Genomic DNA, 109,548 nt, shown 5'->3' on the forward strand with positions numbered 1-109,548 from the left:
AAACGCCCGGTTACATTCCGAACCCGGAAGCTAAGCCTCACAGCGCCGATGGTACTGCAGGGGGGACCCTGTGGGAGAGTAGGACGCCGCCGAACTCCTTTTACAGCTCCGGCTCTTGGGCACTGCCCAGGAGCCGGAGCTTTTTTGCGTTGGGGTAGGGTCGGGGAGCATCGTTTCGCTCCTTACAGCACAGGAGGCCCCCGGGTGGAGGTCCAGGAGACCCGTGTCCAGACGGACCGGGTGCTCACCATCCCCAACATCCTCAGCATGGCTCGGCTCGCCGGCGTACCGCTCTTCCTGTGGCTCATCCTCAGGCCCGAGTTCGGCGGCCCCAAGAGCGACGGCTGGGCCCTTCTTGTGCTGGCACTGAGCGGCATCAGCGACTACCTGGACGGAAAGCTCGCCAGGCGCTGGAACCAGATCAGCAACCTCGGCCGGCTGCTCGACCCCGCGGCCGACCGCCTGTACGTCCTCTCGACGCTTCTGGGCCTCACCTGGCGGGAGATCCTGCCGCTGTGGCTCACCGCCCTGCTGCTCGCACGAGAGCTCGTCCTGCTGGTGATGGTGGGCATCCTGCGGCGGCACGGCTATCCGCCGCCCCAGGTGAACTTCCTGGGGAAGGCCGCCACCTTCAACCTGATGTACGCGTTCCCGCTCCTGCTGCTCAGCGACGGAAACGGATGGATCGCGTCACTGGCCGCAGTTTTCGGATGGGCGTTCGCGGGTTGGGGTACAACCCTCTATTGGTGGGCAGGAGTGCTCTACGTGGTACAAGTCCGCCGCCTCGTCCGCGCGGACGCCACGGCCGATTGAGCCCCGTCTCTTGTCCGGACAAAGTGGTCCGATGGCCCGCCGCCCTGAAGTGCGGGACAATCTGGACGGGTGAAGTCGGCTAGACCGTCGTCTCTTTAGGAGGACGCTTCCGACATGAAGGCCGTCGTGATGGCCGGTGGCGAAGGCACTCGCCTTCGCCCTATGACCTCCAGCATGCCCAAGCCGCTCCTGCCTGTGGCCAACCGCCCGATCATGGAGCATGTGCTGAGGCTGCTCAAAAGGCATGGGCTCAACGAGACCGTTGTCACCGTGCAGTTCCTGGCATCGCTCGTCAAGAACTACTTCGGCGACGGCGAAGAGCTCGGAATGGAGCTCACCTATGCCAACGAGGAGAAGCCGCTCGGTACCGCCGGAAGCGTCAAGAACGCGGAAGAGGCGTTGAAGGACGACGCCTTCCTCGTCATCTCCGGTGACGCCCTGACGGACTTCGACCTCACGGACCTGATCAATTTCCACAAGGAGAAGGGCGCACTGGTCACCGTTTGCCTGACCCGGGTGCCCAATCCGCTGGAGTTCGGCATCACCATCGTCGACGAGGAAGGCAAGGTCGAGCGTTTCCTCGAGAAGCCGACCTGGGGCCAGGTCTTCTCCGACACGGTGAACACAGGCATCTACGTCATGGAGCCCGAGGTCTTCGACTACGTCGAGGCCGACGTCTCCGTCGACTGGTCCGGCGACGTCTTCCCGCAGCTCATGAAGGAAGGCAAGCCGATCTACGGCTATGTCGCCGAGGGCTACTGGGAGGACGTCGGCACCCACGAGAGCTACGTCAAGGCGCAGGCCGACGTCCTCGAGGGCAAGGTCAACGTCGACATCGACGGGTTCGAGATCTCCCCGGGCGTCTGGGTGGCCGAGGGCGCCGAGGTGCATCCCGACGCGGTGCTCCGCGGCCCGCTCTACATCGGCGACTACGCCAAGGTGGAGGCCGGCGCCGAGATCCGCGAGCACACGGTCGTCGGTTCCAACGTCGTCGTGAAGAGCGGCGCCTTCCTGCACCGGGCCGTCGTGCACGACAACGTGTACATCGGCCAGCACAGCAATCTGCGCGGTTGTGTCGTCGGCAAGAACACCGACATCATGCGAGCCGCCCGGATCGAGGACGGCGCGGTCATCGGCGACGAGTGCCTGATCGGTGAAGAATCGATCGTCCAGGGCAATGTGCGGGTCTACCCGTTCAAGACCATCGAGGCCGGCGCCTTCGTCAACACCTCGGTGATCTGGGAGTCCAGGGGGCAGGCCAACCTGTTCGGGGCCCGCGGTGTCTCGGGCATTCTCAACGTCGAGATCACCCCCGAGCTGGCCGTACGGCTCGCCGGCGCCTACGCGACCACCCTGAAGAAGGGGGCCACGGTCACCACGGCCCGTGACCACTCCCGAGGCGCCCGCGCACTCAAGCGAGCGGTGATCTCCGCGCTCCAGGCCAGCGCCATCGACGTACGGGACCTGGAGAACGTCCCGCTGCCCGTGGCCCGGCAGCAGACCGCGCGCGGCAGCGCCGGCGGCATCATGATCCGGACCTCGCCGGGTGTGCCGGACTCCGTCGACATCATGTTCTTCGACGGACAGGGCGCGGACCTGTCGCAGGGCGGCCAGCGCAAGCTGGACCGCGTGTTCGCAAGGCAGGAGTACCGCCGGGCGTTCCCCGGTGAGATCGGCGACCTGTACTTCCCGGCCAGCGTCTTCGACTCGTACACCGGGTCGCTGCTGAGGAACGTCGACATCACCGGGATAGCGGAATCGGGCCTCAAGGTCGTCGTGGACGCGTCCAACGGCAGCGCCGGTCTCGTGCTGCCCAGCCTCCTCGGCAAGCTCGGCGTGGACTCGCTGACGATCAATCCCGGTCTCGACGAGTCCCGTCCGACGGAGACCGAGGAGATGCGGCGCAAGGGCCTGGTGCGTCTCGGTGAGATCGTGGCGTCCTCCGGGGCCGCGTTCGGTGTGCGGTTCGACCCCGTCGGCGAGCGGCTGTCGCTCGTGGACGAGAAGGGCCGGATCATCGAGGACGACCGGGCGCTGCTCGTCATGCTGGACCTGGTCGCCGCGGAACGCCGCAGCGGCCGGGTGGCGCTGCCGGTGACCACGACCAGGATCGCCGAGCAGGTGGCCGCCTACCACGGCACCCAGGTCGAGTGGACCACCACCTCTCCGGACGACCTCACGCGCGTGGGAGGCGAAGAGGGCACCATCTTCGGTGGTGACGGCAAGGGCGGGTTCATCGTCCCCGAGTTCAGCAGCGTCTACGACGGCACGGCCGCCTTCGTACGGCTGATCGGGCTGGTGGCCCGTACGCAGCTCACGCTGAGCCAGATCGACGCGCGGATCCCGCGGGCGCACGTCCTCAAGCGGGACCTGGCGACGCCGTGGGCCGTCAAGGGCCTCGTCATGCGGCGGGTCGTCGAGGCGGCCGGGGACCGGTCCGTCGACACGACCGACGGTGTGCGGGTCGTGGAGACCGACGGGCGCTGGGTGATGGTGCTGCCCGACCCGGCCGAGGCCGTCACCCACCTGTGGGCCGAGGGGCCGGACGACGCCTCGGCGCAGGCCCTGCTGGACGAGTGGGCGGCCGTGGTGGACAGCGCCGGGCGGTAGGACCGGCGGCTCCGGACGGCGAAAGCCACCGCACGCGCGCGTGCCGGACAGGTGTCCCCGAGGGGGCCTGTCCGGCACGCGCGCGTGGGGCCGTTCGGAGGTACTGCTCGCGACATGCGACGATGTGCGGCATGCCGCAGCAATCCCCCGTTCGGAGCAGCCCTCCGCGGCCGTCGCGCCCGGACGCGTCCATGTCGCTGATCACCAACGTCATGGACCACAGCCTCGACGACGGCTACGCGGAGGCGGCCGCCCGGCGGGAGGCGCAGGGTGAGGCCGGCGGGCTGCCGAAGACGCTCCGCGCGAAGCTGGGCCTGGCGGCGGGCCTGGTCCTCGCCGCGCTGGTGGTCACCGTCGGAGCGGCGCAGGCGAGGATCGCGGCCCCCGTGGTGGCCAAGGAGCGCCAGGAGCTCATCGACCGCATCGACAAGGAGACCGCGGACGCGGACCGGCTCGAGAGCGACGTCGACAAACTGCGCGACGACGTCGACACGCGCCGGCGGGCGGCATTGCGACGCAGCGGCGGGGGCTCCGAGGCCGATCTTATGGGTGTGCTGTCGGGCGCGACCGCGGTGCACGGCCCCGGCGTCAGGCTGGTGGTGAACGACGCCAAGGAGGCCAGCGCCGGCGGCGACGGCTCCAATCCGCGCGAGACCTCCGGCTTCTCCGACACCGGCCGGGTGCGCGACCGCGACATGCAGCGGGTGGTGAACGGGCTGTGGGCCTCTGGGGCCGAGGCCGTCTCCATCAACGGCCAGCGGCTGACGGCCCTGTCCGCGATCCGCGCCGCCGGTGACGCGATACTGGTCGACAACAGGCCGCTGGTGCCGCCGTACACGGTGCTGGCGGTGGGGGACGGGCAGAAGCTGAGCACCAGGTTCCAGGACAGCGCCGACGGGCTGTATCTGCACGCCCTGGAGGAGAACTTCGGCATCCGGGCCACCATCTCCACCGAGGGGGACGTCCGCCTGCCCGCCGCACCGAGTGTGACCGTACGCACAGCACAGCCGAACGCCGATAAGACTGAGAAGGGCACATCGTGATCGCCGTACTGGGCCTCATCGTGGGAGTCGTGGCCGGCCTGTTGGTCCGGCCGGAGGTTCCGGCGGTCGTCGAGCCTTATCTGCCGATCGCCGTCGTGGCCGCGCTCGACGCGGTGTTCGGCGGTCTGCGGGCCATGCTCGACGGCATCTTCGACGACAAGGTCTTCGTGGTGTCGTTCCTGTCCAACGTGGTGGTGGCCGCGCTGATCGTCTTCCTGGGCGACAAGCTGGGCGTCGGCGCGCAGTTGTCCACCGGTGTCGTGGTCGTCCTCGGCATCCGCATCTTCTCCAACGCCGCGGCGATCCGGCGACACGTCTTCCGGGCTTGAGAGCGATGAGCAACCAGGACGAGCAGCCGGAGAACAGGCTGCGCAAGGAACTGCCCGACGAGGTCCCTGCCCCGGCCGCCCGGCCGGAGCGCACGCCGACCGGTCCGGAGCGGGCCCCCGTGGGCCCGGAGCGGACGCCCGACGGGCCGAGGACGCCCGCCGAGGGAGCCGGGAGCGCCGAACCCCCGCTCACCGGCCGCCAGCGGCTGATCAAGGGGGTGTGGCCGCCGCGCCTCACCCGGGCCCAACTCATCGTCGCCGTGCTGCTGTTCGGTCTCGGCTTCGGTCTGGCCGTGCAGGTGGCGTCGAACAGCGACAGCGACAGCGCGCTGCGCGGGGCACGTCAGGAAGACCTCGTTCGCATCCTCGATGAACTGGACGACCGTACTCAGCGTCTTGAGGACGAGAAGCAGGGACTCGACAAGCAGCGTCAGGAGCTGCAGAGCAGTTCCGACCAGGCGGCCGAGGCGCGCCGGCAGACGGCCGAGAAGGAGAAGCAACTCGGCATTCTGGCGGGCACCGTGGCGGCGCAGGGTCCCGGCATCACCATGACGATCGAGGACCCGAAGGGGACGGTCAAGGCGGACATGCTGCTCGACGCGATCCAGGAGCTGCGCGCGGCCGGCGCGGAGGCGATCCAGGTGAACGGCGTGCGCGTGATCGCGAGCACCTACTTCACGGACTCCGGCAAGAGCGTGAGCGTCGACGGGAACAAGATCAACGCACCGTATCGTTTCCAGGTCATCGGCAAGTCGCAGGATCTCGAACCGGCTCTGAACATTCCGGGAGGCGTGGTGCAGACTCTGGAGAAGGAGCAGGCCACGGTGACCGTCGAGCGGTCGGACAAGATCGTCGTGGACGCCTTGCGACAGGTGAAGCAGCCTGACTACGCTCGGTCGTCCTCCCAGTGAACCGGTGGTGCATGGGGGGCGTCCGGCAGGGGCATGAGGTTGCGGGGGGTCGGCGCACCGAAGAAGTGGCGCGTGGTGGAAACTGTCTGGTGGATACGGACGTTGTGAGGATGTCCGGGTCGACCGGTGTAGGCAATCAGGGTTCGTCCTGCCCCACGGGCGGGTCTGTTTCGGTCAAGGGGAATCGCCCGTGAAGTTGTTTGCGAAGTTGTTCGGCAAGAGCGCGCGAGAGGGCGGCGACAACGCGACCGCTCGTCATCGTGCCCAGCCTGACGCAGAGGGCCAGCGCCCGCTGTTCCGCGACCAGGTCGCTGGTCCGGGCGGTGACATTTCCGGAGGCCAGGGCGCGGCGTCTGTTGACCCTGCCCAGTCCGGCGGCATAGGTTTCGGGCAACCGTCACCCTCAAGTGCGGGTGGAGGGTTTGCCTCCGACCCCTATGCGCCCAACGCCCCCGCGGGGCAACCGCGGCAGGAGGATCCGTCCATGTCCGTCCTGGTGTGTACGAGGTGCGGTAACCGCAACGCGGAGAACGCCCGCTTCTGCTCCAACTGCGGTGCGCCGCTGCGGCCCGGTGTGGCGGCGGAGCGTCCCTCGGAGACCACGTCCACGATCTCCATCTCCGGCATCGAGGCCTACGACGCCGAAGTGACCGGGCAGACGCAGGTGCCGATGCTCTCGCCCGAGGCGCAGGCCGCGGTCGACGCGCTGCCGCTGGGCTCGGCGCTGCTGGTGGTGCGCCGGGGGCCGAACTCGGGCAGCCGCTTCCTGCTGGACAGCGACCTGACCACGGCCGGCCGGCACCCGCAGAGCGACATCTTCCTGGACGACGTCACGGTCTCCCGCCGGCACGTGGAGTTCCGGCGCTCCCCGGACGGCTCGTTCACGGTCGCCGACGTGGGCAGCCTGAACGGCACGTACGTCAACCGCGAGCGGATCGACCAGGTGCCTCTGTCGAACGGCGACGAGGTGCAGATCGGCAAGTACCGGCTGGTCTTCTACGCGAGCCGGCAGGGCATCTGACCCCTGGACTTCCGTCCGGGGGAACCCAGGGAAGGTCCATGCTGCACACACCGAGCGGCGGTGCCCGAAGCGGTACCGCCGCCACGGACGGGCTGATGAGCATCGGCGCGGTGCTGAACGCGCTGCGTGACGAGTTCCCCGACGTCACCATCTCCAAGATCCGCTTCCTGGAGGCAGAGGGGCTCGTCGAGCCGCGGCGGACGCCGTCGGGGTACCGCAAGTTCGGTCCCGGGGACGTCGAGCGCCTCGCGCACGTCCTGCGGATGCAGCGGGACCACTATCTGCCGCTCAAGGTGATCCGTGAGCACCTGGACGCCATGGAGCGCGGCGAGGCCGTGCAGCTGCCCGTGGTGGGGCGCCAGCGCACCGGGGACGACCCGCCGGAGCCGTCCGAGCGGCCCACGGTGGCCCGTGTCGGACGGGCCGAGCTGCTCGCGGCGGCCGGCATCGGCGAGGACGACCTCGCGGAGTGGCAGTCGTACGGGCTGATCGCTCCACTGGAGGACGGGGTGTACGACGCGGCGGCCGTCACCGTGGCCTCGCTCGTGGCCGAGCTGGGGCGGTTCGGGATCGAGCCGCGCCATCTGCGGGTGATGAAGGCAGCGGCCGACCGGGAGGCGGGCCTGGTGGACCAGGTGGTGGCCCCGCTGAAACGCCACCGCAACCCGCAGACCAGGGCTCACGCCGAGGCCCGCGCGAAGGAGCTGGCGGCGCTCACGACACGGCTGCACGCGGCGCTGGTGCAGAGTGCTCTCGGAGTGCGGCTGCCCTGAACGGCGGGGCGTCCCGCGCGGCCGGATCGGGCACCTGTTCCCGGCCCGACTACCCAAAGGTCCCGAGCACGGCCTAGGGTTGCTGTGTGAACGAGCTCGATGTCGTAGGTGTCCGGGTCGAAATGCCCTCCAACCAACCGATCGTGCTCCTGCGCGAAGTGGGGGGCGACCGTTACCTCCCCATCTGGATCGGGCCGGGGGAGGCCACGGCGATCGCCTTCGCCCAGCAGGGCATGGCCCCCGCGCGGCCGCTGACCCACGACCTGTTCAAGGACGTGCTGGAGGCCGTCGGCCAGGAGCTGACCGAAGTGCGCATCACGGATCTGCGTGAGGGCGTCTTCTACGCGGAGCTGGTCTTCGCCAGCGGGGTCGAGGTGAGCGCCCGTCCCTCCGACGCCATAGCGCTGGCCCTGCGCACCGGGACGCCGATCTACGGCAGCGACACGGTGCTGGACGACGCCGGCATCGCGATCCCGGACGAGCAGGAGGACGAGGTGGAGAAGTTCCGCGAGTTCCTCGACCAGATCTCGCCCGAGGACTTCGGCACCAGCAGCCAGTGAGGCGCGAGCGGTTCCGGGCCCCGCTAGCGGCTCTGTGCCCCGGGGCGGTGGCGCGGGTGGGTCGTGCAGTGTCGTGGCAATTGCCACCGGCCATCCAGAGCGTCACGCGGTCTTCCGCGAGAGCATTCGGCTAGCCTTTCCCCGCGGTGGGGCACGAGAAACCACTCTTAGGGTGATTATCACCCGGCGTGGCGAGTGTGGCGATCGTTGACGCACCCCTGGTGACTGCCTACCGTCGAGAGGGCAGTTCAAGGACGGAGGTCGGCGTGAGAACGAGCGGCGACGGTACGGCTGGGGGTGCCCCCGGACGCGGTTTCGGGGAGAGCGGTCCGTACTCTCCCCCGAGTTCCCAGCCGCGTTCCAGTGGGCAGTACGCATATCCCGGCGGCGCGGTCGACCACGCCCCACAGCGGCCGACGGCGGTGCCGGACGGCGGAGGGGTGGCGTCCATGGCGTCCGAGGAGATCGGCTACCGGGGTCCCACGGCATGTGCGGCCGCCGGCATCACATACCGGCAACTGGACTACTGGGCCCGCACCGGACTGGTCGAGCCGAGCGTGCGGCCCGCGTACGGTTCGGGCACGCAGCGCCTCTACAGCTTCCGGGACGTGGTCGTCCTCAAGATCGTGAAGCGGTTCCTCGACACCGGGGTCTCGCTGCAGAACATCCGCACGGCCGTGCAGCACCTCCGGGAGCGCGGGTTCCAGGACCTGGAGCGCATGACCCTCATGAGCGACGGCGCCACCGTCTACGAGTGCACCTCGCCGGACGAGGTGCACGCCCTGCTCCAGGGCGGCCAGGGCGTGTTCGGGATCGCCGTCGGCGTGGTCTGGCGGGACGTGGAGAGCGCGCTCTCCCAGCTGCACGGTGAGCGTGTCGACACGGGGGAGACCCTGGTCGGTCACAACCCGGCCGACGAGCTGGCGCGGCGCCGCAACCGGGCCGTCTGACCGCGCCCCGCTGATCCGCGCCGCACCGCGCGGGCCGTGCGCCCGCGTTGTCAGTGGTGTGGTGCAGCATCGGAGGTGTGAGAAACGCGCCCACGATCCTGCATCTCGACATGGATGCCTTCTACGCCTCCGTGGAGCAGGCGTCCAAGCCGAGCCTGCGGGGCAAGGCCGTGGTCGTGGGCGGGCTGGGACCGCGCGGGGTGGTGGCCACCGCCTCGTACGAGGCGCGGGTGTTCGGGGTGCACTCGGCGATGCCGATGGCCCAGGCGCGCCGGCTGGCGCCGAACGCCGCGTACCTGGTGCCCCGCTTCAATCTGTACCGGTCCGTGAGCGAGCAGGTGATGGCGCTGCTGCGGGAGCTGTCGCCGCTGGTGGAGCCGCTGAGCCTGGACGAGGCGTTCGTCGACCTCGAGGCCCGGGAGGCGGCCTGGGACGCGGACTCGGCGCGCCGGGTGGGGACGAAGCTGCGCTGCGACATACGGGCGGTCACCGGGCTCACCGGTTCGGTGGGGCTGGCCGCCTCCAAGATGCTCGCGAAGATCGCCTCGGAGGAGGCCAAGCCCGACGGACTCGTCCTCGTCGAACCCGGCACCGAGCGGGCGCTGCTCGGGCCGATGTCGGTGCGGATCCTGCCCGGGGTGGGACCGGCGACGGGGGACCACCTGCGGCGGGCCGGGATCACCACGGTCGAGGAGCTGGCCGAGGCCGGCGAGGACGAACTCGTACGGCTCCTCGGCAAGGCGCACGGGCACGCGCTGTACGCGATGGCGCTGGCGCGCGACGACCGGCCCGTGGTCGCCGAGCGGGAGGCCAAGTCGGTGTCGGTCGAGGACACCTACGACGTGGACATCCACGACCGGATGAGGGTCGGTCTCGAGGTGCGGCGGCTCGCCGACCGGTGCGTGGGCCGGCTGCGCGGTGCCGGGCTGTCGGGGCGGACCATCGTGCTGAAGGTCCGCCGGTACGACTTCTCGACGCTGACCCGGTCGGAGACGCTCCGAGGGCCCACGGACGACCCCGCCGTGATCCGGGAGGCGGCCGAGCGGCTGCTGGACTCCGTGGACACCACGGGCGGCGTGCGGCTGCTGGGGGTCGGCGTCACCGGGCTCGCCGACTACACCCAGGAGGACCTGTTCGCCCAGGCGGCGCAGCCGTCCGGGGAGGCGCGGTCGCCGGAGGAGGCCGTGACCGAGCCCGTGCCGGAGCGGCCGGAGCCCGGCGAGCGGCAGTGGCGCGCCGGGCAGGACGTGCGGCACGCCGAGCTGGGCCACGGCTGGGTGCAGGGCAGTGGCCTCGGCCGGGTGACCGTGCGCTTCGAGACGCCCCAGTCGGGGCCGGGGCGGGTGCGGACGTTCGGCGTCGGGGATCCCGCGCTGGAGCCGGCGGATCCGCTGCCGCTGGTGTCGGCCCCGGAGCCGTCGCCCGGGGTGCCGGACATGGGGCCGCCGAGCCTTTCGGGCGCTGTCGACGCCGATCCGTAGCGGGTTGCAGGGCCGACCGGGTGCCGGCGCCACCGTGGTGGGGTGCTCCGCCTTCCCCCGCGCGGTGGCCGACGGCGCGGGATCAGGGCTCCTCCGTGCCCGCCAGCTTGCCGAAGTCGTGGTCCGCGAGCGGGGAGGGCGCAGCCACGTCCAGGCCGTAGTGGTGGTAGAGCTGGAGTTCCTGTTCGGGGGAGAGGTGGCGGCCCACGCCGAAGTCGGGTGCGTCCTTGATGAGCGCGCGGTCGAAGGGGACCCGCAGGGCGCCCTCGACGATCTCGCTGGGCTCCAGGGGGACGAAGGCGTCCCGGGAGAACAGACCGGTGCGTATGGCGGCCCACTCCGGCACGCCGGTGGCGTCGTCGAGGTACACCTCGTCGATGGTGCCGATCTTGGTGCCGGTGCGGTCGAACGCCTTGCGGCCGATCAGGTTGCGCGGATCGATGTCGGTCTGCACGGTCCCTCTCCCTCCACGTGGTCGCAACTCATCCGTAAGCACTACGAAAGAGCACAATCAGGGAGGCGGCCACTCGAAGGCCCGGGCGTTGACCTCGCTGGTAGGCTGACAGCGGCTGCTGACCCCGTGCGGGAGAGTCCTCCGACCACCTCGGAGGCGCCGAAGGAGCAAATCCTCCCCGGAATCTCTCAGGCCCACGTACCGCACGGACGAGGTCACTCTGGAAAGCAGGGCGGATGTCGACGGCGTCCGCCCTCACCGACGGTGAAAGCCGGCGCCTTCGGGCCGCCGGTGAAGCTCTCAGGTCGAGATGACAGAGGGGGAGGCCGTCGGGGTATCCGTACCGGGGTGCCCCTCGAAGGTCGTGTCAGACCAGGAGGCCTCCGCAATGACCGCCCATCGCACCCCGCTCTCCGAGCTCGAAGCGGGCATCCCCTTCGAGCAGCGCCACATCGGGCCCGACCAGGAGGCGCGGGCCAAGATGCTCGCGCACGTCGGCTACGGCTCGCTCGACGAGCTGACCGCCGCCGCGGTCCCGGACGTGATCAAGAACGCCGACGCCCTGGACCTGCCGGGCGCCCGCACCGAGGCCGAGGTCCTCGCCGAGCTGCGCTCGCTCGCCGACCGCAACCAGGTCCTCGGCTCCATGATCGGCCTCGGCTACTACGGCACCTTCACCCCGCCGGTCGTCCTGCGCAACGTCATGGAGAACCCCGCCTGGTACACGGCCTACACGCCGTACCAGCCGGAGATCTCCCAGGGCCGGCTCGAGGCTCTGCTGAACTTCCAGACCATGGTCGCCGAGCTCACCGGGCTGCCGACGTCCGGCGCGTCCCTGCTGGACGAGGGCACGGCCGCCGCCGAGGCCATGGCGCTCTCCCGGCGCATGGGCAGGAACAAGAAGGGCCTGTTCCTGATCGACGCGGACGTCCTGCCGCAGACCGTCGCCGTGATCGAGACGCGCGCCGAGCCGACCGGCGTCGAGGTCGTCGTCGCCGACCTCTCCGACGGCATCCCGGCGGAGATCGCCGAGCGCGAGATCAACGGCGTGCTGCTCCAGTACCCGGGCGCCTCCGGCGCCGTCCGCGACATCAAGCCCGTCATCGACCAGGCGCACGGGCTGGGCGCCCTCGTCACCGTCGCGGCCGATCTGCTCGCGCTCACCCTGCTGACCTCGCCGGGCGAGCTGGGCGCCGACATCGCCATCGGCACCACCCAGCGCTTCGGCGTGCCGATGGGCTTCGGCGGGCCGCACGCCGGCTACATGGCGGTGCACGAGAAGTTCGCGCGCAGCCTGCCCGGCCGTCTCGTCGGCGTGTCCGTCGACGCCGACGGGCACAAGGCGTACCGCCTGGCGCTGCAGACCCGTGAGCAGCACATCCGCCGTGAGAAGGCCACCAGCAACATCTGCACCGCCCAGGTGCTGCTCGCCGTGATGGCCGGCATGTACGCCGTCTACCACGGCCCCGAGGGGCTGCGCACCATCGCCCGCCGCACCCACCGCTACGCCACGATCCTCGCCGAAGGCCTGAAGGCCGGCGGCGTCGAGATCGTGCACGGCGCCTACTTCGACACCCTCACCGCGCGCGTGCCCGGCAGGGCCGCCGAGGTCGTGGACGCGGCCCGGGCGGGCGGCGTCAATCTGCGTCTCGTCGACGCCGACCTGGTCTCCCTGGCCTGCGACGAGACCACCAACCGGGCCCAGGTGGAGGCCGTCTTCGCGGCCTTCGGCGTGGACGGCGACATCGAGGCGCTGGACGCGGCGGCCGGCGAGGCCCTGCCCGAGGCCCTGCTGCGCACCGACGACTACCTCACCCACCCGGTCTTCCACGAGCACCGCTCCGAGACCGCGATGCTGCGCTACCTGCGCCGGCTCGCCGACCGTGACTACGCGCTCGACCGCGGCATGATCCCGCTGGGCTCCTGCACCATGAAGCTCAACGCGACCACCGAGATGGAGCCGGTCACCTGGCCCGAGTTCGGGCAGCTGCACCCCTTCGCGCCCGCCGAGCAGGCCGAGGGCTACCTGACGCTCATCCGCGAGCTGGAGGACCGGCTCGCCGAGGTCACCGGCTACGACAAGGTCTCGCTGCAGCCGAACGCCGGATCGCAGGGCGAGCTGGCCGGTCTGCTGGCCGTGCGCGGCTACCACCGCGCCAACGGCGACGAGCAGCGCACCGTCTGCCTGATCCCCTCCTCCGCGCACGGCACCAACGCGGCCAGCGCCGTGATGGCCGGCATGAAGGTCGTCGTCGTCAAGACCGCCGAGGACGGCGAGATCGACGTCGCCGACCTGCGGGCAAAGATCGAGCAGCACCGCGACGAGCTGGCCGTGCTGATGATCACCTACCCGTCGACGCACGGTGTGTTCGAGGAGCACGTCGCCGACATCTGCGCCCAGGTCCACGACGCGGGCGGCCAGGTGTACGTCGACGGCGCCAACCTCAACGCGCTGGTCGGCCTCGCGAAGCCGGGTCACTTCGGCGGCGACGTCTCGCACCTGAACCTGCACAAGACGTTCTGCATCCCGCACGGCGGCGGCGGCCCCGGCGTCGGCCCGGTGGCGGTCCGCTCGCACCTGGCGCCGTACCTGCCGAACCACCCGCTGCAGCCGGCGGCCGGCCCCGAGACCGGTGTGGGCCCCGTCTCCGCCGCGCCGTGGGGCAGCGCGGGCATCCTGCCGATCTCGTGGGCGTACGTCCGCCTGATGGGCGGCGAGGGGCTCAAGCGCGCCACCCAGGTCGCCGTGCTCTCCGCCAACTACGTCGCCAAGCGCCTCGAGCCGCACTACCCGGTGCTCTACAACGGCCCCGGCGGCCTGGTCGCGCACGAGTGCATCATCGACCTGCGCCCGCTGACCAAGGCGACCGGCGTGAGCGTGGACGACGTCGCCAAGCGGCTCATCGACTACGGCTTCCACGCGCCGACCATGTCCTTCCCGGTGGCCGGCACGCTGATGATCGAGCCGACCGAGTCCGAGGACCTGGCGGAGCTGGACCGGTTCTGCGACGCGATGATCGCCATCCGCGCGGAGATCGAGAAGGTCGGCTCCGGAGCCTGGCCGGCGGAGGACAACCCGCTGCGCAACGCCCCGCACACCGCGCGGGCGCTCGGCGCGGACTGGGACCACGCCTACAGCCGCGAGGAGGCCGTCTTCCCGGGCGGTGTCTCGGTGGCGGACAAGTACTGGCCGCCGGTGCGCCGCATCGACCAGGCCTTCGGCGACCGCAACCTGGTGTGCTCCTGCCCGCCGCTGGACGCGTACGAGGACTGAGCGAGCCGTACGTGTGAGCCCCGCCCGTGGACCGGGCGGGGCTCCCGCGTCTCCACGCGCCCTCAGGCCGTGGCCAGCGACACCTCGGTCGCCTTGATCAGGGCGACCACGTCGGAGCCCACGAAGAGGCCGAGGTCCTCGGCCGCGTCCCTGGTGACCACCGCCGTCAGCTCGCCGCCCGCGACGGCGACCTTCGCGGAGGCCATGACCTCGCCCCTGGTGAGGCGGGTGAGCGCGCCGGGGAGCTGGTTGCGGATCGACAGGCCCTCGATCCTGCCGGTGGCCAGGGAGACCTCGGTCGACTTCACCAGGGCGCGGACGGCGGTGCCGGGGGCGAGGGCGAGTTGCTCGGCGGCGTCCCGGGTGATGGCGGCCGTCAGCTCCTGGCCGCCGTCGAGCCGCACCTTGACGATGGCCATGACCTCGCCAGGACGGACCTCGGTCACAGTGCCGGGGAGCTGGTTGCGGATGCTCAGAGTCATGAGCACCCACCGTAGAGCGCCCGCCCGGTCAGGCCGGGTATGCGTGGGTCTGCGTCGCCTTCACCGTCGCCCAGACCGACGCACCCGGGTGCAGGTCCAGCTCGGCGGCGGCGACGGTGGTGAGATCGGCGGCGAGGGGGAGCTCGCCGGTGAGGTCGGCGCGGATCTGGTCGCCGTGGGTCTCCAGGCCCGCGACCTCGCAGGCCCACAGGTTGCGGGCGCTGGCGCCCGAGGGCCGGTCCCTGAAGAGCGTGACGGCGGCCGGCGGGAAGGCCACGAAGACGGGGCCGGACAGGTCCTCCGTGGTGGTCACCGAGGGGCCGGCGTCCAGCCGTACCGCGTGCCCGCCGGCCTGCCCGCGGTAGAGGTTGAGGCCGACCAGCCGGGCGATGTAGTCGGTGCGCGGCCGGCGGGCGATCTCGCCGGGGGTGCCCTGCTGCACGACGTGTCCGTGCTCGACGACGACCAGCCGGTCCGCGAGCACCATGGCGTCCAGCGGGTCGTGCGTGACCAGCACGGCGACGGCCTCGAACTCGGCGAGGTGGCGACGGAGCTGGGCCCGGACGTCCAGGCGGGTGCGGGCGTCCAGCGCGGCGAGCGGTTCGTCCAGGAGCAGCAGCCTCGGCCGGGTGGCCAGGGCGCGGGCGAGCGCGACGCGCTGGGCCTGGCCGCCGGACAGGCGGCGGGGCTTGGCCCCGGCGTGCCCGGCGAGTCCCATGCGGTCCAGCCAGGCGGCCGCCTGCGCGCGTGCCTCGGCCTTGCCGACGCCCTGGCAGCGCGGCCCGAACGCCACGTTGTCCAGGGCGGACAGGTGCGGGAAGAGCAGGTAGTCCTGGAATACGACGCCGACCGGGCGGGACTCCGGCGGGGTGCGCTCCAGTGAGGTGCCGTCCAGCCGCAGGTGGCCGCCGGTGAGCGGGAGCAGTCCGGCGAGGGCGCGCAGGGCGGTGGTCTTGCCGGCGCCGTTCGGGCCGAGCAGGGCGATGACGTCGCCGGGGGCCGCGGTCAGCGCGACGTCGAGCCGGAAGCCCTCCCGGTCCACGACCAGCCGGGCGTCGAGCCCCTGCCCGCCGGGGGCCTCCGGGCCGGTTCCGGCAGCGGGCAGGGGGGCCCGCGCCCCGGTCGGCACCCGCGCGGGACCGGCTTCGGTCCACACCTCGCCGTCCGTGTCCATCTCGCCTTCCCTTCTCACCCTGGACTCCCTGCCCATCGTGCCCTCACGTCCCCGTCAGCCACCGGTCGCGCAGGCCCGCCAGCACCGCGATCGACACGGCCAGCAGGACCAGGCTCAGCGAGATCGCCGCCTCCGGGTCGTTCTGCAGGGCGAGGTAGACGGCCAGCGGCATGGTCTGCGTACGGCCGGGGAAGTTGCCGGCGAAGGTGATCGTCGCCCCGAACTCGCCGAGCGCGCGCGCCCACGCCAGCACCGCGCCCGCGGCGACACCGGGCGCGATCAGCGGCAGGGTGACCCGGCGGAAGGCGGTGAACCGCGAGGCGCCGAGCGTGGTCGCCGCCTCCTCGTAGCGCGGGTCGGCGGCGCGCAGGGTGCCCTCGACGCTGATGACCAGGAACGGCATCGCGACGAAGGCCTCCGCGATCACCACCCCGGCGGTGGTGAAGGGCAGGGTGATTCCGAACCACGCGTCCAGCCACTTGCCGACCACCCCGTTGCGGCCGAGGGCGAGCAGCAGGGCCACGCCGCCCACCACCGGGGGCAGGACCAGGGGCAGGGTGACCAGGGCCCGTACGAGACGGCGGCCGGGAAAGTCGGTGCGCGCCAGCAGCCAGGCCAGCGGCACCCCCAGCACGAGACTGACGCCGGTCGCCGCCGTGGCGGTGACCAGGGACAGCTGCAGGGCCTGCCACACCTCGGCGCTGGTCAGCTGATCGGGCAGGCTGCGCCAGGGGGCGCGGACGAGCAGCGCGAGAAGGGGCAGCAGCAGGAACGCCAGAGCCACGACACCGGGCACCAGCAGAGGAAGCGGCACGCCGCGCGCGCGTCGGCCCCGCGGCCCGCCCGTGCGGGGGCCGGCCGCGGTGCCGGGCTTTCCGGGTGACGTCACGGCTCGAGGAACCCGGCCTCGCCCAGGACCCGGCGGCCCTCGACGGACCGCACCAGCGCGATGAACGCCTTGGCCGCCGGCGCGTTGCCCGCGTTCTTCAGCAGGGCGATCGGATAGTCGTTCACGGCCTTGGCCGACTCGGGAAACTCCACGCCCTCCACCTTGTCACCCGCCGCCTTCACATCGGTCTTGTAGACCACGGCGGCGTCGGCTTCCTTCAGCTCCACCTTGGTCAGGGCGCTCTTGACGTCCTGTTCGTAGGAGACGGGAGTGAGCTTGAGCCGGCTGGCGTCGAGGGCCTTCTGGGCGGCGGCGCCGCACGGCACCGTCTTGTCGCACAGCACGACCTTGAGGCCGGATTCGGTGAGGTCCTTCAGGGAGGACACCTTGCCGGGGTTGCCGGGCAGTGTGGCGATCTCGAGCTGGTTGCGGACGAAGGTCGCGGGAGCGCCCACCGCGTCCTTCCTGTCCGTCACGATCGCCATGGTCTTGGGGCTGGCGGCGGCGAACACATCGGCCGGAGCTCCGCTGGTGATGCTCGCGGCGAGCGTGTCGCTGCCGCCGAAGTTGAAGCTGACCCTGGTGCCGGGGTGCTGCTTCTCGAACTGCTTGCCCAAGGTCGTGAAGCTCTCCTTCAGGGAGGCCGCGGCGAACACGGTGACCGAGCCGGACAGCTTCGGGGACGCGGAGCCCGACGCGTCCGAAGCGCCGGCCGGTGAGTCGCCGGAGGAAGAGGAGCAGGCGCTGAGCGATATCAGGGCGGCGGCTCCCGCACCGGCCAGCTGCAGCATCCGCCGGGTCCGGCGCACGGAACGGGTCATCACGGATCTACTCCTCGAGTCCTCGGACGAGCTGTCGCGCCCTGCCACGACCGGGTGCCGGCCGTGCGCCGATGATACTGCCGCATCTGCCAGGTGTAAGTCTGCTGTCTCATCGCATGAGCGAGACGGTTTCGCTGATGGGCTGGCATGTGCGTTTGTACGGGGGTGGCGGCCGGGTACGGTCCTGCCGGGAGGTGGTCGCAGGTGAAGCTCGCCGAACTCGCCCTGACCGGCGATCTGACGCGCCCCACCAGGCTGACCGTGCCGGATCTGCTCGGCCGGCCGCAGCACCGGGTGGCGGTCAGCTTCGAGTGCGCCACCAGCGGCGTCCAGCACCACAGGTTCAGCGGCCCGCGCCTCTACGACGTCCTGGCCGACGCCGGTCCGTCGTTCGACCCGGCCCGGCGCAAGGACCGGCTGCGCTTCCTGATCGCCGTCGCCGGCAAGGACGGGCACCACGCCGTGCTGTCCTGGGCGGAGATCGACCCCGACTTCGCGGGCGCCGCCGTGCTGCTGGCCGTCGCCGTCGACGGCGCACCGCTGGACGCGGCCGGCCCGCAGCTGGTGCTGCCGCAGGATCGCTGCGGGGCCCGGCACGTCAGCGGGATCACGGCGATCCGGGTCGACGGGGGATACGGCTTCGGCGTGCCGGGGCGGGCCCCGGCGGGTCGTGCGCACACCGGGTGAGGCGAGGGGCCGGACTTTCGCGGGGGAACCGGTCAGACCCGGTCGATGTGCACGTTGGTGGACTTCACGCGCGCGGTGGCCTCCACGCCGACCTCCAGGCCCAGCTCTTCCACCGCCTCACGGGTCAGCAGCGACACCAGCCGGTGCGGGCCCGCCTGGATCTCCACCTGGGCGGCGACGTCGCCGAGCTTGATGGCGGTGACGATGCCGGGGAAGGCGTTGCGCACGGAGGTGTAGGGCGCGTCCTCCTCGCCGCCCTGGGACCCGGCCAGTTCGACCGAGAACGCGGCGAGGTCCTTGCCGTCGATGAGGCGCCGCCCGGCCTCGTCGCGATGGGTCGCCACCCGGCCGGCGTCCGCCCAGCGGCGGGCGGTGTCCGGGCTCACGCCGAGCAGCCGCGCCGCCTGGCCGATGGTGTAGGACTGCATGCCGGTCACGATAGGGCCATCGGCCGGGAACCCCGGACATCGGGTTGGCCGTTTCGCGGGTGAGGACTCCCCGGTGACGCCGCCGGGCGGACCGGCGCCGGACGGGCCGCTCAGCCGGTGTGCACGCGCGGGCGGCGGGCGCGGTCCGGTTCCGCCTCGCGCAGGACCTCACGGGTGACCGGGGCGACCTCGCCCTGTCCGAAGAGGAAGAACCGCAGGAAGTTCGCGAACGGGTTGCCCTCGGTCCACTCGAAGTAGATGTGCGGGGTGCAGCCGGTCACGTCGCGTATGTGCAGCAGGAGCGCGGCGAGGGCGTTGGGGATGGAGGAGGACTCCACGGTCAGCACGCGGTAGCGGTTGTGCAGGACCTCGCCGCGCACCGTAAGGCCCGCCTCGAACTCGGACGGGTCGGTGACGGTCACCTCGACGAAGACGAAGTCCTCCTGCTCCGGCATGTCGTTGTCGGCCCGGATCTGCTCGACCTTGTCCCGGTACTCGGCCTTGTCCCGCCCGTTGGGCTGGTTCGCGATGAACCGCATCTTGCGGCTGGCCATGTCCCGGACGAAGCGCTCCGCCATCGGGTCCATGACCACGCTGGTCACCCTCAGTTCGAAGGCGCGGGCCAGCCGGGACAGGAAGGACACGAGGATGATGCCGGCGATGAAGCAGGCGCCGATCTTCACGCCGTCCGGGCGCTCGATGACGTTCACGACGGTCGTGTAGAGGAACACCACCGAGATGACCGCGAAGGCGATGCTCCAGCGGTGCTGCCCGGCCCGGCGCGCGGCGATCGTCACCGCGATCGCCGCGGAGCTGATCAGCACCAGCACGCCCGTGGCGTAGGCGCCGCCCTGCTTGTCCACGTTGGCGTCGAAGATCCAGGTGACCAGGAAGGCGACCAGGGTGAAGACGATGACCATCGGGCGCACCGCCCTGGCCCAGTGCGGGGCCATGCCGTACCGGGGCAGGTAGCGCGGCATCAGGTTGAGCAGGCCGGCCATCGCCGACGCGCCCGCGAACCACAGGATCGCGATCGTCGAGATGTCGTAGACCGTGCCGAAGGCCCCGCCCAGGTACTCGTGCGCGAGGTAGGCCAGGGCGCGGCCGTTGGCCTGCCCGCCGGGCTTGAACTCGTTCTCCGGGATCAGCAGCGTGGTGATGAAGCTGGTGGCGATCAGGAAGCAGCTCATGATCAGGGCCGCGGTGGTCAGCAGCTTCTTGGTGTCCCGGATCCGGCCGGCCGGCCGTTCCTCGGTGTCGCCCGGCTCGCCCTGGACGTGCGGCATCACGGCCACACCGGTCTCGAAGCCGGACAGGCCGAGCGCGAGCTTGGGGAAGACGATCAGGGCGACGCCGATCATCACGAACACGTTGCCGTGCTCCGCGGTCAGGGCGCTGCTCCAGTCGGCCACCACGTGTTCGGCGGTGACGACGTGCCAGAGGCCGTCGAACACGACGACCAGGTTGAGCCCGAGGTAGATGCCGACCAGGGCGACCGCGACGCCGATGGCCTCCAGGAAGCCCTTCAGGAACACCGCGCCGAGCAGCGCGACCAGGAACAGCGTGATCACCATCTGGTGGCCCTGGAGCACGCTGTTCAGGTGCGGGTTCTCCACCAGGTGGGTGGAGGCGTCGGCCGCCGACAGGGTGATGGTGATCAGGAAGTCGGTGGCCGCGAAACCCAGCAGGGTCAGTACGAACAGCTTGCCCTTCCAGAACGACAGCAGCCGTTCCAGCATGGCGATGGAACCCTCGCCGTGCGGGCTCTCCTCGGCCACCCGGCGGTAGACCGGCAGGGCGCCGGCCAAGGTCACGATCACCAGGACGATCGTCGCGATCGGTGACAGCAGGCCGGCCGCGAGGGCGGCGATGCCCGGCTGGTAGCCGAGGGTGGAGAAGTAGTCGACACCGGTCAGGCACATCACCCGCCACCAGCGCTGACCCCGGTGCGGAGCCTCCGGCACGGCGTGCGGCCCGGTATGGCCGCCGTGCTTGCCCATGTCGGACAGCCCCTCCAGCATCCAGGCGCGCAGGCGACCGGGAGGAGGGTGCTCGGTCGTGACCATCGGCGTGCTCCAGGTGTGTGGCTCAGTGGTTTCCGGCCATCACGCGGACGGCGGCACCAGCGTAAGCAGAGAGTGACGCCGTGGCCCCGGGATCGAGGGTCGGGGGGCGTCAATCTTGCGTTAAGACTGGCCCGGCAAAGGGGGCGAAGCGTCAAGAAGCGGAGGCCGGAGGCCGATGGAGGGGCAGGAGGCGGTAGCGGGCGGGGCGGCCGCGCCCCTGAGGGGGCGGGCACCGAGCGTCATCTCGTACGACTCCTCCATGCTGCGCCCGCGCCACGGGATCCGCAGCCGCAGCGCGAGGCGGCCCGGGCCGGGCGGTCCGTGCGAGGTGACGCGCTCTCACAGGTCCCTGGTGTCCATGCGCCGGTGCCACGCGTTGCGCCGGTGGACGGCCACCAGGTCCGACTCGAGCGGCGACGGAGGCACGGCCAGCACCGGGCAGCAGGCGTGGGTGAGGCAGTACCGGCACACGTGCCCGGAGAAGGCCCGCTGCAGGCCCCGTCGGCCGGCGCCCACGACCAGCAGGTCGCTCTCGCGGTCGGCGGTCGCCACCAGTGCCCATCCCGGGGCGCCGCGCACGATGCCCGCGTGCATCACCACCCCCGGTCCCTCCTCGCCGTAGATCTCGCCGAGGACCGAGGCCAGCCGCTGCTTGGCCAGCCGCTGCCACTCCTCCACCAGCAGGGCCGCGGCGGGGGAGCGGCGCGCGGTGGCGTCGCCCCCGGGCGGTTCCCATGCGAGCACCGGCCATAGCTCGGCGCGGAGCCCGCGGGCCAGCGCGGTCGCCCGGCGCAGGGCCGTGACGCTGCCCAGGGAGCCGCTCACACCGACCACCACCCGGGCCGCCGAGGTGTCGTAACCGGACATGACTCCACCGCTCCTCACGGTTCGCCGCGGGCTCCGGCTTCCGGCCGTGTCCGCGTGCAGGGCCTACCTTCCATCCCACTCCCGAGTGCGAGACCGGACCAGCCGTACGGGCCCTGGGGAACGCGTCCCTCAGTAAGATTCGGCGGCGAGTTCGAAACTTTCGGCGTCGCTCACCCGGTGACGTCGGGCATCCCGTGACTCTGTGAGGCGGACATGCGGACGTACGGCAACCCGGTCATCCCCGGCTTCCACCCGGACCCGAGCGTCTGCCGGGTGGGAGACGACTACTACCTGGTGTGCTCGAGTTTCGAGTACTTCCCCGGGATACCGCTGTTCCACAGCCGGGATCTGGTGCACTGGCGTCAGATCGGCAACGTGCTCGACCGGCCCGGGCAGTTGGCGCTGCCCGACGACGTGCCCGCCTCCGGCGGCGTCTACGCGCCCACCGTCCGGCACCACGACGGGATCTTCCACGTCGTCACCACCGCCGTCGGCGCCGGGGGCACCTTCCTCGTCACCGCCGAGCGCCCGGAAGGGCCCTGGTCGGACCCCGTGTGGATCGATCTCCCCGGCATCGACCCCGACCTCGCGTGGGACGAGAACGGCGACTGCTGGTGCGCCATGGCCGGTGTGACGGCCGCGCGGATCGATCCCCGCACCGGAGAAGTGCTGGAGGGACCGCTGCCGACGTGGTCCGGCACCGGCCTGAGGGACCCGGAGGCGCCGCACCTGTACCGGGTCGGCGACTGGTGGTACCTGCTGATCGCCGAGGGCGGCACCGCGCTCGGCCACGGGATCTCGGCCGCCCGCGCCCGCTCCCCGCGCGGCCCCTGGGAGCCGGCCCCCGGCAATCCGCTGCTGTCCCATCGCGGCACCGGGCTGCCGGTCCAGTGCACCGGCCACGGAGACCTGGTCCGGGCGGCCGACGGCGGCTGGTGGATGGTGCTGCTGGGCACGCGGCCGCGCGGCTACTTCCCCGAGTTCCACGTGCTCGGCCGGGAGACCTTCCTCGTGCCCGTGGAGTGGGCGGACGGCTGGCCCCGGCTCGGACCGGTGCGGGAGCGGCACCCGGCGCCGGCCGCCTGGGCGCCCTTCCAACCGCCCCTGGCACGGGACGACTTCACCGGCACGGAGCTGGCGCCGCACTGGATCTCGCCGCGCCGCCGGCCGACGGGCTGCTGGTCGCTGACCGAGCGGCCGGGGTGGCTGACGCTCGCGGCCACCGGTGACAGCACCGACCTGCCCGGGTACACGTTCGTCGGCCGCCGCCAGCAGCACCACGACTGCCGGGCCGCGGTCCGGCTGGACGCCGGGCCGTCGGCGCGGGCCGGGCTGTCCGTCCGGCTGGACGAGGCCCATCACTACGACCTCGAGGTGGCCGGGGGAGCGGCGTCCGTGATCGCGCGGATCGGCCCGGTGCGGCAGTGCGTCGCCTCGCACCCGGTGCCGGCGGGCCCGGTCACCCTGGCCGTCGACATCCGGGCGACCAGGAACCCGCCGCCCCTCAGCGGCCCCGACACCCTCGCCTTCTCCGTCGAAACTTCCGAAGGGGTCGTCCGGCCGGCCACGCTCGACGGCCGTTACCTGGCGACCGAAGTGGCCGGCGGGTTCACCGGCCGTGTCCTCGGGATGTACGTCACCGAGGGGCGGGCGGCCTTCGACTGGTTCTCGTACGAGTCCGTCGGCTGATGCGCAACACCTTGACGCTCTTCACGCGCCTTTCTAGAGTCGCGGATCGGAACGTTCGGGAATCTGATCGAATGTTTCGACCCGCCGGAGTGTGCCGAGCGTCATGAGCGCCTGCGGCGGGCCCTGCTTTTCGCGTCTGGAACCTCTCCGAAGCACTTCCGAAAGTTTCGAAGGAGCGCATGATGGGCGACCCCGCACTGTCCCGCCGCGGCTTCCTGGCGGCCTCCGTAGCCGCCGGCCTCGGGGTGACCGCACTCAGCGGCTGCGGCGGCGACTCGGACGGAGGGTCGTCCTCGGGGACGACCACGATCGAGTGGTGGAACATCTCGACCACCGAGCCGACCAAGACCGTCTGGGCCGGTCTCGCCAAGAAGTTCGAGGCCCAGAACCCGAAGGTCAAGGTGAAGATCGTCCAGCTCGAGAACGACGCCTACAAGTCGAAGATGACCGCGCTGACCGCCTCCGGGAAGCTGCCGGACATCTTCCACACCTGGGGCGGCGGTGTGCTGCGGCAGCAGGTCGACGCCGGGCTGGTCGAGGATCTCACCGACCGCACCAAGCCCTGGGCCGACGGGCTGCTTCCGGTCGCCAAGCAGCCGTACCTGCTGGACGACAAGGTGTACGGCGTCCCGTTCGACATCGGCATGATCGGGTTCTGGTACAACAAGGCGCTCTTCAAGAAGGCCGGGATCACCACGGCTCCCACCACCTGGAGCGGCTTCCTCGACGCGGTGCGGAGCCTGAAGTCCGCCGGCGTCACCCCGATCGCCCTCGCGGGCAAGGAGAAGTGGCCCGGGATGTACTACTGGGCCTACCTGTCGATGCGCACCGCCGGCGCCGGTGCGCTGCAGAAGGCGGGGGACGGCAAGGACTTCACCGGCGCCGACTTCGTCGACGCGGGACGGCACCTGAAGGAACTGGTGGCCCTGCAGCCGTTCCAGAAGGGTTTCCTCGGAGCCGCCTACTCCACCCCCACCGGCCAGGCGGCCACCGTCGGCAACGGCAAGGCCGCGATGGAACTCATGGGGCAGTGGGCCCCGGTCGTGGAGGCCGACGCGGGCAAGGGGCTCGGCGCCAATCTCGGATTCTTCCCGTTCCCTGAGGTCGAGGGCGGCAAGGGGAAGATCACCGAGGTGTTCGGCGGCGGCGGCGCGCACGCGCTGCGCAAGGGCGCCCCGCAGGCCGCCGTGGACTTCCTCAAGTTCTTCGCGAGCGAGACCACCGACCGCGAACTGGTCAAGAAGACCGGGGTGCTGCCGGTCGTCCCGGCCGCCGAGGACGTGCTCACCGACCCCAACCTCAAGGCCGTTCAGGCTCAGTTGAAGGCCGCCACCGGCTTCCAGCTCTACCTCGACCAGGCCTACGCGCCCGCCGTCGGGCAGGAGGTCAACGACAGCGTGGCCGCGCTCATAGCCGGGTCCAAGTCGCCCGAGCAGGTGGCCCAGTCCATCACCAAGACGGCCAAGGAAGAGCAGTAGCCGCCGATGACCTCCACCTACCTCCCCGACCGGCGCGGCGGCCCGGCCGTAGACCGCACGCCCCCGGCCGCGAGCGCGGTCCGCGGGCGGGCGCGGCGGCGCACGCTGAACTGGCTCACCGCGGTCGGCTTCCAGGTCCCCGCGCTGGTGCTGTTCATCGGACTGGTGCTGCTGCCGATGCTGTTCGCGCTCTACGCCGCGTTCTTCCGCTGGGGCGGCTTCGGCATGCCGTCCGACTACACCGGCGCGCACAACTTCAGCCGCCTTTTCCAGGACCCGGTCTTCCTCGGCGACCTGTGGCGCTGTCTGGTCCTCGTCGTGCTCTCGCTCGCCTTGCAACTGCCGTTCGCCCTCGCCATGGCGGTGCTGCTGAACCAGCGGCTGCGCGGCCGGGCGGTGTACCGCATGCTGTTCTTCGCGCCGTACGTCCTGTCCGAGGCCATCACCGGCGTGCTGTTCAGCATGATCTTCGCTCCCGACGACGGACTCGCCGACCACGTCCTCGGCGCCGTCGGCCTGGACGGTCTCGGCGGTGAGTGGTTCGCCGATCCGTCCTACGTCATGGCCACGCTGTTCCTCGTCATGACCTGGAAGTACTTCGGCTTCCACATGATGCTGTACCTCGCCGGACTCCAGTCGGTACCGGCCGAGTTGCACGAGGCGGCGCTGATCGACGGCGCCGGACCCTGGCAGCGCTTCCGCAACGTCACCCTGCCGCTGCTCGCGCCCACCCTGCGCATCAGCGTCTTCCTGTCCGTCATCGGGTCGATCCAGCTCTTCGACCTGGTGTGGGTCGTCACCCAGGGCGGCCCCGACCATCACTCCGAGACGATGGCCGTGACCATGTTCCAGTACGGCTTCAAGCGCTACCAGGTCGGCTACGCCAGCGCGATCAGCGTGGTCATGTTCGGCATCTGCCTCGTCTTCGCCCTCGCCTACCAGCGGTTCGTGCTCCGCCGCGACCTGCAGGGGGCCACCACGACGATGAGGGGGGCCGGCACGTGAGGCACCGGACCGTACGCTCGCTTCCGCTGCACGTCATCCTCGTCGCGGTCGGCGCGATGATGGTCGTACCCCTGCTGTACGCGATCCTCTCGGGCTTCAAGTCCACCGACGAGCTGTCCCGGAACCCGTTCGGCCTGCCCGACCGGTGGCTGACCGGCAACTACACCGGCATCCTGCGCTCCGGCGACTTCTGGCGGCTCCTCGGCAACAGCACGCTGATCGCCGTGGGGACGGCGGCGCTGGTGGTCGCGGTGTCCGCGCTCGCCGCCTTCTCCTTCGCCCGGTTCGCCTTCCGGGGAAGGGAGTTGCTGTTCACCCTCTTCACGATGGGGCTGATGTTCCCCTTCGCGGTCGCGGCCCTGCCGCTGTTCCTGCTGCTGCGCTCCCTCGGCCTGCTGGACAACCCGCTCGGCGTGATCCTCCCGCAGGCCGCCTTCGGACTGCCGATGACGATCATCATCCTGCGCGGCTTCTTCCGGCAGATACCCGGCGAGCTGGAGGAGGCGGCCACGCTGGACGGCTGCAGCGCCTTCGGGTTCCTCTGGCGCGTGCTGCTGCCCATGGCCCGGCCCGCGCTCGGCACCGTCTCGGTCCTCGCCGTGGTCACGAGCTGGAACAACTTCCTCCTGCCGCTGCTGGTGTTCACGGACAGCACCTGGTGGACGCTGCCGGTCGGCGTCCAGCAGTTCCAGGGCCAGTACTCGGCGGAGTACGCCCGCGTCTTCGCGTACCTCGTGCTCGCCATGGTCCCCGCCCTCGCCTTCTACTCGGTCGCCGAACGCCAGCTCGTCGGCGGTCTGACCGCGGGCGCCACCAAGGGCTGAGCCGCATCCCCTCGACAGACAGGAGTCGCACCATGCGCAGGACGCGCCTCGGACTCGTCGGCGCCCTCGCCGCCGTCCTGGTGGCCGCCGGGCTCGCCGCCGGACCCACCGCACAGGCCCACGAGCGGCAGCCCACCCTCGCCGGACTCGCGGAGCGGCACGGCCGCTACTTCGGGAGCGCCACCGACAACCCCGAACTCACCGACAGCGCCTACACGAAGATCCTCGGCAGCGAGTTCGACATGATCACCCCCGGCAACGGGATGAAGTGGTACGCCACGGAGCCGGAGCAGGGCGTCTTCGACTGGACCGCCGGCGACCAGATCGTGAACCTGGCGCGCCGGCACCACCAGCGGGTCCGGGCCCACACCCTCGTCTGGCACAGCCAGCTCCCCGACTGGCTGACTTCCAGGGAGTGGACGGCCGCTGAGCTGCGCGCCGTGCTGAAGAAGCACATCACCACGGAGGTGCGGCACTACCGGGGCAAGGTCTACTCCTGGGACGTCGTCAACGAGGCGTTCAACGAGGACGGCAGCTACCGCGAGACCATCTGGTACAAGACCCTCGGCCCCGGCTACATCGCCGACGCGCTGCGCTGGGCACATGAGGCCGATCCGCACGCCCGGCTCTACCTCAACGACTACAACATCGAGGCCGTCGGCCCCAAGAGCGACGCCTATCACCGGCTGGCCGCCGACCTGAAGGCGCGGGGCGTGCCGCTCGACGGCATCGGCCTGCAGGCCCATCTCGCCCTGCAGTACGGCTATCCCGCCACGCTGGAGGACAACCTCCGCCGCTTCTCGCGGCTCGGGCTCGACACCGCGCTCACCGAGGTCGACGTACGCATGCAACTGCCCGTGACCGACGCGAAACTGGCCGAACAGGCGGCCTGGTACCGGGACCTCACCACGGCGTGCCTGGCCGTCCACCGCTGTGTGGGCGTGACGATCTGGGATTACACCGACAAGTACTCCTGGATCCCGGACTTCTTCCCCGGAGAGGGAGCGGCCCTGCCCTGGGACGAGCGGCTGGACCCCAAACCCGCCTACTCCGCGCTGCTGGACGCGCTGCGGCAGCGGGCGGTCACCTGAGGTAGCCGGCCCCGGACACGGGTCGGGGCCGGTGCGCACCGGGTGTGTGCGGCCGGCCCCTCGGATCGCCGGGCGGCGCGGCGGAGCCGCCCGGAACGCTCGCCCTCAGGCGGCGGTCATCACCTGGTCCGCGCCGAGCGGGCGGTGCGGGGCGATGACGCGGCCGTCGGGCAGGAGCTCACCGGTGTCCTCGAAGAGCAGGACGCCGTTGCACAGCAGACTCCACCCCTGCTCCGGGTGGTGCGCCACGAGGCGGGCGGACTCCCGGTCGGCGGACTCGGCTTGCGGACACGGTGGCTGGTGCTGGCACATGGATGGGATCTCTCGCTCTGTCGTGGTCATGTCCGTCCCCCGTGTGAATAAGTCGGTCGGAACCCAGTGTTGCCCCATGGGCGTCAATCCGCAGGGATTTCGCGGCACCGCTTCTCACAGGTTCATGACGCGTCACCCGTGCGGACGGTTCATTCCAACTGCACTGTCACTTCGGGTGGTTCTGGGGGGTCGGATAGGGCTAGTCCGGACGGCAGAGATCATTTTGCGGGGCTCGTAGGAGCGGTTAATTGCTCGTACGAGCGAGCGGCTGACCGGAAAGACAGGCGTACCCCGCTTCCCTTCCGGGGAGCGGGGTACGCGCGGATCGTTCAGGCGGGGATGGAACCGAGCAGCGGCAGAGGAGTCGCCCGATGGGTCAGCACCGGGAGCAACTCGGCGACGCGGTGCGGCCGGTGGGCCGGGATGCCGGGCGGCGCCGGGGCGAGGGGCACCAGCAGGTCGGTGGCGGCCGGATGCCCTTCGGAGGCGTCGGCCGTGACGTCGCCGTGCAGCCACAGGGTGAGCATGTACAGACCGGGCACGGACAGCAGGCGCGGCTGGTACGGCTGCGTCAGCGCCTCGGCCTGCTGCAGGGCGCGCTCGGTGGAGGCGATCCAGGGGCCCTCGAAGAAGTGCGAGAAGGCCCAGCCGTCCGGAGTCAGCATGGTGTCGGCGGCGGCCACCGCGCGATCGCCGCAGCGGATCACGAAGCGCCAGCCGGCCAGTCTCGTCGCGGACAGGCCCTGGGCGGTGATTCGGTCCAACACGTGCACCGGAAGCGGGAGTTCGGGCGTCGTGGGTCCCTGTGCGGCGCGCAGGGACGGAGTTCGGGCCTCACGGACCGCGGTGGGGGAACCGAGGGCCGTGAGGACGGAACGCAGTGCGGGCGCGGGTGCGGCGGGCGCGTGCAGGGGCATGGTGGGTCGCCTCTCGTTCGACAGGCGCGGCGGCGCGAGGAGGGTGGGGCGGACGGCGCTGTCAGCTCACGGGTGGCCTGAGAGGTGGGGCCCGGTTCGATGAACGAGGGTGCGGCTGTGGCCTGCCGCTGAATCTACGGCAGGAACACGACAGAAACCGGGACCGCGGGCACCAACCTTAGGCCTTGTTCGCGAAGTTTATACGACGGGTGTTCAGACGATGTTTCGTCTACCGCATTCCGGTCGACCCGGCAAGGCTTCATTCAGCCGCTGATTCGCACGCATACATCCCGCTTTTCGTGCCGGGAGGGCCCTGCTGACCTCGCCATACGCCGCCGCCGCGGTCGGCTGATTGTCGTCGGCGTTTTTCACGAGGCGATCGGGGCACACGAACGTGCGTACTGCGTCATGCCCCGTGAATGTGCCGCCGGGAACATTCCGACAGAGTAGCGGGCGCCGGGCCCGAGCGGGACGTTATCGATCGCTTCCGCTGGGCATCATCAAAACCCGGGACCCCGGCGGCCGGTCTGCGGCCCGCCCATCCGAGGAGGGAAACCCAGATGGGGGAGAAGGTCGTGGCAGGGCAGTTCGACCTGTCCGATCGCCAGCGCTACCGCGAAAAGCTCCAGACGTGCCTGACGGGACTCGAGCGGCTGCTGGACGAGAAGCGGTTCGACCGCGCCAAGAACCTCATGGGCGTCGAGATCGAATTGAATCTCGCCGGCCGCGACGGTATGCCGAAAATGTTGAACGGGCAGGTACTGGAGCGCATCGCGAGCCGTGATTTCCAGACGGAACTCGCGATGTTCAACCTCGAGGTGAACATCGCCCCGCACCGGCTGGGCGGCCGGGTATTCGACCGGCTCGCGGAGGAACTGCGCACCTCACTGGCGTACGCCGACCGGAAGGCCGGCGAGGTGGACGCCGGCATCGTGATGATCGGCATCCTGCCCACGCTCGACCGGGACGACCTCGTCTCCTCCAACCTCTCCGAGGTGGACCGCTACACCCTGCTCAACGACCAGATCGTGGCGGCGCGCGGCGAGGACTTCCAGCTCGACATCGACGGTGTGGAGCACCTGCACTGCACCTCGAAGTCCATCGCCCCCGAGGCCGCCTGCACCTCCGTGCAGCTGCACCTCCAGGTCACCCCGGCCCGCTTCGCCGACGTGTGGAACGCCGCCCAGGTGGCGTCCGCGGCGCAGATCGCCGTGGGCGCCAACTCGCCGTTCCTGTTCGGACGCGAGCTGTGGCGCGAGTCCAGGCCGCCGCTGTTCCTGCAGGCCACCGACACCCGGCCGCCGGAGCTGCAGGCGCAGGGTGTCCGGCCGCGCACCTGGTTCGGCGAACGGTGGATCTCCTCCGCCCGTGAGCTGTTCGAGGAAAACCTGCGCTACTTCCCGGCGCTGCTGCCGATCTGCGACGACGAGGACCCGCTGGAGGTCCTCGACCAAGGGGGCATACCGAAGCTCGCCGAACTGGTGCTGCACAACGGCACCGTGTACCGCTGGAACCGGCCCGTCTACGACATCGCCGACGGCGTGCCGCACCTGCGGGTGGAGAACCGGGTGCTGCCGGCCGGGCCGACCATCACCGACGTGATCGCCAACGCGGCCTTCTACTACGGCCTGGTGCGGGCCCTCGCCGAGGAGTCGCGTCCGGTGTGGACCCGGCTGCCGTTCGAGGCGGCCGAGGCCAACTTCGACGCGGCCTGCAGGGACGGCATCGACGCCCGCTTCGTCTGGCCGCGCCGGGGCCGCTACGGCGGTACGGGCGAGGTCGACGCCGTCACCCTGGTCCGGGACGAACTGCTGCCGCTCGCCGCCGCCGGGCTCGACGCGTGGGGCGTGGAGGCCGCCGACCGCGACCTCTACCTCGGCGTCATCGAGGAGCGCTGCCGGCGCCGGATGAACGGCGCCGCCTGGCAGGCGGCCACCTTCCACCGGGCCCTGGAGCAGGGCCTCGGCCGCGCGGCCGCGCTGTCCGCGACGACACGCCGCTACGCCGAGCTGATGCACGTGGGCGAGCCGGTGCACACCTGGCCGGTCGGGCTGCCGGAGCCGGTGCCGCTCGGCTGAGCGGGACCCGGCGGTCCGCATCCACGGCGAACCCGGCCCGGGTAAGCGCTCCGGGAGGCGATCCGGCATGCTGTGAGCTCCCACGGCCGGAGCGACGACAGGAGTGCACGTGGAGGCGGACCCGGCGGCGGACGGCCCTTGGCGGGAGCGGTTCCCGCGGCGGATCTTCCGGGACGAGACGCTGCTGGTGCTGGCGCTCTCGCTCGGCGCGAGCGGGGTCTCCGCGCTGATCAGCTTCGTCGGGTCGGTGACGAAACCGGGCGGCCTCAAGGACCAGGCGGCCACCCTCAACGCGTCGGCTGCGCCCGGGCGCCCCTGGCTCGACCTGGCCTGGCAGCTCTTCGGCATCGCCTCCGCGCTGGTGCCCGTGGCGCTGGTCGCCCACCTGCTGATGCGCGAGGGCGAGAGCCTGCGCACCCTGGGCTTCGACCGCACCCGCCCCTGGCCCGACCTGGGCCGGGGCGCGGGCGTCGCGGCGGTGATCGGCAGCACCGGGATCGCCTTCTACCTGGCCGCCCGCGGCCTGGGCTTCAACCTCACCGTGGTGCCCGAGGCCCTGCCCGAGGTGTGGTGGAAGTACCCGGTGCTCATCCTGTCCGCGGTGCAGAACGCGGTCCTGGAGGAGGTGATCGTCGTCGGCTATCTGCTGCGCAGGCTGGGGCAGCTCGGCTGGACGGCGGGGGCCGCGCTGGTGGCCAGCGCGGTCCTGCGCGGCTCGTACCACCTCTACCAGGGCATCGGCGGTTTCATCGGCAACATGGTGATGGGCGTGGTCTTCGTCTGGCTCTACCGCCGCTGGGGCCGGGTCGGACCGCTGGTCGTCGCCCACTCCCTGCTCGACATCGGGGCGTTCGTCGGATACGCCCTGCTGGCCGGCAAGGTGGACTGGCTGCCGACGGCCTGAGGCCCGGCCGGCCCCGGCCGGTCAGGCGAGCAGTTCGCCGTCGATGACGGTGACCGCGCGGCCGGTCAGCAGCGTGCGGTCGCCCCGCAGACCGGTGCGGACCAGGCCGGAGCGACGGGACGCCTGCAGCCCCGTGAGATCGTCCCGGCCGAGGCGTGCCGACCAGTGCGGGGCCAGCGCGGTGTGGGCGCTGCCGGTGACCGGGTCCTCGTCGATGCCGACGTTCGGGAAGAAGCAGCGCGAGACGAAGTCGTGGCCGCGGGACGGGTCGTCGGCGCGGGCGGTGGCGATGACGCCCCGCGAGGAGTGCGCCATCAGGGCCTTGTGGTCCGGAGCGAGCCCGAGCACCGTCCGCTCGTCGGCCAGCTCCACCAGCAGGTCGCCGACGTCGGGTCCGGTGTCGTAGGCGGCGAGCGGGTCGGCGCCCAGCGCCTCCGCGACGCCGTCCGGGACCTCCACCGCGGTGAGCGGGGCGGTCGGGAAGTCCATGGTGATCCAGCCGTCCGGACCCGGCGTGGCGACCAGGACCCCGCTGCGGGTGGCGAACCGGACCGGTCCCTCGTGGGCGCCGGTGGTGTGCAGGACGTGCGCGGTGGCGAGGGTGGCGTGCCCGCACATCGCGACCTCGGCGACGGGCGTGAACCAGCGCAGCGCCCAGTCCGCCTCGCCGCCCGGCGGCAGCCGGTGCGCGAACGCCGTCTCGGCGTGGTTGACCTCCATGGCGACGTTCTGGAGCCGGTCGTCGTCCGGGAAGACGTCGTCCAGGAGCAGGACGCCGGCGGGGTTGCCGGCGAAGGGGCGGTCGGTGAAGGCGTCGACGATTCGGATGCGCATGACGCAGACGCTAGGGCCGCGACAGCCCGCTGACCAAGGCCAATCGACGAGTCCGGACCGATTCGCGCACGACGTCGCGGCCCGCGGTTCGGCGAGGCCGGCCGCAGGCCGACTGTCAGGACGGGGGAGTGCCGACTTCGGTGCGGCAGAGTCTTGTCGGGCGATCGGTTCCGATATATCGTTGACGCATCGCGTAAGAACGCGATGCGGACGTGCCAGGTCAGCGATGGAATGGAGTGATCACGATGCGCAGCCACGGATTCGAGCGTGGACATCGTCAGGACGGCCCGGGCCGGCACGGCCGGGGCGGCTTCGGCGGCTTCGAGGGGCGGCGGGCCGCCTTCGGGCCCTTCGGTCCGGGTGGTCCCGGCTGGGGACCCGGCGGGCCCGGCTTCGGACCGGGACCGTGGGGGCCGCGAGGGCGCGGCGGACCTAGGGGAAGGGCGCGGCGTGGTGATGTGCGCGCCTCGATCCTGGCCCTGCTCAAGGAGCGGCCCATGCACGGCTACGAGATGATCCAGGAGATCGCCGAGCGCAGCGGCGGCGCCTGGAAGCCCAGCCCCGGCTCGGTCTACCCCACCCTGCAGCTGCTGGAGGACGAGGGTCTGATCGTCAGCGAGAGCGAGGGCGGCAAGAAGCTCTTCGCTCTGACCGACAGCGGCCGCACGGCCGCGGAGGACGGCCCGGAGGCTCCTTGGGAGGAGGCCTCGCGCGGCGTCGACTGGGAGGCCCTCGGCGAGATCCGGCAGGCCGGCATGGGGCTGATGCAGGCCTTCGGGCAGGTTTGGAACACCGGGACCAAGGAACAGCGCGAGAAGGCGCTGGCCGTCGTCACCGAGGCCCGGAAGAAGCTGTACCTCATCCTCGCCGACGAGGACTGAGCCGTACGGCGCCCGGCGCCCCGCGGAATCTCCGCGGGGCGCCCTCGCGTCGACGGCCTGATCTCCTCCCTGAGGATGAGATCCCGGCGGGCCATGTCCACTGCGTGCGGGATGTCAAGATGGTTCCCCTCGTGGATGACCGGGCCGCCCGGGACTGATGAGGTAGCGGTGTGCATCCCCGTACAGCCCGCTGGAGCGTCCCCGAGCAGGGACTCCCGCACACGGACGACGATGCCGCACTCGGTGCGGAGCTGGCGGCGGTGGTCGCCGGTGCCCGCCGCCGGGCGGTGCGCGACGGGGACCGCCAGACCGACACCGCCCATCTGCTCCACTCGCTCCTGGAGCAGGACGCAGAGGTCCGGGCCGCCGTCGGCGGCGCCCCGCGGCTCACCCGGCTGCTCGGCTATCTCGTGCAGCGCAGTATCGGCTACGGCCTGCGCTGGCAGCGCGCCGTGGAGGGCGCCGGCGTGCTCGCCGCCGTCCCGGCTCCCGCCCCGCAGGGCTCCGAGCGGGCGGCCGGCGGTGCGCACGGCGACACCGGCCACTGGTCGCCCGTGGCGGCCGCCGCCCTGGAGGAGGCCCGGCGGCGCGCCCGGCGGCGCGGCGCGGCCCGGGTCTGCGGAACCGACCTGCTCGCCGGACTGGTCCTGGACCCGCGGTCCCGGGCGGTCGAGGTCCTGGAGCGCGCCGGCATCCGGACCCGCGAGCTGAGCGCCCGGCTCGACGGCCGCGCGGCGGACGTCCGGCCCTGACGCCGTCCACCCCATGAGACAGGTGTCAACGGGGGTGACGCTCATGTCAACGCCTGTCATCATGTGCCGGTGCCTATATCTGCAAGCAGCCGGGGCAGCCGGGGCAAGGGCGTCGGGGTCGGTCTCGCGCTCCTGTCCGCGCTCGCCTTCGGCGGGTCCGGAGTGGCGGCGAAGCCGCTGATCGAGGCGGGACTCGACCCGCTCCACGTGGTGTGGCTGCGGGTGGCGGGCGCCGCCGTGGTCATGCTGCCGCTCGCCGTGCGGCACCGCGCGCTGGTGCTCCGCCGCCCCGCGCTGCTCGCCGGGTTCGGGCTGCTGGCCGTGGCCGGCGTCCAGGCCTGCTACTTCGCAGCGCTCTCCCGCATCCCGGTCGGAGTGGCGCTGCTCGTCGAGTACCTGGCCCCCGCGCTCGTGCTCGGCTGGGTGCGGTTCGTGCAGCGACGGCCGGTGACCCGCGCCGCGGCGCTCGGCGTGATCCTCGCGGCCGGCGGCCTCGCCTGTGTGGTGGAGGTGTGGTCGGGGCTCAGCTTCGACGCGTTCGGGCTGCTGCTCGCGCTCGGCGCCGCCTGCTGCCAGGTCGGCTACTTCGTCCTGTCCGACCAGGGCAGCGACGCGGGCGAGCAGGCGCCCGACCCGCTCGGCGTCATCGCCTACGGCCTGCTCGTCGGCGCTCTGGTGCTGACCGCTGTGGCACGCCCGTGGAACATGGACTGGTCGGTGCTCACCGGATCCGCGCGGATGAACGGCGCCACCGTCCCGGCCCTCGCCCTGCTGGCCTGGATCGTCCTCGTCGCCACCGTCGTCGCGTACGTCACCGGTGTGCTCTCCGTGCGCCGGCTGTCCCCGCAGGTCGCCGGTGTCGTCGCCTGCCTCGAAGCGGTCATCGCGACCGTGCTGGCCTGGGTGCTGCTCGGCGAGCACCTGTCCGCGCCGCAGATCGTCGGCGGCGCCGTGGTCCTCCTCGGCGCGTACATCGCCCAGTCGTCGGCCCCCGCCAAGGGCGCGGGGGAACCGGTGGCCGCGGGCGGCGGCGCGGAGCGGGAGTTGTCGGCGCGCGGAACGGCTGCCTAGAGTGCTGGTCATGACGTCCTACGCGCTCGTCCTCTCGCCCCCCGCCGCCTGAGGCGGGCCTCCGCGACGAACGCCCGGCGCCCAGCGCCGGGCTGGACGGTGCTGCCCGCAGACGAAGTCCGCGCGCCCCGCTGAGCCGGGTCGCCTTCCGAACTTCCGCACTCCGGTGCGCTTCTGCGGAGAGAATCCTCGTGTCGAACGCTGTCTCAGGCCTGCCCGTCGGGCGCGGCCTGCTCTATCTGATCGTCACCGGTGCCACCTGGGGCACCGCGGGCGCCGTCGCCTCGCTGGTCTACCGGACCAGCGAGATGGGCGCCCTCACCCTCTCCTTCTGGCGCTGCGCCGTCGGACTGGTGCTGCTGCTCGCGGGTCGGCTGCTGCGTGGCCGCACCCGGGCGGCCGCGCCCGAACCGCTGCGCCGCAGGGCCGCGAAGGCCGCCGCCACCGGCGTCGGGCTGGCCGTGTTCCAGACCGCCTACTTCGCCGCCGTGGGGTCCACCGGGCTCGCCGTGGCCACCGTGGTCACGCTGGGCGCGGGACCCGTGCTGATCGCGCTCGGCGCCCGGCTCACCCTGGGGGAGCGGCTTGGAGCGGGCGGCGCCCTGGCGGTCGCCGGAGCCCTCACCGGCCTGGCCGTGCTCACCCTCGGCGGCTCGGCCGCGACCGTCCGGCCGCTCGGGGTGCTGTACGCGCTGGCGTCGGCGGCCGGCTACAGCGGCATGACGCTGCTGACCCGGCGCTGGGGGCGCGACGGCGCCGCCGACGCCTCCGGCACCACCATCGGCGCGTTCGCCGTCACCACCCTGTGCCTGCTGCCGTTCGCCCTGGTCGAGGGGCTGTTCCCGCACACCGGGCACCCGGTGCGGCTGCTGGTCCTGATCGCGTACATCGCGTCCGTGCCCACCGCCCTCGCGTACGCCCTGTACTTCGCGGGCGCCGCCGTCGTCCGGTCCGCCACCGTCTCCGTCATCATGCTGCTGGAGCCGGTGACCGCGGCCGTGCTCGCCGTGGCGCTGCTCGGCGAACGCCTCACGGCGGCCACCCTGGCCGGCACGCTGCTGATGCTCGGCGCCGTCGCGGGCCTGGCACTGGGCGAGGCCCGCGGCGCCGGACGCCGCGAGCCGGTTCCCGTGACCTCCTAGCTCACGGCGTCAGGTAGTCCGGGAGTCCGATGCCGGGCGCCAGGTCGGGGTTGGGGACGGGGGCCTCGTAGCCCTTGCGCAGCGGCACGACCCCGGCCCAGTGCGGCAGGGACAGGTCCTCGGGCTCGTCGTTGGCGCCGCCGGTGCGGATCTTCGCCGAGACCTCGTCGAGGTCGAGGCGGATGACCGCGGTGGCGGCCAGCTCCTTCTTGTTCGCGGGCCGGGAGTCGGCGGCCCGGCCCGGCACGACGTGGTCCACCAGCGCGTCAAGGGCCAGCCGCCGCTCCTCGGGGTCCGTGACCTCGTGGGCGGTGCCGTGCACCACCACCGAGCGGTAGTTCATCGAGTGGTGGAAGGCGGAACGGGCCAGCACCAGCCCGTCGACATGGGTGACCGTCAGGCACACCCGGAGGCCCGGGTCCGCCTCGCCGGTCATCCGCAGCGGGCGCGAACCGGTGGACCCGTGCACGTACAGCCGCTCGCCGACCCGCCCGTACAGCGTCGGCAGCACCACCGGCGCGCCGTCGCGGACGAAGCCGAGGTGGCAGACGTAGCCCTCGTCGAGTATCGCGTGCACCACGTCCCGGTCGTACGACGCCCGGTCCGCGGAACGCGTGGGCACGGTGCGGTCGGTCGGCGTGTACGCGGTGGACGGCGACGAGGCTTCCCGGGTCCCCTGCATGGCGGTCTCCATTGCACTAGTGCATAATAGTTTTTGTGCTAGGAGAGTATCTGATTCAGGGCCGGGGCGCAGCGGAGATCGCGGCCAGCGTCGAACGGGCGGTCGGCGCGGGGGAGTTGGAGCCCGGCCAGCACCTGCCGCCGATGCGGGATCTGGCGGCCCGGCTCGGGGTGAACCCGAACACGGTCGCCGCCGCCTACCGCACCCTGCGCGAACGCGGGGTGATCGAGACCGCCGGACGGCGCGGCAGCAGGGTCCGCCCCAAGCCGGCCACGACGGGACGCGAGGAGATCCGCGTCGAGGTGCCGGCCGGCGTGCGGGACGTGGCCGACGGCAATCCGGACGCCGCGCTGCTGCCCCGCCTCGCGGATGCCTTCGCCGCGGCCGCCGCGCACGCCGACCGGGAGCCGGTCCTCTACGGGCACGACCCCGTGGAGCCGGAGCTGGCCCGGCTGACCCGCGCCGCGCTGGACGCCGACGGGGTGCCCGACGGTCCCGTGGCCGCGGCCTCCGGCTCCCTTGACGTCATCGAACGGGTGCTCGCGGCCCACCTCAAGCCGGGCGACCGGGTGGCGGTGGAGGACCCCGGCTGGGGCAGCGTGCTGGACCTGGTCCCGGCGCTCGGCCTGCGCACGGTCCCCGTCGGCGTCGACGACGACGGCCCGCTGCCGGGCGATGTCCGCGACGCCCTGGAGTCCGGTGCGCGGGCGCTGATCGTGACCGACCGCGCGCAGAACCCGACCGGCGCCGCGCTGACCGCCACGCGCGCGCGTGCGCTGCGCTCGGTGCTGCGGGACCACCCCGGGACCCTGCTCATCGAGGACGACCACGGCCACGGCATCGTGGACGTCCCCTTGCGGCCGCTGGCCGGTGTGACCCGCCACTGGGCCTTCGTCCGCTCCGTCGCGAAGGCCTGGGGGCCGGACCTGCGCCTCGCGTTGTTCACCGGGGACGCCGTCACCGTCGACCGGGTGCGCGGGCGGCAGCGGCTGGGTCCCGGCTGGGTGAGCCGGCTCGTCCAGCGGGCCGTGGTGGAACTGTGGCGCGACGGTGCGGTGGACCCCCGCGCGGTCGCGGCCTCGTACGCCGACCGCCGGGAGGCCCTGGTCGAGGCGCTGGCCGCGCGCGGGGTGGCGGCGCACGGCCGCAGCGGCATGAACGTCTGGGTGCCGGTGCCCGACGAGACCGGCGTGGTGGCCCGCCTGCTGCACGCGGGCTGGGCGGTCGCCCCGGGCGCCCGGTTCCGGCTGGGCTCGCCGCCGGGCATCCGCGTCACGGTCTCGGCCCTCGCCCCGCGCGACGTCGCCCCCCTGGCGGACGCGGTCGCCGCGGCGGTACGCCCCTCCCCGGCCCGGTCCTACGGCTGAGGACCGGGCCGGAGAGAGGGCGGCGGCTCAGGCCCTCGGCCTGACCTGGGTGAGCGCGGCCCCGGCGAGGACGATCACCGCGCCGACCGGAGTCGTCCAGCGCAGCGACTCCCCGAGGATCGCCACGCCCGCCGCCGTGGCGATGACCGGGATGAAGTACGTGACCATCTGCGCCGTGGTGGGGCCCACCTCGGCGACCAGGCCGTATTGGATGAGCACCGCAAGACCCGTGCCCAGGGCGCCCAGGGCGGCCACGGCCAGCAGCGGGACGACCGGGAAGTGGTCCGGGAACGGGGTGAACAGCGGGGTCACGACGGCCAGTTGCACCGTCGCCAGCAGGAGCTGCGCCCCCGTCATGGACAGGTGCGAGTTGCCGGTGCCGGCCAGGGTCCGGCGGACGTAGATCCAGCCGACCGGGTAGCTCAGCGAGGCGAGCAGCGCCATCGCCGTGCCCGTCGCGTCCAGCCCGTGGAAGCCCTGCCAGGCGCCCAGCACCGTCAGCACACCGAGGAAGCCGAGGCCGAGCCCCGCGACGCGGATCCGGGTGGGACGGTCCTCGGACAGTGCGACCATCGACAGCGCCATGCCCCACAGCGGCGAGGTGGCGTTGCAGATGCCGGCCAGCGTGGAGGGAATGGTCAGTTCCGAGTACGCGAAGAGGGAGAACGGCAGGGCGTTCAGGAAGAACGCGGCGACCGCCATATGCCCCCACAGCCGGGCCCCGCGGGGCAGCCGCTCCCGCTTCACGGCCATCGCCGCCGCCAGCACCGCCGTCCCGAAGACCAGCCGGCCGAGCGTGACCTGGAACGGCGCGTAGCCCTCCGTGCCCACCTTGATCAGCAGGAAGCTGAAGCCCCAGATCAGCGAGAGGGCGCCGAAGCGCAGCCGCCAGTCGAGACGGGCGCGGGGCGGGGCAGGCGCGGGGGCCTGGGTTCGGGGTGCGGTGACCGTGCTCATGGCGTCAACGATGCGGGACCGGACCTCGTAGCACAATCGAGAATTCTCGCCGGGTACCTCTTAGAATCACTTACATGTTGAACCTGGAGCGCCTGCGCACCCTGGACGCCCTCGCCCGGCACGGCTCGGTCAGCGCCGCCGCCGACGCCCTGCACGTCACGACGTCCGCGGTCTCCCAGCAACTCGGCAAGCTGGAGCGCGAGGCGGGGCAGCGGCTGCTGGCGAAGAACGGCCGGGGCGTGCGGCTCACGGACGCCGGGCGGCTGCTGTCGGAGCACGCGGCCCGCATCCTGTCCCAGGTGGAGCTGGCCCAGGCCGATCTCGAGGCGCACCGCGGCCAGGTCGCAGGCGAGCTGCGCGTCTCGGCGTTCCCGACCGCGGCCCGCGGCCTGTTCCCCACCGCGCTCGGCGACCTGCGCGGCCGGCACCCGGCCCTCCGGGTGCGCTCCAGCGAACTGGAGCCCGAGCACGGTGTCGCCGCCGTCGTGCGCGGCGACCTCGACCTGGCCGTCGTCCTCGACTGGTACAACAAGCCGATGCCCGTGCCCGACGGCCTGGTCAAGGCGCCCCTGCTGGACGATCCGGCCGATGTCGCCCTGCCGGCCGGGCACCCGCTCGCCGACCGGGACGAGGTCGACCTCGCCGAGTTCGCCGAGGACGAGTGGATCACCTGGGGCGAGGGCGAGTTCTGCCACGAGTGGCTGATGTTCACCCTGCGCTCCCGGGGCATCGAGCCGATCGTCGGGCACCGGGCCGGCGAGACCCACACCCAGCTCGGGCTGGTCGCCGCCGGACTCGGCGTGTGCATCGCGCCGCTGCTGGGCCGGCACCCGGTGCCCCCCGGGATCGTCATGATCCCGCTCAGCCAGCGGGTCCGGCGGCACGTCTACGTCGTCTGGCGGGCGGACGCCGACCGACGCCCCTCGATCCGCGCCGCGGTCGAGGCGCTGCGCGCGGCGGCCGAGCGGGTGAGCCAGGCCTAGGCCGTGTCCGCGAAGTCACGCCTGCGACGCGACTTGGCGGACACGACCTGGGCCCGTGCCTCAGCGAGCCGCGCCGAGCTTGCGGAAGTCCCAGGACACGATCCTGTCCGGGGTCAGCCGGGCCCAGGCGTGCCGGCCGTCGTGCGGCATCTCGTCCAGCCCGAAGTACTTGCGCGCGAACACCGTCTCCGGCGTGTCGAGTTCGGCGCGCAGCTCCCCGGTCCGGGGCACCTCGCCGACGAACTCCACCCGCCCGGACAGCTCGGCCCCGCGCAGCTCGTCGTACTCCTCGCCCGAGTCGACCACGACCGCCACGCGGGGATCGCGGCTCAACTGCGCCCAGCGCCTGCTGCGCACCACGGAGTACAGCCACAGCGAGGTGCCGTCCCAGGCGAACCACAGCGCGCTGACGTGCGGTGTGCCGTCCGCCGAGACGGTCGCGACCCGGCAGGTGCGCCGGCTGGTCAGGAAGTCGTCCAGCTCCCCGGGCGTCATCATGATCTTCCGGCCCCGGCGCTGCTGCGTCACGGTCATACGGCCCCCTCTTCTCCCACGTCGAACCGGCGGCACCCGCCCCTGGCGTGATCCTCCGAGATCGCGCCGGGAAAGGGAACAGGACGTTTCCGCCCGCCTCGTCCGCCCCCGCCTCAGGCCAGCTTGATCTCGTCGCCCGAGACGGTGATCTTCTGGGCGGCCAGCGCCCTGGTCGCGGGCCCCTGCTTCACGCTGCCGTCCTCGACGGAGAAGTGGCTGTTGTGACACGGGCAGACGATCGCGCCGCCCGAGATGCTGGACACGGCGCAGCCCTGGTGGGTGCACTTGGCGGAGAACGCCTTGTAGGTGCCCGCCGTCGGCTGGGTGACCACCACACCCTGGTCCTTGAAGATCTTGCCGCCGCCCTCCGGGATGTCCGAGGTCCGGGCCAGGGCCGCGCCGCCGGCCGAGTCGCCGGACCCCGCGGAACCCCCGTCCTGCGACGAGCCGGTGGACCCGGTCGTGCCCGCGGTGCCCGCCCCGGTGTCGACGGTGTCCGAAGTGCCGTCGCCCGAACCGCAGGCGGTCAGCGCGGCGGCGAGCCCGGCCGCTCCGGCCGCCGCCACGACGGTACGGCGGGCCGGTCCCGATTCGGGCTTGAACGATGCGCTGGTCATGGCGTGGTTCCCTTCCGCGGAGCGTCTCGTGATCCGTCCAGGGGTACGGTCCCCGGCCGCCGCCCGTTCAGCGGCGCCCGGCACTCGCCCTCCGGAGGCCTGGCGGCATGGAAGCACGGCGGCCGGCCGGATGCCCGGACCGCGGCCGCGTGCCGGTGGCCCGCCCATCGGCCGGACCCGGTTCCGCCCCAGTAGCCTGGGGCGATGCTCAAGGAAGTCACCGCCACCCGCTACATCACCCCTTTGCGTGAGGGCGGCTCGCTGCCGGGACTCGTCGAGGCCGACGACTTCGGCACCTACGTCATGAAGTTCACCGGCGCCGGACAGGGCCGCAAGACCCTGGTCGCCGAGGTGGTGTGCGGCGAACTCGCCCGCCGGCTCGGCTTCCGGATGCCCCGCCTGGTGACGGTCCGGCTGGACCCCGTGCTGGGCCTGGGCGAACCCGAGCAGCAGGTGCAGGACCTGCTCCGGTCCAGCGGCGGCGTCAACCTCGGCATGGACTTCCTCTCCGGCGCCCTCGGTTACGACCCGCTCGCCTTCCCGGTGAGCCCCGCCGAGGCCGGGCGGATCGTCTGGTTCGACGCGCTGATCAACAACGTCGACCGCTCCTGGCGCAACCCCAACCTCCTGATGCACCGCGGCGAACTGTGGCTCATCGACCACGGCGCCACGATGATCTGGCATCACAACTGGCCCGCCGCCGAGGCCTCGGCGGCCCGCCCCTACGACGCCGCCGACCACGCCCTCGCCCGCTTCGCGCCGGACGTCGCCGCCGCCGCGGCCGAGCTGGCGCCCAGGGTCACCGCGGACCTCCTCGCCGAGGTCACCGCCGAGATCCCGGACGCCTGGCTGGCCGACGAGCCGGGCTTCGGCGACCCGGACGAACTCAGGGACGCCTACGCGCGGCCGCTGCTCGCCCGCGCGGCCGTCGTCGCCGAACGCATCACCGGCATCGAGGAGGGCAAGTGAGCGAGCGTCACATCCACATGGCCGGTCATGTGACCGAGCGCCACATCACCCGGGCGGGCCAGGGCGGTGACCGGGACGTGTTCGAGTACGCCCTGCTGCGGGTCGTGCCGCGGATCGAGCGCGGCGAGTGCGTCAACGCCGGTGTGGTGGTCTACTGCCGCGCCCGGTCCTATGTCGGCGCCCGCACCCATCTGGACGAGGCCCGGCTGCTCGCCCTGGACCCCGGGGCGGACGTGGCGGGAGTGCGGGCCGCGCTCGGCGCCGTCGAACGGGTCTGCGCCGGTGGCGAGGAGGCCGGGCAGGCCGCCCGTGACGACGCCGGACGGCGCTTCCGCTGGCTGATCGCGCCCCGGTCCACCGTCGTGCAGCCGGGGCCGGTGCACACCGGGCTCACCGCCGACCCGGCGGCCGAGACCGAGCGTCTGCTGGACCTCCTGGTGAGGTAATGGATCACACCGGCCCGGTGTCCCGTTGACACCGGATGCCAGGGCTTCTAGCGTCGCCTGTGCTGAAGGTACTAAGCGGTCGCTCACCGCACTGACCGGCTCAGCCAGGAGCCGCACAGGTTCTCTCAAGGGCGAGGAGAAGCAGCAATGTCCACCACTGAACAGCGGGTCGCGGTAGTCACCGGCGCGGCACGCGGCATCGGCGCCGCCACCGCCGTACGGATGGCCGCCGAGGGTCGCGCGGTCGCCGTGATCGACCTCGACGAGGCCGCCTGCAAGGACACCGTCGAGAAGATCACCGCGGCCGGCGGCCGGGCGATCGCGGTCGGCGCGGACGTCTCCGACGAGGCGCAGGTCGAGGCCGCCGTCGCCCGGATCGTCGAGGAGCTGGGCGCCCCGACCATCCTGGTCAACAACGCCGGCGTGCTGCGCGACAACCTGCTGTTCAAGATGAGCGTCTCCGACTGGGACACCGTCCTGAACGTGCACCTGCGCGGCTCGTTCCTGATGACCAAGGCGGTCCAGAAGCACATGGTCGACGCGGGCTTCGGCCGGGTCGTCAACCTGTCCTCGTCCTCCGCGCTCGGCAACCGCGGCCAGGCCAACTACTCGGCCGCCAAGGCGGGTCTGCAGGGCTTCACCAAGACCCTCGCCATCGAGCTGGGCAAGTTCGGCATCACGGCCAACGCCGTCGCCCCCGGCTTCATCGCCACCGAGATGACCAAGGCCACCGCCGACCGGGTAGGCATGGGCTTCGACGACTTCAAGAACGCCGCCGCCACCCAGATCCCGGTCCAGCGGGTGGGCGAGCCCGAGGACATCGCCAACGCCATCGCGTTCTTCACCGGCGAGGCGGCCGGCTTCGTCTCCGGCCAGGTGCTGTACGTCGCCGGCGGACCGCTCGACTAGGAAGTCTGGGGAATCACGGACATGACTGAACTCCCGGAGCTCTCCGGCAAGGCGGCCATCGTCACCGGCGCCAGCCGCGGCATCGGTTACGGCGTCGCCGAGGCGCTCGTCGCCCGCGGCGACCGCGTGTGCATCACCGGACGCAACGAGGACGCCCTCAAGGAGGCCGTCGAACGGCTCGGCGCCGACCGGGTCATCGGCGTCGCCGGCAAGGCCCACGACCTCGGCCACCAGGCCGAGGCCGTCGAGCGGACCATGGAGGCCTTCGGCCGCGTCGACTTCCTGGTCAACAACGCCGGCACCAACCCCGTCTTCGGGCCCATCGCCGACCTCGACCTGGACGTCGCCCGCAAGGTGTTCGAGACCAATGTGATCTCGGCGCTCGGCTTCGCCCAGAAGACGTGGCACGCCTGGCAGAAGGACAACGGCGGCGCGATCGTCAACATCGCCTCCGTCGCGGGCCTCGCGCCCTCGCCGTTCATCGGCGCCTACGGCGTCAGCAAGGCCGCGATGATCAACCTGACCCAGCAGCTGGCGCACGAGTTCGCGCCCCGCGTGCGGGTCAACGCGATCGCCCCGGCCGTGGTGAAGACCCAGTTCGCCCAGGCGCTCTACGAGGGCCGCGAGGCCGAGGCGGCGGCGTCCTACCCGCTCGGCCGGCTGGGTGTGCCGTCCGACATCGGCGGGGCCGCCGCGTTCCTCACCTCCGAGCAGTCCGACTGGGTCACCGGCCAGACGCTCGTCGTCGACGGCGGCATCTTCCTCAACGCCGGCGTGGGCTGACCGGTAGCCGTCCGGCTGTCTTTTTCGGGCGCCGTTTCCCAGCGGAACGGCGCCCGAAACGCCGCACAAAACGCGCACAGCGGATTGACAACGTAGTCATCGCGCAATCGATCAAGAACGCCTGGTTCAGGGGAGGTTCACGGGGCCGGACGCTGCGGTATGGTCTGCCGACCCTTGGTATGGCAGATCGAGGAGCGTGCGCGTGTTCAACCGGAACCGATTCCTGCGGAGAGTCGCGGCGATCGCGTCCATATCCATGGTGGCCGGCTGCGGTCTGTTCTCGGACGGGGATCCCGACAGCAAGGGCCCGATCGTCGTCGGAACCACCAGCGCGCCCAGCACCCTGGACCCGGCCGGCGCCTGGGACGGCTCCTGGGAGCTCTACCGGAACATCTACCAGACGCTCCTCGCCTACCCGAACGGCGCCACGACGCCGCAGCCGGACGCCGCGCAGAGCTGCTCCTTCACCGACACCGCCAGCCGCACCTACCGCTGCAAGCTGCGCCCGGGCATGAAGTTCGCCGACGGCGACCCGCTGAACGCGGAGGCCGTCCAGCACTCCATCAACCGCATCCGCACCATCGACGCCCCCGGCGGCCCCGCCGGTCTGCTCGGCAGCCTGGACCGGGTGGAGGCGGTCGGCGACAACGAGGTGGTCTTCCACCTCAACCAGTCCGACGCCACCTTCCCGTTCGTCCTCGCCACCCCCGCCATGTCCGTCGTCGACCCCGACGACTACCCGGTGAACTCGCTGCGCAAGGACAACAAGGTCTTCGGCTCCGGGCCCTACACGCTGCAGTCCTACGAGGAGGGCAAGCAGGCCGTCCTGGTGCGCAACGACCGCTACCAGGGCTTCGCCGACCGGCAGAACAGCGCGGTGACCATCCGGTACTTCCAGGACTCGGCCACCATGGTGAAGGCGCTGCGCGACAAGCAGATCGACGTCACCTACCGCGGTCTCGCCGCCGACGACATCCTCACCCTGCAGCGGGCCGGCACCACCGACCTGCAACTGGTGGACGGCACCGGCACGGACATCAGCTACCTGGTGTTCAACCCCAAGGACTCGTGGGCCAAGCAGCCCGCCGTGCGCAAGGCCGTCGCCCAGGTCGTCGACCGGGGCGCGATCGCGCACAAGGTCTACAAGGACACCGTCGTCCCGCTGTACTCGATGGTCCCGGCCGGCCTGACCGGGCACGCCACCAGCTACTTCGACGACTTCGGCGACCCGAGCGTGTCCAAGGCCCGCAAGATCCTCACCGACGCGGGCATCACCCAGCGCGTCCCGCTCACCCTCTGGTACACCACCGACCGCTACGGCTCCGAGACGGCCGTGATGTTCCAGGAGCTCAAGCGGCAGCTCGACGCCTCCGGGCTGTTCAGCGTCACCCTCAAGAGCCGCCCCTGGAAGACCTATGTGGTCGGCTACCAGAAGGGCGAGTACCCGGTGTTCGGCCGCGGCTGGTTCCCGGACTTCCCCGACGCGGACAACTTCATCGCCCCGTTCGTCGGCGAGCACAACGCGCTGGGGACGCCCTACCCGTCCAAGCAGATCACCAACGTGCTGCTGCCCCGCTCGCGCGCCGAGAGCGACCGCGGCAAGGTGGTCAAGGACCTGGAGGCCGCCCAGCAGCTCTTGGTGAACGACGCCCGGCTGATCCCGCTGTGGCAGGGCCGGCAGTACGTCGCGGCCAGCGACGACATCTCGGGCGGCGAGCGCGCCCTCGACCCGTCGACGATCATGATGATGTGGGAGCTGCACCGCAAGACGAGCTGGTGACGGTCCTCCCGCCCCGGCTGTCAGTGGTCGCCTGTAGGTTCGGGAACCTGAAGTGACCGCACACCGTGAGGACGTTGACGTGACCGACATCGCCATGCTGCCCGAGTCCTGGCGCGGGGTTCTGGGCGACGAACTGCAGCAGCCCTACTTCAAGGAGCTGACCGAGTTCGTCGAGGAGGAGCGGGCGAGGGGTCCCGTCTACCCGCCGCGCGAAGAGGTCTTCGCCGCGCTGGCCGCGACGCCGTACGACAAGGTCAAGGTGCTGATCCTCGGCCAGGACCCGTACCACGGCGAGGGCCAGGGCCACGGTCTGTGCTTCTCGGTGCGCCCGGGCGTGAAGACCCCGCCCTCCTTGCGGAACATCTACAAGGAGATGAAGGAGGAGCTGGGCCTGCCCGTCCCGGACAACGGCTATCTGATGCCGTGGGCCGAACAGGGCGTGCTGCTGCTCAACGCGGTGCTCACGGTCCGCGCCGGGGAGGCGAACTCGCACAAGGGCAAGGGCTGGGAGCGGTTCACGGACGCCGTGATCCGCGCCGTGGCCTCCCGCCCCGACCCGGCGGTCTTCGTGCTGTGGGGCAACTACGCGCAGAAGAAGCTCCCGCTGATCGACGAGACCCGGCACGTGGTGGTGAAGGGCGCGCACCCCTCGCCGCTGTCCGCCAAGAAGTTCTTCGGCTCCCGCCCCTTCACCCAGATCAACGAGGCCGTGGCCGGCCAGGGGCACGAGGCCGTCGACTGGCGTATCCCCGACCTCGGCTGACCCGTTCGGCCGCGCGCGGTCCCGTGTCGCACGGGGCCGCCTGCCCCGGATCGCCGGCGCCTGCGGCTAGCGTCGGGGCAGACGGTGACCCGACAGCCGACGACGGCCGGAGGACTCGGTGGCGGAGCGACAGGAGCAGGCGGCGCCGGACGCCGTGCTGACGCGGATCGGGCAGGTCGTGATGCTGCATCACGGCGGCGACCGGGAGGAGGCGCGCCGCCGCCTCCTGCTGCTGTGGGCGGAGATCGGCGAGGAAGGGGCCCCGCTGCACCGCTGCACCCTGGCCCACTATCTGGCCGACACCCAGGACGACCCGGCCGACGAACTCGCCTGGGACCTGCGGGCCCTGTCCGCGGCCGAGGAGCTGACCGACGGCCGCGGCGCCGGCGACCCGGTCGGCGTCCGCGCCTTCCTGCCCTCGCTCCACCTCAACCTGGCCGCCGACTACGCCAGGCTGGGCCGCGCCGAGGCCGCCCGCAGCCATCTGGGCCGGGCCCGCCGCACCGCCGGCTCGCTGTCCGACGACGGCTACGGCGACGGGGTGCGGGCGGCGATCAGCCGCCTGGAGTCCCGGCTCGGGGACGAGGGCGCCCCGGGCGACTCCTGGGGACCGCCGCGGCAGCGGCCCACCGGCTGACCCGGACCGCGCCACCGGGATCAGTGACCGTAGGTCTGCTCGCAGATCTCCGACTCGGGGCTGCCGCCGCGCCAGCCGCCGTACTGCCTGCCGAGGGCGCACACGTCCGGGGCCTGCGGCACCGGCTGCACCACGCCCGGCAGGCCCCCGCCCTGGTGCCGAGGGCGGTCCTGGCGCGGCGGAACGGGCGCGGGCGGGGCGGCCGGGCGGCGGCCGACCGGGGGCGCCGCGGGCGTCCGCCGCGGGGAGGCCGGCTCGCCGTGCCGCGGCCGCCGGGTCGGGCCGGCCATCTCCAGCGCCTCCCGCACCGGCGCCTGCACCACCCGGGGCACGGCACTGCCGTCCGGACGGGGCCCGGTGCCCTGCGAGGACACGGTGTCCGGCGGGGGACCGGGGGCCGCCGGGCGCTGTACGGTGACACAGCCGGAGAGGGCCGAGACGGCCACGGTGACCAGAAGCGCTGCGGTCGTCGTCGTTCGATGCACCCGTGCAACTCTGCTGGTTCGGCCACCTGGTGCACACCGTGTGCGGGGGGTTGATGCCCCGCACGGGTGATCTCGTGCCCCGTACGGAGGGCCCGGGCGCCCCCAGGGTGACGCTCAGTCGCCGGTGGCGCCGTCGATCCGCTCGCGGATCAGATCGGCGTGGCCGTTGTGCCGCGCGTACTCCTCGATCATGTGGGTGTAGATCCAGCGCAGGCTGTGCCGCTCGCCGGTGTGCCGGTGCCTGCCCCGGGACAGGTCGTCCAGGGCGAAGCCGGCCGCGTGGCGCCGGGCCGCCTCGATCTCGGCCCGCCAGGTGGCGTGGGCCGCGGCCCAGGTGTCCGCCTCGGTGAGCCGGAACTCGCCGTCCGGGTCCGCGTCGCTGAAGTGGATGGGCTTGGCGTCCTCGTCCGCGAGGACCCTGCGGAACCAGGACCGCTCCACCTCCGCCATGTGCCGCACCAGCCCCATCAGGGACAGCGTGGAGGGCGGCACGGAGGCCGTCCGCAACTGGGCGTCGGTCAGGCCCTCGCACTTCCACGCCAGGGTCTGCCGGTGGTAGTCGAGCCAGCCCTCCAGCATGGTGCGTTCGTCGGCGTCGGTCGCGGGTTCCCGGCGTTCATCGGTCATCCCCGCATCCTCGCCCAGCGCGGCCGTTCCCACCAGGGATTTCCGGCCTCCGAACACGCGGGCGCCGGGGCCGCCGGCCGCCCCCGTATGCTTCCGGCAGGGCATCCGAAGGCAACCGGTAGGGGAGAGCACGTGAAGGTCGGCTGCATCGGACTCGGGGACATCGCGCAGAAGGCGTACCTGCCGGTGCTGGGCACGCGTCCGGGCGTCGAACTGCACCTGCAGACCCGGACGGCCGCCACCCTCACCCGGGTCGCCGACTCGCTCCACCTGCCGGACGCCCAGCGGCACACCACCCTGGACTCGCTGCTCGCGGCCGGCCTGGACGCGGCCTTCGTGCACGCGCCGACCGCCGTCCACCCGGACATCGTGACCCGGCTCCTCGAAGCGGGCGTGCCCACCTACGTGGACAAGCCGCTCGCCTACGAACTCGCCGACTCCGAGCGTCTGGTGGAGCTCGCCGAACGGCGGAACGTCTCGCTCGCCGTCGGCTTCAACCGCCGTCACGCCCCCGCTTACGCGCAGTGCCTGGACCATCCGCGCGAGCTGATCCTCATGCAGAAGAACCGGATCGGGCTGCCCGAGGAACCGCGCTCGCTGATCCTCGACGACTTCATCCACGTCGTCGACACCCTGCGCTTCCTGGTGCCGGGCGTGGTGGACGACGTGACCGTGCGCGCCCGGGTCGAGGACGGCCTGCTCCACCACGTGGTGCTCCAGCTCGCCGGCGACGGCTTCACCGCGCTCGGCGTGATGAACCGGCTCAGCGGCTCGGCCGAGGAGATCCTCGAGGTCTCCGGACAGGACACCAAGCGCCAGGTGCTGAACCTGGCCGAGGTGACCGACCACAAGGGGCAGCCGACGGTGCGCCGGCGCGGCGACTGGGTGCCGGTGGCCCGGCAGCGCGGCATAGAGCAGGCGGTGCTGGCCTTCCTCGACGCGGTGGGCGCCCGGAAGGTGCTCAGCGCCCGGGACGCACTGGCGACCCATGAGCTGTGCGAGCGCGTGGTACGAGCGGTTCGGGACCGGTCCGCCGCAGCCTGAGCGCCCGTACGCCCTCGCCCACGCACAGGGCCGCCAGCACCAGCAGCGCGCCGTGCACCGGCCAGTCTCCGTAGCGGACGTACGGGGTGACGCCGTGGGCCAGCGGCACCTCGTACACCTGGGCGGTGCTCGCACCGGTGCCGAGCCACGGGCCGAGGCGCTGCCCGGCCGGGCCGTAGACGGCGGAGACGCCGGTCAGGGTCGAGTGCACCATCGGGCGGCCGGTCTCGGCGGCCCGCAGCGCGGCCAGCGAGGCGTGCTGCTCCGGGGCCCAGCCGCCCTGGAAGGAGGAGGTGGAGGACTGGCCGAGGAGCACGTCCGCGCCGTCCGCCGCCAGTCGCCGGCTCATGTCGGGGAACGCCGTCTCGAAGCACACCAGCGGGCCCACCCGCAGCCCGTGCCCGACGTTCATCACGACCTGCTCGGTGCCGCGCCGCCGGTCCTCACCGGCCGCCCTGCCCACCGAGGTGGCCCAGCCCAGCACGGAGCGGGCCGGGATGTACTCGCCGAAGGGGATGAGCCGCATCTTGTCGTAGCGCTCACCGGTGGGGCCGTGCGCGCTGACGAGGACCGAGCTCTTGTATATGCCGGGCCGGTCGGAGCGGCGGGCGTCCACGTTGACCAGCAGGTCCGCGCCGGTCTGCCGGGACAGCGCGGCGATCCGCCGGGCCAGGTCGGGCCGCTGGTCCAGGTCGAAGCCGACGCTGCTCTCGCCCCACACGACCAGGTCGACGCCCTGACCGGCAAGCTGCCGGGTCAGTCGTTCCTCGCGGTCGAAGCGCCGGTCGGCGCTGTCCGTCCCGCCGACGACGCCCGGCTGGACGACGGCGATCCGCACCCCGCCGTCGACGTCCGGGCGGGGCGCCCACGCCCAGGCGGCCGAGGTCGCCGCGGCCGTGGCGACCAGCGAGGCCACCGCGGGCAGCCGCGACGCGCGCACCGACACCAGCACCGCCACCGCCACGTTGACGGCCACCACCAGGAAGCTGAGCAGCCACACGCCGCCGACCGAGGCCAGCCGCAGCGCTGGCCCCACCTGCCACTGGCTGGAGCCGAGCATTCCCCAGGGGCCGCCGAGGCCCTGCCAGGAGCGGACCAGCTCCACCGCCAGCCACGCCGAGGGCAGTACCAGCAGCGCGGCCGCGCCCCGCCCCGGCGACGCGCGGCCGCCGAGGAACCGGCGGACCAGCAGGCCCCAGGGCGCCCAGAGTGCGCCCAGCAGCCCGGCTATCAGGAAGATGAACACGTGCAGGCTCGGCAGCAGCCAGTGGTGCACGGCCACCATGAAGCCGAAGCCGCCGCACCAGCCGTCGTACGCCGCGCGCCGCGCTGTCGGCGCGGAGCGGGCCAGCAGGATCCAGGGCACCAGGGCGACGTACGCGAACCACCACAGCGCCGGCGCCGGGAACGCGAACACGGGCAGGGCGCCCGCCAGAGCGGTGACGCCGGAGCGCCGCCAGGGGGAGGTGAGCCAGTGGTCGATCGTCCTCATAAGGAGTCTCCCTACCCCGCACTGGCTCCAGTGTGCGCGCCGGAAGCGATCTCCGACAGGGCACGCCGGCGCGCGCCCCGGCTCAGCCCGGAACGGCCGCCGGACCGGGCTCGGGCGTCCGGCGCCACTTCTCGTGCACGACGACCCGGCTGAGCCGCCAGCCGTCCGGGGTGCGCAGCAGCGCGAACTCGTACCGTCCGCCGCACACCAGGTCGGGGCCGCCGGAGCCGCCGTCGCCGGCGAGGCGCATCGGGTTGACGTAGTCGGCCCGCACCCGGGCGGTGTCCCCGGTGTCGTGCTCGTGGATCCCGAACCGCAGCCGCCGGTTGACGATCAGGTGCTGGCGCACCCCGAACGACTCCAGGCTGCCGGCGAGCCACCCGGCCACCCGGCCGGCCTCGCCCTCGATGCCGCCGGCGGAGCGGTAGTCGGCCCGCCCGTCCGCCGTGAACAGCCCCCGGTAGGCGTTCCAGTCCCCGTCGTCCACCGCCACCGCGTACTCGGTGACCGTCTCGTCCACGGCCAGCCGGTCCATCACGGTCGCGAGCTCCACACGCTGCGTCATCGGCACAGTGTTGGCCATGGACGGCCGGGTGCCAAGTGCACGGGTGAGATCGGTGGTGCGCACCTACGGCCGAGGCGCACCGGGCAGCGGCCCATGCGTCCGGCGCGCTCAGGGCAGGAGAGCCAGGGCCGCCTCGAGGTTGTGCTCGGCGATCCCCGCCATGGCGGCCCGGTCGGGGAAGTCGCCGTCGAGCAGCCGCAGCGGGCCGGCGACCAGGGAGAGGCGCATGGCGAGGGCGTAGAGGTCCATCCGGCGGGGGTCCAGACCGGGGCGGTCCAGCGCCCGGTAGCGCTCGCCGAAGCGGAGCCGGAGGAAGACGTGCTCCCACTCGACGTCGAAGTGCATGACGCCCTCGACGTCGATCAGCACCGCGCGGCCGTGGGCGTCGACCAGGACGTGGTCGGGGCCCAGCTCCCCGTGGACCAGCCCGTATTCGGCGCGCGGGGCCACCAGCGCCGCCAGGTGGTGGAGCCGGTCGCGCAGCCGGTCCGCCACCGCGGCGATCCGGCCGTCCCGGCCCGAGGCCTCCGCGAGGTCGGCCTGGGCGCGGTCGAGGACCAGCCGCTCGCAGGAGGCCCCGCTCGCGGTGCCGCCCTCCCGCAGCAGGTCCACCCGGCCGTACCGCGGGGCGTGGTGCCCGTGCATGGCGTCCGTCGCCGCGGCCAGGTCGTCCAGGGCGGCCGCCGCGCGGGCGGGGTCGGTCTCGAAGAGCGCTTCGAGGGTGTCCTCGCCGACGTCCTCGACCACGGCCACGTCCGCCGCGTACCGGCGCCGGCCGCCGTCCGCCAGCAGCACCCGCGGAACGCGTACGCCGAGGTCGTCCAGAGTGTCCCGGGCGGCCAGGAACGGGGCCAGACCCGAGGCCGGTGCGAGCGGGTCGCGCGCGTCGGCGCCGGGCTGTCCGGGCCAGAAATTCTCCGATCCGGCCCAGTTGTAGACGATGACCCGCGTCACGGGGGCGCCGTCGACCCGGACCCGGTACACCCCCTTCTTGCTGCCGCCGCGCAACCGCTCCACCGCGACCACGCGGCAGCCCCGGCCCAGGGCCTCACGCACCAGGCCCGGCAGGTCCTCGGTCTCCGGCAGTCCTCGCATCCGCCGAACATACCCGGCCGCCGCCGGCGCCCGGCCCGGTTCCGGACTCCCGCCTCAGGCGGCCTCGATGACGCGGCCGCGGACGGCCTGGGCCCACTCGACCACCAACAGCTCGTACTCCGCGCGTTCCTGGGGCGACAGGGTGCCGCCGGCGCGCAGCCAGAGCGCCCGGATCCGCTCGTTCAGCTCGGCGGCGGAGCGCACGGAACCACGGGACGTGACATCGGGGGACATGCGGGCCAGCCTAGGGGCAAACACTGACGCTGCGCTACCGAACGGCTACTCAGGTGGCCGAGGTTGGCCGGTGCCCGACGGGCTCAGCTCGCGGACTCGGCCGCGTGCGGGCTCAGTACCCCGGCCGTCACCAGCGCGATGATGACGACGCCGAGGGCGATCCGGTACCAGACGAACGGCATGAAGCTCTTGCTGGAAATCCACTTCATGAACCAGGCGATCACCGCGTACCCGGACGCGAAGGCGATCACCGTCGCGAACAGCGTGGGCCCCCAGGCGACTTCACCGCCGCCCACCGAGTCCTTCACCTCGAAGACGCCGGACGCCAGCACCGCCGGGATGGCCAGCAGGAAGGAGTAACGGGCCGCGGCCTCGCGCCGGTAGCCCATGAACAGGCCGCCGCTGATGGTGGCGCCGGAACGGGAGACGCCGGGGATGAGGGCGCAGGCCTGGCAGAGGCCGAAGATCAGGCCGTCCTTGACGCCGAGGTTCTCCAGGGTCTTGCGCTGCTTGGGCGCCCGGTGCCGGCCGCCCTGCTCGTCACGGGCCGCCAGCCGGTCGGCTATGCCTATGACCACGCCGACGACGATGAGCATCGTCGCGGTGATCCGCAGGTCGCGGAACGGCCCCTCGATCTGGTCCTTCAGCGTCACGCCGAGCAGCCCGATCGGGATCGACCCGACGATCACCAGCCAGCCCATCTGGGCGTCGTGGTCGTGCCGCATCGCCTTGTCGCCCAGCGACCGGAACCAGGCGGAGACGATGCGGCCGATGTCCTTGCGGAAGTAGATCAGCACCGCCGCCTCCGTGCCGATCTGGGTGATCGCCGTGAAGGCCGCCCCCGGGTCCTCCCAGCCCGCGAAGGCCGCGGTCAGCCGCAGGTGCGCGCTGGAGGAAACGGGGAGGAACTCGGTCAGTCCCTGGACGAGTCCGAGGACGAGGGATTCAAACCAAGACATGGAGGTGAGGCGTCCAAGCGCTGAGGGGGATACGTGCTGATCATGTGACGAGGGCAGCGTAGCGGGCCCCGGTGACGGGCAGGGCACAGGGGTTGCGGCGGCCGGCGCGGGCTCCGGCCCGGGGTTCACACCGGTCCGGCGACCGTCCAGCCGGGGGACTGCGGACGGGCGGTCAGGTCCTCGTGCCGGACCGGGTCGCCGCAGGCCCGGCACGTCACCTGGGGGACCAGTTCGCTGCCGCAGCGGTGCTCCACGACCATGGGCAGGTCCACGCCGCCGCGCAGATGGCGGTCGCCCCACTCCTTGAGGGTCATCAGGACCGGCTCCAGCTCCAGCCCCGCCTGCGTCGGCCGGTACTCGAAGCGCTGCGGGCGCTCGCTGTAGACGCGCTTGGCGAGGATCCCCGCGCCCACGAGCCGGCGCAGCCGGGCGGCCAGGATGTCGCGCGGCGCGCCGATGTTGCGCACCAGCTGGTCGAAGCGGCCGTTGCCCAGGCACACCTCGCGCAGGACGAGCAGCGAGTACTTCTCGCCGACGAGTGCGAGGGCGTCGGCGATGGAGCAGGGGCGCGGGTCCTTGGTGGCGGCCATGCGGCCCAGTCTAAGTGAGGGTTTGATTTTCCAACGCGCAGGGCTATGGTGAGTTGGAAATTCCTACTCACCAGTAGTCGAGCGTGTGAACGCTCAGGCATCGCGGGAGGCCCGCACCATGCGCGACGCAGTCATCGTCGAAGCCGTACGCACCCCCATCGGCAGGGGCAGGCCGAACGGCTCCCTCGCCCACGTCCACCCGGTCCAGCTCCTCGCCCACACCCTGCGCACCCTGGTCGAGCGCTCCGGCGTCGACCCGGCCCTGATCGACGACGTCATCGGCGGCGCCGTCGACCAGGTCGGCGAGCAGGCCATGAACACCACGCGGTACGCCGCCCTCGCGGCCGGCCTGCCCGAGACGGTCCCGGCGACCACGGTGGACCGCCAGTGCGGCTCCTCCCAGCAGGCCGTGCACTTCGCCGCGCAGGGTGTCCTCGCGGGCGCCTACGACCTCGTCGTCGCCTGCGGTGTGGAGTCCATGAGCCGGGTGCCGATGTGGTCCAACGTGCCGGCCGGCAAGGACCCGTTCGGCCCGGGAGTCGCCGAGCGCTATCCGGAAGGCCTGGTCCCGCAGGGCATCAGCGCCGAACTCATCGCCGCCAAGTGGTCCCTCACGCGCGCCCAGATGGACGAGTTCGCGGTCTCCTCGCACCGGAAGGCCGCCGCCGCGTGGCAGGCCGGCCTGTTCGACGCCGAGGTGGCGCCCCTGGACGGCGTCGCCCGCGACGAGTGCGTACGGCCCGGCAGCACCCCGGAGATCCTCGCCGGCCTCAAGCCCGCCTACTACGACGAGGGCTTCGCCGAGCGCTTCCCGCAGATCGAGTGGAACGTCACCGCGGGCAACGCGAGCCCCGTCAACGACGGCGCCTCGGCCGTGCTGATCACCTCCGGCGAGACGGCCGCACGCCTCGGCCTGCGCCCGCTCGCCCGGCTGCACAGCTTCGCCGTCACCGGCTCCGACCCGCTGCTGATGCTCACCGGAGTCGTCCCGGCCACCGAGAAGGTGCTGCGCCGCGCGGGGCTCGGTCTGGACGACATCGACCTCTTCGAGGTCAACGAGGCGTTCTCCAGCGTGGTCCTGGCCTGGCAGCAGGAGACGGGCGCCGATCCCGCCAGGGTCAACGTGCACGGCGGCGCGATCGCCCTCGGCCACCCGCTCGGCGCGAGCGGCACCCGGCTCACCACCACGCTGGTCCACGCCATGCGCGAGCGAGGCGCCCGCTACGCCCTGCAGACCATGTGCGAGGCGGGCGGACTCGCCAACGCCATGATCCTCGAAGGCGTCTGACGGACCGGCGTCCGCAGCGGCTCAGCCGGCGCGCAACTGGTGACGCTTGCGCCAGGCCACCGCCGTGCCCACCAGCGCCGGTATGGCGATGCAGGCCATCGCGATCAGGAAGGCCGGGGAGGTCGGCGCCGAGGCACGGGCGCCGGCCACCGCGTAGGCGGCGGTGTTCGGGATCGAACCGAGCGCCGTCGCCAGCAGGAAGGGCAGCCAGCCCATGCGGGACACGGCGGCGCAGTAGTTCGCCGCCCAGAACGGCACGCCCGGGAAGAGCCGGGCCACCATCATCGACCGGAAGCCGTGCCGGCTGAGCTGCCCGTCGGCGGCCTTCAGCCAGCGGCCCCGCAGCAGCGGGCGCAGCGCCTCCTGCCCGAGCATCCGGCCGAGCCCGAAGGCCAGCCCGGCGCCGAGCACCGTGCCCGCCAGCGCCGTCCCCACGCCCAGTCCGGAGCCGAACAGCGCGCCCGCCGCCAGGTTCAGCAGCGGACGCGGCACGAACGCCACCGTGCACAGCCCGTACGCCGCCGCGAACACCACGGCCGCCGCGGCCCCGCCGAGCTGCGGCGGCCAGCCGTGCGTCAGCAGCCGCTGCGGCTCGAAGGCCAGCACCCCCGCCGCGGCGCCCGCGAGGAGCACGAGCAGCAGGGACAGACGGGCGTACGGCGAGAGCGCCGCGCGAGTGCAGCGGACGGCGAACCCCGCGCGGGACAGGGACGGTCCGGCTGCGACCGCGGGGGCGGCGAGCTCCGTTGCGGCGGCCGGGGGAGAGACCGTGGCGGTGCCCCCAGAGCGGTTGGTGGCATCGAGCATCCGGCGACACTAACCGACGAACACATGTGATCGCCGTATGGTCCGTCTCACCGGCGGCGGGACCGCCGGGCGCCGCGCCCCGTCCGCGCGCGTCCGCCCGCGCCCCGCCGACCGTCTTCATCGCCCGCCCCTGCCGCTTCGGCCGCCGTATCGTTCGGTGCATGACCGCCGCCGCGCCCGCCCCGCCGCACGTGCCGTCCAGCGCCCTGGCCGACGCCGTGCTGGAGCGGCTCACCGCCGCCTACGCCGCCTCGGCCGACCCCGGACGGGCGGCGGCGATGCGGGCGTACATGAAGGACGTGGCGCCCTTCCTCGGCATCCCCACCCCGGCCCGCCGCGCGCTGTCCCGCACCGTCCTGGCCGGCGTCCCCCGCCCCGAGGAGGCCGACTGCGCCGCGGTCGCCCTGCGCTGCTGGGCGCTGCCCGAGCGCGAGTACCACTACTTCGCGGTGGACTACCTGCGCCGGCACGCGGCCCGCTGCTCCTCCGCGTTCCTGCCCGTGGCCCGGCACCTGGTCACCACCGTCCCGTGGTGGGACACCGTCGACGCGCTCGCCGCGCACCTGGTAGGCGCCCTGGTCGCGGCCGACCCGGCGCTCATCGCCGACATGGACGCCTGGATCGCCGACGCCGACCTCTGGGTGGCGCGCACGGCCCTGCTGCACCAGCTCCGGTACAAGGAGCGCACCGACGCGGGCCGGCTCTTCGCCTACGGCCTGCTGCAGTCCGGGCACCCCGACTTCTTCGTCCGCAAGGCCATCGGCTGGGCGCTGCGCGAGTACGCCAAGACCGACCCCGGGGCGGTCCGCGACTTCCTGGCGCGGGAGCGGGGCCGCTTCGCCCCGCTGACGGTCCGTGAGGCGCTGAAGAACATCGGGCCCTGAGGCAGCCGCCGGGCGCCGCGGCCGTCGCACCCTGAATCAGCCACCGGGCGCCGAGGAGCGCCGGCTCCGGAGGGGGCGGGACCCGGCCGCGCCGTGGCGCCGCGCACGGCGCGGAAAACCGTTGGACGCCGGACGGGCCCTCGGCGATGATCGTCGACATGTCCCGGTACGCCTTCCTCCTCGCAGCATCCGCAGTCGCGGATGCGCCGAAGGCTGCCGTCCCCTTCCTCGCGGCCGCTGCCGACGGCGCCCGAAGCTGACCCTCTCCGGATCGACCGGCGGACCCCGCAGGGGGAGGGTCGGCGAGTTCCTCGGGGTCCCGAACTCCCTTACGGCTGAGAGGCTTCGAGGTACCGCCATGTCCAAAACGGCATACGTGCGCACCAAGCCGCACCTGAACATCGGCACGATGGGCCACGTCGACCACGGCAAGACCACCCTGACCGCCGCCATCACCAAGGTCCTGGCCGAGCGCGGCACCGGGACGTTCGTCCCCTTCGACCGCATCGACCGCGCCCCGGAGGAGGCCGCCCGCGGCATCACCATCAACATCGCGCACGTCGAGTACGAGACCGACACCCGGCACTACGCCCACGTCGACATGCCGGGCCACGCCGACTACGTCAAGAACATGGTCACCGGCGCCGCGCAGCTCGACGGGGCGATCCTCGTCGTCTCCGCGCTCGACGGGATCATGCCGCAGACCGCCGAACACGTGCTGCTGGCCCGGCAGGTGGGCGTCGACCACATCGTCGTCGCCCTCAACAAGGCGGACGCCGGCGACGAGGAGCTCACCGACCTGGTCGAGCTGGAGGTCCGCGAGCTGCTCAGCGCGCAGGGGTACCCGGGCGACTCGGTACCCGTCGTACGGGTCTCCGGACTGCGGGCGCTGGAGGGCGACCCGCGCTGGACGGCGTCCGTCGAGGCGCTGCTCGACGCGGTGGACACCTATGTGCCGATGCCCGAGCGCTATCTCGACGCGCCGTTCCTGCTGCCGGTGGAGAACGTGCTCACCATCACCGGCCGGGGCACGGTCGTCACGGGAGCCGTGGAGCGCGGGACGGTCCGCCTGGGGGACCGGGTGGCGGTGCTCGGCGCGGACGTGGAGAGCGTGGTCACCGGCCTGGAGACGTTCGGCAAGCCGATGCAGGAGGCGCAGGCCGGGGACAACGTGGCGCTGCTGCTGCGCGGGGTGCCCCGGGACGCGGTGCGGCGGGGGCACGTCGTGGCGGCGCCGGGCAGCGTGGCGCCGGCGCGCACCTTCGTGGCGCGGGTGTACGTGCTGTCGGCCCGGGAGGGCGGCCGTACGACCGCGCTGTCGACGGGGTACCGGCCGCAGTTCTACATCCGCACCGCGGACGTGGTCGGGGACGTCGACCTCGGGGAGACGGCGGTCGCCCGGCCCGGCGAGACGGTCGAGATGACCGTGGAGCTGGGGCGGGAGGTGCCGCTCGAGCCCGGGCTCGGGTTCGCCGTCCGTGAGGGCGGCCGGACGGTGGGCGCCGGGACGGTCCTCTCCGTCGGACCGTAGGAGCCGGGGGCGCGGGGCCCGCGGGCCGGTCACACCGGTCGCGCGGGGCCCCGCCGCCCCGGGCGTCGGGGGCGCCGTGTACCGGTGACAATGGTGGCGTGAGTGAAGCCATACCCGTGACCCGGGCCGTCGATCACGGCACCGCCAAGCTGATGCCCGACGTCGACCGGGAGCGGGCCTGGCTGCTGACCGTCGACGGGGCGCCGCAGTCGTACGTCGACCTCGACGAGCCCGGTCACCTGGAGTTCGAGTACGCGCGGCGGCTCGGGTTCGCCCTCGACCTGGTGGACGGGCCCGGGCGGCCCCTGGACGTGGTGCACCTCGGCGGTGGCGCGCTCACGCTGCCGCGCTACCTGGCCGCCACCCGGCCCGGCTCCCGGCAGCAGGTCGTCGAGGCCGACCGGGCGCTGCTGGAGCTGGTCGTCGAGCGGTTGCCGCTGCCCGCGGGTTCGGGGGTCACGCTGCACGCCGCCGACGCACGGGCCTGGCTCGGGGCCGCGCCGGACGACTCGGCCGACGTGATCGTCGCCGACGTGTTCGGCGGCTCCCGGGTCCCGGCCCACCTCACCTCGCTCGGCTACGCGCGCGAGGCGGAGCGGGTGCTGCGGTTCGGCGGGGTCTATCTGGCCAATCTGGCCGACGGGGCGCCGTTCGGCTTCCTGCGGTCCCAACTGGCCACCTTCGCGGCTGTGTTCGAGCACCTGGTGATGATCGCCGAGCCGGGCGTGCTGCGCGGGCGGCGGTTCGGCAACGCGGTCCTCGTGGCCTCGCACCGGCCCGTCGACACGGCCGGCCTGGCCCGGCGGGCCGCCGCCGACGCGTTCCCCGCCCGCGTCGAACACGGCGCGGCGCTGCGGGACTTCACCGGAGCCGCGCGGCCGGTCCAGGACGCCGAGGCCGTCGCCTCACCCGAGCCCCCCGACGGGGCTTTCGGCATCGGCTGAGGGCAGCAGCGGCCTGGTCGTCCGCGTGGTGCGCCGGGTCAGCGTGCGCACGTCGGGGACCAGCAGGACCAGCGCCGTGACCACGACCACCAGGCCCGAGCAGCCCCACAGCGAGGCCGTGCGGCCGAAGGCCGACTCCGCCGGGCCGGCCAGCGCGGTGGCCAGCGGCATCAGGGACACCGAGCCGAACCAGTCGTACGCCGAGACCCGGGACAGCTTGTCCTCGGGGATCTCCTGGTGCAGCGCGGTCATCCAGGAGACGCCGAACACCTCCACCGTCGCGCCGGCGACGAACATGACCGCGTACAGGACGCCCACCGGCACCGGCACGGCCAGCGCGGCCGAGGGCAGGGCCAGCGGGAACACGCACAGCGTGCCGGCCAGCAGCAGGCGGCGCGGTCGCCAGCGGGTCATCAGCAGGGCGCCGCCCACCGTGCCGGCGCCGAACGCGGCCAGCGCCAGACCCCAGGGGCCCGCACCGCCCAGGCTGTCGCGGGCGACCAGCGGGCCGTAGACGGCGTCGGCGGCGGCGACGACCGCGTTGGCGATCGAGAACTGCACGACGATGCCCCAGAGCCAGGGGCGCCCGATGAACTCCCGCCAGCCCTCCCGGAGATCGGCCAGCATGCCCCCGCCCGGCGCGCGCGGCGGGATGTGTCCGACGTCGAGGAAGGCGCGCAGCGCTCCGGCGAGGGCGAAGGCCGCCGCGTCGACGGCGAGGACCCAGCCGGGGCCGACGGCCGCGACCAGGGCGCCGCCGAGGGCCGCGCCGCCCAGCGCCGCACCCTGGGTGGCCATGCGGAACAGGGCGAAGGCGCGCCCGGCCTGCTCGCCCTCCACGGAGGACAGCAGCATGCCCTCGGCCGCCGGGCCGAAGAACGCCTGCCCGGTGCCGCCGAGCGCGGTGAGCAGCATCATCTGCCACAGCCGGGGCTCACCGGTCAGCACCAGCACGGCGAAGGCCGCCTGGGAAAGGCAGTTGAGCGCGTTGGCGGCGACCATCACGCGGTGCCGGGGCAGCCGGTCCGCGATCGCGCCGCCGATGAGCAGGAACACCACCAGCGGCAGGGTCCGGGACGCGGCCACCAGACCGACGTCGCCCCCGTCCCCGCCGGCGTCCAGCACCGCGAACGCGGCCGCGATGAGCGACCCGTTCGCGCCAAGGCCGGTCACGATGGCCGCTGAGGTGAGCAGCGCGTAGTTGCGGCCCGCCCAGGCGGGTCTGCGGGGGCGGGTGGAGTCGCCGGCGGTGGAGTTCACCGGGTGACTATCGCCGCTCGCCACCTGGCTTGCCAAACCGTTTCCCCGCGCCCGCGCCCGACCTGTCGAGCGAATGCCCCGCCCCGCGCCGAAGGCGGCCCGGGGTGCGGCTCAGTTCCCCGTCGGGTCGCCGTGCAGCCGCACCGTGCTGAGGATCTTCATGATCGTCTTGGTGTCGACCTCGCCGTTCACGCCCTTGGCGCCGTAGAAGTCGAACGAGACGATGTCGCCGGCCGAGTTCCGGAAGGCGAACGACAGCGCCTTGCCGTCGCTCGCGCACTTGCCCTTCTGCGGGGTGTTGCTGGAGCGGGCCCACGCGTAGGCGCCCTCGACGCCCGACGCGGTCTTGTACGCCGTGGCCTTCTTGTCGAAGGTGATGGTCTTCTTGTCCGGCTGGGTGTAGCCGCCGTAGACGTACCAGGGCACCCGGGTGGTCGCCGCCTGGGCCGGGCTCTTCGCGCCGCTCTCGCCGCGGGTGCCGGCGACCGCGAGCGCGGAGTCCTCGGTCTTGCCGTCCTTGTCGCTGTCGACCGTGCACCACTTCGACTTGTACGAGGCCGGGGCGGACACGGAGGTGATCAGCTTGTCGCCGTCGGCGTGGTCCTCCATGAAGAAGGAGACGTCCGTGGACTGGAGCTCCCACTCCGCGGGGACGTCGAACGCCGTGCCGAACTTCGGGTTGACGACGGCCTTCCACCCCGCGACCGTGGGCTTCTCGGTGGCGTCGCCGCGCGGGTTGTCCTCCGGCGCGGACGAGGACGCCGACGGTTCGGGGGTCGGCGACTGGCTGGTTTTCCGCCCGCCCTTGCCGGCCTCGTCGTCCTTCGAGCCCCCGAGGACCAGGTAGCCGGTCACGCCGGCCGCGACGACGACGGCGGCGGCCGCGACGATCGCGATCAGTTTGGTCCGGCCTCCGCCACCGCCCTTGGGGGGCTGCGACTGCGGGCCTCCGGCGGGCCCGGGCTGCCCCCACTGCGGCTGCTGCCCGTACGGGTTCGCCTGCGGGTACTGCTGGTAGCCGGGCTGCTGGTACGGATTCGGCTGCTGGTAACCCGGCTGCTGATACGGGTTGTTCTGCGGGTTCTGCGCGCCCCCGGGCGGCTGCTCTCCTGGCCACATGGCCAGCAACCCTAGTGGGCCCGGGGAAACGATTCGGTCACCGGCCCTCGTCAGGGACGTACCGAAACCGCGGCGCCCCTACTCCTCGTAGAGCCGGACCGTCGCCATGATCTTGCGCACGGTCGCGTCCGGGACCTCCTCCGAGACGCCGGCGGCGCCGACGAAGGACCATGCGAGGAACGCGCCGTCCTTGTCCTTGAAGGCGAACGTGGTCGCCTTGCCGTCGTAGTCGCACTTGCCGTGCTTCGGCACGCCGGACGAGCGCGAGGTGGCGACGCTGCCCGTGACGCCGGACGCGGTGGTGTACGAGGTGACCGGTCCGGTCTTCACGGTCTTGCGGTCCGGCTGGGTGTACCAGCCGTACACCCAGTTCGAGGACTCCTCGCGGGCCATCTTCGCGGTGTCCGTGGCGTTCTTGTCGCCGCGCGTCCCGACGTTGGCCAGGGGGTCGTAGTCGGTCCGTCCGTCCTTGTCGTCGTCCGAACCGCACCACTTCTCCTTGAGCACGGCGGGGGCCTTCATGCCGGCCAGCACCTTCTCGTCGGGATCGGAGTCGTCGGTGACGTAGGTGACCCAGGTCTTGGCCCGCACCCGCCACTCGGAAGGAACGTCGAAGGCGACGCCCGTGTCCGGGTTCACCACGGTCTTCCAGCCGGCGACGGTCGGCTTCTCGGCGCTGCCGCCCGACCGCGGGTCGGCCTCCCCGGACGGCGAGGCCGAGGCGGAGGCCGCGGGAGAGGCGGAGGACGCGGTCGGGCCGGGACGGGCCTCGTCGTCCTTCTTGCCGTCGAGCAGCAGGTAGCCGGTCACGCCGGCCGCGACGACGACGGCGGCGGCCGCGACGATCGCGATCAGTTTGGTCCGGCCTCCGCCAGCGCCCTTGGGGGGCTGCGGCTGCGGCGCTCCGGCGGGTCCGGGCTGCCCCCACTGCGGCTGCTGCCCGTAGGGGTTCGCCTGCGGATACTGCTGGTATCCCGGCTGGTGGTACGGGTTCTGCTGCTGGCCGCTACCTGGCGGCTGTTCCCCTGGCCACATGGGCCGCAACGATACAGCGGTGATCACCACGGCTCTGGCCAGGTCTGCTACTCGCGAGTAACATGCCCCCATGAGCGCAGACCAGATGTCGATCGGCGAGATGCTCGCCGCCACCGTGCCGATGGCCCGGACGCTGAACCTGGAGTTCCAGGAGACCTCTCCGGAGCGAGCCGTGGTGTCCCTGCCGGACCAGGGCGAGTACCACAATCACGTGGGCGGGCCGCACGCCGGCGCCATGTTCACGCTGGGGGAGTCGGCCAGCGGTGCCATCGTGCTGGCCGCGTTCGGCGACCAGCTCTCGCGCGCCGTGCCGCTCGCCGTCCGGGCCGAGATCGCCTACAAGAAGCTGGCGATGGGCGCCGTCACGGCGACCGCGACCCTGGGCCGCCCGGCCGGAGAGGTCGTGGCCGAACTGGACGCGGGCAAGCGGCCCGAGTTCCCGGTGACGGTCGAGATCCGGCGCGCGGACGGGGCCGTGACCGGCGAGATGCAGGTCGTGTGGACCCTGCGCCCGAACCGCCAGGACTGAGCCGGGATTCAGGGGACTCGGGAGGGCCTCCGGGTGGCGGCTGTTACGGCCGCGACGGCGACGGCCCGGGCGGTTACGGCCGCCCTCCTCCCGCGTCGCCTCAGGCGGCCCGGCGCCGCTCCCGGCCGCCCGTCCGGGCGGTGCCGTGGTCCGCGCCGGCCTCCAGCTCCGCCACCAACTTCCGCAGCCAGGAGCGGAACTCGGGACCGAGGTCGGGGCGGGCGCAGGCCAGGCGGACCACCGAGCGCAGATGGTCGGCCTTGTCGCCGGCGCCGCAGCGCGGACCCTCGGAGACGGCTCCGCGCACCGTGCCGGCTTCCGCAGGCTCCCGCCGCCCTGGCCGGGCCCGGTGTGCTCCAGGACGCCGAAGACGGCCGGGTCGAGGACGTGGCGGCCGACCACCGCCTACCGGCTCGGCGCCTCCTCGCGCGACGGCTTCTGCGCCAGTGACGCGCACGACACCGTCCTCGCCCGCCTCCTCGTCCGCCGCGCAGCCGGAGAACCGGAGTGACTGCTGAGCCGGCTGCGGTTGATCGCCGCCGGGCCGCCGGGCCGCTGTGAAGTCGGGAAGCCGAGAAGCGGGATTCGGGGGCGTCACCGGGCCGCCAGTATGCGGAAGTTGAGCGCCGTTGCGCCCCAGGCTTCGCCCATGTCTGTGGATACCGCCGGTAACTATTCTTCATTTCCGCCGTGTTGCCGCGGAGCCCATTCGAACGCCTTGTTTCCTGTGATGCGATTGTGCCAAGGTGAGCCCTCCCGTGAGGGCGGAAGGCCGGTTCCGGATGTGCGGCCGGGCCCTCCCGCCACGCACCGACGCGGTGCCGCTTTCCGCTTTCCGACAGGACGCCAATCCGTAGGCCGCCGTCCCGCGGCTGGAAAGGAATGGGTTCCGTGCCGTCCCCCCACCCCCCACACCCGCCCCTCCCGTCCCGCTCCGGCACCCCGTCCGGGGAGTCCGACCACACCCTCGCCGTCCGGCTGGGCGGCCCACCGGCCGGCCGTCACGACGCCGTCGCCCTGCTGCTGGAGCGGCACTGGCCGGCCGCCTTCGACTACGCCGTCGTCTGCCTGGCGGGCGCGGGCCCGTCGGCGCGACTGGTGACCTCCGCCGCCTTCCAGCAGGTCCTCGGCCGGCCGGTGAGCGCGGCGGCCGGCGGCGCCCTGCGCCCGCGACTGCTGACGGCGGTCCGGGACACCGTCCGCGACTGGGCCGCCGACGAAGCGGCGTGCCTGGTCCTGCCGGAACTGCGCAAGCCCGCCGGCGGCCGCGGTCTGCGCGCGGCGGTGCTCCGCGCGTCCGGCGGACGGCGACTCGCCGAACGCGCTTTCCATGCCCTTCCCGTGGCTTCCCAATGCCTTCTGTGGCATACCGAGGTCGAGGCGGAATCCATAAACATACCCGCTGGTCTGCTGGGTGTGGACACGGCCGCCGCCGAGGTCGCCCTGCGGCGGGCGCGGGCGGAATTCCGGGCGGCTTTCCTGGGCTCGCACCGCGAACTCGCGCCCTCCGTGGAATGCCTTTTCCGTCTCTCTCCGCCGGACAATCGCGGGGGCGGGAGCGGTGCCCCGGTCCCGGACGAGCGACGGCATCTCGCCGCCTGCTCCCACTGCCGGCACGCCGCCGAGCAGCTCGGCCGGGTCGAGGCCGACGCCGGCGCCCTGATCGCCGAGAGCGTGCTCGGCTGGGGCGCCCGGCGCTACCTCGACTCCCGTCCCGGGCGGGCCGCCCGTGTGGAGCCCGGGGCGCCGGCGCGGCACGCGGCGGCGACCGCGGGCCGGCCCGGCACCGTGCCGGACGGCGGACGCCGCACCACCCTCGCGGCCGTCGTCGGCCTCGCCTCGCTGGGGCTGCTCGCCACCGGCCTCATGGCCATGGACCGGCCCGGCGACAACGGTGTCCCGCATCCCGCGGCCACGCTGGGCGCCCCCGCCGGCCGCCCGGCGGGCCCGGCCGCCCCCGGGGCCCGGCCCCGCCCCGCGCTCCCGAAGGCGCCAGGGGGCGCCGCCCCGGCCGACGGCCGGCGCACCGCCCCGGCGGGCGGGCAGGGGGTCCGGATCGCCTACGGCAGACTGGGCGACCTCTCCAGCGGGTCGTGCCCCGAAGGGCGCTGGGCCACCGGAGTCCGGGCGGGCGCCGGCGTCGGGGAACCGTCCGGGACCGCCCTGCTGGCGACGTGCCGGTGCCAGGTTCACAGCGCCTTCGCGCGGATCAGCGCCGACAGCGTCAGGGCGCCCGGCAGGAGCGGCAGCCAGTCGTTCAGCACCCGGTGACCGATCACGGCCGCCGCGGCCACCGCCGGCACGGCGCCGAACGACACCAGCGTCCAGACCACGGCCGCGTCCACGGCCAGACCCCCCGGCGCCGGCACGGCCCCCACGGCGGTGCCCGCCGCGAGATGGGCGAGCGCCACCTGCTCCCAGGGCAGCCCCAGGCCCAGCGAGGTCCCGACGCAGACCAGCGTGCCCGCCTGGGCCAGCGGCATCGCCGCCGACCCGCCCCACAGGGCGAGCACCCGGCAGGGCCGGGCGTGCACCGCCCGCACATCGGCGAGGGCGGTGCGCACCAGGCCCGTCACCGGCCGGCGCACCGGCCGCACGACCGTCAGCAGCACCCCGGCGACGGCGAGCGCGCCGCCGGCGGCCGCGGCGGCGGGCACCGGCACCGGTCCGTCCGGTACCAGCTCGCCGAGCCGGCGGCGGGCCGGGCAGGCCGCCAGGAAGGCCAGCAGCACCAGCGTCCTCGCCACGGACCGGGCCAGTGAGTACAGGCCGATCGACGCGGTCGCCCGGTCCAGCGGCACGCCCCGGGCGCGTAGGAAGCGCAGGGTGACGGCATGCGCGCCGAGGCCGCCGGGCAGCACGTGGTTCGCCGCGCCGGCGGCGAACTGCGAGGCCAGCAGGAGCCCCGGCGGCAACCGGTCCGGCAGCGCGCCCTGCCGTACGCAGGCGGCCGCCACCCAGGTGAGACAGGTGAGACCGGCCCCGGCCAGCAGCCAGCCGGGGTCGGCCGCGGCCAGCCGGGCGGCGCCCTCGGCCGCCACCGGCCGGTTGGCCAGCGCCCAGTACCCGGCGAGCAGCACGGGGGACAGGCACAGGGCGAGCCGGGCGGCCGGCCGGGAGGCGCGCCGCCCCGGCGGGCGCGGCGGCGGACAGGTGGGCGGGGAGAGCGGCGGGAGCGGGGACGGTGAGGACACGGGGACGACGTCCTTCCGCATCGGGCCCGGCGGGGAGCGGCACGGGGCCAGGGGGGAGGCGGACCGGCGGAACCTGGGGGAGCCTTTCCCTCCCGCGTGACACCGGGGTGGCCGGGAAGCGACGGGGCGAGGGCGCGGTGGTGCCGTGCGGCCCGGGCGCGCGGGCCGCCGTTCACCGCCGACCAGGTAGCCTTCCCATGGGGCGCGCTGCGCAAGCCACGCTCCGTCTGTGGACAGGGACAGCGACTCGGGAGGAACCGGCGGTGCACGTCCAGGAATGGCTCGACACGGTGCCCGCGGCCGCCGTCTACGCCGTGGTGGCCCTCGTGATCGGCCTGGAGAGCCTGGGCATCCCGCTGCCGGGCGAGATCGTCCTGGTCTCGGCGGCGCTGATGTCCTCCCAGCACACCGGCGTCGACCCGGTGGTGCTCGGCGCCTGCGCGACGGCCGGCGCGGTCATCGGCGACTCCATCGGCTACGCGATCGGCCGCAAGGGCGGGCGCCCGCTGCTGGCCTGGCTGGGGCGGAAGTTCCCGCGGCACTTCGGCGAGGGGCATGTCGCCACCGCCGAGCGGTCCTTCGAGAAGTGGGGCATGTGGGCGGTGTTCTTCGGCCGCTTCGTCGCCCTGCTGCGCATCTTCGCCGGACCGCTCGCGGGCGTGCTCCACATGCCGTACTGGAAGTTCCTGATCGCCAACGTCCTCGGCGGCATCTGCTGGGCCGGCGGCACCACCGCCGTCATCTACTACGTCGGCGTCGTCGCCGAGGACTGGCTGAAGCGCTTCTCCTACCTGGGCCTGGCCGCGGCGGTCCTGATCGGACTGGCGTCGATGCTGGTCGTCAAGCGCCGCGCCAAGAAGGCCCAGGCGGAGGCACCGGAGCCGGAACCGGTGCCCGCCGGGGACTGAGCCGCCCGGGACCTACTCGTGGACCCCGCGATGGGTCTTCGCCAGCTCCGCGTACAGCGTGCCGTTGAGGGTGACCCCCTGCCGTTCCTCCTCGGACAGCTCCCGCCGCACCTTGGCGGGCACCCCCGCCACCAGCGACCCCGGCGGCACGACCATCCCCTGCGGGACCAGCGCCTGGGCCGCGACCAGCGAGCCCGCTCCGATCACCGCCCCGTTCAGCACCGTCGCCCCCATCCCGACCAGGCAGTCGTCCTCCACGGTCGCCCCGTGCACCACCGCGTTGTGCCCGATGGAGACCCGCTCCCCGACGGTCACCGGGAAGCCGGGGTCGGCGTGCAGCGTGACGTTGTCCTGCACGTTCGCGTCGGCGCCCACGGTGATCCGCTCGACGTCCCCGCGCACCACGGCGCCGTACCAGACACTGGCGCCGGCGCTCAGCGTGACGTCCCCGATCACCGAGGCCGTGGGCGCCACGAACGCCTCCGCGTCGACCTGCGGTTCCTTCCCTGCGATGCCCACGATCAGCGCCTTGTGCGTCATCACCGTCTCCTCGTCCGCCGTAGTACTGCGCACGGTACGTCAGGACTGGGGCAAAGATCACAGCGGCCCACGCCCTCGCCCGGGGGCCCCGCTGAGTAACGTGAGCCCGTGCCGAAGCGCAAGAACACGTTCTCATCCCGGCGGCGGGGCCTCGCCCAGCGCGCCGTCCACGCGGTCTGGGCGTGGGCGCAGCGCGCGGGGTCCGTCAGCGCGGAGCACCCCGGGAGGTTCCGCTTCGGCTCGCTCGGTCCGGTCACCAGGCTGGCCTTCCCGCTCGGCACCGTCTTCGGCGAACCCTGGATCCACATCGGCTCGCACTGCATCATCGCCGAGCAGGTCACGCTGACCGCCGGCCTGATGCCGGACCTCGACCTCGGTCCCGACCCGATCCTGCGCATCGGCGACGGCGTCGTCCTCGGCCGCGGCAGCCACGTCATCGCCGACACGACGGTCACCATCGGCAGCGACTGCTACTTCGGGCCGTACGTGTACGTCACCTCCACCAACCACTCCTACGACGACCCGCACGAGCCCATCGGCAGGCAGTGGCCGCGCATGGAGCCGGTGGAGATCGGCCCGGGCTGCTGGATCGGCACCGGCGCGGTCATCCTGCCCGGCGCCCGGATCGGCCGGAACGTGGTGGTGGCCGCCGGCGCGGTGGTGCGCGGCACGGTGCCCGACCACGCCGTGGTGGCGGGCGCGCCCGCCCGGGTCGTACGGCGCTGGACGCCCGACGACGGCTGGCAGCCGCCGCTGCGCACCCCGGCGCCGGTGCCGCCCCCGCAGGGGATCACCCCGCAGCAGCTCAGCGCACTCGCCGAGCTGGACGAGGAAGGGGTCGCGGAGCTGGCGCGGCTGGAGGCCGAGGGCTGACGGGGCGGGTCGCCGGGAGATACTGCTCAGTACAGTTTGCTGAACCCCGGACATTGGACGGATCGTGTCGGACCTCGAACTCCTGACCCAGTCCCTGGCGCGCAACGTGCGGCACTGGCGCGCCGTGCGCGGCTTCACGCTGGACGTCCTCGCCGCCCGGGCCGGAGTGAGCCGCGGCATGCTCATCCAGATCGAGCAGGCCCGCACCAACCCGAGCATCGGCACCGTGGTCAAGATCGGCGACGCGCTCGGGGTGAGCGTCACCACCCTCCTCGACTACGAGCGGGGCCCGAAGGTCCGCATCGTCCCCGCCGAGCGCGCCGTACGGCTGTGGCACACCGAGGCCGGCAGCTACAACCGGCTGCTCGCCGGGACCGAGGCGCCCGGGCCGCTGGAGATCTGGGACTGGCGGCTGATGCCGGGCGAGAACAGCCCCTCCGAGCCGCACCCCGCCGGAACCGTGGAACTGGTCCACGTCACCGCGGGCGAGCTCACGCTCACCGTGGACGGCGAGGAGTACCGCGTCCCGGCCGGCGCGAGCGCCTCCTTCGAGGCCAACGTGCCGCATCTGTACGGCAACCGGGGCGAGGTGCCGATGGAGATGATGATGGCCGTCTCGGTGCCGCCCGTTCACTGAGACGCCGGTACACCGGCCCGGGGCGTCTTGTTAGCGTGCGGCCATGCGCGCACCCATCGGAGACTTCGAGACCGCCGTTCCCGCCCCGGACTGCCTGGACCGGCTCACGGCGCCGGTCGCCGACGCCGTGCGCCACTGGCGGGGCAGCGTCCCCGCCGACCGGATCGTCTGGGTGGACACCGACCCGCGCTGGGCCGACACCGCCGTCTTCGTGGAGCACTATGGGCGCGACCTGCTGGAGCGGTCGGCGAACTGCGTGGTGGTCGCGGGCAAGCGGGGCGGTGAGACCACCCTCGCCGCGTGCCTGGTGCTCTCCACCACCCGGGTCGACGTCAACGGCGCGGTGCGCCGCCGGCTCGGCGCCCGCAAGGCCTCCTTCGCCTCGATGGACACCGCGACCGGCGAGACCGGCATGGAGTACGGCGGTATCACCCCGGTCGGGCTGCCCGCGGGCTGGCCGGTCCTGGTCGACGCGGCCGTGGCCGACCTGCCGTACGTCCTGGTGGGCAGCGGGAGCCGGCACGGCAAGCTGCTGCTGCCGGGCAAGGCGCTGGCCGAACTGCCCGGCGCGGAGGTCGTCGAAGGACTCGGCATCGCCTGACACCGGGAGGGCGGCGGGCCCGCGACGGACGCGGGCCCACGCCCCTCTCGCGCGCTCAGAACGCGGCGGCCGAGCCCAGGTACTGCTCGGCGAAGGCCGCCGCGGCGGCGGGTGAGCCGAACAGCCGGCGCAGCCGGGCCAGTGTGGTGCCGGCCCGGAACGGATCGCCGGACGCCACCCCGTGGTAGACGTCCGACAGCCACTGCGAGAACTCCTGGTAGTCCCACACCCTGCGCAGTGCCGCGGCCGAGTAACCCGCCAGGCCGCTGTCGTCGCCCCGGGTGACCTGTGCGGCGAGGGCGTCGCCGAGCAGGAACGCGTCGTGCAGGGCCAGGTTCATGCCCTTCGCCGCGATCGGGGCCGTGAGATGACCGGCGTCACCGGCCAGCAACAGCCGTCCGTGACGCAGGGGTTCGACGACGTAGTGGTGCATGTCCAGGACCCGCTTCTCGATCAGCCGCCCCTCGGTCAGCGGGGGCGCCCCGGCCGCGCCGAGCCGGGTCCGCAGCTCGGCCCAGACCCGGTCGTGCGGCCAGTTCTCCGGATCGTCGCCGGGCGGGCACTGCAGGTAGTAACGGGTGACCTCGGGACTGCGGGGCATGTGCCCGGCGAAACCGCGCTGATGGACGCCGAACACGACGCAGTCGGAGGAGGGCGGGGTCTCGGCGAGCAGCGCCAGCCAGCCGATACCGTCGTCCTGCCGGGCGATCCGGATCCGCTCCGGGGGTATCGCGTCCCGCGTCACCCCGCGCGCACCGTCGCAGCCGGCGACGAAGTCGCAGCGCAGCACCAGCCGCTCGCCCGTCCGCGGGCACCGGTACGAGACCGCGGGACGGTCCGAGTCCAGGTCGTGCAGCCGTACGTCGCGCACCCCGAAGCGGATGTCGCCGCCGCGCACGTCGGCGTACTCCCGCACCAGGTCCGTCACCAGCAGCGGCTGCGGGTACACGTAGTGGTGTCGGCCCGTCAGTTCGCCGTACGGGAAGCGGAACCGCTCGCCGTCGAAGCGGAACTCGCAGGCGTCGTGCGACTCGGCGCGCTCCAGCAGGCGTTCCGCGAGGCCCCGCCGCTGGAGTTCGCGGACCGCCCACTCCTCCAGGAAGCCGGCCCGGGGCCGGGTCTCGACGAACCGTCTGCTCTCGGTCTCCAGGACCACGCAGTCGACGGAGGCGGCCCGCAGCAGGGCGGCGACGGTGAGCCCGGCGGGCCCGGCGCCCACGACGACGACCGTACGTTGTTCCGTACGGCCGTCCTCAGGCGCGGAGTTGAGATGGGGGGAGGGGTCTGTCACCTCCGCATTATGACGGTGTCCCGTCAGCCACGGCGGGGGCGCCGCGGCCGGCGGGACACCGGCGTCGGGGAGCGGGTCAGTGCGCCGGGGCGTCCGTGACCACGACCTCCTCGATGCTGCGCTCGATCGCCTCGGGCTTCGACGCGGTGGCCTTGGCCCAGTAGTAGACGCCCAGCGAGAAGGCCGTGACGACCAGGATGTCCCACCACAGGCCGATGTAGCCGCGGCCGCCGAAGCCGCCCAGCCAGGAGATCACGCCCAGGCCCAGCAGGTAGCCGGGCAGCCACTGCGCGGCCTTGAAGTCCAGCCGGGGCGCGTCGGGCAGGTTCTTGCGGATGGCGTACCAGGCGTAGGAGCCGAGCAGCACGTAGCCGAGCAGGATCGCGAAGCCCAGCCGCCACAGGGTGTCCCAGCCGGCCCAGTAGATGATGAGGTTGGCGACCACGAACGACAGCGGCGAGATCACCTTGCCGAAGGGCAGCCGGTAGGGGCGCTCGTGGTGCGGGAGCCGGTCGGCGAAGACGCCGTAGGCCAGGGGCGCGCCCGCGTACATCAGCACGCTCGCCGAGGTGATGAAACCGACCAGCTCCTGCCAGCTCGGGAACGGCAGGAAGCAGACCACGCCGGTCACGAAGGACATGATGAGGCCGAACCACGGCACGCCGCGCGCGTCGGTCTTCGCGAACGCCTTCGGCGCGTAGCCGTTCTTGGCCAGGCCGTAGGAGACGCGCGAGGTGGCGGTCGTGTAGATCAGGCCGGTGCCGCCGGGGGAGATGATGGCGTCGACGTAGAGCACCCAGCCCAGCCAGCCCAGGCCCACCAGGGTCGCCAGACCCGCCCACGGGCCGCTGATGCCGGCGAAGTCCAGCTTGGCCCAGCCGTGCGCGAACGAGAAGTGCGGCAGCGCGCCGATGAACACGACCTGCAGCAGGATGTAGATGACGGCGCCGATCGCGACCGAGCCGAGGGTCGCCCGCGGCAGGTCGCGCTTGGGGTTGCGGCTCTCGCCCGCGAGCTGGATGGCCTGCTCGAAGCCGAGCAGCGCGAAGATGATGCCGCTGGAGCTGATCGCGCCGAGCACGCCCTTGGCGCCGAAGGGCGCGAAGCCCTCCGAGGTGAAGTTGCCGGGGTGGAAGTTGCCCACGGCGATGATGAAGATCGCGCCGAGCGGCACGGCGATCTTCCACCAGGTCGCGGCGCTGTTGGTGTGGGCCAGGGCCCGGACGCCGAAGAAGTTGACGCCGACGAAGGCGGCCATGAGGACGACGGCGGTGACGAGACCGCCGGTCGTCAGCGTGCCGTCGGCGTGCTGCAGGCCCTGCGCCCAGCCCCAGTGACCGGCGTAACCGATCATGGCCTCGACCTCGATCGGGGCCACGGTCGCCGCCTGCAGCCAGGCGAACCAGCCGAACGACATGCCGGCCAGGCCGCCGAAGGCGTAGTGCGGGTAGCGGGCGGTGCCGCCGGCGACCGGGAACATGCCGCCGAGTTCGGCGTGCACGAGCGCCAGCAGGACGATGGCGACCGCGCCGATCACCCACGAGACGATCGCCGCGGGGCCGGCCACGACCACCGCCTTCTCGGCTCCGTACAGCCAGCCGGAGCCGATGATGGAGCCCACCGAGGCCCACATCAGTCCGATCAGCCCGACGTCCCGGCGCAGACCGCCGGACTCCGTCGTGGCCTGTGGCACGGCATGGTCGACTTTCACCATGTCTGGTGGCCTCTCAGATCGTGAACGTGGAAATACGAGCAAGGAGGCCACAGGCTAGGAACGAGCACCGCCATCGCAAAAGACTGTTTCCGAAAACTTGACCCGGGATCTTGACTGTCTTGGCGTCAGTCTTCACGCAGGTCAAGGCCCAGGTGGAATGTCAATATTCAGCGGTGAATTGTGAGAAGAAGGTGAGACAGCTCAATGCAGGCGGGGAATTTCGATCGCCGGGCAGCGGTCCATCACCATGTCCAGCCCCGCGGCCCGGACCCGCTCCAGGGCGTCCTCGTCGACGACGCCGAGCTGGAACCACACCGCCTTCGCGCCCTTCTTCACCGCCTCGTCGGCGACGGCGCCGGCCAGCTCGCTGTTGACGAACACGTCCACGACGTCGACCTCGAAGGGGATGTCCGCGAGGGAGGCGTAACCCGGCTCGCCGTGCACCGTCTCCGCCTTCGGGTGCACCGGCACGATCCGCTTGCCGAACCGCTGCAGCACCTGCGCCACCCCGTAGGCGGCCCGCCGCTGGTTCGCGGACAGGCCGACCACGGCCCAGGTGTCTCCCCGCTCGGTCAGGATCCTGCGGATCGTCGCTTCGTCGCCGTACACGGCCGCCTCCTCGGGCTGCGGGGAACTGTCGTCGGGGCAACAGCACCCGCCGGGTGCTGATTCCCTCCCCGGTTCCCCGCCACGGTGACCGGAATCGGCGCAAGGTGCCCGCGTACGGCCGCCGCCGCGCCTACGCTCGGGCCGTGCTGCGCATCCTCGACGCCCGAACCGGTGAGCCCGTCTCCGCCGCGCCCGCCCGCCGCGGCCTGACCCGGATCGAGGCCTACGCCTCCGGCCTGGACCTGACGGCCCTGCGGGTCCTGCTCACCGCCGATGTCCTCGTCCGCGCCCTGGAGCTCGGCGGCACCCCCGTCTGGACCATCCTCACCGCGCCCCACCGGCTCGCCGAACTCCGCGCGGCCGCCACCGCGCTGTCCGTCCGCCCCTTCGAGGACGGCCGCGACCTCGCCTCGGGCCTGGGGGAGGCCCAGGTGCTCCATGTGACGGGGGAGCGGGACGCGGCGCCGGGCGCGGGCACGGTGGTGGCCGTCGCTCCGGCGACCTGGAACGGTGAGCCGCCCGGGCCGGCCGCTGCGGCGCCGCCCGGCGCCCCCGCCGCCGACGCCCCGCTGCGCGCCCTCCTCGCCGCCGACGCCGACCCCGGAGCACTCCGCCTGGCCTTCCTCTCCGTCCCGCGCGGCACCCCCGCGTCGCTGGATGCCGGACGGCTGGACGAGGCGGCGCGGACCCTCGCCCGGTGGCGGCGGGCCGTGGCCGGGTGGGCGCGGCAGCCCTCGCGGCCGGTGCCCGAGGAGGTGCGGACACGCCTGCGGGCCGCCTGGGAGGACGATCTCGACCTGCCCGGCGTGCTCGGCGTGCTGCGCGACGTGGAGGGCGCCCGGGACATCCCGGACGGGGCGCGTTTCGAGACCTACGCGTACGCCGACCGCCTGCTCGCCCTCGACCTGCCGCGCGACCTCGGGAGCCTCGGGTGATCGAGCGGGCGGGCGCGGGCCCGCTGCGGCGGCTGGTCGTGCTGCGGCACGCCAAGTCCGCCTGGCCGGAGGGCGTCGCGGACCACCGCCGTCCGCTGGCGCCGCGCGGGCTGCGGGACGCCCCGGCCGCCGGCCGTGCGCTCGCCGAGGCCGACTGCCTGCCCGACCTCGCCCTGTGCTCCACCGCCGTGCGCGCCCGCCGCACCTGGGAGCTGGCCTCCGCCCAGTGGGGCACCCCGCCCCCGGTCCGCTACGACCCGCGGCTGTACGGGGCCGCCGTGCCGGACCTGATGGAGGCCGTGCGCGAGACGCCGCGCGAGGTGGAGACCCTGCTGCTGGTCGGGCACAACCCGGGGCTGGAGGAACTGGTCCTGGACCTGGCCGGGGACGGCCTCGACGACGCCCTCGACCGGGTGCGCGCCAAGTTCCCGACCTCCGCGCTCGCCGTGCTGGCCTGGCGCGGCACCGGCTGGCCGGCCCTCGTCCCCGGCGCGGCCCTGCTGACGTCGTTCACCGTGCCGCGCGGGAAGAAGGAGCGGAGGCGGTAGCCCGGCGCCGACCGCGAACGGGGACGGACCGGTGCTCGCATAGGCTGGCGGGATGCAGGACGAGTACCGCACAGTCGCCCGCGCGGGCGTGCACGAGACCGAGGTCAACCGCTCCCGCTTCCTGTGCGCCCTCGCCCCGGCGGCCACCGAGCGGGAGGCCCAGGAGTTCCTCGCGGCCGTCCGCAAGGAGCACGCCGACGCCACGCACAACTGCTGGGCGTACGTCATCGGCGCCGACGCGGCCGTCCAGAAGGCGAGCGACGACGGCGAACCCGGCGGCACGGCCGGCGTCCCGATGCTGCAGATGCTGCTGCGCCGCGACATGCGGTACGTGGTCGCCGTGGTCACCCGCTACTACGGCGGCGTCAAGCTGGGCGCCGGCGGTCTCATCCGGGCCTACGGCGGCTCCGTCGGCGAGGCCCTGGACGCGCTCGGCACGATCACCCGGCGCCGGTTCCGGCTCGCCACAGTCACCGTCGACCACCAGCGCGCCGGCAAGGTCCAGAACGACCTGCGCGCCACCGGACGCGAGGTCCGGGACGTCCGCTACGGCGAGGCCGTCACCATCGAGATCGGTCTGCCGGACGCCGACGTCGACGCGTTCCGCGGCTGGCTGGCCGACGCGACGGCGGGCACGGCCGTCCTCGAACTGGGCGGGGAGGCCTACGGGGACGCGTGACGTTCACCGCCCCCATAACGGAAGTTCAGCCTCAATCGGATATAACGCCCGCATGCGGGGCGGGTCGTGACGGGCTGATACGGGAGTAACCGCCCGTGATGTCAGACCCGGCCGTTAGTCTCGGGGATCATGAGACTGCTGCACACGTCCGACTGGCACCTGGGCCGGGCCTTCCACCGGGTGAACATGCTCGGCGCCCAGGCCGGGTTCATCGGTCACCTCGTCGCCACCGTGCGTGAGCACGCGGTGGACGCGGTGGTCGTGTCCGGTGACGTGTACGACCGCGCGGTGCCCCCGCTCGCCGCGGTCGAGCTCTTCGACGACGCCCTGCACCGCCTCGCGGAGCTCGGGGTGCCCACGGTGATGATCTCCGGCAACCACGACTCGGCCCGCCGCCTCGGCGTCGGCGCCGGCCTGATCGACCGCGCGGGCATCCACCTGCGCACCGAGCCGTCCGCCGTCGGCACCCCGGTGGTGCTGCGGGACGCCCACGGCGACGTCGCCTTCTACGGTCTGCCCTACCTCGAACCCGCCCTGGTGAAGGAGGAGTTCGCGGTGCAGAAGGCGGGCCACGAGGCCGTGCTGGCCGCCGCCATGGAGCGGGTCCGCGCCGACCTCGCCGGCCGCGCCCGGGGCACCCGTTCCGTCGTCCTCGCCCACGCCTTCGTCACCGGCGGCCAGGCCAGCGACAGTGAACGGGACATCACCGTCGGCGGGGTGGCCGCCGTGCCGGCCGGGGTCTTCGACGGCGTGGACTACGTGGCGCTCGGGCACCTGCACGGCTGCCAGACCCTCACCGAGCGGGTGCGCTACTCGGGCTCCCCGCTCGCCTACTCCTTCTCCGAGGCCGGCCACCGCAAGAGCATGTGGCTCGTCGACCTGGCCGCCGACGGCTCCGTCACCGCCGAGCGCCTCGACTGCCCGGTCCCGCGCCCGCTGGCCCGCCTCCGGGGCACCCTGGAGGAGCTGCTCGCCGACCCCGCTCTCGCCCGCCACGAGGACGCCTGGATCGAGGCCACCCTCACCGACCCGGTCCGCCCCGCCGACCCCATGGCCCGCCTCGCCGAGCGCTTCCCGCACACCCTCAGCCTGGTCTTCGCCCCGGACCGGGAACCCGACGACCCGCGGGTCTCGTACGCCCGGCGGCTGGCCGGCCGCGGCGACCAGGAGATCGCCGAGGACTTCGTCGCCCATGTGCGCGGCGCCGGCCCCGACGAGCGGGAGGCGGCCGTGCTCCGCGACGCCTTCGACGCGGTGCGCGCCCACGACACCCTGCGGGAGGTGGCCCGGTGAGGCTGCACCGGCTCGACATCACCGCCTTCGGCCCCTTCGGCGGCTCCCAGAGCGTCGACTTCGACGCGCTCTCCACCGCCGGGCTCTTCCTGCTGCACGGCCCCACCGGCGCGGGCAAGACCTCCGTCCTGGACGCCGTCTGCTACGCCCTCTACGGCACCGTGCCCGGCGTCCGGCAGACCGGCCAGGGCATGAACCTGCGCAGCGACCACGCCGAACCGGGCACGCGCACGGAGATCCGGCTCGAACTCACCGTCGCCGGACGGCGGCTGGAGATCACCCGGCAGCCGCCGTGGGAGCGGCGCAAGCTGCGCGGCACCGGCACGACCGTCGACAAGGCGCAGACCTGGCTGCGCGAGTACGACGCCCCGGCCGGCGCCTGGAAGGACCTCAGCCGCTCCCACCAGGAGATCGGCGAGGAGGTCACCCAGCTCCTCGGCATGAGCCGCGAGCAGTTCTGCCAGGTGGTCCTGCTGCCCCAGGGCGACTTCGCACGCTTCCTGCGCGCCGACGCCGAGGCCCGGGGCCGGCTGCTCGGACGCCTCTTCGACACCCAGCGCTTCGCCGACGTGGAGAAACGGCTCGCGGAACGCCGGCGCGCGAGCGAGGCCCGGGTGCGCGAAGGCGACGCCGCGCTGCTCGCCGACGCCCACCGCATGCAGCAGGAGGCGGGCGGCGCCATGGAGCTGCCCGAGCTGAGCCCCGGGGAGCCGGGTCTCGCCGAGGCCGTGCTCGGCGCCGCCGCCGTCGCCCGCAGCACCGCGCGCGAGCACCTCACCGTCGCCCGGTGCCGCCTCGCCACCGCCGAGTCCGCGCACGACGCGGCCCGGCAGGCCCTGGACGAGGCGCGTGAACTCGCCCGGCTGCAGAGCCGGTTCGCCGAGGCCCGCGAGCGGGCGGAGCGGCTGCAGCAGGGAGCGGACGCGTACCGCGAGGCGCAGGAGCGGATGGCGCGGGCCCGCAAGGCTGAGACGGTGGCGCCCGCGCTGGACCTGCGGGACGCGGCCGAGGACGAGCACCGCGAGGCCGCGAGGGCCGAGGCGCGCGCACGCGTCGACCTGCCCGGCGCCCACGCCGGCGACGGCCCCGCGGGCCTTGCGGCCGCCGCCCGCCGGGCCACCGGGGAACTCGGCGGCCTGGAGTCGGCCCGGCGCGCCGAACGCCGGCTCACCGAGGCCGCCGAGGAGCGGGCCGCGCTCGACCAGCAGGAGCGCGCCGACGAAGACGTGCTGCGCGAGGCCGACGCCTGGCTCGCCGACTGGGACGCCACCCGCGCGGCCCTGCGGTCCCGCATCGAGCACGCCCAGGAGGCGGCCACCCGCGCCGAACAGCTCGCCGTCCGGCGCGAACCCGCGCAGCGGCGCCTCGCCGCGGCCCGCAGACGGGACGAACTCGCCGCCGACCTGGAGCGGGCCCGGGACCGGGCGCTGGCCTCGGGGCAGCGGGCCGTGGAGGCCCGTGCCCGCTGGCTCGACCTCAAGGAGCAGCGGCTCAACGGCATCGCCGCCGAACTCGCGGCCCAGCTCGCCGACGGCGAGCCCTGCGCCGTCTGCGGAGCCACCGAGCACCCCGCGCCCGCCCGCAAGGTCGCCGGGCACGTCGACCGCGAGACGGAGGAGCGCGCCCTCACCGACTGCCGGCGGGCCGAGGAGCGGCAGGCCGAGGACGAGCGGAGCCTCGGCGCCGTCCGCGAGGCGCTGGCCGCCGCCACCGCCGAGGCCGGCGACACGCCCGTGGAGCGGCTGGCGGCCGAGGCCGACGTCCTGGAGCGGGAGCACGCGGAGGCCCGCCGGGACGCCTCCGGCCTGCACGCCGCCCACGAGGAGCTGCGCCGGGCGGAGCAGGAGCGCGAGCGGCGCCTGGACGAGCGCCAGCGCGCCGCCGTGCGCACCGCCGCACGCCTGACCCGGCGCGAAAACCTGGAGCGCGAACAGGCGGCCCTGGAGGAGGAGTTGACCCAGGCGCGCGGATCCGCGTCCAGCGTGGCCGCCCGGGCCGCCGAGCTGGAGCGGCAGGCGGCCCGGCTCACCGAGGCCGCCGACGCCGCCCGCGCCGCCGAGGACGCCGCCCAGCGGCTCAAGGACGCCGACGCCCGCCTCGCCGACGCCGCCTACCGCGCCGGTTTCGACACCCCGCGGGCCGCGGCCGCCGCCCTCCTCGACGACGCGGCCCACCGCGAGCTCCAGCACCGCCTCGACGCCTGGCAGCACGAGGAAGCCGCGGTACGCGCGGTGCTCGCGGAGTCCGGCACCGCTGCCGCAGCCCAGCAGCCCCCCGCCGACCCGGACGCCGCCGAGCGGACGGCGGCCGAGGCGGCACGGCGGCTGCGCGAGGCGGCCTCCGCACGGGACGCCGCGGCCCGCCGCAGCAGCGAACTGGACCGGCTCTCCGCCCGGGCCGCCGAGTCGGTGCGCCGGCTCGGGCCCCTGCGCGAGGAGTACGACCGGGTGGCGCGCCTGGCCGCCCTCACCGCCGGCACCTCCGCCGACAACGAGCGCCGGATGCGGCTGGAGTCGTACGTGCTCGCGGCCCGTCTCGAACAGGTCGCCGCCGCCGCGACCGTCCGCCTGCACCGCATGTCCTCGGGCCGCTACACGCTCGTCCACTCCGACGACCGCACGGGGCGCGGCCGCAGCGGCCTCGGCCTGCACGTCGTCGACGCGTGGACCGGCCGCGAGCGGGACACCGCGACCCTGTCCGGCGGTGAGACCTTCTTCGCCTCCCTCGCCCTGGCCCTCGGCCTCGCCGACGTCGTCACCGACGAGGCGGGCGGCGTCCGCCTGGACACCCTCTTCATCGACGAGGGCTTCGGCAGCCTGGACGACCAGACCCTCGACGAGGTCCTGGACGTCCTGGACACGCTGCGCGAGCGCGACCGCAGCGTCGGCATCGTCAGTCACGTCGCCGACCTGCGCCGCCGTGTCCACGCCCAGCTCGAGGTGGTGAAGGGCAGATCGGGGTCCTCGCTGCGGCAGCGCGGGGGCTGACCGGTCAGCGGCCGAGCGGACGCCGGGGGAGCGGCGAGGAGTACACCACGCTCGTGGTCACCGAGCCCAGCCCGCCGATCCTCCCGGAGATCTCCTCCAGGTGCGGCATCGAGCGCGCGGCGACCTTGATGACGAAGCAGTCGTCACCGGTCACGTGATGGGCCTCCAGGATCTCCGGCGTCGCCGCCACCAGGTCGTGGAACGGCTTGTAGTTGCCGTGCGGGTAGCGCAGCCGGACGAAGGCGAGGATCGGCAGTCCGAGCCGCTCGGGGTCGACGACCGCCGCGTACCCCCGGATCACGCCGGCCTCCTCCAGCCGGCGCACCCGCTCGGTGACGGCGCTCGGCGACATCGAGACGGCCCGCGCCAGCTCGGCGTAGCTGGCCCGGCCGTCGCGCTGCAGGACGTCCAGGATGCGCCAGTCGGTGGCGTCCGGGGAATACACGGTCATGCGGGATGGATAGCAGGGAAAACAGCGGCCGATCAAGCGCAGCCCAGGGGATCGCCCCTTCGCCGGGCGGGCCGGCGGCCATAGATTTCCCGTCATGATCGACGACACCGTGAACCCCGTCCTGCGCGTCGCCCCCGCCGACCCGGCCGTGGCCGCCGCCTACTTCCGGGCCTCGCTGGCCTTCCACGCCGACGTCTCCGACGTCGCCGCCGCACTCGCGGCCGGCGGCGACCCCGGCTTCGTCCTGGTCGACTCCCGCTCCACCGAGTCGTGGGACCAGGGGCACATCCCCGGCGCCGTCCACCTGCCCACCGCGCTCATCCCCGAGCAGGCCGAGCGGCTCCTGGACAAGGCCGTGCCCGTGGTGACGTACTGCTGGGGCCCCGGCTGCAACGGCGCCACCCGCGCCGCCCTCGCGCTCGCCGAACTCGGTTACCGCGTCAAGGAGTTGCTCGGCGGCTTCGAGTACTGGGCGCGGGAGGGCCTCGCCTACGGGACCTGGCGGGGCGAAGCCCGGCGCGATCCCGACCCGCTGACCGCACCGGTCGCAGGCGAATGCGGCTGCTGACCCCGCCGGGTGATCGCCGTGCGTGTAGGTTCTGCCCATGTCTCGATACGCGGATCCGGGCGCACTGCAGTGGGTGGAGTCGGGCGGAGGGCCCCTGATAGCCGTGCCGGAGACGGTCCTGCCGTTCTGGGCGGGCGCCGACAGCGAGGAGTTCGCCACCGACTACGACCGCGCGTGCGAGGTGGACGGATACGCCGGCCTGCTCCCGGTGGGCGACAGCGCGGCCCTCGTCCTCGGCGACGAACCGGCGGCCACCGCCTACCTGCCCGACGAGGGCGTCTTCGTGCGCTGGTCCGCAGCGCACTCCGAGCGCGAACTGCTCGCCCACGTTCCCGCCGCGCTCGGCACTGCCGCGTGGGGGCCCGAGGTCCGCTGGCAGGTGCCGGGCCCGGTGGTGCTCTTCGACGCCGCCCGGCCGGGCGGGACGGCGGACCGCGCCGGACACCTGCGTGTCCCGCTGGCGCCGGGCCCGTACGCGGTCGCCGCCGCCTACGCCCAGCCGGGACCCGAGACCTGGCTGGGTCTGGTCCGGGTGAGGCGGCTCGCCCGCTGACCTGCGCGGCCCGCGGGTCAGCGCCGGTCGTCGAAGGCGATCCGCAGATGGCGCGGGCCGCGCAGCACCGCGTTCTGCCGGTAGGGCGGCGGGTCCTCGACCAGACGGGGGCCGTCCAGCCGCCGGGCCAGTTCGGACAGCGCGATCTGCGCCTCCAGACGGGCCAGCGGAGCGCCGAAGCAGCTGTGGATGCCGCTGCCGAAACCGAGATGCTGGATGTCGCCGCGGTCCGGGTCGAACCGCTCGGGGTCCTTGAACCGCTCCGGGTCCCGGTTGCCGGCGGCGAGCATCAGCCAGATCCGCGAACCCTTGGGGATGGTCACGCCGCGCACCTCGATGTCGGCGATACAGGTGCGCTGGGGCACGATCTGCACCGGCGGCTCGTACCGCAGCAGCTCCTCCACGACCCGGGGTGCGAGGCCCGGGTCCTCCCGCAGCCGCCGCAGCACGTCCGGGTGGCGCAGCAGGGTGAGCATGCCGTTGGTGATGAGGTTGACCGTCGTCTCGTGACCGGCGATCAGCAGCAGCACCGCGGTGCTCATCACCTCCATCATCGTCATGGCGCCTTCCGGGCCGCGGCTGTCCGCGAGGTCCGACAGCATGTCGTCCTGCGGGTCCTTGGTGCGCTGCTCGACCAGCCCGGCCAGATACATGCCGAGCTGCATCCGCGCCTCCTGCGCCTTCTTCACGAACTCCTCGTCCGCGCTCTCGCGCGTCTCCGGGTCCAGGCTGGCCACCAGCGGGTCGACCCAGGAGCGGAAGCGCGGCTCGTCCTCGCGGGGCACGCCCAGCAGCCGGCAGATGACCGTGACCGGGAACGGGTAGGCGAACTGGTCCACCAGGTCGATCTCGCGTGCCTCGCCGAAGCCGTCGATCAGCGAGCCGACGATGTCGTGCAGCTCGCCGCGCATGGAGTCGATCCGGTGCGGCTTGTGGGGCGGCCCGAAGGCGCTGTTGGCGATCCGCCGCAGCCGGTCGTGCTCCGGCGGGTCGAGCCTGAGGAAGGACGGGGGGAGCCCGGTGCTCTGCGCCTCGGCCAGTTCGTCCCCGGCGGCGGCCAGGTTGGCGGCGTCGGAGCTGATCCGCGGATCGTGCAGCAGGCTCTCGATGTCCCAGTACGAACTGATGACGTAAGGGCCGTCCTCCTCCTCGTGCAGCACCGGAGTCCGGCGGAGCTCCTCGTACAGCGGATAGGGGTCGGCGCGGTTGGCGAAGTCGGTGATGCGGCGGAACAGTGAGGCCTGCGTCATGACGAGTCCTTGGGGCGTCGGGGCCACGGCGGCGTTCAGTGGTGGGCCGGGGTGAACACCAGCTGCTGGTCGGCCGGTGAGTAGCCGCTCAGGGTCACGGTGGGGCCGTGGGTCGGCAGGGACGGGTCGGGGAAGTCGGCGTCGAGGGGCTGGCGGCCCTCGGGGCGCCGGTCCACCGTCGGGTACTCCACCGGGAACGGCGCGCCCCGCTCGATCTGCCGCTGGTAGAACTCCAGCCAGCGGGTGTTGTCGAAGCTGACGGCGGCGACCACCCGGCCCTTGTGGCCGTAGACGCCGACGAACCGGCGCTCGGCCAGCGACCCCTGCGTGATCATGATCTGGTCGCCCATGGGCGGCACGCCGACGGATTTGATGTTCACCCTGAACTGCGAGGACCAGAAGGCCGGCATCCACAGGTGCGGGCGCCGGTCGGCGCCCCGGCAGATCATGTTGTGCGCGGCGGTCTCCGCCTGGGCGACGGCGTTGCCCCAGTGCTCCAGCGAGAGGAACTGGTAGCCGAACAGCGCGTGCGGCGAGCGTGCGACGTCACCCGCGACGAACACGTCGTCGGTGACGATGCCCCGGAAGTCGAAGGCCCGGCAGCCGGCGTCGCAGGCGATGCCCCGCGGTCCCGCGCCGAGTCCCGACCCGGTCAGCCACTCGGTGTTGCGCAGCGAACCGAGCGAGACCACCACGACGTCCGACTCGACCTGGCTCCCGTCGGACAGGTGGACGGCGCGCACCCGGCCGGCCGGGTCGCCCTCCAGCGCGGTGACCGTGACACCGGTGCGCAGGTCCACGCCGTTCTCGGTCTGCAGCTCGGCGGCGACGGCGCCGATCACCCCGCCGAGCGCACCCACCAGCGGGGCTCCGGCCCGCTCCGCCAGCGTGACGGCGAGCCCCATCTCCCGGCACGCCGAGGCGACTTCGCACCCGGCGAACCCGGCGCCGATGATGAACACCCGGCGCGCCGACCTCAGCCGCTGCAACAGCCGGGCCGCGTCGTCGCGGGTGCGCAGCAGGAAGACGCCGTCCAGGCGGCCCTCCTCCTCCTTGAACCAGGGCCGGGCCCGCACCCCGGTCGCGATCAGCAGCCGGTCGTACTCCACCTCGTCCCCGTCGGCGAGCCGCACCCGCTTGGCGGACAGGTCGAGGCCCGTCGCCGCCACGCCGAGCCGCCACTTGGCGTCGACCTCCCGGCGGTGGGGCAGCTCGGTGCGGTGCGGGGACGCCTTGCCCAGCAGCACGGCCTTGGACAGCGGCGGCCGGTCGTAGGGCTCGTACGGCTCGTCACCGATCATCGTGAGCGAACCGGTGAACCCCTCGGCGCGCAGCGTCTCGGCTGCCCGGAGCCCGGCCAGCGAGGCGCCGACGATCACGATCCGGCCCTCGCGCCGGAGCCAGTCCACGTGGTCAGCGGCCATCGGAGGCCTCCCCGGCGGATCCGGGCGCACCGGCGGCCGGGCCGTCCAGTCCGTCGGCAGTGATCGCCTGGACCGGGCACGCGGCCACCGCCCGGGCCAGCCGTTCGCGCTGGTCCTCGTGCGCCCGGGGGTCGTAGACCAGCGACTCCTCGCCGTGCATGGTGAAGACATCGGGTGCGAGGAACGCGCACTGCGCGTATCCCTGGCACTTGTTGAGATCGACGACGAGCCGCATCGACGCTCCGCCCTTCCGGTGGCCAGGTCCGGTGCTCACCACCCGCCCAGGGCGGGCATCCCCGGACGGCGGTCATGTCCCGCTGGCCAGCATGAGAGCCGCGCGGGCGCCCCGCGCGCCGGGCGGGCCGTTCGGGTGAGCGGCCCCGCGCGGCGGGACGCCCCGTCTCACGTGGCCGGGCGGGTCCGGGACCCGCCGCGCCGGCCGGCGACGATGTACAGGCTCAGCACCAGCGACCAGACCGGGAAGGCCAGTTCCGCCCAGGGGACGTTCGACGAGACGAAGAGCAGCGTCAGGGCGGTGAGGACGCCGAGGACCATGAGCCACCGCGGCAGGGCGCCGAGCCGGTGCCCGATCACCGACAGGGAGGACACGAAGACGGCCGCCATCCGCATCGCGTACCCGGTCAGCAGCGAGTACGCGAGGTCGCGGCCGAAGTCCCAGGCGGCCTGGCCGGTGGCGCCCCCGGAGGACCGGCCGATCTGCAGGACGGCGGCGGCGGCCGCGGCGCCGCCGAACATCGTGGCGGTGAAGACCAGCCCGCTGCCGAGCAGGACCGTGGCGAGGAACCTGTCCTCCACCTCGCCCACATGGGCCCGTACGGCGCCGAGGAACCACAGGAAGAAGATCCCGGCGAACGGGACCAGGTCGAGCGCCCACTGCACCGCGTCCCGCTTCCCGGGGGTGGTCGCCCGCGCGGTGGCCGCCTCAGCGCCTTCGGGCATGGCCAGCCTGACCAGCACGATCGCCGCCGCCAGCAGCACGGCGAACACCACTCCAGCCAGCCCGGCGGCCCGCGGCGTCTCCATCGCCCGCTGTCCCGGTCCCATGTCCCGCATGCCGGCCCGCCTCCCGTCGCACAGCCCGGGCACCAGCAAGCGGCCTCGCCCCGCCCCGCGCCACCGGGGACGTCCGTACGGCGGAGCCGCCGCACGGACGTCCCCGCCGCCCGCCATGCCTCAGGGCTGGTCGGTCACCCGGGACATCCTCGCCGACCTGCGCGCACGCGACGCCGCGCATCCGGGTGTCCACGGCGCCGGGCCCAGGATGACGGCCTTCGTGATGCCGGCCCACGGTCCCGACGCCTCGAAGCCGTTCGCGTCCGACGGTTACTGGCTGCCCGGCACGTGCCAGACCGCGGGGGCGCCCGAGTCGCCGCTCCGGTGCGAGGCCCGGCGCGGCGTCCTGCGGCAGACCGGCGCCGTCTACCGGTTCCGCCACGTACGGCTGCAGCACCACCTCGCGCGTACCTACCGCGAGCGGCAGGCGCGCTTTAGCCCGGTGCTCCTGGCCGGCGGTGCCGCGCCCCGCCGCGCCCCCGAGCCGGAGGGCACGCGCGCACGCCCCTGAGCCGGAACGCGGCGGGGCCGGCCGCCGCCGGGGGCGGTGACCGGCCCCGCCCGCTCCCGGGCGTAGCGACCCTCGGGGGCCGGTCCGTCCGGTCGACGTCCGGCCGGACCCTCGAGGGGCCGGTGCGGTCAGAGCCGGGACAGCTCGTCCAGCAGGTCGTCCAGGCCCAGCGAGCCCTGGGAGAGGGCGGCCATGTGCCAGGCCTTCAGGTCGAAGGAGTCGCCGTGCCGCGCGCGGGCGTTCTCGCGGCCCCGCAGCCAGGCGCGCTCGCCGAGCTTGTAGCCGATCGCCTGGCCGGGAATCGTCAGGTACCGGGTCAGCTCGCTCTCCACGAAGTCCGCCGGACGGCTGCTGTGCGAGCCGAAGAACTCCTGCGCCAGCTCCGGCGTCCAGCGCTCACCGGGGTGGAACGGCGAGTCCGCCGGGATCTCCAGTTCCAGGTGCATGCCGATGTCGACGATGACCCGCGCCGCGCGCATCATCTGCGCGTCCAGGTAACCGAGCCGCTCCTCCGGGTCCGTCAGATAGCCGAGTTCGTCCATCAGCCGCTCCGCGTACAGCGCCCAGCCCTCGGCGTTGGCGCTGACCCCGCCGACGGTGGCCTGGTAGCGGGAGAGGTCCTTCGCCACGTGCGCCCACTGCGCGAGCTGCAGATGGTGCCCGGGCACGCCCTCGTGGTACCACGTCGACACCAGGTCGTACACCGGGAACCGGGTCAGGCCCATGGTCGGCAGCCAGGTCCGGCCCGGACGGGAGAAGTCCTCCGACGGAGCGGTGTAGTACGGGGCGGCGGCGCCGCCGGGCGGGGCGATGTGCGACTCCACCTTCCGCACCCGCTCGGCGAGTTCGAAGTGCGTGCCGTCCAGGTCCGCGATGGCCCGGTCCATCAGGCCCTGCAGCCACTCGCGGACCTCGTCGACGCCCTCGATGTGCCGGCCGTGCTCGTCCAGGTGCGCCAGCGCCACCCACGGCGTCCCGGCGCCGGGCAGGATCTTCTCCGCCTCCTGCTTCATCTCGCCGAGGATGCGGTGGAACTCCGACCAGCCGTACGCGTACGCCTCGTCCAGGTCCAGGTCGGTGCCGTTGAAGTAGCGGGCCCAGCGGGCGTACCGCTCGCGGCCCACCGTGTTCGGCGCGCCCTCGACGGCCGGTGCGTACACGTCCCGCATCCAGTCCCGCAGCTCCACCAGCGAGGCGGTCGCCGTCCGCGCCGCCTCGTCCAGTTCCGCGCGCAGCGCGTCCGGACCGGCCGTGGCGAAGTCCTCGTACCAGCCGCGGCCCTTGCCGTCGGTGTCCGTCCACTCGGAGAGCTGCTCGACGTACGTGGCGGTCGGCCGGGGCGCCGCGTACAGCTTGCGCTCCAGGCCCAGCTCCAGCGACTCCCGGTAGCCCGCGACCGCGGCCGGCACCGCACGCAGCCGCTGGGCGATCGCCGCCCAGTCCTCCTCGGTCTGCGCCGGCATCACGGTGAACACCTCCCGCACCGAGTGGCCCGGCGTGCTCATGTTGCCGACCGCGCGCAGATGCTCGTCGGCCTCGTGCACGGCCAGTTCGGCGGTCAGCCGCTCCCGCAGCAGCCGGCCGCAGCGACGCTCCACGTCACTGTCCGCTCCGGGCCGCCGCTCGGCCTCGTCGAGCCGCGCGAGCGTCGTCCGCGCCAGTTCCGCCAGGGCCTCCTGGCCGGCCGGGGAGTAGTCGGGCAGCCTGGTCGAACTCTCCTTCACACCGAGGTAGGTACCGGTGACCGGGTCGAGGGCGATGAGGTCGTCCACGTACGCGTCGGCGACCTGTCGGGGCAGCGGGCTCTGGATGTCGGACATGGCGCCCATCCTCATACGCGGACGGCGCCCGCGTCACCCGTGCGTCCCGGATTCAGCCGGGGGCAGAAGCGGCCCGCAGTCCCACTGCTGGAAGATCAGCCGGGTCTCCACCCGGGCCACCTCCCGCCGCGCGGTGAACCCGTCCAGCACCAGCCGCTGCAGATCGGCCATGTCCGTCACGGCCACGTGCACCAGGTAGTCGTCGGGACCGGTCAGATGGAACACCGACCGCGACTCCGGCAGCGCGCGGATCCGCTCCACGAACGGCCCCACCAGTTCCCGGCGGTGCGGCCGCACCTGCACCAGCAGCAGCGCCTCCAGACCGCGCCCCAGCCTGGCCGGGTCGAGCCGCAGTTGGTGGCCGAGGATCACGCCCGCGCGGCGCAGCCGCGTCACCCGGTCCAGGCACGTCGACGGCGCCACGCCCACCTGGGCGGCGAGATCGCGGTAGGTGGTCCGGGCGTCGTTCTGCAGCAGCCGCAGCAGATGGAGATCCACCGGATCCAGTGCGACAGATTCGGCCATGTGCCGAACGTAGCACGGTGTCCCGCCCCCGCATCCCGTCCGGTGTTCACCCTTCCGCCCATGGACACAGCGAGCACGGGTGCCTACGACGCCGTACGCCCCGCATCGAGAGCACTGGCCACCGAGGCCGTGCACGCCGGCCGCGACGATCTCGCCCGCCAGGGACTGCACGCCCCGCCGATCGACCTGTCCACCACCTACCCCTCCTTCGACAGCCGGGGCGAGGCCGCCCGCATCGACGCGTTCGCCACCGACGGCGCCGACCCCGACGGCCCGCCGATCTACGGCCGTCTCGGCAACCCGACCGTGGCCCGCTTCGAGACCGCCCTCGCCCGCCTGGAGGGCACCGAGTCCGCCGTCGCCTTCGCCAGCGGCATGGCCGCGCTCAGCGCGGTCCTCCTCGCGCGGTCCGCGACGGGGCTGCGCCATGTGGTCGCGGTGCGCCCGCTGTACGGCTGCAGCGACCACCTGCTGACCGCCGGGCTCCTCGGCACCGAGGTGACCTGGACCGATCCGGCCGGGATCACCGACGCGCTGCGCCCCGACACCGGCCTGGTGATGGTCGAGTCACCGGCCAACCCGACCCTCGCCGAGGTCGACCTGCGGGCCGTCGCCCACGCCTGCGGTTCGGTCCCGCTGCTCGCCGACAACACCTTCGCCACCCCCGTCCTCCAGCGTCCCGCCGAACACGGCGCGCGGCTGGTGCTGCACAGCGCCACGAAGTACCTCGGCGGCCACGGTGACGTCCTCGCCGGTGTGGTGGCCTGTGACGAGGAGTTCGCCGGACGGCTCCGGCAGATACGTTTCGCCACCGGCGGTGTCCTGCATCCCCTGGCCGGCTACCTGCTGCTGCGGGGCCTGTCCACGCTGCCGGTGCGGGTCCGGGCCGCCTCCGCGAGCGCCGCCGAGCTCGCCGGCCGGCTCGCCGCCGACCCGCGGGTGGCCCGCGTGCACTACCCGAAGCTGGGCGGCGCGATGGTCGCCTTCGAGACGCACGGCGACCCGCACGAGGTGATCGCCCGGGTCGGTCTGATCACCCCGGCGGTCAGCCTGGGCAGCGTCGACACCCTGATCCAGCACCCCGCCTCGATCAGCCACCGCATCGTCGACGCCGACGACCGGCGCGGCGCCGGGGTGAGCGACCGGCTGCTGCGGATGTCGGTGGGTCTCGAGGACGTCGACGACCTGTGGGCGGACCTGGACCGGGCGCTGGGAGAGCGGACCCTGACGCCGGTCCCGCTGCGGGACGCGGCCCCCCTCCAGGAGACCGTGGGCTGACGGCCCCGTACGGACGACGGCGGCCCGGTGCGGGGGGGCCGGGCCGCCGTTCCCGCCGCGGTCTTCAGTCGCGGCGGGTCGCTTCGCCGAGCCGCTCCGCCCGGCCCCCGTGCGTCGCCCGGGTGCCGACGGCAGCGGTGTCCAGGCGTGCCGTGACGACCAGGGTGCCCTCCTCGATCTGGTAGTCCAGGGGCAGCCCGAGGCCGCGCATCGCCGCGACCATCCCGGTGTTGGAGGCCTGCGTCACGGCGTACACGCTCTCGCAGCCGGCCTCCACGGCCATCGCCACCAGGCGGCCGAGCAGTTCGGCGCCGATGCCGCGCCGCTGCCACGCGTCCTCCACGAGCAGCGCGACCTCGGTCTCGTCGCCGTCCCACAGCAGATGACCGAGGCCGACGATGCGCCCGGAGGCGGTCTGCGCGGCCAGCGTCCGGCCGAACCGGGGGCTGAGCAGGTGGTTCAGATAGCGGTCGGTGTCGCCGACCGGCCCGTGGTAGCGCAGGCCGAGGGTGCGCCGCGAGCACCGCTCGTGCATGGCCCTGGCCGCGTCGAGGTCACCGGTGTCCACCCGGCGCACGGTGATGTCGGCGCCCTCGGGCAGCGTCAGCACGTCGTGGCCGCCCGGGATCCGCGGACCGAGCCGGCTGTCCAGCTCCACCAGCGCCCTGGCCCGCGCGAACTCCGCCGGGGTGAACGGCAGATACGGCCGCTCCACGGTGAGTACGCCGCCCCCGGGCGCCCGCAGCCGCATGACGGTGTCCTCCAGCACCCCCTCCGTGGGCACCGGCTCCGGTCCGCGGCCGCCGCCGAAGGGCGTGGCGGGCAGCGAGCGGATCGTGCACCGGCCCAGCAACTGCCTGAGGGCCAGCGGCAGTTCCGCCGTGTCCAGCGCGGTGCGCGCGGCGAGGGCCAGGACCCGGGTCGGGGCGTCCACCAGGTCGTGCGCGTCGGCCCGCTCGATCCAGGTGGACGTGCCACCGGCCAGCGACACCGTCCGGGTGAGCTCGGTCGCCGCGAGCGCCTCGGGCGCCCGCAGCAGGAACTCGTCCACGGTGCCCTCCGCCAGCGGGTGCGTCTGCAGACTCAGGATGTCGACCCGCCGTCCGGCCAGCGCCGTGCACAGCGCGGCCAGCGAGCCGGGTTCGTCCCGCACCGTGGTCCGCATCCGCCACAGCGTGCTCGCCCCGGCCGTGTCCGGCGCCGGCGCGTCCGGGGCGTGCGCGGGCCCGGCCGGCCGCACCTCGGCGGCCGGCCGGGCACCGGTATGCCCGGTCGGCGGCGCGTGCCCGTGGCGGCGTGCCCACCAGGTGTGGAAGCCCGCCGTCGCGGCCAGCAGGACCGCCGAGACCACCAGCAGCGCGGGACCGTCGGGGCCGTGTCCGACCAGGTTGGCCACGCCGTCCGCCACCGCCACCGCCGTGAACAGGGCCGCGAGCTCGACGAGGTCCCGCCGCCAGTGGTGCACGGGCCGGCCGTGCTTCGTCCGGGTCACTCGAGACATGTCTGAAGTCATGCAGCCACTGTGAAGGAACGGTGTTGCGTGATCACGAACGGTTTGTGACCGATGGGTAAAGCATGCTCCGTCCGTTTTGTTGGACTTTCCAGTACTGCGGACCCCGGCAGGTCACGAGACTCCCGGCCGCCGCCGACGATCTTTCAGTACCCCCGAAACGCGTCGGCGGGAACGAAGTTGACCCGTGCCGCGCCCCGGGGGATGACGCCGGCGCGCGGCACTGCGTCGAGGGTACGGGACCCGGCGGTCCCGGCGGGGGTCCTACTGGCCGACCCGGCCCGGCTGCAGGGTCCGCGTGAACAGCACCGTGCCGTCCTGCTCGCGCAGCCGTACCGTCAGCTCGCCGCTGCCGCCGTCGATGTCGACCTCGCCGAAGAACTGGTACCCGCCCGCGGGCGAGACGTTCGACGCGGTCGGCGCCTTCACGAACACCCGCTCCGGGCCGAAGGTCGCGTCCAGCTCGCTGGCCGGGAAGGCGCCGGCGTTCAGCGGGCCCGAGACGAACTCCCAGAACGGCTCGAAGTCGGTGAACGCCGCCCGGGACGGCTGGTAGTGCTGCGCCGAGGTGTGGTGGACGTCCGCCGTCAGCCACACCGTGCCGGTGATCCGGCGGTGCTTGACGAAGCGCAGCAGCTCGGCGATCTGCAGCTCCCGGCCCAGCGGGGCGCCGGGGTCGCCCTGCGCCACCGCCTCGAAGTTCGGCCGGCCCTCCGTGGTGTCGGGCACCACGAGACCGATCGGCATGTCCGCGGCGATCACCTTCCACACCGCCCGCGACCGCGCCAGCTCCCGCTTCAGCCAGTCGAGCTGCTCACGGCCGAGGATGCCCTGCGGGTCCGTGGTCTGGTCGCCGGGCGAGTTGGCGTCGCGGTAGGTGCGCATGTCCAGCACGAACACGTCCAGCAGCGGGCCCTGGCGCAGCACGCGCTGCACCCGGCCCTCCTTCGCGCCCGGCCGCAGCGTGGAGACCGGGAAGTACTCGCTGAACGCCCGCCGCGCGCGTGCCGCCAGCACGTCGACGCTCTTCTCGGTGTACCGGGTGTCCGAGGCGGCGATCACCTCGCCCGGGTACCAGTTGTTGCGCACCTCGTGGTCGTCCCACTGCACGATGGACGGCACCTGGGCGTTGAACCGCCTGAGGTTGTCGTCCAGCAGGTTGTAGCGGAAGTTGCCCCGGTACTCGGCGAGGGTCTCGGCGACCTTCGCCTTCTCCTCGGTGGTGACGTTCCGCCAGGTGCCGCCGCCGGGCAGGGCCTGGGTGGCGGCGATGGGGCCGTCGGCGTACACGTTGTCGCCGCTGCACAGGAAGAAGTCCGGGTCCAGCTTCGCCATCGCGTCGTAGATCCGGTAGCCGCCCAGGTCGGGGTTGATGCCCCAGCCCTGCCCGGCCAGGTCGCCCGACCACAGGAACCGCACGCCGTCCCGGCGGTGCCGGGAGACGGTGCGGAAGGTGCCGGTCACCGGCTCGCCGGTACGGCGCGGGTCGTCGGGGTCGGCGAGCAGCACCCGGTAGTGGATCTGCTCGCCGGAGGGCAGGCCGTGCAGTCGGGTGGTGCCGGTGAAGTCCGTGCCGGCGCCCAGCAGCGGACCGTGCCACCGGCGCGGGTTCCGGAACGACTCGGTCGCCGAGGTCTCCACGGTCATCCGGGCCGGCCGGTCCGAACGCACCCAGACCAGGCCGGAGTCGGTGGTCACGTCTCCCGTCTGCACGCCCCAGTCCGCCGAGGGGCGCCCGGAACGCGCGAAGGCGGGGGCCGCGCCGAGGCCCACGGGCAGGGTCAGGGCCGCCGACGCGGCGAGCGAGCCGCGCAGCACGCCGCGGCGGCCGGGGAGCGGGCGGTGGGACATGGCTGTGCCTCCAAGGACGGGATCCGGCCGGTGTGCAGAGCCACACCTACTGGTGCGCCGCGGCGCGCGCGCGAACCGCAGGTGAACAATGGGCCGTCCCGGGAGCGTTCAGCCGGTCAGCGGCTGCCGTCGAGGATGACGCGGGCGACCAGCGCCGGGTCGTCGTTCATCGGGACGTGCCCGCAGCCGGGCAGCCGCACCAGCCGGGCGTGCGGGATGATCGTCTTGGCGCGGACGCCCTGGCGGCGCACCAGGAGCCGGTCCTGGGTCCCCCACGCGACGGTGACCGGCAGCCCCGGCAGGCCGTCGGTGAACTGGACGGTGACACCCGCCCGCAGGGTGGCGTCGAAGCCGGTGGCGCCGGCCAGCGCGAGCGTCTCGGCGACCACGGCGTCGGGCGAACGGCGGCCGGGCCGGCGGTAGATGGTGCTGGTCAGCGCGGTGCGTCCGGCCGCGGAGCGCGACATCCGCTCCACCAGGGGCAGTGGCAGGCGCTGGGCGACACCCCGCATGGTCTGCAGCATCGCGAACGCGTAGCGGCGTTCGGCCTGCGTCCAGAACCCGGCGGGGGAGAGGGCGGTGACGGACCGTACGAGCTTCTCGCGGCCCAGCTCCAGGGCCAGCAGGCCGCCCAGCGAGTTGCCGGCCACGTGCGGGCGGTCCAGCTCCAGCGCCTCGAAGAGGGCGGCGAGCACGGCGTTGGTCGTGGGCAGGTCGTACGGCAGGCCGTCCGGCAAACCGGGGGACGCGCCGAAGCCCGGCAGGTCCACCGCGATCACCTCGCGCTCGGTGGCGAGGATGTCCACCACCGGGTCCCAGGCCTGCCGGTGGTGGCCGATGCCGTGCAGCAGGACCAGGGGCGCACCGCGTCCCACGCGCGCGTAGGAGACGGTCACGTCCCGCGGGCCGTGCGGAGTGGGGACCGGGAAGGTGGCGGTGGCGGACATGGAGTGCTCCTCGGCTGGGCTGCTGACGGACGCCGTAGACAGTTTGTCAGCAATAACTACCGACGGGTAGCCCCTTGCTCGCCTCCCCGAGTCCGCGCGTCCGCCGGCCCCCAGGGGCGCTGCGCCGGACTCCTCCTGGATGCCCGCATGCGTCCACCCGTGCGAACGCCGTGTGAACGCTGCACGGCTCCTCACCCGTGTGTCGCCCCAGGGATCGAGGATTGGTCTTGACCAAGGGTGTGGGCCGTCCTATGGTCGCAGATAAGTGCAACAACCTTTAATAAACAAGGGCGCTAAAAACCGCCGGATCACGGCACTTGCGGAGGACAGGGTGGGGACCACGCAGCTGGAATCGGTGCCGGAACCGAAGTACTGGCATCTCAAGACCGTGCTCAGTGAGGCACTCGACTCGGAGTTCTCGGTCGGCGAGATCCTGCCCAACGAGCGCGACCTGGCCGCCCGCTTCGGCGTCGCCCGCGCCACGCTCCGCCAGGCCCTCGAACAGCTCGAGCTGGAAGGCCGGCTGCAGCGCCGGCGCGGCGTCGGCACGACCGTCGCGCCCCCGCGCGTGGGCGTGGCCGTGGGCAGCCGGCAGCACACCTGGCCGGGAGCCGCCGACGACGCCTGGCAGCCCGTGGACAGCGTGCGCTCCGCGCCGCCCGCCGCGGTCGCCGCCGCCCTGGAGACCGGCTCCGGTGAGCCGGTGCACATCGTGCGCCGATCGCGGATGTCGGGCGGCCAGCGCGTCGCCACCGAACTGCTCCACGTCCCCGACGCCTCGGTGCCCGACCTGACCGCCATCGACGCGCCGTCCGGCGCGGCACGCGCGCGTGCGGTGCTGCGCGAACTGCAGCGCCTGGAGCTCGAGGGCCAGGACCGCGCCGTCGAACTGGGCTCCGCCCGCGCGGACGACGCCAAGGACCTCGACCGGCTGCCCGGCGCGCCCGTGCTCGTCGTCACCACGCGTTTCTTCGCCGAGGGCCGCACCGCCGCCATCTCCGTGGCGACCTACCGCGCCGACACCTGCCGGCTGACCTTCGGGGACTCGCCCGACGTGGAGATACACCACGACCCCGAGCGGCGGGCCTCCTGAGCGACGCGTCCTCGGCCGCGCCCCGGACCTCCAGCCGGGCGCGGCCGGACGTCTCCCTCGCCGGCCGTCGTCGCCGCAGCCCCGGCGCTCACATGTCCGGTGTCAACGCCGCGCGGTGACCGTTCCCTCCACCGCGAACAGCTCCGCCTCCACGTGGTCGAGGGCGAGACGCAGCGCACCCGTGGCCACCGCCGCCCCGCCGAGCGCGGACAGCGCCACCCCGGGCGGGCGCAGGCAGTAGCGCGCGAGCTCGCGGCGCAGCGGATCGAGCACACCGTCGAGGCCCGCCGCCCAGCCGCCGATCACCACCAGCTCGGGGTCGAGGGCCAGCACCAGCGCGGCCACGTCGTGGACGAGCCGCTGGATGAACCGCTCCACCGCCGCCCCCGCCCGCTGGTCGCCGTCCCGGGCGAGCGCGAACACCTCGGCGACCGCCTGCTCGTCCAGCGGGTGCAGCGGCTCGTCGGTGGTGGACAGCAGGGTCTCCGGGGTCACCTCCCGGCCCAGCAGGTGCAGCGCGCCGATCTCCCCGGCCGCCCCGCCGTACCCCCGGTGCAGCCGGCCGCCGATCAGCGCGCCCGCGCCCGGGCTGAGCCCGGCCAGGACGAACACCAGGTCGTCGGTCTCCGTCGCCGCGCCCTTCCAGTGCTCGGCGACGGCCGCCGCGTTGGCGTCGTTCTCCACCAGCACCGGGCACTTGAAGGAGCGGCCGAGCCGCTCGCCGAGCCGCAGACCCGTCCACCCCGGCAGCGCCGTGCACAGCCGGACCGTCCCGTCCGCCTCCACGATCCCCGGCGAGGCCACGCCCACCGCGCGCAGCGAGCCGCGTGCCACCCCGGCCCGGCGCAGCAGTTCGGCGACCGCGCCGCGCAGCCGGTCCAGCCGCTCGTCCGCCGGCGCCGTCTCGGCCACCTCCTTGGCCTGCGAGCCCAGCACCCGCCCGTCCAGGTCGGACAGGAGCGCGGCGACCCGGTGCGGCCCGATCTCCAGGCCCAGCAGATGACCGGCCTCGGCCCGGAACCGGAACCTCCGGGCAGGCCGCCCCTGCCGGCGCGCGGTGCCCTCGTCGGCGGCCTTCTCGACCACCAGCCCCGCCTCGATGAGCCCCTCGACGACGCCCTCGACGGTCGGCCGGGACAGACCGGTGACCCGGGTGACCTCGGTGAGCGTCGCGCAGTCCGTGGTCCGCAACGCGTGCAGCACCACCGCGGAGTTGATCCTTCGCAGCAGCGAGGGATCGCCGCCGGTAAGCTGCCCCACCGTCCGTCCTCCCAGCTCGCGGGCGTGTTGGGCGGATCGTACTCGGCCCGGCCCACCCCTGCGAGTGCCGGGCCCCGCAGGCCCCGCGGCACCCGCCCGGTCAGCCCGGCGCGACGAACCCCGACTCGTAGGCGGCGATCACCGCCTGGGTGCGGTCCCGCGCCCCCAGCTTGGCCAGCACGGCGCTCACGTGCGACTTCACCGTCTCCGTCCCGACCACCAGCCGGGCGGCGATCTCCGCGTTCGACAGCCCCCGTGCCATCAGCCGCAGCACCTCCGCCTCCCGCTCCGTCAGCCCGGCCCCGGTCAGCGGGGCGCCGGCCGCGCGCCGCTCCCCGAACCGGGCGGCCAGGCGCCGTACGGACGCCGGGAACAGGAGCGACTCGCCGTCGGCCACCAGCCGTACCGCGTGCACGATCTCGGCCGGCCGGGACCGCTTCAGCAGGAACCCGTCGGCGCCGGCCCGCAGCGCCTCGTACACGAACTCGTCGTCCTCGAAGGTGGTCACCACGATGATCTTGGGCGGTGCGTCCACCGTGCGCAGCACCGCACGCGTGGCCTCGATCCCGTCCATCAGCGGCATCCGCACGTCCATCGCCACCACGTCCGGCCGCAGCCGGCGCACCAGCGGGATGACCGCCGCCCCGTCGGCGGCCTCACCGACCACCCGGATGTCGGGCTGCGCCTCCAGCACGGCGCGCAGACCCGCGCGCACCAGGGGCTCGTCGTCGACCAGGAGTACGGAGACCGGCATCCGGCCAGCGTAGATCAACCGAGCGGAAGCTCCGCCCGCACCTGCCAGTCGCCCTCGTCGGGGCCGGTGCGGGCGCTGCCCCCGAGCAGCGCGGCCCGCTCCCGGATACCGCGCAGCCCGCTGCCCCGTCCGGCCCCCGGCGGCCCGGCCGGCAGCGGGTTGCGGACCTCCAGGGTGAGCGCGTCCCCGCGCACGGACACCCGGACCCGCACCGGGACGGCCCCGGCGTGCCGCAGCACGTTGGTGAGCGCCTCCTGCAGGATCCGGTACCCCTCGCGCGAGACCGGCCCCGGCACGGCGTCCACCGGGCCGGTCACCTCGGCCTCGACCTTGGCTCCGGAGGCGCGTGCCGACTCCAGCAGGCGATCGGCGTCGGCGAGGGTGGGCCGGGCGCTCGCCGGCCGCTCCGACTCCCGCAGCACCCCGAGCACCCGCTCCAGATCGTCGAGCGCGGCCCGGCCGGTCTCCTCGATGGCCTCCAGGGCGCGGTCGGTGAACTCCGGATCACCCGCCGCCCGCGCCGCGCCGGCCTGCACCACCGCCACCGTCAGGGCGTGCCCGATGGAGTCGTGCAACTCCCGCGCGATCCGGGTGCGTTCCAGCAGCCGCTCGGTCCGCTCCTCCAGCGCGGCCAGCCGCTCGGCGGCGGACGGCCCGAGGAACCGGCGGGCCCACGCGGTGACCAGCCGGCCGAGTCCGACGACGGCCCCGTACAGGGCGAGCAGCGGCAGCGGCGCCAGCAGGGCCCAGGCCCGGTCCGGCGGCAGCAGGTCCAGCACGGGCACCCCCGAAGGAGCGCGCCCCCAGGCGAACTTCGCCAGCTCGTACGCCGCGATCGGCATCCACACCGAGAAGAACGACGTCACCCAGCCGAGGAGCATCCGCAGCTCCAGCCACAGCACCGTGCGGCCACGGTCCCGCCAACTCGCCGACGGCGTGGCGGAGATGCCGGGGTCCTCCACGCCGGGCGTCAGCAGCAGCCGGCCCTGCACGCCCTCGCCCACGCGCACGGCGGGCACCAGGCCGACCGGGACGAGCACGAGCGCGGGCACCCAGGGCTTCGACTCGTCGATCAGCATCCACACGCTCTGCAGCAGCATGGGGACCCACAGATGCAGCAGACGGGTGTACGTCGTCCCGCGCGACAGCGGGCGCAGGAAACGGACCATGGGCCCATCCTCGCAGGGGCCCGGGCGAGCGGACCTCCCCCGCGCGGGGGAGACGCTCCCCGCCGGCGGGGGAGGATCCGACGCCCGTTCCCCGCGAGGCTGTTGCCATGACCAGCATCGACGTGCGAGACCTCACCAAGGAGTACGGCGGCCGGCGCGCCGTGGACCGGCTGACCTTCGGCGTCCGTCCCGGCCGGGTCACCGGATTCCTCGGCCCCAACGGCGCGGGGAAGTCCACCACCATGCGGCTCGTCCTCGGCCTCGACCGGCCGACCTCCGGGACGGCCCGGATCGGCGGCCGCGCCTACGCCGAACTCCAGGACCCCCTGCGCCGGGTGGGCGCCCTGCTGGACGCCGGGGCCGCGCACGGCTCCCGCACCGCGCGCGACCATCTGCGGGCTCTCGCGGTGAGCAACCGCATCCCGGCCCACCGGGTGGACACCGTCCTGGAGCGGACCGGGCTCGCCGACGTGGCCCGCCGCCGGGTGCGGACGTACTCCCTGGGCATGCGCCAGCGGCTCGGGATCGCCGCCGCGCTCCTCGGCGACCCGGAGGTGATCCTGCTGGACGAGCCCGCCAACGGCCTCGACCCGGAGGGCATCATCTGGATCCGCACCCTGCTGCGCGGGCTCGCCGACGAGGGCCGTACGGTCCTCGTCTCCAGCCATCTGATGCACGAGACCGCCGCCTTCGCCGACCACCTGGTGATCCTCGGCCGGGGCAGACTCCTCGCCGACACCCCGGTCCAGGAGTTCATCCACGCGCGCGTGCGGCCCCGGGTCAGGATCCGCACCACGGACGCCGCCGCGCTCGGCGCCCTGCTCGCCCGCCACGGCCACGACGCCTCCCAGGACGAGGACGGCGCCTGGACGGTGCGGCACGCGCGCGTGGACGACATCGGCCGCCTGGTCTCGGAGGCGGGCGTGCCCGTGCTGGAACTCACCGCCCAGGAGGCCACCCTCGAAGAGGCCTACCTCGATCTGACGGCCGCCGAGGCCGAGTTCACCGCCCAGCCCCAGGAGGCCTGACCATGCCGTTCGCCCCGGTTCTACACGCGGAGTGGATCAAGATCCGCACCCTGCGCTCGCTCGTCGGCAGCCTCGTCGCCGTCCTCCTCGCCACCGTCGCGTTCTCCGCGCTCGCCTCCGCCGACGCCGACGACGCGGACCCGCTGTTCTCGGTGTTCTTCGGCGTCAACTTCGGCCAGATCGCCGCGATCGCCTTCGGTACGACGGCCGTCGCCTCCGAGTTCCGGGGTGGCGCGCTGCGGCTGACGCTGTCGGCCGTACCCGACCGGCGGCGGTGGTTCGCCGCGAAGGCGACGGCCATCGCCCTGCCGGTGCTGGCGACGGGGCTGCTCACCGGCCTGGTGACACTGCTGGTGGGCAAGTCCGTCCTCGGCGACTCCGGGCCCACCTGGACCGAGGGGCTGCGCGGCGCCGTCGGCTGCGGTCTCCAGCTCACGCTGATGGCGCTGTTCGCCGCGGGACTCACGGCCGTGCTGCGCAGCGGCGTCGCGACGCTCTCCGTGCTGATCCCGTTCCTGCTGATCGTGTCCTTCGTCATCGGCGACATGTCCTCGGGCGTGGCCGACCTGCTGCCCGACCGGGCCGGCCAAGTCGCCCTGCACAGCGGCCACGACGGAGCCCTCGGTCCCTGGACCGGGCTCGCGGTGGCCGCGCTCTGGGCGGCGGCGGCCCTGTCCGCGGGAGCGTGGAGCGTGCGGCGCAGGGACGCCTGACGGCGTGCCAATTGTCAGTGCCGCCCGTTTTACTGGATCACATGGACATCGCGAACTGTCTTGCTCTGATAGAGCGGCTGTGCGCACGGGAGTTCCCGGCGGAGCACGGCAGGACGGACGTCGGCACGGGCGGGCCGGGTTACCTGATGGCCGCCCTGCGGACCAGCGGCGACCTCCAGGGGGACGACGGCGCCGAGCGGGAGACGGTGGAGGCGCAGTACGAGGCCGACCGGGACGCGCTCGCCGAGCGGCTCACCGAACGGTGGGGGCCGGCGGACGTGTTCGGTCTGGCCGGCGTGCTCCTGCGGAGCGCGGAGGGGGAGGCGGCCGCGGAACCGTGGGGCACGCTGGCCGCTCACGTGCCGGACGTGCACCTGTGGCGGGCCGGGCCGGACCGCTGGGTCGCCCTGGGCGTGTCCCGGCGGGACGGTGAACTCCCCTGCCGGTTGCTGGCGGTGGTAACGGACACGGACCCGCCCTGACCCGTCAGGCTCCCTCCGCGGCCTTCCGCAGCCGCGCGAACTCCTCCGCCATCGTCGCCGTGGTCCAGTGCGCGTTCAGCCCGCTGGGGTTGGGCAGCACCCACACCCGCGTGCCGCCGACGGCCCTCTCCTGCGGCCCCACCCCGGCCTTGCGGTCGCCGAAGGCGGCCCGGTACGCGGTCACGCCGACCACGGCCAGCCACGCCGGCCTCAGCCGCGTCACCTTGTCCGCCAGCGTCCGCCCGCCCGCCACGTACTCCTCGGCGGTCAGCTCGTCGGCGCGAGCGGTCGCCCGCGCCACGACGTTGGTGATGCCCAGCCCGTACGTCAGCAGTTCCCGCTGCTCGGCGGGCTTCAGCAGCCTCGGCGTGAAGCCGGACAGATGCAGCACCGGCCAGAACCGGTTGCCCGGGCGGGCGAAGTGGTGTCCGGTCGCCGCCGACATCAGTCCGGGGTTGATGCCGCAGAAGAGGACCCGGAGGCCGTCCGCGACCACGTCCGGGAGGAGACGGTCGCGGGCGGCCTCCAGTTCCGCCGGGGTGAAGCGGGTCAGAGGATCGCTCCGGGGGTGTAGCCGGCGGCCTCGGGATGCTGCTTGACGATCTCCTCGATCCGGCCCACGACCACGCCGACCTGGGCGGCGGCCGCACCGGTGAAGGACAGCTTGTCGGCCATCAGCGCGGCCAGCTCCTCGCGGCCGAGCGGCAGCCGCTCGTCGGCGGCGAGCTTGTCGAGCAGGTCGTTGCGCTCGGCGCCCTGCTCACGCATCGCGAGCGCGGTGGCCACGGCGTTCTCCTTGATGGCCTCGTGCCCGACCTCGCGGCCGACGCCCGCCCGCACGGCGCCCATGAGCACCTTGGTGGTGGCGAGGAACGGCAGGTACCGGTCCAGCTCGCGGGCGACGACGGCCGGGAAGGCCCCGAACTCGTCGAGCACGGTCAGGAAGGTCTCCAGCAGGCCGTCCAGCGCGAAGAACGCGTCGGGGAGGGCCACCCGGCGCACCACCGAGCAGGAGACGTCGCCCTCGTTCCACTGGTCGCCCGCCAGCTCGCCGGTCATCGAGGCGTAGCCGCGCAGGATCACCATCAGGCCGTTGACGCGCTCGCAGGAGCGGGTGTTCATCTTGTGCGGCATCGCCGAGGAGCCCACCTGGCCCGGCTTGAAGCCCTCGGTGACCAGCTCGTGCCCGGCCATCAGCCGGATCGTCTTCGCCAGCGAGGACGGCGCGGCGGCGAGCTGCACCAGCGCGGTCACGACCTCGTAGTCCAGCGAGCGCGGGTACACCTGGCCGACCGAGGTGAACGCCTGCGAGAAGCCCAGGTGCCGCGCGATGCGGTCCTCCAGCTCGGCCAGCTTCGCCGCGTCGCCGCCGAGCAGGTCCAGCATGTCCTGGGCGGTGCCGACCGGGCCCTTGATGCCGCGCAGCGGGTAGCGGCCCAGCAGCTCCTCGACCCGGCCGTGCGCGACCAGCAGCTCGTCGGCGGCGGTCGCGAACCGCTTGCCGAGGGTGGTGGCCTGGGCGGCCACGTTGTGCGAGCGGCCGGCCATGACCAGCTCCGCGTACTCGCCCGCCAGCTTGCCGAGCCGCGCCAGGACGGCGACGGTGCGGTCGCGCACCAGCTCCAGGGAGAGCCGGATCTGGAGCTGCTCGACGTTCTCGGTGAGGTCGCGCGAGGTCATGCCCTTGTGCACGTGCTCGTGCCCGGCGAGGTCGTTGAACTCCTCGATCCGCGCCTTCACGTCGTGCCGGGTGACCTTCTCGCGCTCGGCGATCGAGGCCAGGTCGACGGTGTCGAGGACGCGCTCGTAGTCGGCGATCGCCTCGTCCGGCACCTCGATGCCGAGGTCCTTCTGGGCCCGCAGCACGGCGAGCCAGAGCTGCCGCTCCAGCCTCACCTTCTGCTCGGGCGACCAGAGCGTGGCGAGCTCGGCGGAGGCGTAGCGTCCGGCGAGGACGTTCGGGATGCGGGGCTTGGCGGGAGCGGAAGTCACGTGTCCAGATTCTACTGGCGGTTCGTGCAGGCCAGCGCCACGGTCCTGTTCGGCGGAAGCTACGAGAGCCACGTCACTCCGAGCGGCCCGCCGGCCCCTCGGCGGTCGCGGCCCGGCTCCGCGCGGAGCGCTACGCCCGTTCCTCGTACGGCAGCAGGTCGGGGCGCTTCGCCGGGCGGCCGTCGCCGGAGGAGCGGCCGGTCAGCCGGCGGCCTATCCAGGGCAGCAGGTGCTGCCGGGCGAACCGCGCGTCGGCGACGCGCCGGTGCACCCAGCCGGGCGGCAGCGTGGCCGGCGCCGGGACGTGCCACTCGGGGTCCTCGGGCTCGTGGCCGAGCGCCTGCCACACCGCCTCGGCGACCCTGCGGTGCCCCTCGCCCGTCAGGTGCAGCCGGTCCACGTCCCACAGCCGCGGGTCCGCGAGCGACGGCGCCCCGTACAGGTCGACCACCAGCGCGCCGTGCTTGGCGGCCAGCTCGTCGACGCAGGCGAACAGCTCCTCCATGCGCGGCCGGAACCGCTCCAGCACCGGGCCCTGCCGGCCGGGGCTGCGCATCAGCACGAGCTGCCGGCAGCTCGGCGCGAGCCGTTCCACGGCCTCCGTCAGGAGATCCCGCACCCGCCCCATGTCGCACTTGGGCCGCAGCGTGTCGTTGAGTCCGCCGACGAGGGTGATCACATCGGCGCCCATCGCGGCCGCCACGTCGACCTGCTCGTCGACGATCTGCTTGATCAGCTTCCCGCGCACCGCGAGGTTGGCGTACCGGAAACCGGGCGTGCGGGCGGCCATCCGCGTGGCTAGCAGATCGGCCCAGCCCCGGTAGGAGCCGTCGGGCAGCAGGTCCGACATGCCCTCGGTGAAGGAGTCGCCGAGCGCGACCAGGCTGGTGTACGCGGGAGATATGGAATTCGTGTGCATGGCGTCAGCGATGGTAACCCGGTTCCATACCCGTCGGTCGGTCGCCCTCCGGCCCGCTCCGGGCGGGCCGGAGGGCGACCGGCGGCAGGGACTCAGGCGGGCTGCCCGAACAGCTCCCGCAGGACGTCCTCCATGGTCACGAGGCCCGCCAGCCGGCCGTCGTCGCCGAGCACGCCCGCCACGTGGGTACGGCTGCCGCGCATCGCGGTGAGCACGTCGTCCAGCGGTGTGCTCTCCCGGACGCGCGCGATGGGCCGCATGTCCCGCAGCCGGAACGGCAGGTCCCGGGGCAGGGCGTCCAGCGCGTCCTTGACGTGCAGGTAGCCGACGATCCGGCGACCCTCGTCGACCACGGGGAACCGGGAGAAGCCGGACTCGGCCGACAGCCGCTCCAACTGCTCGGGGGTGACGCCCACGCGCGCGTAGACCACTCGCCGGAGCGGGACGACGACGTCCTTCACCGGGCGGCGGCCCAGCTCCAGGGCGTCGTGCAGCCGCTCCTGCGCCCGGCCGTCGATGAGGCCCGCCTCGCTGGCGTCCTTGACGATCTCGGCGAGTTCGGTGTCCGTGAAGGTCGCCGACACCTCGTCCTTCGCCTCCACCCTGAGCAGCCTCAGCAGCCCGTTCGCGAAGGCGTTGATCGCGAAGATCACCGGGCGCAGCGCCCGGGAGAGCGCGACCAGCGGCGGGCCGAGCAGCAGCGCGCTGCGCACGGGTTCGGCGAGCGAGATGTTCTTGGGCACCATCTCGCCCAGCAGCATGTGCAGATAGGTGGCCAGACTCAGCGCGATCACGAAGGACACCGCGTGGCCCACGCCCGCGGACACGCCGACCGCGTGGAACACCGGCTCCAGCAGGTGCGCGATCGCCGGCTCGGCGACCACACCGAGGACCAGCGTGCACAGCGTGATGCCGAGCTGGGCGGCGGCCAGCAGCGCGGACACGTGCTCCAGGCCCCACAGCACGCTCTTCGCGCGCCGGTCGCCCTCCTGGGCGAGCGGCTCGATCTGCGAGCGGCGCACCGAGATCAGCGCGAACTCGGCGCCCACGAAGAAGGCGTTGACGACCAGGGTCGCCAGACCGATCAGCAGTTGTACGGCGGTCATCGCGCCCCCTCCGTCCGGCGGTCGTGCTCCTCGTCGTCCAGCGGTGCGTGCAGCAGCACCCGGGCGGCGCGGCGCCCCGAGGCGTCCACCACGTCCAGCCGCCACCCGGCCACCTCGACGGTGTCCCCGACGCTGGGTATGCGGCCCAGCTCGGCGGCGACGAGGCCGGCCAGCGTCTCGTACGGCCCCTCGGGCGCCCGCAGGCCCACCCGCGCGAGCTGGTCGGTGCGGGCGGCGCCGTCCGCCGAGTACAGGGCCCGGCCCTCGGCGTCGGCCCCCGCGGGGGCGAGGTCGGGCGTCTCGTGCGGGTCGTGCTCGTCCCGCACCTCGCCGACGACCTCCTCGACGATGTCCTCCAGCGTGGCCACGCCGGCCGTGCCGCCGTACTCGTCGATGACGACGGCCATGGTGCGCTTGCCGGACAGCCGGTCCAGCAGCCGGTCCACGGTGAGCGACTCGGGCACCATCAGCGGCTCGCGCATCACCTGGCCGACGGAGCGGCGGGTGCGCTGGTCGGCGGGCATGGCCAGGACGTCCTTGATGTGGGCGACGCCCACGACCGAGTCGAGGCTGCCCCGGTAGACCGGGAAGCGGGACAGGCCCGTCGCCCGGGTCGCGTTCGCGACGTCCTCGCAGGTCGCCTGGGCGTCGAGGGCGACGACCTGGACGCGCGGGGTCATCACGTTCTCCGCGGTCAGGTCGGCCAGGTTCAGCGTCCGGACGAACAGCTCGGCGGTGTCCGCCTCCAGCGCGCCCGCCTTCGCTGAGTGCCGGGCGAGGGCCGCGAGCTCCTGCGGTCCGCGCGCGGAGGCCAGCTCCTCGGCGGGCTCGACGCCGATCCGGCGCACCACCCGGTTGGCCATGTTGTTCAGGTGCGTGATGAAGGGGCGGAAGGCGGCGCTGAACCAGCGCTGCGCGTTGCCCACCCGTTTGGCCACGGCCAGCGGCGAGGAGATCGCCCAGTTCTTCGGCACCAGCTCGCCGACCACCATCAGGAACACCGTGGACAGGGCCGTGCCCACCACCAGCGCGACCGAACTCGCCGTGGTGGCGGACAGGCCGAGCGCCTCGAAGGGGCCGGCGAGGAGCTTGGCGATGGACGGCTCGGCGAGCATGCCGACCACCAGGTTGGTGACGGTGATGCCGAGCTGTGCGCCGGAGAGCTGGAAGGTCAGGTTCCGTACGGCCTTCAGGGCGCCGGCGGCGCCCCGCTCGCCGCGTTCGGCGGCCCGTTCCAGCTCGCCGCGCTCGACGGTGGTCAGCGAGAACTCGGCCGCGACGAAGGCGCCGCACGCCACGGCGAGCAGGATCGCCAGCAGGAGGAGCAGCACTTCGGTCATCGGGTCACCCCCGTCCCATGATCGGGCAGGGCGCGGCGGAACGCGCGGTGTCGCGGACTGGGAGGATCGCCCATGGGCGGACTCTCACAACCTTTCATGGAGGGCCGAGTGCTCCCTCAAGAGTAAAGGATGGGCAAAGAGTCCTGGGATGCGGTCAGTGAACGGCGGGACGCGGGGCCGAACAGGGGCGGAACCCGGTCCGGAAGCCGCTGGAGACCGGTCGGCGAGCCGCCGTGGACCGCGGCCGGCGAGCCGCCGTGGACCGGCCGGCGAGCGGCCGGGAGTCGGTCAGCCCGCGAGCGGCTTCACCCAGCGCCGCCACCGCTCCTCGGGCCCGTACCCGGCGGCCCGCCACGCGTGGTGCGCGCTCTCGTTGCGGACCAGCACCATCGCGTCCGCGCGCCGCCCGCCGAGCGCCGCGAACCGCTCCTCGGCGGCGGCCAGCAGCGCCGAGCCGACGCCCTGCCGCCGCCGCCCGGGACACACCGCGAGCCGGTACAGATGGCAGCGCCAGCCGTCGAACCCGGCGATCACCGTGCCGACCAGCTCGCCCTCCGACTCGGCGAGGATCAGCGCCCCGGGATCGCGGGCCACCAGCCGCTCCACCCCGTCGCGGTCGTCACTGATGCTGGTGCCCTCGGCGGCCGTTCGCCAGAACGCGAGAACGGCGTCCAGGTCGGCGGGCAGGGCGGGGCGCAGGCGGAGTCCGGTCATGCGAGGACCCCATCACACGACGGCGCTTCCGCCCCGGAATTCCATCATGCGGACTCCTCGCGCAACCGGGCCAGCACCGGGGCGAACGCCTCCATCGACGGCTCCAGGACCGTCAGGTACGAGAATCCGAAGCGCTCGCGCTGCGCCCGCACCCGCTCCACGAGCTGATCGAGCGGGCCGACCAGCACGATGGGCAGGGCCAGCGCATCCTCCAGGCTGAGCTGCGGCTGGCGCTCGAGAAGGGGCTTGAGGACCGGTTCCGGGTCGTCGGTGACGGCGACGAGCTGGATGAGCAGGTTCAGCTCGGCCTCCTCGGCCCGGCCCGCCGCGTGCTCCCGGTAGCGGGCCACCCGCTCGTCCAGTTCGCCGGCCGTCAGCGGCTCCAGCGTCCCCGCGGTGCGTCCCGGCCGGGCTCCGGTGAACGCCGCGATGTCCGCGTGCTCGGCGGTCAGCCGCAGCATGCGGTCCCCGTTGGCGCCGATCAGCAGGGGCACCCGGCGCTGCTCGGGCTCCGGCCGGTGCTCCGGCGAGCCGAGCAGCCGGTCCAGCTCCAGGACCGTGCGCCGCAGGTGGTCCACCCGTTCGCGCGGGGAGCCGTACGGCAGTCCGGCCGCCTCGTGCTCGGCCTCGACGTAGCCGGTGCCGAGGCCGAGTTCGAGCCGTCCGCCGGTGAGCGCGTCGGTGGTCGCGACCTCGCGTGCCAGCAGCGCGGGGTTCCAGAAGCCCGCGTTGAGCACGAACGTGCCGAGCCGTGGCCGCTCGGTGGCCTCGGCGGCCGCCACCAGCGCGGGGAACGGCGCGACCATGCCGAGGTGGTCGGGGACCAGGATCACGTCGTATCCCAGCTCCTCGGCGCGACGGCACGTGGCCCGCCACTCGGCGGCGGGCGAGGGAGCGAGCAGATTGACCCCGAAACGGAACGGGCGCGGCATGAACTCTCCTCGACGGCGGGTGACTTGAACCTGGCGACTAGATTCCACCACGCCTTCCGCCGCCTCACTGAGAAGCCCGCGCCGCCCGCGGGGGGATGCCCGTCTCACACGACGAGCGAGCATCGAGCCGCCCCGCGAGGGCCGCCTCACTCGTGGGCGATCGCCGTGAGTACGTTCATGCGGGACGCCCGCAGTGCCGGCAGCAGGGCCGCCACGATGCCGACCACCGCCGCGCCGATCACGACCGCGACGACGGTGCCCCACGGGATGGCGAGCGCGGTCATGCCCTGCAGGGCCAGCACCCGCTGCATGCAGACGCCCCACACCAGTCCGAGCCCCAGTCCGAGGACCGCCCCGAACACCGCGATCACCACCGACTCCAGCCGGATCATCCGGCGCAGCTGCCGACGGCTCAGCCCGATGGCGCGCAGCAGCCCGATCTCCCGGGTGCGCTCCACCACGGACAGGGCGAGGGTGTTGACCACGCCCAGCACGGCGATGACGATCGCCAGTCCGAGGAGCGCGTACACGAGGTACAGCAGCACCGCGATCTGGTCGTGCACGAGCTTCTTGTAGTCGGCCTGGTCGCGCACCTGGACCTGCGGGAACGGTTTGAGCGAGCGTTCGAGGCCCGCGCGCAGCTCCCGGGTACCGGTGCCGGGAGCCGCGTTGACGTAGAGCGCGGAGTCCTGCCCGTCCGGCACGTACTCGCCGAGCGTCGCGAGGCCGAGGAGGACACCGCCCTGCGACCCGAAGGCCTGTGAGCCCTCCTGGTCGGTCAGGGCCCCCACGGTCAGCGAGGCCAGGCGGCCGCCCTGGAACTCGACCGGGAGCACGGTGCCGATCCGCACCCGGTGGTCCCGGGCGAAGCCGGCGTCCATGGCGAGCCGCCCGGGCGCCAGCGCCGCGGGCGAGCCGCCCCGGGCGTAGGTGAGGTGGGCGACGTCGT

Annotated in this window: 109 protein-coding genes, 1 rRNA gene, 1 pseudogene and 1 riboswitch (1 of these 112 only partly in view); of the genes and pseudogenes, 57 read left to right on the forward strand and 54 right to left on the reverse strand. The window is 73.3% G+C overall.

All coding sequences use genetic code 11. The features are described 5' to 3' along the window. From rrf to ACZ7JA_RS17560, 11 genes are all read left to right on the forward strand, one after another. Positions 1 to 95: ribosomal RNA gene (gene rrf, locus ACZ7JA_RS17510) — 5S ribosomal RNA — on the forward strand; the annotation flags it as partial. A 109-nt stretch (positions 96 to 204) separates the two neighbouring features. Then, a complete protein-coding gene (locus ACZ7JA_RS17515; protein ID WP_143629363.1) occupies positions 205 to 813 on the forward strand; it encodes a CDP-alcohol phosphatidyltransferase family protein in 609 nt (202 codons plus the stop codon). Positions 814 to 927: 114 nt separating this feature from the next. After that, positions 928 to 3,423, forward strand: a complete 2,496-nt coding sequence (locus tag ACZ7JA_RS17520; RefSeq protein ID WP_351668862.1) for a mannose-1-phosphate guanyltransferase — start codon at positions 928 to 930, stop codon at positions 3,421 to 3,423. 122 nt (positions 3,424 to 3,545) lie between these two features. After that, positions 3,546 to 4,466, forward strand: a complete 921-nt coding sequence (locus ACZ7JA_RS17525; RefSeq protein WP_351668860.1) for a DUF881 domain-containing protein — start codon at positions 3,546 to 3,548, stop codon at positions 4,464 to 4,466. Beyond that, positions 4,463 to 4,795, forward strand: a complete 333-nt coding sequence (locus ACZ7JA_RS17530; RefSeq protein ID WP_006134295.1) for a small basic family protein — start codon at positions 4,463 to 4,465, stop codon at positions 4,793 to 4,795. The genes ACZ7JA_RS17525 and ACZ7JA_RS17530 overlap by 4 nt, the downstream gene beginning before the upstream one ends. Positions 4,796 to 4,800: 5 nt before the next feature. Then, on the forward strand, positions 4,801 to 5,706 hold the full coding sequence (locus ACZ7JA_RS17535; protein WP_351668857.1) for a DUF881 domain-containing protein: 906 nt from the start codon (positions 4,801 to 4,803) through the stop codon (positions 5,704 to 5,706). Positions 5,707 to 5,896: 190 nt separating this feature from the next. Then, positions 5,897 to 6,727: an FHA domain-containing protein gene (locus tag ACZ7JA_RS17540; RefSeq protein WP_470809030.1), complete on the forward strand. Its 831-nt coding sequence runs from the start codon at positions 5,897 to 5,899 to the stop codon at positions 6,725 to 6,727. 38 nt (positions 6,728 to 6,765) lie between these two features. After that, positions 6,766 to 7,500: a transcriptional regulator FtsR gene (ftsR, locus tag ACZ7JA_RS17545; RefSeq protein ID WP_351668853.1), complete on the forward strand. Its 735-nt coding sequence runs from the start codon at positions 6,766 to 6,768 to the stop codon at positions 7,498 to 7,500. Between the two features lie 86 nt (positions 7,501 to 7,586). Then, complete coding sequence (locus ACZ7JA_RS17550; protein WP_026253112.1) at positions 7,587 to 8,060, forward strand: bifunctional nuclease family protein; 474 nt, start codon at positions 7,587 to 7,589, stop codon at positions 8,058 to 8,060. A gap of 266 nt (positions 8,061 to 8,326) precedes the next feature. Continuing rightward, complete coding sequence (locus ACZ7JA_RS17555; protein WP_351668851.1) at positions 8,327 to 9,010, forward strand: MerR family transcriptional regulator; 684 nt, start codon at positions 8,327 to 8,329, stop codon at positions 9,008 to 9,010. A 77-nt stretch (positions 9,011 to 9,087) separates the two neighbouring features. Further along, on the forward strand, positions 9,088 to 10,491 hold the full coding sequence (locus ACZ7JA_RS17560) for a DNA polymerase IV (protein ID WP_470809033.1): 1,404 nt from the start codon (positions 9,088 to 9,090) through the stop codon (positions 10,489 to 10,491). A gap of 82 nt (positions 10,492 to 10,573) precedes the next feature. Here the strand turns inward: ACZ7JA_RS17560 and ACZ7JA_RS17565 are convergent, their stop codons facing one another. Further along, positions 10,574 to 10,945, reverse strand: a complete 372-nt coding sequence (locus ACZ7JA_RS17565; RefSeq protein WP_351668847.1) for a PRC-barrel domain-containing protein — start codon at positions 10,943 to 10,945, stop codon at positions 10,574 to 10,576. A gap of 119 nt (positions 10,946 to 11,064) precedes the next feature. Beyond that, a riboswitch (glycine riboswitch) is annotated at positions 11,065 to 11,159 on the forward strand. 174 nt (positions 11,160 to 11,333) lie between these two features. Between ACZ7JA_RS17565 and gcvP the strand changes: the two genes are divergently transcribed. Continuing rightward, a complete protein-coding gene (gene gcvP, locus ACZ7JA_RS17570) occupies positions 11,334 to 14,219 on the forward strand; it encodes an aminomethyl-transferring glycine dehydrogenase (protein ID WP_470809036.1) in 2,886 nt (961 codons plus the stop codon). Positions 14,220 to 14,281: 62 nt separating this feature from the next. Here gcvP and ACZ7JA_RS17575 read toward each other — a convergent pair whose 3' ends face one another. From ACZ7JA_RS17575 to modA, 4 genes are read right to left on the reverse strand one after another with little or no spacing between them, the layout of a single operon-like run. Next, entirely contained in the window at positions 14,282 to 14,701 is a 420-nt protein-coding gene (locus ACZ7JA_RS17575; protein WP_389449693.1) for a TOBE domain-containing protein, read from the reverse strand. Positions 14,702 to 14,729: 28 nt separating this feature from the next. Continuing rightward, positions 14,730 to 15,875, reverse strand: a complete 1,146-nt coding sequence (locus ACZ7JA_RS17580) for an ABC transporter ATP-binding protein (RefSeq protein ID WP_389297931.1) — start codon at positions 15,873 to 15,875, stop codon at positions 14,730 to 14,732. Between the two features lie 43 nt (positions 15,876 to 15,918). Further along, positions 15,919 to 16,764: an ABC transporter permease gene (locus ACZ7JA_RS17585; protein WP_389449690.1), complete on the reverse strand. Its 846-nt coding sequence runs from the start codon at positions 16,762 to 16,764 to the stop codon at positions 15,919 to 15,921. Further along, a complete protein-coding gene (gene modA, locus ACZ7JA_RS17590; protein ID WP_470809039.1) occupies positions 16,761 to 17,585 on the reverse strand; it encodes a molybdate ABC transporter substrate-binding protein in 825 nt (274 codons plus the stop codon). Before modA ends, ACZ7JA_RS17585 begins: the two co-directional genes overlap by 4 nt. Positions 17,586 to 17,732: 147 nt before the next feature. Between modA and ACZ7JA_RS17595 the strand changes: the two genes are divergently transcribed. Beyond that, positions 17,733 to 18,272, forward strand: a complete 540-nt coding sequence (locus ACZ7JA_RS17595; RefSeq protein ID WP_470809041.1) for a molybdopterin-dependent oxidoreductase — start codon at positions 17,733 to 17,735, stop codon at positions 18,270 to 18,272. A 32-nt stretch (positions 18,273 to 18,304) separates the two neighbouring features. On the opposite strand, the gene ACZ7JA_RS17600 is transcribed toward ACZ7JA_RS17595, so the two are convergent. From ACZ7JA_RS17600 to ACZ7JA_RS17610, 3 genes are all read right to left on the reverse strand, one after another. Then, the gene (locus tag ACZ7JA_RS17600; RefSeq protein ID WP_351668833.1) at positions 18,305 to 18,700 is read right to left on the reverse strand and encodes a TOBE domain-containing protein; all 396 of its coding nucleotides are present in this window, start codon (positions 18,698 to 18,700) and stop codon (positions 18,305 to 18,307) included. A 110-nt stretch (positions 18,701 to 18,810) separates the two neighbouring features. After that, positions 18,811 to 20,766: an APC family permease gene (locus ACZ7JA_RS17605; RefSeq protein WP_470809043.1), complete on the reverse strand. Its 1,956-nt coding sequence runs from the start codon at positions 20,764 to 20,766 to the stop codon at positions 18,811 to 18,813. A 339-nt stretch (positions 20,767 to 21,105) separates the two neighbouring features. After that, entirely contained in the window at positions 21,106 to 21,633 is a 528-nt protein-coding gene (locus ACZ7JA_RS17610; RefSeq protein ID WP_351668829.1) for a universal stress protein, read from the reverse strand. Positions 21,634 to 21,846: 213 nt separating this feature from the next. Here ACZ7JA_RS17610 and ACZ7JA_RS17615 point away from each other — a divergent pair, with 213 nt between their 5' ends. The 5 genes from ACZ7JA_RS17615 to ACZ7JA_RS17635 all read left to right on the forward strand — a co-directional run bounded on the left by ACZ7JA_RS17615 (position 21,847) and on the right by ACZ7JA_RS17635 (position 27,720). Beyond that, positions 21,847 to 23,322 carry a glycoside hydrolase family 43 protein gene (locus tag ACZ7JA_RS17615; protein WP_470809046.1) on the forward strand — a complete coding sequence of 492 codons (1,476 nt, stop codon included), beginning with the start codon at positions 21,847 to 21,849 and terminating at the stop codon, positions 23,320 to 23,322. A 182-nt stretch (positions 23,323 to 23,504) separates the two neighbouring features. Next, the gene (locus tag ACZ7JA_RS17620; protein WP_351668825.1) at positions 23,505 to 24,800 is read left to right on the forward strand and encodes an extracellular solute-binding protein; all 1,296 of its coding nucleotides are present in this window, start codon (positions 23,505 to 23,507) and stop codon (positions 24,798 to 24,800) included. 6 nt (positions 24,801 to 24,806) lie between these two features. Then, on the forward strand, positions 24,807 to 25,805 hold the full coding sequence (locus ACZ7JA_RS17625; RefSeq protein WP_470809047.1) for a carbohydrate ABC transporter permease: 999 nt from the start codon (positions 24,807 to 24,809) through the stop codon (positions 25,803 to 25,805). Positions 25,806 to 25,861: 56 nt separating this feature from the next. Continuing rightward, the gene (locus tag ACZ7JA_RS17630) at positions 25,862 to 26,629 is read left to right on the forward strand and encodes a carbohydrate ABC transporter permease (protein WP_351668869.1); all 768 of its coding nucleotides are present in this window, start codon (positions 25,862 to 25,864) and stop codon (positions 26,627 to 26,629) included. 32 nt (positions 26,630 to 26,661) lie between these two features. Then, positions 26,662 to 27,720, forward strand: a complete 1,059-nt coding sequence (locus ACZ7JA_RS17635) for an endo-1,4-beta-xylanase (RefSeq protein WP_470809049.1) — start codon at positions 26,662 to 26,664, stop codon at positions 27,718 to 27,720. Between the two features lie 105 nt (positions 27,721 to 27,825). Here the strand turns inward: ACZ7JA_RS17635 and ACZ7JA_RS17640 are convergent, their stop codons facing one another. Further along, a complete protein-coding gene (locus ACZ7JA_RS17640; protein ID WP_094214367.1) occupies positions 27,826 to 28,032 on the reverse strand; it encodes a DUF5999 family protein in 207 nt (68 codons plus the stop codon). Positions 28,033 to 28,361: 329 nt separating this feature from the next. After that, complete coding sequence (locus ACZ7JA_RS17645) at positions 28,362 to 28,949, reverse strand: hypothetical protein (RefSeq protein ID WP_351668819.1); 588 nt, start codon at positions 28,947 to 28,949, stop codon at positions 28,362 to 28,364. A gap of 560 nt (positions 28,950 to 29,509) precedes the next feature. On the opposite strand from ACZ7JA_RS17645, the gene ACZ7JA_RS17650 reads away from it, so the two are divergent. Both ACZ7JA_RS17650 and ACZ7JA_RS17655 read left to right on the forward strand, forming a co-directional pair. Beyond that, the gene (locus ACZ7JA_RS17650) at positions 29,510 to 31,027 is read left to right on the forward strand and encodes a glutamate-cysteine ligase family protein (protein WP_470809052.1); all 1,518 of its coding nucleotides are present in this window, start codon (positions 29,510 to 29,512) and stop codon (positions 31,025 to 31,027) included. A 103-nt stretch (positions 31,028 to 31,130) separates the two neighbouring features. Further along, positions 31,131 to 31,931, forward strand: coding sequence for a CPBP family intramembrane glutamic endopeptidase (locus tag ACZ7JA_RS17655; RefSeq protein ID WP_401137956.1), 801 nt, complete (start codon positions 31,131 to 31,133; stop codon positions 31,929 to 31,931). Between the two features lie 21 nt (positions 31,932 to 31,952). Here the strand turns inward: ACZ7JA_RS17655 and ACZ7JA_RS17660 are convergent, their stop codons facing one another. Further along, positions 31,953 to 32,765, reverse strand: a complete 813-nt coding sequence (locus ACZ7JA_RS17660) for a PhzF family phenazine biosynthesis protein (protein ID WP_389296689.1) — start codon at positions 32,763 to 32,765, stop codon at positions 31,953 to 31,955. A 245-nt stretch (positions 32,766 to 33,010) separates the two neighbouring features. Between ACZ7JA_RS17660 and ACZ7JA_RS17665 the strand changes: the two genes are divergently transcribed. The 4 genes from ACZ7JA_RS17665 to ACZ7JA_RS17680 all read left to right on the forward strand — a co-directional run bounded on the left by ACZ7JA_RS17665 (position 33,011) and on the right by ACZ7JA_RS17680 (position 36,611). Then, complete coding sequence (locus ACZ7JA_RS17665) at positions 33,011 to 33,646, forward strand: PadR family transcriptional regulator (protein WP_389296691.1); 636 nt, start codon at positions 33,011 to 33,013, stop codon at positions 33,644 to 33,646. A gap of 170 nt (positions 33,647 to 33,816) precedes the next feature. Next, positions 33,817 to 34,398, forward strand: a complete 582-nt coding sequence (locus tag ACZ7JA_RS17670) for a Clp protease N-terminal domain-containing protein (protein WP_351668810.1) — start codon at positions 33,817 to 33,819, stop codon at positions 34,396 to 34,398. 63 nt (positions 34,399 to 34,461) lie between these two features. After that, on the forward strand, positions 34,462 to 35,469 hold the full coding sequence (locus ACZ7JA_RS17675) for an EamA family transporter (RefSeq protein WP_470809056.1): 1,008 nt from the start codon (positions 34,462 to 34,464) through the stop codon (positions 35,467 to 35,469). 191 nt (positions 35,470 to 35,660) lie between these two features. Then, the gene (locus tag ACZ7JA_RS17680; protein WP_389296695.1) at positions 35,661 to 36,611 is read left to right on the forward strand and encodes a DMT family transporter; all 951 of its coding nucleotides are present in this window, start codon (positions 35,661 to 35,663) and stop codon (positions 36,609 to 36,611) included. 1 nt (position 36,612) lies between these two features. Here ACZ7JA_RS17680 and ACZ7JA_RS17685 read toward each other — a convergent pair whose 3' ends face one another. Continuing rightward, the gene (locus ACZ7JA_RS17685; RefSeq protein WP_389449728.1) at positions 36,613 to 37,293 is read right to left on the reverse strand and encodes a pyridoxamine 5'-phosphate oxidase family protein; all 681 of its coding nucleotides are present in this window, start codon (positions 37,291 to 37,293) and stop codon (positions 36,613 to 36,615) included. 35 nt (positions 37,294 to 37,328) lie between these two features. Between ACZ7JA_RS17685 and ACZ7JA_RS17690 the strand changes: the two genes are divergently transcribed. Next, positions 37,329 to 38,660, forward strand: coding sequence for an aminotransferase class I/II-fold pyridoxal phosphate-dependent enzyme (locus ACZ7JA_RS17690; protein ID WP_470809059.1), 1,332 nt, complete (start codon positions 37,329 to 37,331; stop codon positions 38,658 to 38,660). A gap of 27 nt (positions 38,661 to 38,687) precedes the next feature. Here ACZ7JA_RS17690 and ACZ7JA_RS17695 read toward each other — a convergent pair whose 3' ends face one another. Then, a complete protein-coding gene (locus tag ACZ7JA_RS17695; RefSeq protein ID WP_351668800.1) occupies positions 38,688 to 39,617 on the reverse strand; it encodes a DMT family transporter in 930 nt (309 codons plus the stop codon). A gap of 74 nt (positions 39,618 to 39,691) precedes the next feature. Here ACZ7JA_RS17695 and ACZ7JA_RS17700 point away from each other — a divergent pair, with 74 nt between their 5' ends. Further along, positions 39,692 to 40,600 carry a LysR family transcriptional regulator gene (locus ACZ7JA_RS17700; RefSeq protein ID WP_351668798.1) on the forward strand — a complete coding sequence of 303 codons (909 nt, stop codon included), beginning with the start codon at positions 39,692 to 39,694 and terminating at the stop codon, positions 40,598 to 40,600. 60 nt (positions 40,601 to 40,660) lie between these two features. Here ACZ7JA_RS17700 and ACZ7JA_RS17705 read toward each other — a convergent pair whose 3' ends face one another. Both ACZ7JA_RS17705 and ACZ7JA_RS17710 read right to left on the reverse strand, forming a co-directional pair. Next, on the reverse strand, positions 40,661 to 41,134 hold the full coding sequence (locus ACZ7JA_RS17705) for a pyridoxamine 5'-phosphate oxidase family protein (RefSeq protein ID WP_351668796.1): 474 nt from the start codon (positions 41,132 to 41,134) through the stop codon (positions 40,661 to 40,663). A gap of 113 nt (positions 41,135 to 41,247) precedes the next feature. Continuing rightward, a complete protein-coding gene (locus ACZ7JA_RS17710) occupies positions 41,248 to 41,751 on the reverse strand; it encodes a Rieske (2Fe-2S) protein (RefSeq protein ID WP_351668794.1) in 504 nt (167 codons plus the stop codon). 204 nt (positions 41,752 to 41,955) lie between these two features. On the opposite strand from ACZ7JA_RS17710, the gene ACZ7JA_RS17715 reads away from it, so the two are divergent. From ACZ7JA_RS17715 to ACZ7JA_RS17745, 7 genes and pseudogenes are all read left to right on the forward strand, one after another. Further along, positions 41,956 to 42,720: a HipA family kinase gene (locus ACZ7JA_RS17715; protein ID WP_389449660.1), complete on the forward strand. Its 765-nt coding sequence runs from the start codon at positions 41,956 to 41,958 to the stop codon at positions 42,718 to 42,720. After that, the gene (locus ACZ7JA_RS17720) at positions 42,717 to 43,166 is read left to right on the forward strand and encodes a DUF3037 domain-containing protein (protein WP_351668790.1); all 450 of its coding nucleotides are present in this window, start codon (positions 42,717 to 42,719) and stop codon (positions 43,164 to 43,166) included. The genes ACZ7JA_RS17715 and ACZ7JA_RS17720 overlap by 4 nt, the downstream gene beginning before the upstream one ends. Before the next feature lie 147 nt (positions 43,167 to 43,313). Continuing rightward, entirely contained in the window at positions 43,314 to 44,075 is a 762-nt protein-coding gene (fabG, locus tag ACZ7JA_RS17725) for a 3-oxoacyl-ACP reductase FabG (protein WP_470809063.1), read from the forward strand. A gap of 21 nt (positions 44,076 to 44,096) precedes the next feature. Next, positions 44,097 to 44,858: an SDR family oxidoreductase gene (locus tag ACZ7JA_RS17730; protein ID WP_351668786.1), complete on the forward strand. Its 762-nt coding sequence runs from the start codon at positions 44,097 to 44,099 to the stop codon at positions 44,856 to 44,858. A gap of 256 nt (positions 44,859 to 45,114) precedes the next feature. Next, positions 45,115 to 46,320: pseudogene (locus tag ACZ7JA_RS17735) on the forward strand (ABC transporter substrate-binding protein); the annotation flags it as partial. Between the two features lie 397 nt (positions 46,321 to 46,717). Continuing rightward, positions 46,718 to 47,401 carry a uracil-DNA glycosylase gene (gene ung, locus ACZ7JA_RS17740; protein ID WP_351668782.1) on the forward strand — a complete coding sequence of 228 codons (684 nt, stop codon included), beginning with the start codon at positions 46,718 to 46,720 and terminating at the stop codon, positions 47,399 to 47,401. A 118-nt stretch (positions 47,402 to 47,519) separates the two neighbouring features. Further along, positions 47,520 to 48,038, forward strand: coding sequence for a hypothetical protein (locus ACZ7JA_RS17745; RefSeq protein ID WP_351668780.1), 519 nt, complete (start codon positions 47,520 to 47,522; stop codon positions 48,036 to 48,038). Positions 48,039 to 48,058: 20 nt separating this feature from the next. Here the strand turns inward: ACZ7JA_RS17745 and ACZ7JA_RS17750 are convergent, their stop codons facing one another. Further along, on the reverse strand, positions 48,059 to 48,523 hold the full coding sequence (locus tag ACZ7JA_RS17750; protein ID WP_389296705.1) for a hypothetical protein: 465 nt from the start codon (positions 48,521 to 48,523) through the stop codon (positions 48,059 to 48,061). 114 nt (positions 48,524 to 48,637) lie between these two features. Next, entirely contained in the window at positions 48,638 to 49,150 is a 513-nt protein-coding gene (locus tag ACZ7JA_RS17755; protein ID WP_351668776.1) for a DinB family protein, read from the reverse strand. Between the two features lie 132 nt (positions 49,151 to 49,282). Between ACZ7JA_RS17755 and ACZ7JA_RS17760 the strand changes: the two genes are divergently transcribed. Further along, positions 49,283 to 50,194: a Gfo/Idh/MocA family protein gene (locus ACZ7JA_RS17760; protein ID WP_351668774.1), complete on the forward strand. Its 912-nt coding sequence runs from the start codon at positions 49,283 to 49,285 to the stop codon at positions 50,192 to 50,194. On the opposite strand, the gene lnt is transcribed toward ACZ7JA_RS17760, so the two are convergent. The 6 genes from lnt to ACZ7JA_RS17790 all read right to left on the reverse strand — a co-directional run bounded on the left by lnt (position 50,112) and on the right by ACZ7JA_RS17790 (position 55,129). Then, positions 50,112 to 51,686 (reverse strand): apolipoprotein N-acyltransferase, encoded by a 1,575-nt coding sequence (gene lnt, locus ACZ7JA_RS17765; protein ID WP_470809071.1) that lies wholly within the window; start codon positions 51,684 to 51,686, stop codon positions 50,112 to 50,114. The two genes, ACZ7JA_RS17760 and lnt, sit on opposite strands and share 83 nt — an antisense overlap. A gap of 82 nt (positions 51,687 to 51,768) precedes the next feature. Next, positions 51,769 to 52,251, reverse strand: a complete 483-nt coding sequence (locus tag ACZ7JA_RS17770) for a nuclear transport factor 2 family protein (RefSeq protein WP_351668770.1) — start codon at positions 52,249 to 52,251, stop codon at positions 51,769 to 51,771. A gap of 108 nt (positions 52,252 to 52,359) precedes the next feature. Continuing rightward, positions 52,360 to 53,346 carry a phosphotransferase gene (locus tag ACZ7JA_RS17775; protein ID WP_470809074.1) on the reverse strand — a complete coding sequence of 329 codons (987 nt, stop codon included), beginning with the start codon at positions 53,344 to 53,346 and terminating at the stop codon, positions 52,360 to 52,362. A 54-nt stretch (positions 53,347 to 53,400) separates the two neighbouring features. After that, complete coding sequence (locus ACZ7JA_RS17780; protein ID WP_351668765.1) at positions 53,401 to 53,580, reverse strand: hypothetical protein; 180 nt, start codon at positions 53,578 to 53,580, stop codon at positions 53,401 to 53,403. A gap of 83 nt (positions 53,581 to 53,663) precedes the next feature. Further along, positions 53,664 to 54,539: an undecaprenyl-diphosphate phosphatase gene (locus tag ACZ7JA_RS17785; protein ID WP_351668763.1), complete on the reverse strand. Its 876-nt coding sequence runs from the start codon at positions 54,537 to 54,539 to the stop codon at positions 53,664 to 53,666. 125 nt (positions 54,540 to 54,664) lie between these two features. After that, positions 54,665 to 55,129 (reverse strand): winged helix-turn-helix transcriptional regulator, encoded by a 465-nt coding sequence (locus ACZ7JA_RS17790; protein WP_470809076.1) that lies wholly within the window; start codon positions 55,127 to 55,129, stop codon positions 54,665 to 54,667. Between the two features lie 118 nt (positions 55,130 to 55,247). Between ACZ7JA_RS17790 and ACZ7JA_RS17795 the strand changes: the two genes are divergently transcribed. Next, positions 55,248 to 56,417, forward strand: a complete 1,170-nt coding sequence (locus tag ACZ7JA_RS17795; RefSeq protein WP_470809078.1) for a thiolase family protein — start codon at positions 55,248 to 55,250, stop codon at positions 56,415 to 56,417. A 21-nt stretch (positions 56,418 to 56,438) separates the two neighbouring features. On the opposite strand, the gene ACZ7JA_RS17800 is transcribed toward ACZ7JA_RS17795, so the two are convergent. Then, the gene (locus ACZ7JA_RS17800) at positions 56,439 to 57,224 is read right to left on the reverse strand and encodes a TVP38/TMEM64 family protein (RefSeq protein ID WP_470809080.1); all 786 of its coding nucleotides are present in this window, start codon (positions 57,222 to 57,224) and stop codon (positions 56,439 to 56,441) included. A 161-nt stretch (positions 57,225 to 57,385) separates the two neighbouring features. Between ACZ7JA_RS17800 and ACZ7JA_RS17805 the strand changes: the two genes are divergently transcribed. The 3 genes from ACZ7JA_RS17805 (at position 57,386) to ACZ7JA_RS17815 (ending at position 60,583) form a co-directional block, all read left to right on the forward strand. Next, positions 57,386 to 58,108 carry a DNA alkylation repair protein gene (locus ACZ7JA_RS17805; RefSeq protein WP_470809082.1) on the forward strand — a complete coding sequence of 241 codons (723 nt, stop codon included), beginning with the start codon at positions 57,386 to 57,388 and terminating at the stop codon, positions 58,106 to 58,108. Between the two features lie 358 nt (positions 58,109 to 58,466). Further along, the gene (gene tuf / locus ACZ7JA_RS17810; protein ID WP_351668750.1) at positions 58,467 to 59,639 is read left to right on the forward strand and encodes an elongation factor Tu; all 1,173 of its coding nucleotides are present in this window, start codon (positions 58,467 to 58,469) and stop codon (positions 59,637 to 59,639) included. A 98-nt stretch (positions 59,640 to 59,737) separates the two neighbouring features. Next, complete coding sequence (locus ACZ7JA_RS17815) at positions 59,738 to 60,583, forward strand: spermidine synthase (protein ID WP_470809085.1); 846 nt, start codon at positions 59,738 to 59,740, stop codon at positions 60,581 to 60,583. On the opposite strand, the gene ACZ7JA_RS17820 is transcribed toward ACZ7JA_RS17815, so the two are convergent. The 3 genes from ACZ7JA_RS17820 to ACZ7JA_RS17830 form a co-directional block, all read right to left on the reverse strand. Beyond that, complete coding sequence (locus ACZ7JA_RS17820) at positions 60,545 to 61,843, reverse strand: MFS transporter (RefSeq protein ID WP_470809087.1); 1,299 nt, start codon at positions 61,841 to 61,843, stop codon at positions 60,545 to 60,547. The genes ACZ7JA_RS17815 and ACZ7JA_RS17820 overlap by 39 nt on opposite strands. 111 nt (positions 61,844 to 61,954) lie before the next feature. Beyond that, positions 61,955 to 62,962 carry a DUF8017 domain-containing protein gene (locus ACZ7JA_RS17825; RefSeq protein ID WP_389449629.1) on the reverse strand — a complete coding sequence of 336 codons (1,008 nt, stop codon included), beginning with the start codon at positions 62,960 to 62,962 and terminating at the stop codon, positions 61,955 to 61,957. 78 nt (positions 62,963 to 63,040) lie between these two features. After that, a complete protein-coding gene (locus tag ACZ7JA_RS17830) occupies positions 63,041 to 63,997 on the reverse strand; it encodes a DUF8017 domain-containing protein (protein WP_470809089.1) in 957 nt (318 codons plus the stop codon). A gap of 85 nt (positions 63,998 to 64,082) precedes the next feature. On the opposite strand from ACZ7JA_RS17830, the gene ACZ7JA_RS17835 reads away from it, so the two are divergent. Continuing rightward, positions 64,083 to 64,526 carry a DUF4442 domain-containing protein gene (locus ACZ7JA_RS17835; RefSeq protein WP_351668867.1) on the forward strand — a complete coding sequence of 148 codons (444 nt, stop codon included), beginning with the start codon at positions 64,083 to 64,085 and terminating at the stop codon, positions 64,524 to 64,526. 100 nt (positions 64,527 to 64,626) lie between these two features. Here ACZ7JA_RS17835 and ACZ7JA_RS17840 read toward each other — a convergent pair whose 3' ends face one another. Then, positions 64,627 to 64,833: a hypothetical protein gene (locus ACZ7JA_RS17840; protein ID WP_450746068.1), complete on the reverse strand. Its 207-nt coding sequence runs from the start codon at positions 64,831 to 64,833 to the stop codon at positions 64,627 to 64,629. Positions 64,834 to 65,417: 584 nt separating this feature from the next. On the opposite strand from ACZ7JA_RS17840, the gene ACZ7JA_RS17845 reads away from it, so the two are divergent. After that, the gene (locus tag ACZ7JA_RS17845) at positions 65,418 to 66,797 is read left to right on the forward strand and encodes a hydrolase (RefSeq protein ID WP_470809091.1); all 1,380 of its coding nucleotides are present in this window, start codon (positions 65,418 to 65,420) and stop codon (positions 66,795 to 66,797) included. Here the strand turns inward: ACZ7JA_RS17845 and ACZ7JA_RS17850 are convergent. Continuing rightward, complete coding sequence (locus ACZ7JA_RS17850) at positions 66,716 to 67,741, reverse strand: lysylphosphatidylglycerol synthase transmembrane domain-containing protein (protein WP_404032802.1); 1,026 nt, start codon at positions 67,739 to 67,741, stop codon at positions 66,716 to 66,718. The genes ACZ7JA_RS17845 and ACZ7JA_RS17850 overlap by 82 nt on opposite strands. A 242-nt stretch (positions 67,742 to 67,983) precedes the next feature. Here ACZ7JA_RS17850 and ACZ7JA_RS17855 point away from each other — a divergent pair, with 242 nt between their 5' ends. Continuing rightward, the gene (locus ACZ7JA_RS17855) at positions 67,984 to 68,628 is read left to right on the forward strand and encodes a DedA family protein (protein WP_389296730.1); all 645 of its coding nucleotides are present in this window, start codon (positions 67,984 to 67,986) and stop codon (positions 68,626 to 68,628) included. A gap of 12 nt (positions 68,629 to 68,640) precedes the next feature. On the opposite strand, the gene ACZ7JA_RS17860 is transcribed toward ACZ7JA_RS17855, so the two are convergent. Further along, positions 68,641 to 69,168: a gamma carbonic anhydrase family protein gene (locus ACZ7JA_RS17860; protein ID WP_351668734.1), complete on the reverse strand. Its 528-nt coding sequence runs from the start codon at positions 69,166 to 69,168 to the stop codon at positions 68,641 to 68,643. Between the two features lie 108 nt (positions 69,169 to 69,276). Here ACZ7JA_RS17860 and ACZ7JA_RS17865 point away from each other — a divergent pair, with 108 nt between their 5' ends. From ACZ7JA_RS17865 to ACZ7JA_RS17875, 3 genes are all read left to right on the forward strand, one after another. Then, positions 69,277 to 70,041 (forward strand): acyltransferase, encoded by a 765-nt coding sequence (locus ACZ7JA_RS17865; RefSeq protein WP_351668732.1) that lies wholly within the window; start codon positions 69,277 to 69,279, stop codon positions 70,039 to 70,041. Between the two features lie 64 nt (positions 70,042 to 70,105). Continuing rightward, positions 70,106 to 70,678, forward strand: coding sequence for a helix-turn-helix domain-containing protein (locus ACZ7JA_RS17870; RefSeq protein ID WP_351668730.1), 573 nt, complete (start codon positions 70,106 to 70,108; stop codon positions 70,676 to 70,678). 43 nt (positions 70,679 to 70,721) lie between these two features. After that, on the forward strand, positions 70,722 to 71,279 hold the full coding sequence (locus tag ACZ7JA_RS17875; protein WP_470809095.1) for a YbaK/EbsC family protein: 558 nt from the start codon (positions 70,722 to 70,724) through the stop codon (positions 71,277 to 71,279). A gap of 55 nt (positions 71,280 to 71,334) precedes the next feature. On the opposite strand, the gene ACZ7JA_RS17880 is transcribed toward ACZ7JA_RS17875, so the two are convergent. The 3 genes from ACZ7JA_RS17880 to ACZ7JA_RS17890 all read right to left on the reverse strand — a co-directional run bounded on the left by ACZ7JA_RS17880 (position 71,335) and on the right by ACZ7JA_RS17890 (position 74,893). Continuing rightward, positions 71,335 to 72,570, reverse strand: coding sequence for a 4-hydroxybenzoate 3-monooxygenase (locus ACZ7JA_RS17880; RefSeq protein ID WP_470809097.1), 1,236 nt, complete (start codon positions 72,568 to 72,570; stop codon positions 71,335 to 71,337). Positions 72,571 to 72,646: 76 nt separating this feature from the next. After that, the gene (locus ACZ7JA_RS17885; RefSeq protein ID WP_351668724.1) at positions 72,647 to 74,284 is read right to left on the reverse strand and encodes an APC family permease; all 1,638 of its coding nucleotides are present in this window, start codon (positions 74,282 to 74,284) and stop codon (positions 72,647 to 72,649) included. Positions 74,285 to 74,485: 201 nt separating this feature from the next. Continuing rightward, positions 74,486 to 74,893 carry a CoA-binding protein gene (locus tag ACZ7JA_RS17890; protein WP_351668722.1) on the reverse strand — a complete coding sequence of 136 codons (408 nt, stop codon included), beginning with the start codon at positions 74,891 to 74,893 and terminating at the stop codon, positions 74,486 to 74,488. A gap of 143 nt (positions 74,894 to 75,036) precedes the next feature. On the opposite strand from ACZ7JA_RS17890, the gene ACZ7JA_RS17895 reads away from it, so the two are divergent. The 5 genes from ACZ7JA_RS17895 to ACZ7JA_RS17915 all read left to right on the forward strand — a co-directional run bounded on the left by ACZ7JA_RS17895 (position 75,037) and on the right by ACZ7JA_RS17915 (position 81,335). Beyond that, positions 75,037 to 75,828, forward strand: a complete 792-nt coding sequence (locus ACZ7JA_RS17895; RefSeq protein ID WP_389296737.1) for a hypothetical protein — start codon at positions 75,037 to 75,039, stop codon at positions 75,826 to 75,828. Next, the gene (locus ACZ7JA_RS17900; RefSeq protein WP_351668718.1) at positions 75,825 to 76,376 is read left to right on the forward strand and encodes a SixA phosphatase family protein; all 552 of its coding nucleotides are present in this window, start codon (positions 75,825 to 75,827) and stop codon (positions 76,374 to 76,376) included. The genes ACZ7JA_RS17895 and ACZ7JA_RS17900 overlap by 4 nt, the downstream gene beginning before the upstream one ends. A 52-nt stretch (positions 76,377 to 76,428) precedes the next feature. Then, positions 76,429 to 77,055, forward strand: coding sequence for a YigZ family protein (locus ACZ7JA_RS17905; RefSeq protein ID WP_351668716.1), 627 nt, complete (start codon positions 76,429 to 76,431; stop codon positions 77,053 to 77,055). Positions 77,056 to 77,184: 129 nt separating this feature from the next. Continuing rightward, positions 77,185 to 78,348, forward strand: coding sequence for an exonuclease SbcCD subunit D (locus tag ACZ7JA_RS17910; RefSeq protein ID WP_351668714.1), 1,164 nt, complete (start codon positions 77,185 to 77,187; stop codon positions 78,346 to 78,348). After that, positions 78,345 to 81,335 carry an AAA family ATPase gene (locus tag ACZ7JA_RS17915; RefSeq protein ID WP_470809101.1) on the forward strand — a complete coding sequence of 997 codons (2,991 nt, stop codon included), beginning with the start codon at positions 78,345 to 78,347 and terminating at the stop codon, positions 81,333 to 81,335. Before ACZ7JA_RS17910 ends, ACZ7JA_RS17915 begins: the two co-directional genes overlap by 4 nt. Positions 81,336 to 81,339: 4 nt before the next feature. Here ACZ7JA_RS17915 and ACZ7JA_RS17920 read toward each other — a convergent pair whose 3' ends face one another. Beyond that, positions 81,340 to 81,786 (reverse strand): Lrp/AsnC family transcriptional regulator, encoded by a 447-nt coding sequence (locus ACZ7JA_RS17920; protein WP_351668710.1) that lies wholly within the window; start codon positions 81,784 to 81,786, stop codon positions 81,340 to 81,342. A gap of 94 nt (positions 81,787 to 81,880) precedes the next feature. Between ACZ7JA_RS17920 and ACZ7JA_RS17925 the strand changes: the two genes are divergently transcribed. Next, the gene (locus tag ACZ7JA_RS17925; RefSeq protein ID WP_470809104.1) at positions 81,881 to 82,354 is read left to right on the forward strand and encodes a rhodanese-like domain-containing protein; all 474 of its coding nucleotides are present in this window, start codon (positions 81,881 to 81,883) and stop codon (positions 82,352 to 82,354) included. Between the two features lie 37 nt (positions 82,355 to 82,391). Continuing rightward, complete coding sequence (locus ACZ7JA_RS17930) at positions 82,392 to 82,907, forward strand: immunity 21 family protein (protein WP_351668706.1); 516 nt, start codon at positions 82,392 to 82,394, stop codon at positions 82,905 to 82,907. Between the two features lie 17 nt (positions 82,908 to 82,924). On the opposite strand, the gene ACZ7JA_RS17935 is transcribed toward ACZ7JA_RS17930, so the two are convergent. From ACZ7JA_RS17935 to ACZ7JA_RS17950, 4 genes are all read right to left on the reverse strand, one after another. Beyond that, positions 82,925 to 84,157: a cytochrome P450 gene (locus ACZ7JA_RS17935; protein WP_351668704.1), complete on the reverse strand. Its 1,233-nt coding sequence runs from the start codon at positions 84,155 to 84,157 to the stop codon at positions 82,925 to 82,927. 35 nt (positions 84,158 to 84,192) lie between these two features. Beyond that, complete coding sequence (locus ACZ7JA_RS17940; protein ID WP_351668702.1) at positions 84,193 to 85,581, reverse strand: NAD(P)/FAD-dependent oxidoreductase; 1,389 nt, start codon at positions 85,579 to 85,581, stop codon at positions 84,193 to 84,195. Continuing rightward, entirely contained in the window at positions 85,571 to 85,816 is a 246-nt protein-coding gene (locus ACZ7JA_RS17945) for a ferredoxin (protein WP_351668700.1), read from the reverse strand. The genes ACZ7JA_RS17940 and ACZ7JA_RS17945 overlap by 11 nt, the downstream gene beginning before the upstream one ends. A gap of 167 nt (positions 85,817 to 85,983) precedes the next feature. Then, entirely contained in the window at positions 85,984 to 86,655 is a 672-nt protein-coding gene (locus ACZ7JA_RS17950; RefSeq protein ID WP_351668698.1) for a hypothetical protein, read from the reverse strand. Between the two features lie 115 nt (positions 86,656 to 86,770). Between ACZ7JA_RS17950 and ACZ7JA_RS17955 the strand changes: the two genes are divergently transcribed. Next, the gene (locus ACZ7JA_RS17955) at positions 86,771 to 87,166 is read left to right on the forward strand and encodes a hypothetical protein (protein ID WP_470809108.1); all 396 of its coding nucleotides are present in this window, start codon (positions 86,771 to 86,773) and stop codon (positions 87,164 to 87,166) included. A gap of 128 nt (positions 87,167 to 87,294) precedes the next feature. Here ACZ7JA_RS17955 and ACZ7JA_RS17960 read toward each other — a convergent pair whose 3' ends face one another. Further along, complete coding sequence (locus tag ACZ7JA_RS17960) at positions 87,295 to 88,986, reverse strand: DUF885 domain-containing protein (RefSeq protein ID WP_351668694.1); 1,692 nt, start codon at positions 88,984 to 88,986, stop codon at positions 87,295 to 87,297. A gap of 33 nt (positions 88,987 to 89,019) precedes the next feature. Further along, entirely contained in the window at positions 89,020 to 89,511 is a 492-nt protein-coding gene (locus ACZ7JA_RS17965) for an Lrp/AsnC family transcriptional regulator (protein ID WP_351668692.1), read from the reverse strand. Positions 89,512 to 89,571: 60 nt separating this feature from the next. On the opposite strand from ACZ7JA_RS17965, the gene ACZ7JA_RS17970 reads away from it, so the two are divergent. After that, positions 89,572 to 90,789 (forward strand): trans-sulfuration enzyme family protein, encoded by a 1,218-nt coding sequence (locus tag ACZ7JA_RS17970; protein ID WP_351668690.1) that lies wholly within the window; start codon positions 89,572 to 89,574, stop codon positions 90,787 to 90,789. Between the two features lie 64 nt (positions 90,790 to 90,853). On the opposite strand, the gene ACZ7JA_RS17975 is transcribed toward ACZ7JA_RS17970, so the two are convergent. The 3 genes from ACZ7JA_RS17975 to ACZ7JA_RS17985 form a co-directional block, all read right to left on the reverse strand. Beyond that, a complete protein-coding gene (locus ACZ7JA_RS17975) occupies positions 90,854 to 92,290 on the reverse strand; it encodes a GNAT family N-acetyltransferase (protein ID WP_470809111.1) in 1,437 nt (478 codons plus the stop codon). Positions 92,291 to 92,563: 273 nt separating this feature from the next. Beyond that, entirely contained in the window at positions 92,564 to 94,150 is a 1,587-nt protein-coding gene (locus tag ACZ7JA_RS17980; protein WP_351668686.1) for an alkaline phosphatase D family protein, read from the reverse strand. Between the two features lie 116 nt (positions 94,151 to 94,266). Further along, the gene (locus ACZ7JA_RS17985) at positions 94,267 to 95,097 is read right to left on the reverse strand and encodes an alpha/beta fold hydrolase (RefSeq protein WP_351668684.1); all 831 of its coding nucleotides are present in this window, start codon (positions 95,095 to 95,097) and stop codon (positions 94,267 to 94,269) included. Positions 95,098 to 95,428: 331 nt separating this feature from the next. Here ACZ7JA_RS17985 and ACZ7JA_RS17990 point away from each other — a divergent pair, with 331 nt between their 5' ends. Next, complete coding sequence (locus tag ACZ7JA_RS17990; protein WP_351668682.1) at positions 95,429 to 96,190, forward strand: GntR family transcriptional regulator; 762 nt, start codon at positions 95,429 to 95,431, stop codon at positions 96,188 to 96,190. A 102-nt stretch (positions 96,191 to 96,292) separates the two neighbouring features. Here the strand turns inward: ACZ7JA_RS17990 and ACZ7JA_RS17995 are convergent, their stop codons facing one another. The 3 genes from ACZ7JA_RS17995 to ACZ7JA_RS18005 form a co-directional block, all read right to left on the reverse strand. Continuing rightward, the gene (locus tag ACZ7JA_RS17995; protein WP_351668680.1) at positions 96,293 to 97,450 is read right to left on the reverse strand and encodes an ROK family transcriptional regulator; all 1,158 of its coding nucleotides are present in this window, start codon (positions 97,448 to 97,450) and stop codon (positions 96,293 to 96,295) included. Between the two features lie 100 nt (positions 97,451 to 97,550). After that, entirely contained in the window at positions 97,551 to 98,204 is a 654-nt protein-coding gene (locus ACZ7JA_RS18000) for a response regulator transcription factor (protein ID WP_351668678.1), read from the reverse strand. Positions 98,205 to 98,218: 14 nt separating this feature from the next. Beyond that, the gene (locus ACZ7JA_RS18005; RefSeq protein ID WP_389449580.1) at positions 98,219 to 99,373 is read right to left on the reverse strand and encodes a sensor histidine kinase; all 1,155 of its coding nucleotides are present in this window, start codon (positions 99,371 to 99,373) and stop codon (positions 98,219 to 98,221) included. A gap of 107 nt (positions 99,374 to 99,480) precedes the next feature. On the opposite strand from ACZ7JA_RS18005, the gene ACZ7JA_RS18010 reads away from it, so the two are divergent. From ACZ7JA_RS18010 to ACZ7JA_RS18020, 3 genes are read left to right on the forward strand one after another with little or no spacing between them, the layout of a single operon-like run. Next, positions 99,481 to 100,401 (forward strand): ABC transporter ATP-binding protein, encoded by a 921-nt coding sequence (locus ACZ7JA_RS18010; RefSeq protein WP_450751147.1) that lies wholly within the window; start codon positions 99,481 to 99,483, stop codon positions 100,399 to 100,401. 2 nt (positions 100,402 to 100,403) lie between these two features. Further along, positions 100,404 to 101,114, forward strand: a complete 711-nt coding sequence (locus ACZ7JA_RS18015; protein WP_351668674.1) for an ABC transporter permease — start codon at positions 100,404 to 100,406, stop codon at positions 101,112 to 101,114. Positions 101,115 to 101,155: 41 nt separating this feature from the next. Beyond that, positions 101,156 to 101,596, forward strand: coding sequence for a hypothetical protein (locus ACZ7JA_RS18020; RefSeq protein ID WP_351668672.1), 441 nt, complete (start codon positions 101,156 to 101,158; stop codon positions 101,594 to 101,596). 4 nt (positions 101,597 to 101,600) lie between these two features. Here the strand turns inward: ACZ7JA_RS18020 and mug are convergent, their stop codons facing one another. The 8 genes from mug to ACZ7JA_RS18060 form a co-directional block, all read right to left on the reverse strand. Then, complete coding sequence (mug, locus tag ACZ7JA_RS18025; RefSeq protein ID WP_470809575.1) at positions 101,601 to 102,149, reverse strand: G/U mismatch-specific DNA glycosylase; 549 nt, start codon at positions 102,147 to 102,149, stop codon at positions 101,601 to 101,603. Further along, positions 102,146 to 103,588: an adenylosuccinate lyase gene (gene purB, locus ACZ7JA_RS18030; protein ID WP_351668670.1), complete on the reverse strand. Its 1,443-nt coding sequence runs from the start codon at positions 103,586 to 103,588 to the stop codon at positions 102,146 to 102,148. The genes mug and purB overlap by 4 nt, the downstream gene beginning before the upstream one ends. A gap of 130 nt (positions 103,589 to 103,718) precedes the next feature. After that, positions 103,719 to 104,507, reverse strand: coding sequence for an SGNH/GDSL hydrolase family protein (locus ACZ7JA_RS18035; protein WP_351668668.1), 789 nt, complete (start codon positions 104,505 to 104,507; stop codon positions 103,719 to 103,721). A 92-nt stretch (positions 104,508 to 104,599) separates the two neighbouring features. Next, a complete protein-coding gene (locus ACZ7JA_RS18040; protein WP_351668666.1) occupies positions 104,600 to 105,613 on the reverse strand; it encodes a hemolysin family protein in 1,014 nt (337 codons plus the stop codon). After that, a complete protein-coding gene (locus tag ACZ7JA_RS18045) occupies positions 105,610 to 106,953 on the reverse strand; it encodes a hemolysin family protein (protein ID WP_351668664.1) in 1,344 nt (447 codons plus the stop codon). The genes ACZ7JA_RS18040 and ACZ7JA_RS18045 overlap by 4 nt, the downstream gene beginning before the upstream one ends. A 288-nt stretch (positions 106,954 to 107,241) precedes the next feature. Beyond that, positions 107,242 to 107,667 (reverse strand): GNAT family N-acetyltransferase, encoded by a 426-nt coding sequence (locus ACZ7JA_RS18050; protein ID WP_351668662.1) that lies wholly within the window; start codon positions 107,665 to 107,667, stop codon positions 107,242 to 107,244. A 44-nt stretch (positions 107,668 to 107,711) separates the two neighbouring features. Next, entirely contained in the window at positions 107,712 to 108,599 is an 888-nt protein-coding gene (locus tag ACZ7JA_RS18055) for an LLM class F420-dependent oxidoreductase (protein WP_351668660.1), read from the reverse strand. 146 nt (positions 108,600 to 108,745) lie between these two features. Further along, a protein-coding gene (locus ACZ7JA_RS18060; protein ID WP_470809119.1) for an ABC transporter permease crosses the window boundary here: on the reverse strand, positions 108,746 to 109,548 show its 3' portion. Its footprint extends 1,765 nt past the window's final position; the window shows 803 of its 2,568 coding nt (coding positions 1,766-2,568); its start codon lies off the right edge, out of view; the stop codon is at positions 108,746 to 108,748.

This window comes from Streptomyces sp. NPDC038135 (assembly GCF_055601245.1).

Excerpts from the sequence above, each read along its gene's own strand:
- ACZ7JA_RS17520 (WP_351668862.1), top strand. The coding sequence starts at position 928 with ATGAAGGCCGTCGTGATGGCCGGTGGCGAAGGCACTCGCCTTCGCCCT.
- ACZ7JA_RS17525 (WP_351668860.1), top strand. The coding sequence starts at position 3,546 with ATGTGCGGCATGCCGCAGCAATCCCCCGTTCGGAGCAGCCCTCCGCGG.
- ACZ7JA_RS17535 (WP_351668857.1), top strand. The coding sequence starts at position 4,801 with ATGAGCAACCAGGACGAGCAGCCGGAGAACAGGCTGCGCAAGGAACTG.
- ftsR (WP_351668853.1), top strand. The coding sequence starts at position 6,766 with ATGCTGCACACACCGAGCGGCGGTGCCCGAAGCGGTACCGCCGCCACG.
- gcvP (WP_470809036.1), top strand. The coding sequence starts at position 11,334 with ATGACCGCCCATCGCACCCCGCTCTCCGAGCTCGAAGCGGGCATCCCC.
- ACZ7JA_RS17575 (WP_389449693.1), bottom strand. The coding sequence starts at position 14,701 with ATGACTCTGAGCATCCGCAACCAGCTCCCCGGCACTGTGACCGAGGTC.
- ACZ7JA_RS17580 (WP_389297931.1), bottom strand. The coding sequence starts at position 15,875 with ATGGACACGGACGGCGAGGTGTGGACCGAAGCCGGTCCCGCGCGGGTG.
- modA (WP_470809039.1), bottom strand. The coding sequence starts at position 17,585 with ATGACCCGTTCCGTGCGCCGGACCCGGCGGATGCTGCAGCTGGCCGGT.
- ACZ7JA_RS17595 (WP_470809041.1), top strand. The coding sequence starts at position 17,733 with ATGTGCGTTTGTACGGGGGTGGCGGCCGGGTACGGTCCTGCCGGGAGG.
- ACZ7JA_RS17600 (WP_351668833.1), bottom strand. The coding sequence starts at position 18,700 with ATGCAGTCCTACACCATCGGCCAGGCGGCGCGGCTGCTCGGCGTGAGC.
- ACZ7JA_RS17605 (WP_470809043.1), bottom strand. The coding sequence starts at position 20,766 with ATGGTCACGACCGAGCACCCTCCTCCCGGTCGCCTGCGCGCCTGGATG.
- ACZ7JA_RS17610 (WP_351668829.1), bottom strand. The coding sequence starts at position 21,633 with ATGTCCGGTTACGACACCTCGGCGGCCCGGGTGGTGGTCGGTGTGAGC.
- ACZ7JA_RS17615 (WP_470809046.1), top strand. The coding sequence starts at position 21,847 with ATGCGGACGTACGGCAACCCGGTCATCCCCGGCTTCCACCCGGACCCG.
- ACZ7JA_RS17620 (WP_351668825.1), top strand. The coding sequence starts at position 23,505 with ATGGGCGACCCCGCACTGTCCCGCCGCGGCTTCCTGGCGGCCTCCGTA.
- ACZ7JA_RS17625 (WP_470809047.1), top strand. The coding sequence starts at position 24,807 with ATGACCTCCACCTACCTCCCCGACCGGCGCGGCGGCCCGGCCGTAGAC.
- ACZ7JA_RS17630 (WP_351668869.1), top strand. The coding sequence starts at position 25,862 with ATGATGGTCGTACCCCTGCTGTACGCGATCCTCTCGGGCTTCAAGTCC.
- ACZ7JA_RS17635 (WP_470809049.1), top strand. The coding sequence starts at position 26,662 with ATGCGCAGGACGCGCCTCGGACTCGTCGGCGCCCTCGCCGCCGTCCTG.
- ACZ7JA_RS17640 (WP_094214367.1), bottom strand. The coding sequence starts at position 28,032 with ATGTGCCAGCACCAGCCACCGTGTCCGCAAGCCGAGTCCGCCGACCGG.
- ACZ7JA_RS17645 (WP_351668819.1), bottom strand. The coding sequence starts at position 28,949 with ATGCCCCTGCACGCGCCCGCCGCACCCGCGCCCGCACTGCGTTCCGTC.
- ACZ7JA_RS17650 (WP_470809052.1), top strand. The coding sequence starts at position 29,510 with ATGGGGGAGAAGGTCGTGGCAGGGCAGTTCGACCTGTCCGATCGCCAG.
- ACZ7JA_RS17660 (WP_389296689.1), bottom strand. The coding sequence starts at position 32,765 with ATGCGCATCCGAATCGTCGACGCCTTCACCGACCGCCCCTTCGCCGGC.
- ACZ7JA_RS17665 (WP_389296691.1), top strand. The coding sequence starts at position 33,011 with ATGCGCAGCCACGGATTCGAGCGTGGACATCGTCAGGACGGCCCGGGC.
- ACZ7JA_RS17685 (WP_389449728.1), bottom strand. The coding sequence starts at position 37,293 with ATGCAGGGGACCCGGGAAGCCTCGTCGCCGTCCACCGCGTACACGCCG.
- ACZ7JA_RS17695 (WP_351668800.1), bottom strand. The coding sequence starts at position 39,617 with ATGAGCACGGTCACCGCACCCCGAACCCAGGCCCCCGCGCCTGCCCCG.
- ACZ7JA_RS17700 (WP_351668798.1), top strand. The coding sequence starts at position 39,692 with ATGTTGAACCTGGAGCGCCTGCGCACCCTGGACGCCCTCGCCCGGCAC.
- ACZ7JA_RS17705 (WP_351668796.1), bottom strand. The coding sequence starts at position 41,134 with ATGACCGTGACGCAGCAGCGCCGGGGCCGGAAGATCATGATGACGCCC.
- ACZ7JA_RS17710 (WP_351668794.1), bottom strand. The coding sequence starts at position 41,751 with ATGACCAGCGCATCGTTCAAGCCCGAATCGGGACCGGCCCGCCGTACC.
- ACZ7JA_RS17715 (WP_389449660.1), top strand. The coding sequence starts at position 41,956 with ATGCTCAAGGAAGTCACCGCCACCCGCTACATCACCCCTTTGCGTGAG.
- fabG (WP_470809063.1), top strand. The coding sequence starts at position 43,314 with ATGTCCACCACTGAACAGCGGGTCGCGGTAGTCACCGGCGCGGCACGC.
- ACZ7JA_RS17730 (WP_351668786.1), top strand. The coding sequence starts at position 44,097 with ATGACTGAACTCCCGGAGCTCTCCGGCAAGGCGGCCATCGTCACCGGC.
- ACZ7JA_RS17755 (WP_351668776.1), bottom strand. The coding sequence starts at position 49,150 with ATGACCGATGAACGCCGGGAACCCGCGACCGACGCCGACGAACGCACC.
- lnt (WP_470809071.1), bottom strand. The coding sequence starts at position 51,686 with ATGAGGACGATCGACCACTGGCTCACCTCCCCCTGGCGGCGCTCCGGC.
- ACZ7JA_RS17770 (WP_351668770.1), bottom strand. The coding sequence starts at position 52,251 with ATGACGCAGCGTGTGGAGCTCGCGACCGTGATGGACCGGCTGGCCGTG.
- ACZ7JA_RS17775 (WP_470809074.1), bottom strand. The coding sequence starts at position 53,346 with ATGCGAGGACTGCCGGAGACCGAGGACCTGCCGGGCCTGGTGCGTGAG.
- ACZ7JA_RS17780 (WP_351668765.1), bottom strand. The coding sequence starts at position 53,580 with ATGTCCCCCGATGTCACGTCCCGTGGTTCCGTGCGCTCCGCCGCCGAG.
- ACZ7JA_RS17785 (WP_351668763.1), bottom strand. The coding sequence starts at position 54,539 with ATGTCTTGGTTTGAATCCCTCGTCCTCGGACTCGTCCAGGGACTGACC.
- ACZ7JA_RS17790 (WP_470809076.1), bottom strand. The coding sequence starts at position 55,129 with ATGGCCGCCACCAAGGACCCGCGCCCCTGCTCCATCGCCGACGCCCTC.
- ACZ7JA_RS17795 (WP_470809078.1), top strand. The coding sequence starts at position 55,248 with ATGCGCGACGCAGTCATCGTCGAAGCCGTACGCACCCCCATCGGCAGG.
- ACZ7JA_RS17800 (WP_470809080.1), bottom strand. The coding sequence starts at position 57,224 with ATGCTCGATGCCACCAACCGCTCTGGGGGCACCGCCACGGTCTCTCCC.
- ACZ7JA_RS17805 (WP_470809082.1), top strand. The coding sequence starts at position 57,386 with ATGACCGCCGCCGCGCCCGCCCCGCCGCACGTGCCGTCCAGCGCCCTG.
- tuf (WP_351668750.1), top strand. The coding sequence starts at position 58,467 with ATGTCCAAAACGGCATACGTGCGCACCAAGCCGCACCTGAACATCGGC.
- ACZ7JA_RS17825 (WP_389449629.1), bottom strand. The coding sequence starts at position 62,962 with ATGTGGCCAGGAGAGCAGCCGCCCGGGGGCGCGCAGAACCCGCAGAAC.
- ACZ7JA_RS17830 (WP_470809089.1), bottom strand. The coding sequence starts at position 63,997 with ATGTGGCCAGGGGAACAGCCGCCAGGTAGCGGCCAGCAGCAGAACCCG.
- ACZ7JA_RS17835 (WP_351668867.1), top strand. The coding sequence starts at position 64,083 with ATGTCGATCGGCGAGATGCTCGCCGCCACCGTGCCGATGGCCCGGACG.
- ACZ7JA_RS17850 (WP_404032802.1), bottom strand. The coding sequence starts at position 67,741 with ATGCGGAAGGACGTCGTCCCCGTGTCCTCACCGTCCCCGCTCCCGCCG.
- ACZ7JA_RS17860 (WP_351668734.1), bottom strand. The coding sequence starts at position 69,168 with ATGACGCACAAGGCGCTGATCGTGGGCATCGCAGGGAAGGAACCGCAG.
- ACZ7JA_RS17875 (WP_470809095.1), top strand. The coding sequence starts at position 70,722 with ATGCGCGCACCCATCGGAGACTTCGAGACCGCCGTTCCCGCCCCGGAC.
- ACZ7JA_RS17885 (WP_351668724.1), bottom strand. The coding sequence starts at position 74,284 with ATGGTGAAAGTCGACCATGCCGTGCCACAGGCCACGACGGAGTCCGGC.
- ACZ7JA_RS17905 (WP_351668716.1), top strand. The coding sequence starts at position 76,429 with ATGCAGGACGAGTACCGCACAGTCGCCCGCGCGGGCGTGCACGAGACC.
- ACZ7JA_RS17910 (WP_351668714.1), top strand. The coding sequence starts at position 77,185 with ATGAGACTGCTGCACACGTCCGACTGGCACCTGGGCCGGGCCTTCCAC.
- ACZ7JA_RS17920 (WP_351668710.1), bottom strand. The coding sequence starts at position 81,786 with ATGACCGTGTATTCCCCGGACGCCACCGACTGGCGCATCCTGGACGTC.
- ACZ7JA_RS17925 (WP_470809104.1), top strand. The coding sequence starts at position 81,881 with ATGATCGACGACACCGTGAACCCCGTCCTGCGCGTCGCCCCCGCCGAC.
- ACZ7JA_RS17930 (WP_351668706.1), top strand. The coding sequence starts at position 82,392 with ATGTCTCGATACGCGGATCCGGGCGCACTGCAGTGGGTGGAGTCGGGC.
- ACZ7JA_RS17935 (WP_351668704.1), bottom strand. The coding sequence starts at position 84,157 with ATGACGCAGGCCTCACTGTTCCGCCGCATCACCGACTTCGCCAACCGC.
- ACZ7JA_RS17940 (WP_351668702.1), bottom strand. The coding sequence starts at position 85,581 with ATGGCCGCTGACCACGTGGACTGGCTCCGGCGCGAGGGCCGGATCGTG.
- ACZ7JA_RS17945 (WP_351668700.1), bottom strand. The coding sequence starts at position 85,816 with ATGCGGCTCGTCGTCGATCTCAACAAGTGCCAGGGATACGCGCAGTGC.
- ACZ7JA_RS17950 (WP_351668698.1), bottom strand. The coding sequence starts at position 86,655 with ATGCGGGACATGGGACCGGGACAGCGGGCGATGGAGACGCCGCGGGCC.
- ACZ7JA_RS17955 (WP_470809108.1), top strand. The coding sequence starts at position 86,771 with ATGCCTCAGGGCTGGTCGGTCACCCGGGACATCCTCGCCGACCTGCGC.
- ACZ7JA_RS17960 (WP_351668694.1), bottom strand. The coding sequence starts at position 88,986 with ATGTCCGACATCCAGAGCCCGCTGCCCCGACAGGTCGCCGACGCGTAC.
- ACZ7JA_RS17965 (WP_351668692.1), bottom strand. The coding sequence starts at position 89,511 with ATGGCCGAATCTGTCGCACTGGATCCGGTGGATCTCCATCTGCTGCGG.
- ACZ7JA_RS17970 (WP_351668690.1), top strand. The coding sequence starts at position 89,572 with ATGGACACAGCGAGCACGGGTGCCTACGACGCCGTACGCCCCGCATCG.
- ACZ7JA_RS17975 (WP_470809111.1), bottom strand. The coding sequence starts at position 92,290 with ATGTCTCGAGTGACCCGGACGAAGCACGGCCGGCCCGTGCACCACTGG.
- ACZ7JA_RS17980 (WP_351668686.1), bottom strand. The coding sequence starts at position 94,150 with ATGTCCCACCGCCCGCTCCCCGGCCGCCGCGGCGTGCTGCGCGGCTCG.
- ACZ7JA_RS17985 (WP_351668684.1), bottom strand. The coding sequence starts at position 95,097 with ATGTCCGCCACCGCCACCTTCCCGGTCCCCACTCCGCACGGCCCGCGG.
- ACZ7JA_RS18000 (WP_351668678.1), bottom strand. The coding sequence starts at position 98,204 with ATGCCGGTCTCCGTACTCCTGGTCGACGACGAGCCCCTGGTGCGCGCG.
- ACZ7JA_RS18005 (WP_389449580.1), bottom strand. The coding sequence starts at position 99,373 with ATGGTCCGTTTCCTGCGCCCGCTGTCGCGCGGGACGACGTACACCCGT.
- ACZ7JA_RS18010 (WP_450751147.1), top strand. The coding sequence starts at position 99,481 with ATGACCAGCATCGACGTGCGAGACCTCACCAAGGAGTACGGCGGCCGG.
- ACZ7JA_RS18015 (WP_351668674.1), top strand. The coding sequence starts at position 100,404 with ATGCCGTTCGCCCCGGTTCTACACGCGGAGTGGATCAAGATCCGCACC.
- ACZ7JA_RS18020 (WP_351668672.1), top strand. The coding sequence starts at position 101,156 with ATGGACATCGCGAACTGTCTTGCTCTGATAGAGCGGCTGTGCGCACGG.
- ACZ7JA_RS18035 (WP_351668668.1), bottom strand. The coding sequence starts at position 104,507 with ATGCACACGAATTCCATATCTCCCGCGTACACCAGCCTGGTCGCGCTC.
- ACZ7JA_RS18040 (WP_351668666.1), bottom strand. The coding sequence starts at position 105,613 with ATGACCGCCGTACAACTGCTGATCGGTCTGGCGACCCTGGTCGTCAAC.
- ACZ7JA_RS18045 (WP_351668664.1), bottom strand. The coding sequence starts at position 106,953 with ATGACCGAAGTGCTGCTCCTCCTGCTGGCGATCCTGCTCGCCGTGGCG.
- ACZ7JA_RS18050 (WP_351668662.1), bottom strand. The coding sequence starts at position 107,667 with ATGACCGGACTCCGCCTGCGCCCCGCCCTGCCCGCCGACCTGGACGCC.
- ACZ7JA_RS18055 (WP_351668660.1), bottom strand. The coding sequence starts at position 108,599 with ATGCCGCGCCCGTTCCGTTTCGGGGTCAATCTGCTCGCTCCCTCGCCC.